Here is a 113,558-nt window from a genome sequence, read left to right as displayed (position 1 = left end):
AAGGTCCTGAAGCTAGTAGAACGCGGCGCAACGGAATATCACTTATTGACGAACATTTCAGGTACGTCGCACCTGGATTCCGGATCAATAGATAAGGTCAACGCTGAGCTTTCTACGTCGTTCGACATTCCTGCCTATTGCTGGTGGCGGGACGATCTTGAACGACGCATTGATTCAATGCCTTCAGTAAAGTGGAGCTACCCTGAGATATTAAAGGCCACAGACCTTATACACGCTCTCTTACTCAATGTTGGCGATCCAAATGAAAAACGTCGAGCCGATGCAGTCCGCTCATACATGGCATATCAAGCCAAATACGACGCGCAGCTGAAATTCAAACAAATTGATTTGCAAAAAAGTATTGTTGATCTATTTGTTGACGTGCCAGCACGCTTCGCAATTTCCAGCGAGCACCGCTTAATCCCTTCTCAGAAGCGCTGGATAGAACTTCAGAATAATCCCGAGAGCGACGAAGAAGAGCTTTACTTCCACGGAGGCACATCGGGAGAGGACTCCCTGAATCGAGCGCCGGGGGCACTTCAGGTATTAGCCCGCAAAGATATAGCCAGACGATTTGAGCGTATCGTTGTCGAGGGCGCTCCTGGGCAAGGAAAATCTACCGTCACGCAGTATTTGTGTTTGATCTATCGTTATATCCTTTTGGGACGCGAGGCAGATTTGCGGCGCATCAATCCCAATCACCGGCCACAAGAGGCACGCATACCTTTCCGAGTTGATTTGAGAGATTATGCTAGCTGGTTGGCTGGCAAAGACCCTTTCAGCGACGATCCCGCAGCTCGTATCCCGGCAGAGAGTAGCCCAGTCCTCGAAAGTTTTCTCGCCGCTCAGGTGCATCGGTACACCGGCGCAAACTTCAGCGTTGACGATCTGAATGCGGTCGCGCGCCAATCCCAACTTCTTGTCGTGCTCGATGGCTTCGACGAGGTAGCAGACATACACCTGAGGAATAGGATTGTCTCCGAGGTGTCGGACTCGGCGACGCGGTTCGCGACCAATGCTCTTTCATGCCAGTTCGTCGTCACTAGCAGGCCAGCAGCCTTCGCGAACTCTCCCGGATTCCCAAGAGACGAGTGGCAACATCTTCAGCTCTTGTCGCTGTCGAGAAAGGTCATACAACAGTATACGCAAAAGTGGCTAGACGGACGGGCCGCAGACGCAAGAGAACGGCGCGATATCCTGTCGGTGCTAGAAGAAAAACTCGGCCATGCGCATATTCGCGACTTAGCGCGAAACCCAATGCAGCTCACGATTTTGCTTGCACTAATTTCGGTTCAAGGCGCATCACTGCCCGACAAGCGTACAGCGCTTTACGATAAATATATAGACATCTTTCTCAACCGAGAATCCGAGAAGAGCCGCATCGTTAGAGACCATCGGGAACTGCTCGTCCATATTCACCGGCATCTAGCATGGACGCTTCAGGGCGAAGCCGAGACTTCCGGTGCGGGACACATCCAGGAGGCGCGGCTAAAGGACGAGATAAAGTCATTTTTGGATAAGACGGGCCACTCGCACCAAACGCTGAACCAGTTATTTTCGGGCATTGTTGAGCGCGTGGTAGCGTTGGTGTCCCGTGTACAGGGGACTTTCGAATTTGAGGTGCAGCCTCTCAGAGAATATTTCGCTGCAAGGTACCTTTACGATACAGCTCCCTACTCTCCCGTAGGGGCGCACCAGAAAGGTACGCTGGTGGACCGGTTTGATGCCGTGTCTCGCAACTTTTATTGGCTGAACGTCGCTCGATTCTACGCTGGTTGTTACAATTCGGGAGAACTGGCGTCGCTGATTCAAGCGCTTGACGAACTTGGCTCTAGCGAGCAATTTCGGAATATAAGTCATGTCCCACAGCTAGGCTTTACGCTGCTGGCAGACCATGTTTTCAGTCAGCAGCCAAAATTGGCAAGCAAACTCGCCAGCAATATTTTGGCGCTGCCATCCTTTGACACCCTTCTGGCCACTCATTTTACGCGGAGGGCAACTCATACTCTCGCGCTCCCCCCAGGGACCGCCAAGGAACTGTTGCTCGCGAAATGTAACGAGCTTGCCCATCAGCCGCATTACGATAGGCAGCAAGTGGCTGCGCAGATTATGGCGGCGAATCTTCCACCGGACAAACTACTGGAGCAATGGTGGGTAAGCCGCAGTAAGTATCATTCCGTTCAAAGTTGGCTTCGCTTTGGCGCGTACATTCGAGCTTTCGAACGTATGTCAGTGAGCCAATGCGAAGAAATTTTCAGCGTTTGCGGCCCAGCGGCTGCTATCAATCTGCTTTCAAATAGTAGGGCTGACGCGTTCGGCGCGCACCCTGAGATGTGGACAAAAGTCTTTGATTGGTTCCTTGACGGCGCTTCCCACTACTGGTTCATCCCTGCGACCGGCGCATTCAAATGCTCTAACGCGCACGTCCTAAATTGCATCTCTGCGCTTCTTTCTCAGTTCGGACCGTTCGAGATTTCTGAAAGAACCAAAGAGGTGCCAGTCCGGAAGCTTCTCGACCACCGCGGTCCGTATCCGATCTCAGAATTGGAGGACACTCTCACAAATTCGCCTGTCGATCAGCTCGCGGTTGAGCTAGACGCTCTGCTGGACATGCCGTTGAGTGCACTGACTTCGGACCGCGAAATTTGGTCGACACGTATCGAGTTTGCTCGGCAGATATGGGGCACACGATGGGTCATTTTGCGATTGGCCGTATTGGCCGCTGAGCTGGATGATGGGTCATGTGACAGCTCCGAGAGCCTGCACGATAATTGCCTGTCTGTGCTGGATCGGGCTCTAATTGCCAAGGCCCGTGCTAACGACGGGAAGTGGTGGGAAAACCAGCTTCGCACGTGTAAAAACAATGATGTACTGACGCAGTTTGTATGCCTGTGTGCTCAGCGTTGGGCGTCGCAAAGTGTGATCAGCGCTCACAGCAAGCTCCTCAGCGATTTGCTTGACGGCCTAGACGCTAACAAGTGGCACTCATTGATACATGCGCTTGAGTATCGCAACGTGTATCGGGGTGAAAAAGTGCCCGGCGAGAAATTCGCGCTCGGTAAGCAACTCATTGAAATGTCCCCAAGGGGAGTGTGTCTGTTTGTTTCCAAGCTCCGGCCAGGAGATCAGTACAAGACCTGGACGCGCCTCTTGCAGGATTATGACGGAGACGATGTAGAGATACATCGCATGGCTATGAGGATAGCGTTATCCAAAGCAGAGTCCGCAGCAAGCGCCTGGGAGGCAGCGCTTAATGTTGTGGCACGAGCACACGCCGTAGGAGCAATACCGCCCCCACTCCGCAGCGTCTACGCAAATTCAAAGTCCTTGATGCCTCTTGATATTGCGCGACGCGTTTGCTCAATCCCGGCCCATTATCCGCTTGTTCTCGTGGGAATCGCCGAGTCAATTTTGGCCGCTGCCGCAGGCTCGCAAGCTATTCCTGTTATAAAAGTGGCTGCTCGCGATGAATGGTTTGCTGAGACACACTAGTGAACGGCGAACAGCGAGCCAGGAAACCTGAGCAAGCATTCGGCGCGTTTCCTGGCAATACGAGATCTCGCACAGAGCTCGACAATACCGGCCTCATTTTTATCGAGCGTGCTATGGCCTGGGAAGGTGTGGCAGAGCTGCGCGCGCATGTCCCTTCCCTGCTATGCCGCCGGAATGTATAAGAGAATTCCGGAAGACCTCGTAGAGCTGCTGTGCGGCGCCGCCGCGCCTATCGGTGTCGTTGCGGCTCTCCAGCCTCCTCAACGGTCGTGTTTATCAAGAGCGAACGAGAAATTGCGCAAAAGCACCGTAAGCGCCTTGAGTCAGACGCTGCTGTTGGACGGCCCCGTCGAAGGCAGCTCACAGCCAGAATGCGGACGTCATACGCATGATCACCCAGCGTTCGGGCGATTATGGCCAGACTTCGGCTTGTGGGACGCTGCCGTCGCGATGCCGAGAAAGCAGAAGCGCTGACGGACGCCGTCGCTACTTGCAGGAATGTCCGCTCCCCACCAAAAGCCAACTCTCCCGCTTATGGGAGCGAACAAACTTGACGCTGTCAACTAGGGCTTAGGCGACCTGCTACGCGGAAAGCGAACGATTCGCTCCGTTTTCTTCGAAACCGCACCCTAAGTGGGAGACGAAGGCGGCTTGCGAACTAATGTGCTCGTCAGAGGGATGTCGCGGCTTTGCGAATTCTCTCTGTGACATCGAGCACGCCGGGATCGGCCCAGATCTCTTCCCGCAGCAAGAACCGCCAGCTGTTTGTGTGCTCGACGTGCTTCGCTCTTTCCTTGACCACTGCGAGCGGGATAATCGCCGCGCGACGAATGCCGAACGTCTCATCAAAGAGAACGCCCGCGAGAAAATCAAAGGGATCGTTGGGCAAGTTGCGGATCGCACTGAGCTGCCTTGAGCCGTTATTTCTGTGCAGCCGTCTTGCCTTGATCTGATACCGCAGTCCGGTGGGATCGACGGCGTCGTGCCCCGAGGCGGAATTGTTCTCGCGCATCCAGCTGGGATAGGCCGTGCAAAACAAGTGCTCCGCCAGATCGCTGACCGGGTTGTTTGTGCTGCGCACGATCTCCCGCCTGCGAAGTTCATCAAGAACCGCGCCGTAAGTCTTGAGGAGGTCGATAACCGTGAGAGATGAAACATCCATATTTGTGAACAGTAGCAGATTCGGAAAAAAGCCGTTTACACTGTCTCCTTCTGCCCCTTGCGCGCAAGGCGACAGGGAAGTGGATAACGGTTGCGTTTCACGGATTTGCGGGCCGGTTCGCGGTACGCCCTGAGGTAAGAAGTATCGTCATGCCTCAGGATTTCGACATCGCGCTTGGCCACACCGCTGCTGACTGGAAGCGTCTGAAGCTTGATCCGCACGCCCGCGACACCAGCGACTGGAAAACAGCCATCGCCATGCTTCGGGCTCGGATGGAAGATCGATTCTTCTCCCCCGTACAGCTCCTCATCGACACTCAAGTGCCCTGCAAGCAAGTTCACGGGTTCGTCGTGCTCGCGATCGACTGCCTGCGGATGGAAATGCTGCAGGGCTTCCGGAAGGGGCTCAAAGACCATAAGGGAAAAAGCGGCGAGCTTTTTGAGCGTTTCCTCGTCGCGTGGCCGGTGTTCCCGGAAAATCTTCCCGCAACCAAGGCTGCGTCAGCGTGGGCAAGGGAAGTCTATGTGAGCTGCCGGTGCGCTTTACTTCACAGCGGCTGCTCGAACGGCTTTACCGTCGGCATCTCCGGCGAAGCGTTCACGTTTGATGACGAGGCGCTTCGCGATATCAATCGCACAAAGCTTCACGCTGAGATCGAGCTCGTTTACAACGCTTACTTTGAGGACCTACTGAAGTCGGAGAAGTCCGACCTGCGCGCAAACTTCCTCAGAATGGATGTCATCTGCGCCGTTGCGACGCGCGAGGAATCGTGACCCGGCACAGACGGCAGATCGGCGCGGCCGTAACAACGAATTCTTCGACAAGATAGAAATGAAGACAATCATCGCATCCGCCGTCTCTCTTGCACTAGCGGGCGCGGTCCGTTCTCTACACCCTGTTCGCTATCGGCCAGCGCCATAGAGTCCTGGAGCGGGACGGCCGGCGGCTGCTGATACCTCGCCATGGCGCCCGCCGCAACTCTCGAAGGCCACCTCACCTTCGCCTTCAAGTATGAGGGCGTCGATAGGAGCTATTTTGCGGCAGAGACCTTATTTGACGAATTCCAGACTCTCGGACCTAAAAACTCCTGCAGTCGACTTACAAGCTGATCATGGCGCTTCGCCTCGCACTCCCAGACAATGCAAACGCGCCAGCCCATCTGCGCGAGTGCAGACTGAACCTCACGATCTCGTTGTACGTTGCGCGCCAGCTTGGCGCGCCAGTAGCTTGAGCTCGGGGTTTTGCGGTTCGCGTAAGGACAGGAGCTATCCTTGTGCTGATGCCAGAAGCAGCCGTGAACAAATAGGGCTTTACGGCGAGCAGCAAAAACGATGTCAGGGTTGCCAGGAACTCTGATCCCGTGGGTCCGAAAGCGATACCCCTTAGCAAACAACATCCTACGAACAATCAATTCCGGCTTGGTGTCGCGCTTCTTATTGCCGCGCATGACGGCGGCGATCCCTGGAGAACTCGCTGGGGGCGATTTCGGAACATAAACGCGCTTACTCATGGCTGAATCATTACCGGAAGCAGTGCATCGAGCGCCGCGCTTGCTTCCGCCAAAGCCGCCCGCGGTGTCGGTATGACATTGGTCAAGTCGCTGCAAAAGCGAATGCGCGTGACCTCGGACGGCACCGGACCACGAATGGCAGGAACAGCTCTCACGTCGTAGAGACGCAGAGAATCTACAGCTTGGTGCTCATCAAACGATGACTGAAAGGCGAGCGGTGCCGATTGCCCAAGCGTTTTCGCAAGGACTCGGCGGAGCTTCAGCGCCAAATCCGCGCGATCTTCGAGGCGTTGCTCAATGCGTTGAACCAAGTCACCGATCGTAGTCCCGGCAGGAGCTGGTCTTACTCTCAACGAGACGAGTGCGGCAGTCGTGCCCGTTGGCGGCTGGCATTGCTCAGCAGAAAAATAATGCAAGCGAGACGTCGTTCCGCTCGCCTTGACCTCCAAGCGAGCGTCCTCAATATTCAGGTCATAAGTGTCGTCGATGGCATTTCGCCAAGCTTGGATCGCCTTCGTCGCATCACGGCTCAATACAATCGTCAATAGCTCGGCAAAGCATCCAACTACTGCCTTTTGTGCAGGGTTAGCGAGTTGCTGCATGATCTCAACCAAGCTTTGCACAGAGGTAGCAATTTCCTCGATCGAAGGCCCGGGGCCGAGTGCGCGCAGCAGCGCTTCCATAAGATGCAAGAAATACTCCTGCACCGGCCCATTGGGATCAATGCAGGTCACCACACTTAGCAAGCGTTGTGACTCGTGCGTCCCCTCAAACTTGAGCTGGCAAGGGATGGCAAAGCTGACTTGCAAACCACTCAGTCGTATCGGGGCTCGCAGAGAAGCGTCGGATGACGCAATCAATACCGAGGGAAAGCTGCCTGCCGTTCGGCCGACAAGGTGTCCCGGATAGCCTGGGATTCGTCGCACCGCAAACTGGTCGTTCGCGAGCGATGCCGCCTCCTCGTGTGAGACTTCAGTCAGAATTGCGGCGAGCGATGATCTCATCGGTTCCCGCCTTGCGCGACCCAAGTAAGGTCGAGATCCGCAGGAACCCACACCGCAAGAATTGGTACGCGCTCTCGTACGCGCTGCCCCGCCACTCTCAGGTCAGTGAAATGAATCTGAGCAGTGACGCGCGCTCGATCGACAAAAGCCCGATCGCCGGGGTACGCATCTGCGGCATCGGTCCGGCCTTGCATCAAGCCGCCGATAGTGATGCGGCCTTGAGCGCTGATCGTGCGGTTCCCGGCAAATCGAGGCCGCATATTGTAGACCCGCGCCGTGTCGTCAGGATGGTCCTTTAGCCACTCGCCGAGCTGAAGCAACACGCCAAGAAGGTTGCTCGTATCATCCGCATCTTCCACGCGATACTTCAGCAGAAGGTCGTCTATCAGGCTCCGAAGCGGAACGTCACAGACATCGTGTCGTTGCGCAGTTTTGGTTGTCCTGAAGCTTGTGTCAGCCGCGAACGGCGCACCCTGAATGAAGGCATCAACATCAGCTTGGTTGAGCGCAATCGTTGTCTCATCCATCCGCACAAACGCCGGATGAAACCAACTGTCACTATAGCTGCTCTGCACGTAGTCGTGAGAGATGACATTGTTCCGGCAAGGCGTAAGGGCGGCGTCGAGAACGAAACGCCGCTTCCATCCGGCGAGCGATGCTCCAGTGTCATCGAGCGTCTGCAGCTCCTCGCGCATTTGCGTTTCGTGCGCGACATAGGCCTCGAACGCGTTGAGCACCGCCACCTCCAAATAGACGCGGCAGAAGCCAATGTAGTGACGCTTGTAGCCGAAAAACCGGGCTCGTTGCTGCAAAGTGTCGGCATTACCCACGCCAGTTCCCCTGGGCATGTAGGTGACTGTCAGCTCTTTGACGGTGAAGCCCCGATCCATTGATTGGCCGCCAACAAGAATCCACGCATAGGCTTGGTTCCACTCGATCTCCGGAGTGCGTCGCTGACCACGCGTGTTGACTTCGCGAATGAACGTACGCGCGAGTGCCCGCGGAAGGTTGGCGGCAATGGCGGCAAACTCGGGAAGATCAGGCTCGGTGGCGATGAGATCGCGGTATGCATCATGAAAATCCTCGAGCAGATCTTGCCGATCGCGATCAATCTCAGGCAGCGTGAACATGCGACGCCATTCACCAACGACTGCATTGATCGCTTGAAAATACTGGTAGTGGGGATCGGTGGTACGTGAAGGGTGGACGAGCATGGATCGGTTTGGATTTGCTGGCCCCCAGGTTGGCAGACCGGCAGCGACACCTACAAAGAAGATGCGCAACGCCTCCAGGAGAGAGCCCGGAGGGTCCCCAAGGGGATTGTTCGGCGCCGGGATATCCCCTGGTGGAATCACACGCGCGTAAGGCCGATTCTCGGCAAAGATCACATCGCCGCCAACATAGCCGTCTCCAGGCTGCAGTACCTTCACGAACTGCGGCGACAGCACGTCAATGATATTGATCAGCAGCGGAGCTTGCGGCGTTGCGGTATACTGCAAAAAGCTGTTGCACGGCAGATGCCGCCGCAAGGCAACGAGCCGCTGGTATGTTGTGCTTTCTGCATTTTGGTTGACCCGGTTGTTGAGGCTAGCTTGATCTGCCTCATCATCAATTATAAGCGACGGCACACCGGTGAGATCGAGGACCTGCAACAGACTGTTGAGGTTCTCAAGCCGTTGATGCTGCTTCATCACCGTTAGCAGAAGCGTGGCTTTTTCTGCGAGGGGCACAGTGGGATCGCGCCATTCCTCGATAGCGTGCTCGACCGTTTGTCGTGAGGTCAGATCAGGGTTTCTGATGTGTAGCCAGCGTGGCGGGCCCGGAATTCCATTCACGCGAAGATCTGAGAGAAGTCTATCGACAGTTTGCGCAAGAAGGGGATTTTTGGTGCCGGCAGCGACAATCACAAGAGGAATGCCATTGTCGCGCGCAAGCGCTATGACGGTTGTGAACGACAGTGTCTTGCCGCTTTGGACGTGCCCAACGACAAGACCCGTCCGTTGACCATTGTTGCTGTTCGGCGGCAAACACCTGCCCAGTATTAGCGCTGCCGACTCCTGGATTGCGGCTGCGCCATCGTCGGACAATCTCTTGTGACGAAGAAGCTCGATAGCCTCAGAGCCAATGACGGGCTGCCAAAGCGATCCCGGCGCTGCTTGTCGGGGAAGTGGCGCAGCAATACCTGCAGGTCGGCGTGCCATGAAATGATGTTCCGTCAGCTTGTTGTTGGTCGAGAAAGCGCCTCACGCAATATGTCATTCAAGTTTCGGCGAACGGTTCCGGCCATTCGCACGCCGCTTCGCCGTGCCAAGGTCTCACCCAATGCGATTGCTGCGGCGACCCTCAGGAGGGCTTCAACATCGTCGGCATCTGTCTGTGCAAAGCTGACCATAAAGGGATGAGCGAGCGACAATCTGATCTCCAAGATCCGACTGTTAGGAGCGTTCTCAGTGTCGCTCATGGCAAGCCATTGGCCTTCGGCTGGATCATCACCAATCTCAATCTTGATCAGCCACGTCTCCCCTCGAAATACTATTGAGAATTCGCGCCGTGCGAGTAGCGGCTGCGTCTCAAGAGGTTTGGCCTGCGTTTCTGTTGGCTGCTTTGCCGCTGCAGCTTCGACAGCAGGAGCCAAGCTCTCTTGCAAGGCAGTGGCGGCCCGTTCAACGGCCTTCTCGGCCACGGCTTTGCGCTCGGTGCGCGCAGCCAACGCGCGATATCCGTCAGCCTGGCGCAGCAAAGGCAGATCGGCGCTGTCCAAATGCTCCTTTAGCAAGGCCAGGAATGGTTGCTCATTCTCGTCCCACCTAAAACCATCCTTCGTGTGGGATACCTCGAATCCCTCTAAGTGAAGCTCGCCAAAGAGGCGCAGATAGCGATAGCTGCCCGGTTGAGCGAAAATTGTGGGTGGTCGATATCCTTCGTCACCGCTTCCTTGGATTAACCGCCCACGGCGGAAGAGAGCGAAGCCCGAGCGGGAGAAATTTCCTGGGTCACGCAAAGCTGCAAAGCCGTTCACCGACAAGCCATTGCCAAAGTCAAACGAAATATCCTTGCGCCAAAGTTGCGCTGGCCCTGACGGCTCTCGCACGTAGGGCGCTTTCAGAATGTTGGGCGGATCATAGACAAGTGGCTCGCCATTCAACCGCAGGATCAACGCTTCATCGCGCAAGAACGCGCGATAGATATCGGTCAAATGCTCCTTGATCTTGCTAACTGTCTTCTTCACGGGGACATGATGGAGATCGTCCAGAACGATCTCCGTATAGTGCTCCGCCAACGGTGCCTGCATCTCCACAATCTCCAGCTCTTCGAGCTGGTCATTCACGATCGCGTCGACATCAAACCGGACCGTCCGCTCGAATGCCTCGCCGAGCGCCTTCGTACGGACATGCCATTGGGGAGCGAACCAGCAGGCGGCACTCTTCATGCCCATGCCGAATTCTGAGAGCCCGGATCTGTCTGGTGGAATAGCCGCCGGACGGAAGGCACGAGGAAAATGTTGCCGTGCGATACCCGCAGCGTTGTCCCGAACCGAGATACGGCTCGGTGGTCCTGCTAGAATGTCGATGTCGACGATGAGCTTATACGCCGGGCCATCCGCTGTCCTGAGAGCATCTCCATGGCTGAGATGACTTTGGACGGCATTGTCCACGAACTCGGCCAGTGCGAACCAGGTCTTGTAGTTGAGATGCCTAAGGATTGATAGGACGCTCACGCCAGGGCGGATGCTGACGCGCTCGATTTTGCTGTAGGCTGGCTTGTCGTTCACGGGGCATGCTCCCCCTGCCCGTGCTGCAGAATTGTGATTCGAAAGGCATCCTGCCACAGATGAAGCGCACCATGAGCTCAACCTGAGCTATTTGTTGCCGCTAATCTTGGGAAGCGCCCTTAAGCAACTCGGCTTCCAGCTCGCGCGCCCGGCGCAGGGCGCCCGGCCCGCGCCCGTGGCCCGGATGGGCCAGATGCGATCCCTTCAGAGTAAGGTATTGACGGTGCACGGGTTGAACGCGTTCCGGCGGGGGCGGTGCGGTGCCAGCGCGCAACGACAGCTTGGGTCGGCGCATGCTCGGCTTTGCTCCGAGGAGCTGGTGAGAGATGGCCCGGCCGATGATCTCCGCGAGCAGCGGCGGGACCGCGTTGCCGATCTGGCGCACTTGGTGGACGCGCGTTCCCTCGAACCGCCACCAGTCGGGGAAGCTCTGCAATCGCGCCATCTCAGCAACAGATAAAAGACGGTTCCGCCAGTGGAATGGTCCCGAGTTTTGCGAGGGGTTCGCTGCCAACGTCCATGCCGGCCGCGCCTTGGCCAGCTTGAGTAGGAAGCTCCAGTATCGCGTTCGATAGCCGAAGAGAGGTACGCCACGGCCACGTTCCGTATGCCAGATGTAGTTCTCCCCCTCCGGTATTGACGGCAGAAGATCGGCCCACCGGCCCCTCACTCGGAGTTCCTGTGGCACCCGCGGCTTGTCGAGCTCACCGATGGCGTCCCATGCTGTGACATAGGGGGGCAAGCCGCTGCCGCTCCCGGCATGCGTAGGCGCTGGCATGTTAAACTCGCGTCCTTCGCGATCAAGGACCATGATCAGACGCCGCCGATGCTGAGGAACGCCGAAGTCGGCGGTGTCAAGGATGGCGCTTGAGACACGATAGGCGACCCCGCGCCTCTTGTTGATCTTGGCAACCCGCGTCGTGACAGACTTAAGGCCGGCTCGCGCACCCTCGCCGGCGAAGCCAGGCACGTTCTCAATCAGGACGACGCGCGGTAGCACACCCTCGATAAGGCGGAGCATATGGTCGATCGACCTTGAACGCGGGTCTTCGAGCCCAAGCGGCGTGCCGTATCGCCAGTTGGCGGACTTGGAGAACGGCTGACAGGGCGGGCCGGCGCTCAAGAGGTCAATCTCGCCCTCGCGCGCACCGGCAATCGACAGGAGCTCGCCCGCGGTGACCCCGGTAACGTCGGAAGAGATGACGTGGCCAACGCGATTGGCAACGAGGGAAGCGGCGCAGGTCGGGTCGATCTCAACGGAAACAGCAGTCTCGAAGCCTGCCGCGGCAAGGCCGCAGTCAATACCCCCGACACCAGTGAATAAGCTGATTGAGCTGCGCGCCACGTCCGAACTCCCTGTCGCGGCGACCATAGTGTGGTTCGCCGAGGCCGTCGAGCTCCGAGCGCCGGGGGGCGGGCAATGTTGTTGTGGGTGGTTGCGAGGAAATCACGGGGCTGATCTATTGGCGCCACGGATGTTGGTGGGCGAAACGGCGGATGGGTTCAGGACCAAAGAGGCAGGTGCCGGGCCGGCCGGGCCGTGCAAGCGCGGCGCTCGGACCATGAAGGGCGTTTTCGATACCAAGCCGGAGTCCGGCTATGACGACGACATCTCGCGGCGCTACCACTTTCCGCGGCAGTACCGGGCAGTGGCCGATACTCTGGTCGGATCATGGATCGTGTATCGGGAGCCGCAGCGCAATCACGGCAGGCGCGCGTATGTGGCCGTGGCGCGAGTTGTGTGGATCGAGGCCGATGCCGCCCGGCCAGGGCACGCCTACGCCCATGTGGCAGACTATCTTCCGTTTGATCGGCCGGTGCCATTTGTGGATGGAGGGCGGTATGCCGAGACGCCGCTTCGCGCCATTGCCGTTCCGTCGCGGATCGGAGCCTATCTGCAGGGCAAGTCAATTCGGACGCTTTCGGATGAGGATTTTGCAGCCATAGCCCGAAAAGGCTTTGGCGAAACCCTGGCACCTGAGAACGCTATGCGTCGTGAGCTGGACGTGGGACATGTCGATCGTGCAACTCAAGAGCTACTTGCGGCACCATTGGAAGAACAGGAGCGACGAATTGAGCAGATTCTGGTGAATAGGAAGATTCGCGACGCCAGCTTTCGAGGGCAGGTCTGCGAGGCATACGACAGCACCTGCGCGATCACGCGGCTCAAGATCATCAACGGCGGCGGAAGGTCGGAAGCTCAGGCAGCACACATCTGGCCCGTTGCAGAGGGTGGGCCGGATGTTGTCCAGAACGGCATTGCGCTATCGTCGACGGTGCACTGGCTGTTCGATCGCCACCTGATCTCGCTTGCTGACGACTACCGAATACTTGTGTCTCACAACAAGGTTCCAGCCGAGCTGCGATCGCTATTTGCACACCAAATGGATCGCGTTCACCTGCCGAAGGATGAAAGGCTGTGGCCGCATCCCGCGTACATCGCGCGGCATCGGGAGCGCTTCGCCTCCGCATAGGCCGATTTGGCTCAGCTTCCGCTTCGCGGCAGCCTGACGCGTTGGGTTGCGCCTCGATTTTCTGCAGCTCATCGAGAATCCAAGCGAACTCCGGCGCTTCGCCGAACATCATGCCGGCCATGGCCTCATAGTCGGCCTCCAGGTCCTTCTGGATCGCCTTCTGCGGACGAGGTGGATGCCGCCGGGCTTTGCCTCGTCGAGCTTCTCCCAGCCACCGCGGAACATGAGCTGCTAGTGCTCGCGGATGCCATCGAGATTGCTGAGAAGATCGACAGCTGATGGCTGCATTTCACCTATCAGCAGACCTGGTCGGCAAGCGCAACGGAAGCTTCGGCTGCAGATGCGGCATGACCGCTTCTGGGACGGACCGGTCGTCGATTAAGCAGGAAAACACATATTTCGCGGACTGCAGCGGACGTTCAGCGAACCTGCATATCCGCGGAAAACCAATTCATTTCAAAGTTGCAATGCGAGGACTGACCGTTGCCAACAGCGCCGATGCGCCGCCCGCTATCGCATAGACCATCGCGCCGCGCCCGTGCTCATCGGCAAGGCGCTGGGCAACCGCGCGCGCCTCGGCTTCTGTTTCGCATTCGATCTTGTGCTTGTTCACGCGTCCCACGAACAAGTAGGCAGCGTATCGCTCCGCCCGGGCGATGATCTCGAGCTCGTGCGGGGTGTGCTGGATGCCTTCGACTTTGCGTTTTGCCATCGTTGCGTCCTCCGTAGACGCTGGACGATGGCGGAGGTCAAGGAATGTGGGGAGCGGAAAGACCGGCGGCGGGAGCGGCGTGGAGCCGCTCCCGAGGGCTTAGGCCACTTCATCACACCGTCGGCGCAAATCTCTACAAAGGCTCATTTGAGCGAGTAGCCCTTGCGCAAAATCTGCCAGCGTAGTGGCGCGGCCGTATTTGTCATAGCTTCTGTAAACCGTCTTCGCTGCCGCAACCAATGGGTGCCCCCCATCTGCTGAATCCGCAGGAACCCCGAGCTGCGCCGCTGCATGTTCGTATGCTCTAGTGGGGTTGATGCCTGTTTCGCGAAGGTGAGCAGCGTAAATGCCGAGCAACGCATCCATGCCTATTTGCTTGTCGCTCTGGGCGCTGGGATCCTTGGCGCATTCGTCAGCCAAGCCGTCACGGTAGAGCTGAACGGCGGCTTCGATGTAGATTTCGTTGTTCGTGGCGATCCAACATTTCACGAGTTCGACAAAGGTTAGGTTGCGCTCGAGCATCCAACCCATGTCGTCCTTGAACTGCTGGATATCGGCCGAGATCTCATGCGCCTCACGCTCTGCAAGTTTTCTCTGACGCAGTTGCTCGAGTTCTTCCCGCTCTGCTGAACGTTTGCCCTTGCCGGCGCCGGGGAGGCGAGGAGTTCGGCGGACGCTAGGCATTAACGGCCCCCAATACGCACGACGTTGCTGGGCGCCATCTGGGCTGCGATGGCTTCCGTCACGGAATCCGCCGCCTGGGTCAGAGGCGTTTCGGCAAGCGTCATGTATCTGTCGGTAGTGCCTATCTGCGTATGGCCCAGCAAGCCTTTGACGTGAACCGCGGAACGGGTAGCGGCTGCGCCGAACCCACCAAAGTTGTGTCGCAGATCGTGCACCCGAAGGTTTGGAAGGCCGGCAGCGATACGGATGCGATGCCATATTTTCTGGAAGCCGATGATTGGCTTCCTTCGATCCCGAGGCGAGGGGAATACGTACTCGCTCGGGAACGCGGAGCGCTTTGCATGCAGGTCTTGGAGAATTCTGATCGCGCCGCTGCCAAGCGGCACATCGCGCTTACCCGTTTTCGACGTTTTCAGTCGTATCCGGCGGTTCTGCAGATCTACTTCGGCCCATGTTAGGCGTAACACCTCCTGTTTGCGCATGCCGGACATCAGGAGTAAACGGACCGCTGATATGGCGAACGGCCACTCCGTTTTCTCAGCTTCGTCCAGCGCTTGGGCGAAACGAAAGAGTTCTTCGCTTTCGAAGACAAAGCTCCGCTTTCTATCCGGGTAGCGCTTCACGCCTTTGGTCGGGTTTGCAGCCTTTTCGTAGAGAAGTCCGCCGTCACCGATGCACCAATTGAAGAATGTGCTGAGGAAGCGGAGGACATTGTTGGCTTGCATTGGGCGGCCCCGGAGGGAGCGCATCAGCTCAACAATATCTCGCCGTTCGACTTGGCAAAGCCGTTTGTCTTGCAAGCGCTTCGGAATGTACCGCCGGAACATCCGGCGATACTCGCTAGCCGTCGATGCCCTCAACTCGGTGGGAATGTATTCCCGGTCGAAGGTCTCAAATGCCTGGGCGAGCGTCGGCGTTTTCTCAAGCCGATCCTTATCCGCTTGGGGATCGATGCCCGCATCGCACTTGACGCCTGCGGCGTTCGCCAGTCGTCGGGCTTCGCGGACGCTAGTGGTCGGCGGAAAGGTTAGCTTCCGCTGACGCCCGTCAGCGTCTCGGTATTGGAAGAACAGGACCCTCTTGCCCTTGGGGGTAACTTTTAGCCGAAATCCGCTTATTGCATCGTCGCTCACATAGACGTCTGACGCTCCCGGATTGATCTCCTGCAACAGTTTCTCTGTGATGTGCTGCTTGCTTTCGAGTCGTCGCACCACCGCCGCCCCTTTGTTGCCTAGAGGCTTCCGATGCCCGGCTGCCGGTACGCCTAGGCAGCAAATAGGCAACAAAAGCTGTCAACTGACGTACAGCGACGCGCTGCCGAAGTCCACGGGCGACAAGGGTTATGCTTTGATCTTCAACATGAAATCGGTCCGGGCCAATTATGGCCAAATCAGATGGAGATGCCGATTTCAAATTCCTAATCTGAGGGTCACAGGTTCAAATCCTGTCGGGGTCGCCATTTCCTCGGCGCGAGCCGGCTGAGAATTAGGCGATCCGGCGCAGGCGCTCGCCAACCGTAGCGTCGTTCGATTTCCGATGTTGTTGTCCATTACGTCGATAAGATCAGCTTGCCTGATGTGTGGTGGGCCCGTTTCGAGCGCGCGTGGCGATCATTCGTGGGTTCGATGCTCAGAAAAAAGCTTTCAGGGCTCGTGTCGGATCAGGCCATTGTCGAGCGTCTTCTTGTCAGAGAGTGGCACTGCCGTGAAACGCCGCTCGTCAGTCGATAGGAAGAAGGAGCGCCTCATGTCCAAGAAGTCAGAAGTAGCCGCTGCCCCGCAGACGAACACGGTTCGACTGCACCGTGTGCTCGCGGCCAAGCCAGAAAAGGTCTACCGGGCCTTCCTTGACGCAGACGCGATGGCCAAGTGGCTGCCTCCCAACGGGTTCACATGCAAGGTCCACAGTTTCGAGCCGACGGTCGGCGGCAAATTCAGAATGTCTTTTACAAATTTCACGACGGGGAAAGGCCACTCTTTTGGCGGAGAGTACCTCGAGCTCGTCCCGCACAAGCTTATTCGCTACACCGACAGGTTCGACGATCCGAACCTGCCGGGTGTCATTCATGTGACCGTTGCACTCAAGCCGGTTTCAGTCGGCACGGAGATCAACATCGAGCAGACAGGCTTGCCAACCGTCATTCCGCTCGAGGCGTGCTATCTCGGTTGGCAGGAATCTCTCGTGCAACTCGCTAGGCTTGTCGAACCAGAAATTCCCGAGGGATGAGGTAAGCTACTGCTTCACGGAAGGGTAATTCCAAGCGCCAGGCGTTGAGTCGAGCTATCGCGTTTGGCCCTCCGCCTAGCGGCGGCCGTTCGCTGTAGTCTTGGCGGGACGTCCGTTTGTGCGCGAAGCCTTGGTCTTGGGCGGCTCGGAAGAATTGCCGAGCGCGGGAGGCCAGGCGCTCAACGCCATCTCGGCAACCGCGAGCAGGTCCTCGCGCGTTGCGCCGCTTGCGGCCTGAACCGCCATGCCCTGCTCGACGGTTGCGATATAGCGCGCGAGCGCGGCGGGGTCGCTGGTCGGCGGCAGATCGCCTTCAGCCTTCGCGCGCTCGAGCCGCTCGCGCACGGCGGCCTCGCCCGCGGCGCGCCGCGCGATCAATTCCTTCTTGATGGATTCGGCTGCGTCCCCGCAGATCAGCGCGCCTTGGACGACGAGGCATCCCGGCGGGTGTTTCGGATCCGTCAGGCTTTCGGCGTGACACTTGAGGAGCAGGGTCACGGCGGCGAGCGCGGTCGGCTCCGACAGGGCTTCTCGTTGCATGAAGCCGGGACCGGTCTCCGCGTAGCGGTCGAGCGCGATCCGGAACAGCTCTTCCTTGCTACCGAATGCCGCATAAAGGCTCGGGCGGTTGATGCCCATGGCGTCGGTGAGATCCGAAAGCGAGGTGCCCTCGTATCCGCTTTTCCAGAACGCGTGCAGGGCCTTATCGAGAGCCTCGTCGCGGTCGAACTCCCTCGGGCGTCCTTTCTGTGCCGGCTTGTTCACGGTCGCTCCTTTCCGAAGCTGTTGCTATACATTTTCATACCGCTCGATACAAATAGAAGTTGACAGCGGTCGGGCCTGACCTATATCGGTACCAATCGGTACATATGTAGGAGCTCAGACGGGCCATGTCATCCATCCGCACTTTGGAGAGCTGCTCCGACCTCGTGCCGCCGACGACGGCATCGTGTTGGGCTCCGGAAACGGAGAGGATTAGGCAATAATCCTCCAGTCCTGATCTACCGCCTCAAGCGCCTCACTCTTCAAATTCAGCCGACGTCGCCGAGCCGAGATCCCTGGGCCGGCTCCGATGTCGTGCACCCAGTTTCGGAGCATTCCAAATGTCGACACGTTCCAAGCTTCCGGCTTTCGCTGTTTCTCTTGTCGTCCTGGCGGCGTTGGGTCTCGGTGGCTGCAACTTCGGAGATGCCAAGAGCCAAGCGGCTGCGCCGCCTCCGCCTACAGTGATCGCCTCGCAGCCCATCGTGAAGACCATCACGGAATGGGACGCCTATACGGGCCGGTTTGCCGCTGTCGAAAGCGTGGAAGTGCGCGCGCGCGTGAGTGGCTATCTGACCGACATCCATTTCAAGGATGGGCAGCTCGTGAAGAAGGGCGACCTTCTGTTCACGATCGACCGGCGCCCGTTCGCCTTGGCGGTCTCATCGGCAGAGGCTGACCTCAAGGTGGCCGAGGCGGCGCTCAACTTCGCGCGGCAAGAGCTCAAGCGTGCGGCGGCTCTCGTGACGTCGCAGAATGTACCCGAACGCATCTACGAGGAGCGCGAGTCCGGGGTGCGTCAGGCGGAGGCGCGCGTTCTCGCGTCCCGGGCGGCGCTGGACCGCGCCAAGCTCGACCTCGAGTTCACTGAGGTGCGGGCGCCTGTTTCGGGCCGTATCGATCGTCACACGGTCAGCGTCGGCAACCTGATTGCGGGCGGAGAGACGGATGCGACGCTGCTCACCAGCATCGTCTCGCTGGATCCGATCCACGTTGTCTTCGATGTCGATCAGAACGCGTACCTCCGCTATGTGCGCGCGGCGCAGGCCGGCACCAGGCCAAGTTCGCGCGACAACGCAAGCCCGGTGCGCATCGGCTTGCCGGATGACAGTGGCTTTCCGCATGCCGGCGCGCTCGACTTCCTTTCGAACCAGATCGATCGCGCCAGCGCCACGATCCGCGCACGCGCCGTCGTCGACAACAAGGACCTTTTGTTCACACCCGGCCTCTTCGCGCGCGTGCAGCTTCTCGGGCGCGGCTCCTATGACGCTGTGATGATCCCCGACGAAGCCGTCACCGTCGATCAGGCGTCGCGGGTCGTTTTCGTGGTCAAGGACGGCAAGGCGGAGCTGCGCAACGTGAAGCTCGGGCCGATGGTCGATGGCTTGCGCGTGGTTCGCGAGGGGCTCTCGGCGGAGGATGTCGTGGTCACCTCCGGCTTGCAGCGGATTCGCGGCGGTCAGCAGGTCGTCGTCGACGCACGAGACACGAACGGTGTCGTCAAGACGGCGCGCGTCTCTCCGGAGGAGAATACACGATGAACATCGGCCGCTATTTCATCGATCGTCCGGTGTTCGCGATCGCGCTGTCGATCGCGACTCTCATCATCGGCGCCGTGGCTGCGAGCCGGCTTCCCGTTTCGCAATACCCGGAGGTCATTCCGCCGACCGTCACTGTTACGGCGCAGTATCCCGGCGCGAATGCCAAGACGATTGCCGACACGGTGGCGACACCGATCGAGCAGGAGGTCAACGGCGTCGACGACATGCTCTACATGCAGTCGCAGTCGACCCAGGATGGCCGGCTGAGCCTCACGGTGACCTTCCGCATCGGCACGGACCTCGATAAGGCTCAGGTGCTGGTGCAGAACCGGGTCTCGCTTGCAGAGCCGCGGTTGCCGGAGGTGGTGCGCCGCATCGGTGTAAACGTGCAGAAGAACTCGCCTGACTTCCTTTTGGTCGCGCAGCTCGTCTCGCCGGACAACAGCCGCGACCAGCTCTACCTCTCGAACTACGCAACGCAACGCATCGTGCCCGTGCTGAACCGGCTCCCAGGCATCGGCAGCATCGAGATCTTTGGCGCGCGTGATTACGCCATGCGTCTCTGGCTCGATCCCGACAAGATTGCGGAGCTCGGCCTTTCGGCGAGCGAGGTTGTGGCGGCGCTGCGCGCGCAGAACGTCCAAGTTGCGGGCGGTGTGCTGGCGCAGCCGCCCGTTCCGACGGATCGTGCGTTCCAGTCGTCCGTTACGGTGCAAGGCCGGTTCATCGAGCCGCAGGAGTTTGACGAAATCATCATCAAACGCGGCACGGACGGACGCATCGTGCGCGTGAAGGATGTGGGCCGCGCTGAGCTCGGTGCGCGTGACTACGGCACCAACGCCTACATCAACGACATCCCGGTCGTGGCTTTGCTGGCGTTTCAGCGTCCCGGCACGAATGCGCTCGATGCGTCGGTCGCCGTGCAGGACAAGATGAAGGAGCTGTCGAAGGATTTCCCGTCGGGCGTCGAATATCGCATGACCTACAACCCGACGGAGTTCTTTGTCCGCACGTCGATCGAGGCGCTCGAGCACACGATCTATGAAGCCATTGCGCTGGTCGTTCTGGTCGTGATCGTGTTCCTGCAGAACGGGCGTGCGACGATCATCCCGCTGCTGGCTATCCCGGTTTCGCTGGTCGGTACGTTCGCAGCCATGGCTGCCTTCGGCTATACGATCAACACGCTGACGCTGTTTGCGCTCGTGCTCGCGGTGGGCATCGTGGTCGACGACGCGATCGTCGTGGTCGAGAACGTCGAGCGGTATTTGCGAGAGGGGCTTTCGCCGAAGGAGGCGGCTCGCAAGACCATGGACGAGGTGGGGGGCGCGCTGGTCTCGATCGCGCTGGTGCTGACGAGTGTGTTCGTGCCGACCATGTTTCTCGACGGCATCTCGGGCGAGTTCTTCCGACAGTTCGCGGTTGTGATCTCTGTTGCGACGCTGATCTCGGCGTTCAACTCGCTCACGCTCAGTCCTGCGCTCTCCGGGTTGCTTCTCAAGGGGCACGACGGGCATTCACATCGGCGGCCGAGCCTGATCGCGCGCGCGCTGCAGCCGTTGGTCAATGGTTTCAACGCGTTCTTCGATGCGCTGGCGTCGGGTTACGCCAGGGTGACGCGGCTTGCCATACGCGGTGCGCCCGTCATGCTGATCATCTATGCGGGGCTCGTCGTGGCCGCCGTTTATGCCTTCATCATCGTGCCGCGCGGATTCGTGCCTGTCGCTGATCAGGGCTATGTCATCGCCATGGCGCAGCTCCCGGCGGGTGCGTCGCTGCAACGGACGGACGAGATCTCGCGCGAGATGGGTGCACGTGCCCGGAAGATTCCGGGTGTCAACTATGTGCATATTTTTCCAGGTCGCTCCATCGCAACCGGTACCGGGTCGAGCAGCGCGGGTGTAGTGTTCGTACAGTTCGAGGAGTTCGAGAAGCGGGTCGGCGATCCGGGAAAGTCGGTCAACGCCATTCAGGCGAAGCTCAACGCGGCTTATGTCGATATCACGGGCGCGCAGATTACCGTCATTGCGCCGCCGACCGTGCGTGGCATCGGTGCGTCGGGCGGCTTCTCGTTGCGCGTCCAGGACCTCACGAACCGTGGGCCGGCGGAGCTGGAAAAGGCAACGGGTGAGCTGCTTGCGGCATTGCGGGCTGATCCCAGGATCCAATACGCGTTCACCCCGTTCAACGCCAGCTCGCCCGAATATTACCTCGACATCGACCGCACCAAAGCCGAGATGCTCGGCGTGCCCGTGGAGCGTGTGCACGAGACGCTCGAGGCCTATCTCGGCAGCGCCTACGTCAACGACTTCAACCTCTCGGGCCGCACCTATCAGGTGATTGCGCAGGCCGAGGGGCTCAACCGTCTCGATGTGGAGCAGATTGGGCGTCTCAAGGCCAAGAGCGAAACGGGTACCATGGTGCCGCTCGGTGCGATCGCGACCTTCCGGCCGGATAGCGCGCCGGACCGCGTTCCGCGCTACAACCTGTTCCCGACTGCGGAGGTGATCGGCGAGGCTGTTCCAGCGGTCAGTTCGGGCGCAGCTCTCGAGCTGGTCGAGGAGATCGCAGAGAAGGTACTGCCCGCGGATTTCGTCATCGAGTGGACGGAGCTTTCGTATCAGCAGCGACTCGCGGGCGGCGGTATCGTGATCTTTCTGCTCAGCGTCGTGTTCGTCTATCTGGTGCTCGCGTCGCAGTATGAGAGCTGGGCCCTGCCGGTGGCGGTTATTCTGATTGTGCCGATGGTTCTGCTCTCGGCGATCGGCGGCGTACTCTGGATGGGGCAGGACAACAACATCCTGACCCAGGTCGGCCTCATCGTGCTGGTGGGTCTCGCGGCCAAGAACGCGATCCTGATCGTGGAGTTTGCGCGGGATCTCGAGGCGTCGGGATGGTCGACGGTCGATGCCGTGGTCGAAGCGGGGCGTCTACGCCTCAGGCCAATTCTCATGACCTCGTTCGCGTTCATCCTCGGTGTCGTGCCGCTGATGATTGCGGAAGGCGCTGGCGCCGAGTTGCGTCAGGCCATTGGCACGGCCGTGTTCTTCGGCATGCTTGGTGTCACGATCTTCGGCCTGCTATTCACGCCGGTCTTTTATGTGGCCGTAAAGTGGGTTGCGAGATCCGGTGTCCCGGGCCGCCCCGCCGCAGATCCGGCCATGAGCACCCCCTGACGCGAGCTTAGGCGGACGGATGATGATGCATCTCGATGGGCGCCATGACTGCTCGGTCGAGCGCGTCGCGGGGCGAGTCTGCGGCGCCTACCAAGTGTTCTTATGGGATCATGGATTGAACGTTGCCGAGCGCTGGTCGGGAAGCACGCGTGAGAGGCAGTGGTGGGGGTACGAGAACACACAGAGGTCTGTCCCGTTCGCATCTCGTCTCCCCCCGTGGCCTTGCAGTCGTAATAGTGTCAGACGGCGGCGAGAATGGGTTGCGCGACCGCGCGGCCATTCTTGTGCTCTACGCCTGCGAGTCTTTCGTAGGCTGCAACGTAGCGATCCGTCATTTTCTCTACGGTGAAGCGGCGTTCGAAGGTATTGCGCACGCGCGCACGGTCCAGCGCGCCGACCCTGGATGCTACCTCGACCGCCTCGTCGATCGAACCTATGACGAAGCCGGTCACGCCGTCCTCAAGTACCTCGGGAACAGAGCCGTTGCGCCACCCGATCACGGGCGTGCCGCATGCCATCGCCTCGATCATGACCAGCCCGAACGGCTCGATCCAATCGATCGGGAAAAGGAGCGCGAGGGCGTTGCCGAGGAATTCGCCCTTCTTCCGATCGTTGATCTCGCCGATGTATTCGACGAGTGGATGATCGAGCATCGGTTCGATTACATTCTCAAAGTAGGCTGTGTCGACCGGATCGACCTTGGCTGCGATCTTAAGCGGGATGCCGGCCTTGACCGCGATCTCGATGGCACGATCAGGACGCTTCTCGGGAGAGATGCGGCCCAGGAACGCGAGGTAGGGTCCCCCTTTCGGGCTGAAGGGGAAAAGGTCGGCAGGGAACCCGTGGTAGATCGTATCCAACCAATTCGTATTTTCCGGCGCGGGGGTGCGCTGGGCGTTCGAGATCGACACGCGCGGCATGTCGGAAAACCTCTTGTACACGGGCATGAAGTCCGGGAGATCGAGTCGACCGTGCATGGTCGTGATCGTGCGATCGCCGATAGGCTCGAATATCGGATACTGCAGCAGATCGGTATGAAAGTGTATCACGTCGAATTCCGAGGCGCGGCTGCGAACCTCGCTCAGCATCACGAGATTACTTGCGAGGTGATCCTTGATTCCCGAAAGCCGAAGACCAGCCGGCGCGCCCGGTACGAGTGTCGCGTCAGTGAGCGAGTCGCCGCTCGCAAAAAGCGTTACGTCATGACCACGCCGCACGAGCTCTTCCGTGAGCCACGAGACGACGCGTTCTGATCCGCCATAGAATTTCGGTGGTATGGCCTCCGCCAGAGGGGCAATCTGTGCGATGCGCATTCTGCGTTTTCTCCTGCAATTGGTCCCAACACCTGAACAACGAACCTGAAAATGTGCCGCCTCCTCATGCTGCGCGCAGGCCGCTGAGGCGACTGAGCTCCAAATCGACCATGGCTTTGTAGGCGCCGCCGCTACGCAGAAGCGCTTCCGGGGGACCGTCCTCGATCACGGATCCCTGATCGACCACGATCACGCGCCGGAATGATCTCAGCGTCGAAAGCCTGTGTGCGATGGCGAGAACGGTGCGTCCGGCCATCAAGTTCTCGAGCGCCTCACGCACTTTCTCCTCTGAATCGGCGTCGAGGGCGCTTGTTGCCTCGTCGAGCAGCAAGATCGGTGCGTTCTTCAGGAAGGCGCGCGCGATGGCGATGCGTTGGCGTTGTCCGCCCGACAGCTTGGCGCCACGGTCTCCAACCACCGTGTCGAGACCGTGGGGCATCGCTGAGATGAAGCCGTCGCAGCGCGCGGCCTCGACCGCGTGCCAGATCTCGGCGTCGCTCGCACCGGGCCGGCCATAGCGAATGTTCTCGCGCAGGGAGCGGTGAAACAGCGTGACGTCCTGCGAGACGACACCGATTGCCCGGCGCAACGCTTCGTCGGGAATGATGCTGACATCCTGTCCGTCGAGCAGGACCGTGCCGCTATCGGCCTCATAAAACCGCTGGATGAGCGAGAAGATCGTCGACTTGCCGCCGCCGGACGGCCCGACGATGCCAATCTGCTCGCCCTTGTCGATGGCGAAGCTGACGCTGCTCAGCGCATTCCTTCCGTCCGGGTAGGAGAAACTGACCTCCTCGAATGCGATCCGCCCGGGAGACTGCGGCATCTCTTCGACGTTTCCGTGCGGGATTGCGAGGGTATGCGGCGTGAGCAGCCGCTCAAGTGCTTCCGAAAGGCGCGCCAAATGCTGTGTGACGTCCACCAGGGCGACAGCCAGATCGCGGGTCGCGGAAAGCACTGAGATACCGAGCGTGCAGACAAGGATCACGTCGCCCGCGGTGGCATGGCCGTTGCTCCAGAGCGTGATGACCCAGGCCAGAAGCGCGAATGTAAAGAGAGATGTCGCCAAAGCATGGAAGATGCGCAGCCTCTCAAGAGCGTAGAGGCTGCGCTTTCGTGCAATCATCTCCTTTGAGACGACGCCGCTCAGACGCCGATGTTCGAATGGCAGCCGCCCGAATGCCTTCACCAGCGACATGTTCGAGACGACGTCCACCATCTGGCCATCAACGGCAGCTGCTTCGTTGGCGTAGGCCCGATGCAGCGGTCGTGCGCGCGCGGCGTAATGAAAGATGAAAGCGCCGATTGCTATGCCGGCAAGCGCCAGCACCGCTGCCATGGTGAGGCTGACGGTTGCCATGTAGGCCACCGAGACGACTGTGGCGATCAGCGGCGGCAGCACGTTGAACGTCACCATGGTCTCGCCGGTGTAGAGGGCGTTCGAGGTGGCGGTGATGCGACTGGTGAGGGCTCCGGGCGGCTGGCTCTGGAAATAGCTCGGCGCGTGCCCCGTCAGATATTTGAACAGCGTACGGCGAACGTTGCCCGAGACGTCGACAAATGCCGAATTGGCGATCCAGCTCGCAACGCGCCACAGCAAATTGTCGGCTGCGATCAATCCCGCGAGCAGCGCAAAGCCGATCCAGACTTTCTCTTGGGAGCCTGCGCCGGAGAGGGCGTCGACGAGATATTTCACTCCGTATTGTGTTGAGACCGAGCAGAAGACAGCAGCGACGACGGCTAGGCCGATGGCTGCGTGCGCGTAAGGATAGGCGGCGATGAAGCGTCCGATAAATTGGTACGGACGGCCGCGATAGCTCGACAGATCTTTCATGTGTCCCCTTTTGGAAGGGTCTTTAAGCAGCTCCTGAGCCGACAAGTGACGAGCTAACGCTCGCCACGCGGCGCGGTTCGGACAGACGGTGCAACCGAATGTCGCGGCTCATCCCGTTAATAGCGAGATGTGTGCTCAATGACACATGCAGGAATGAGGAGAGGCGGCAGATGTGAGTGTCGGCGAGCCTTGCTCATTTCGTAAGCAGCAGCACATATTCGCTGCTCGCATACGCGCTTCGCGAAGCGGCGTGCGCGCCAGCTCTTTATGACAGATGCCGGACGGCGACCGCAGCGGCTGCGGCTCTGTTCTCGACGCCGAGCTTTACGTAAATCTGCTCGAGGTGCTTGTTCACGGTGCGAGGGCTCATGCCGAGAATTTGCCCGATATCGCGATTTGATTTTCCGTGCGCGATCCAAAGTAGCACCTCGGCTTCGCGTGCCGTCAGGTTCAGTCGTTCCTTAAGCAGGCCGGTGTCGCCGACGGAACTTTCCTCGAAAACCCGTAGCAGGATCTCGTCGCCGCTCATGCGGCCTACGAACGATACGTTGAGAATGCGATCGTCCAGCAACGTGCGCAGCGTGGCCATGGGCTGATCGGAAGCGGCCTCGGTTCGATCCATCAGCCTTTTGATGACGGGTGCCGGGAAAGCGAAATCTGGCTCATCGAAATCGCCGAAGGCAGCGGTCAGCAAGCGGCTTGCTTGAGGCGTCGACCACAAAAGACGGCCGCTTGCATCGGTGGCAAATAGGAAGCGCCCGGTCGTGTCGAGCGCCGCGCGCGCACTTCGCGACAGGCGCGCGTTGGCGAGGTGCACCCGGATTCGCGCTAGAAGCTCGTCGATCGCGATCGGTTTTGTCACATAGTCCACGCCCCCCGCTTCGAGGCCTTCGACAATCCGATCGGTCTCCCGGAGGCCGGTCATGAAAATGATCGGTACGTGCGCAAGCTCGGGAAGCCGTTTCAGCCGGCGACAGGTTTCGAAGCCATCCATTTGCGGCATCACGGCATCGAGCAGGATAATGTCTGGGACAATGCGCGCGACGGTGGTCAGCGTGCGCTCGCCATCCGTTGCGACCAGAACCTGCGCGCCGATTTGTTCGAGAGCGTCGGTGAGCATATCGAGCGTCTCCGGGTTGTCGTCGACGACAAGCACCACGGCTTTCGGGTCTGACTCAGTCATCGGCGCGTCCGCGATCGCCCTGCCGTTCGAGGAGCGCCATATAACCCCGGAGGTCGAAGGCGCGGATCCGCTCACGGGCGGCGGTAACGAACGAGATTGTCCCCACGTCGGCCGCTTCGAGCTCGGAGAGCTTGGCCTCGATGCCTGTGACGTAGCCGATTTCTCCAAGGCGCGTTAGCTCCTCAATGTGTTGCGGACCTGGCTTGCTGACAGGATGGATGGCGGGCATGGACGGCGGCTGATCGGCGGCGTCGGTTGTCGTCATCAGCTGAAGCTTCAACATGACCTGAATGCGTGCTAGCAGGGTCTGGATATCGAACGGCTTCGACAGCATGCTGTCGTGGTCCGGCTCACCGGCCGCTTTGCCGGTACTGTCGCCGATGTTGGCGGACATCATCAGGATCGGCGCGGAGTGGCCGCTCTCGCGGAGGCGCCGGGCGACATCCCAGCCGGACATCTCCGGCATCGAGATGTCGAGGATGAAGAGGTCGGGGACGCATTCCTCGGCGATGGTCAGGGCGGAAGCGCCATCCGGTGCGGCGATGAAGGAAAAGCCGATCGGCTCGAGGGCTTCGCGCATCAGCTCGCGATGATCTCCGTCGTCGTCCACGACCAGAATGAGCTTGCGCTCCCCGACGTATCCTGTGATGCGCGCCTGTGGCGCCGCAGGGGGGCGGGCGTCCGCTATGTGTGCGAGCATCAGCTTGACCCGGAACAGGCTACCGCGGCCCGGCGTGCTTTTGACCGAAATCTCGCCGCCCATGATCTCGACGAGCAACTTCGTGATGGTGAGGCCGAGCCCCATGCCGGGGCGTAGCTTCGCGCGCGTTATCTCGCCGCGCTCGAATGGCTGGAAGACGCGCTCGACGTCTCCTGGCATGATGCCGATGCCGGTATCCTCGATCTCAAACTCTGCGATCTGGCTACGGTAGGAGACGCGCATTGCCACGTGACCCGAGTCCGTAAACTTTACCGCATTGGACAGCAGGTTGATCAGGACTTGGCGCAGGCGCTTTTCGTCCGCCCGGACCACGGGGGGCAAGCCCGAGCCGCCCGTGAAGATAAACTCGATGCCTTTTGAATTGGCCTGCAAGCGGAACATATCGGCCAACTGTTCGAGGAACTCACGGATGCGAACTTCGTTCGACGACAGTTCAAGGCGTCCTGCTTCCACTTTCGAGATGTCGAGCAGGCCGTCGATCAGTCCGGAAAGATGCTCGGCACTACGCCGGATGACCCGGATGCCCTTCTGGGCCTTGGGGGGCAGCAGACCGTCTACGTCAAGCAGTTGGGCATATCCGAGCACGGCGTTGAGCGGCGTGCGCAGCTCATGGTTGATGGCAACGACATAGCGGCTTTTTGCCAGGTTCGCGGCCTCGGCAATTTCCTTGGCTTTGTGAAGCTCTTTGTCGGTGCGTTTGTGGGCTTCGATCTCGACCGTCAACAGCGCCGTTTGGCGCGCTGATTCATCCTGGGCAATTTTCCGGCTTTCCTGCGCCAGGACGAACAGCCAGCCAGCGATGCCGGCAATGATCGAGAGGATCAAGAAGGCAGCCCAGAGCGTGCCGGCGATGGCGGTGGCTTCCTGGGGGACGGCGGTGATCGCGAGGTAGTGCACGAGCGTCAAGACGAGCCCGAGAATGCCGCATAGCAAGGTGAAGACGCCGAAGAAGTGGCCCGTGCGCGTGTTAAGGCCGGCGACCATATGTTTGGGCAGGACGGCGCGAAGCAGGCTCAGTAGCTGCGTCTGGTAACGTGCATGTGGCTTGCATCCGTCACGGCAACGCGCGTCGACGGAACAGCATAGTGAGCAGATGGGGCCGGAGTAGACAGGACAGTGCGCCATGTCCTCGGGCTCGAATTCGTGCTCGCACACGGCGCAGCGAACGGCGGGCTTCTGATTCCAGCCCGCCCGCGGTTTGCGGGCCAGATAGTACTTTCCTGATGTTGCGTAGGCGATGGCGGGAGCAACGAGGACGGCCACAACGAGGGCGACAAGGGGAGCCAGCGCTTGAGCGTAAACTCCGAAGGTGCCGCTATAGGATAGCGCTGCCGCTGCGGTCGCTACGATCATCGCGCCGACGCCGACCGGGTTGATGTCGTAAAGATGCGCGCGCTTGAACTCGATCCGCTTCGGGCTGAGACCAAGCGGTTTGTTGATGCACAGGTCAGCCACGATGGCACCGAGCCAGGCGACGGCGACGACCGAGTAAAGTCCCAACGTGTGCTCAAGAGTTTTGTAAATGCCGGCCTTCATCAGCAGGAAGGCGATGGCGACGTTGAAAAACAACCAGACGATCCGGCCAGGGTGGGCGTGGGTCAGGCGCGAGAAGAAGTTCGACCAGGCGATCGATCCTGCGTATGCGTTCGTGATGTTGATCTTGAGCTGACATAGCACGACGAATATGCCCGTCAGCACGAGCGCGGCTTGCGGAGATGACGTGAGGTAGCCGAACGCCACGAGATACATCTGGGTCGGCTCGCCCGCCTGGGAGACGGGTACGCCGTGGCTCAACGCGAGAACGGCCAGAAACGAGCCGATCAAGATTTTGACTGCACCAGGAATTATCCACCCCGGTCCTGACGCGATGACGCCGGTCCACCATGATATGCGATTGGCTTTGGTGCGCTCCGGCATGAAGCGCAGGATATCGACCTGCTCGCCGATCTGCGCAATGAGCGCGAACACGACGCATCCGGCGGCGCCTACGCCAAGGAGGTTGAGGGTCGCGCTGTGATGGTTCGTTCCCGTATAGCCAACCCAGGTCGCGAAGCTTTGCGGGTCCTGCTGCGCGATGACGATCAGCGGGGCGATCTGGAGCAATACCCAGAAGGGTTGGGTCCAGAGGTGGAACCGACTGATCCATTTGATGCCGTGAGTCACGATCGGGATGACGACGACGGAGCTCAGGATGTAGCCGAGAGCAAGCGGAACGCCGAAGCACAGCTGCAACGCCAGCGCCATGATTGCTGCTTCGATCGCGAAAAAGATGAAGGTGAACGAGGCATAGATCAGCGAAGTAATCGTCGATCCGATATAGCCGAAGCCGGCCCCTCGCGTGAGCAGATCGATATCGACTCCGTCGCGCGCCGCATAGTAGGCGATCGGCAACCCGGTCATAAAAATCAGTATTGAGACGCTCAGAATGGCGACGAGTGCATTCTCGAAGCCATAGCTAATCGTGATCGCGCCACCGATGGCCTCAAGAGCCAGGAACGACACCGTGCCGAGCGCCGTGTTGCTCACGCGTGCAGCCGACCAGCGGCGCGCTCGCTTCGCCGTGAAGCGCAGCGCATAATCCTCGAGTGTCTCGTCGGCGACCCACTGATTGTAGCGCCGACGGTCGGGGACGATACGGAGCCGATCAGTCATTCAAGAGGCTGCCTCTTACGCTTGGTCGGCAAATTTTGATGCGGTGCAATACCCCACTTGCGCCCAACGTACCGGTTCCCGAGCGAGAGGCAAAACTCTTTTCGTCCATGAGGTTGGGTATGCCGGGTACTCAAGTCATCACGCGCAGCCGGGTGCGCGCGCGAGGAGCACCATAGGGCCGCGATTGCGCTGCAGCATATACGTCAAGTGACTTATATGCTGTTGCGCGAAGGTCCCCTCCAATACCTCCCACGATGCCCGCGTTGGCAGCTCTGAGGGAGGATTCCATGGCGACCGATCACGACGAACTCCAATCGCAGCTTCGCCGCCGATTGCTTCTCGGCATGGCGGCGGCGCCGTTCGCGGGGCTCCTCGCCGGCCCGGCGCTTGCGGAGGCCCCGGCGACCGCGGCGGTGAACACCACGGGTCTCGCGGTGACCGACAGCGAGGTGACAGTCGGTATTCTGCATTCCATCACCGGCACGATGGCCATCTCGGAGACCGGTTCGGTGCAGGCCGAGAAACTCGCCATCGAGCAGATCAACGCTGCCGGCGGTGTGCTTGGCCGCAAAATCAAGTTCATTCAGGAGGACGGCGCCTCCGATTGGCCGACGTTCGCGGAGAAGGCAAGGAAGCTGCTCGTCAACGACAAGTGCGCGGCGATCATGGGCTGCTGGACGTCGGCGTCGCGTAAGGCCGTGCTGCCGGTCTTCGAGCAGTACAACGGCATGCTGTACTACCCGACCTTCTACGAGGGTCTCGAGCAGTCCAAGAACGTGATCTATACGGGCCAGGAGGCGACGCAGCAGATCATCGCCGGCCTCGACTGGGTCGTGAAGGAGAAGGGCGCCAAGACCTTCTATCTGCTCGGGTCGGATTACATCTGGCCACGCACGTCGAACAAGATCGCGCGCAAGCACATCGAGAATCACATGACCGGAACGAAGGTCGTCGGCGAGGAGTACTTCCCGCTTGGCCACACCCAGTTCAACTCGGTCATCAACAAGATCAAGCTCCGGAAGCCCGACGTGATCTACGCCATCATCGTCGGTGGCTCGAACGTGGCTTTCTATAAGCAACTCAAGGCGGCCGGTATCGATCTCTCGAAGCAGACGCTGGTTACGATCTCGGTCACGGAGGACGAGATCGATGGTATCGGCGGTGAGAACATCGAGGGCGCCTACGCGTGCATGAAGTACTTCCAGTCGCTCGATAATCCGAACAACAAGGAGTTCGTCGAAGCGTTCAAGAAGATGTGGGGCGAGAAGACGGTTATCGGAGATGTGACGCAGGCTGCCTACCTTGGCCCTTGGCTGTGGAAGCTGACGGTCGAGAAGGCCGGCTCCTTCGACGTGGACAAGGTCGCGGCGGCCTCTCCCGGCATCGAGTTTATGAAGGCACCGGAAGGCTACGTGAAGATTCACGAGAACCATCACCTCTGGTCGAAGACGCGCGTCGGTCTCGCGCAACGGGATGGCCAGTTCAAGGTGGTTTACGAGAGCCCCGAGCTCATCGAGCCCGATCCTTTCCCAAAAGGCTATCAGTGATCGCCGGGCTCGGGCGGACGACGTGCTCCGCCCGAGCCTCTGCGTTTCGATCTGGTGCTGAAGGAGAGGGGAATGTTCGGCGACTACTCACTGGGGGATCTCGCCTCAATCTTTGCGATGCAAGGCTTCGCGGGGTTGATCCTGTTCTCGGTCTACGTGCTGATGGCGCTGGGGCTGGCCATCATCTTTGGCCAGATGGGCGTGATCAACATGGCCCACGGCGAGTTCATGATCCTCGGCGCGTACGTGACGTGGCTCTGCTCCGAATTCTTCTCGACATACCTGCCGGCGCTCTTCCCGATCTACTTCTTTATAGCGATCGCTTTAGCGTTCTGCGCGGCGGGAGCGCTCGGAATGCTGATGGAATGGTCGTTGATTCGAAGGCTTTACAAGCGACCTCTCGATACGCTGCTCGCCACATGGGGCCTGAGCCTCATCTTGCAGCAGGTCTATCGCTCGGTATTCGGCCCACGTGAGGTGGGTGTCGTCCTTCCCGATTGGTTGATGGGTTCAATCAGCCTGACTGACATGATCGACGTGCAGATCAACGGTCTGTTTGTCATGGGCCTCACTATCCTCATCACGATCGCCGTGTTTCTCATCATCTTCCGTTCGCGCTTCGGAAAGCAGATTCGCGCGGTGGTGCAGAATCGCGTGATGGCGGGTGCCGTCGGCATCAATACGGAAAAAGTCGACAGGCTGACGTTTGGCCTCGGATGCGGCATTGCCGGTATCGCGGGCTCGGCGTTCACCATGATCGGATCGACAGGTCCGACGTCCGGTCAGCTCTACATCGTCGACACGTTCCTGATCGTCGTCTTCGGTGGGGCGGCCAGCCTGTTCGGCACCATCGCCTCCGCCTTCTCGATCTCGCAGACGCAGTCGACGCTTGAGTTCTTCCTGTCCGGCTCCATGGCGAAGGTCATTACGCTCCTCACGGTCCTCGGCATTCTGATGCTGCGGCCGCAGGGTCTCTTCACGCTCAAAGTCCGGCGCTGAGGGAGGAGGCACATGACTCAAGCGTCTTTTCTCGATCGCAAAGATATTCTGGCGCTGGCGGTGCTCGCCATCCTGATCATGGTCGTCTTTCCGGTTGCACTCGACGCGTTTCGCCTCAACCTTGTCGGCAAGTATCTGACCTATGCGTTCGTTGCGGTCGGGCTGGTGCTGTGCTGGGGGTACGGCGGAATTCTGTCGCTCGGCCAGGGTGTGTTCTTCGCGCTCGGTGGCTACGGCATGGCGATGTACCTCAAGCTCGAGGCGTCGTCGGTCGAGAACACGAAAATCCAGTCCACGCCCGGCATTCCGGACTTCATGGACTGGAACCAACTCACCGAACTGCCGTGGTTCTGGCAGCCGTTTCATTCCTTTCCTCTGACTCTGATCCTGATCGTGCTGGTGCCGGCGGCCTTCGCCTTCCTGCTTGGGCTTGCGATGTTCAAGCGGCGCGTATCGGGCGTCTACTTCGCGATCATCACGCAGGCTCTGGCGGCCATCGCAACCATCCTCATCATCGGGCAGCAGGGCTACACGGGCGGCGTGAACGGGATTACGGATCTGCGTACACTTCACGGCTGGGACATCCGCACCGATAGCGCAAAGCAGGTTCTCTACTTCGTCAATGCGGCGTTGCTGATCGCGGTCGTCGTGGCGGCGATGTACGTGCGGCATTCCAAGCTCGGGCGCATCCTCGTGGCCATGCGTGAGCGCGAGGATCGCGTTCGATTCTCCGGCTACTCGGTCGCCAATTTCCAGATCTTCGTGTTCTGCCTCGCCGGTGTCTTCGCTGCAATGGGCGGGGCGATGTTCACGCTTCAGGTCGGCTTCATGTCTCCGTCTCTGGTCGGCATCGTGCCGTCCATCGAGATGGTCATCTTCACCGCCGTTGGCGGGCGGCTGTCCATCCTCGGCGCGATCTACGGGACGCTCGTCGTCAACTTCGCAAAGACAGGTCTCTCGGAGAGCTTCCCTGAGCTCTGGCTGCTCGGCCTTGGCGGCCTTTTCATCGCTGTCGTCGTGTTCTTCCCGAACGGCCTTGCTGGGCTCTGGAAGGATTATGTGCAGCCGTCGATCGACAAAATTCTCTATCGCGGCCGCGCCGTGACCAGCACTGCCAACCCGTCAGGGATCGCGGCGTCGCCTGCCGAGTGAGGAGGGAAGCGAATGTCACCTGTTATCGGCGTGCAGCCGAAGGACTTCCTGCTCTCCGTCGAGGGGTTGACCGTGTCATTCGACGGCTTCAAGGCGGTGAACGATCTCTCGTTCTACGTCGATGAAAACGAGATCCGGGTAATCATTGGCCCTAACGGCGCGGGCAAGACGACCGTGCTCGATCTCATTTGCGGAAAAACGAAGGCCACCGAGGGCTCGATTCGGTTTCGCTCCAATGAGCTGACGAAGATGAGCGAAAGCCAGATCGTGCTTGCCGGCGTGGGGCGCAAGTTTCAGACGCCATCCATCTATGACGATCTCTCGGTCTTCGAGAACCTCGAGATTTCCTATCCGAGAGGGCGCTCCGTGTGGGGCGCGTTGACCTTCAAGCGCGATCAGTCGGTGAAGGATCGCGTGAGTGAGATCGCGGAGATCATCTTCCTCAAGGACAAGCTCAACGAGCAGGCGGCTTTCCTCAGCCACGGGCAGAAGCAGTGGCTCGAGATCGGCATGCTGCTGATCCAGGACCCTGATCTGCTCATGCTCGATGAGCCGGTTGCCGGCATGAGCGTCAGTGAACGCGTCAAGACCGCGGAGCTTCTGCGCACGATCATCAAGGATCGGTCTGTGCTCGTCATCGAGCACGACATGAAGTTCGTCGAGGACATCGCGCACAAGGTCACCGTGCTGCACCAGGGCAAGATCCTCGCGGAAGGCTCGATGGAGCAGGTCAAGAACGATCCCAAGGTTATCGAAGTCTACCTCGGCCATTGAGGAGCACGGATCCATGCTTGATGTCGAAAGCCTGCATGCCGCCTACGGGCAAAGCGAGGTGCTGCATGGCGCGAGCTTCAAGGTCTCGCCGGGCGAGATCATCGCCATCATGGGGCGCAACGGCATGGGCAAGACCACGCTCATGAAGGCCATGATGGGAATCATGCCGCAGACGGCGGGCGATATCCTGCTTGGTGGGGAGAGTGTGGCTGGGCTCAAGAGCTATCAGCGCGTCAAGAAGGGAATGGCCTACGTACCGCAGGGACGCATGATCTTCTCCACCATGACCGTGCAGGAGAACATCGAGACAGGTCTCATCGCAGGCGGAGATCGCGAGGTTTCGGGCGATATCTACGAGCTCTTTCCGGTGTTGCTGGAAATGAAGGGGAGGCGCGGCGGCAATCTCTCTGGCGGTCAGCAGCAGCAGCTCGCGATTGCGCGGGCGCTGGCGACAAGGCCCAAAGTGCTGCTGCTCGACGAGCCGACGGAGGGCATCCAACCGTCGATCATCCGGGAGATGGCGCGCACGCTGCGACGCATCCGCGATGAGCGCGGCCTGTCGATCGTGGTGTCAGAGCAGGTTCTGAGCTTCGCGCTCGATGTCGCTGACCGCGTTCTTGTCGTCGAGAACGGAGAGATCGTGCACGACGAGCCGCGCGCCTCGGTCGATGAGGTCAAGGTGGCCAAGTATCTCTCCGTTTGAATTTCGTTCCGTAACCGTCAGAACCGAAGGGGAGTTGGAATGACCGAAACGCTCATCAAGGTCGACCTATCGCAGTCGCCCTACGAAAACGAATTAGTGCACAACCGGTGGCACCCGGACATTCCTATCGTCGCGTGGACCGAACCAGGCTCCGACTTTATCATCGAGACGTATGATTGGACGGGCGGCTTCATCAAGAACAACGACGATGCCTCGGACGTCCGCGACATCGATCTCACGATCGTGCACTTCCTGTCCGGCCCTGTCGGCGTGAAGGGAGCCGAGCCGGGCGATCTCCTTGTCGTCGAGATTCTCGATATCGGTGCGATGCCCGACAACCACTGGGGCTTCAACGGCTTCTTCTCGAAGAAGAACGGCGGCGGCTTTCTGACTGAGCACTTTCCCATGGCCCAGAAATCGATCTGGGATTTCGAGGGCATGTTCACGAAATCGCGTCACGTGCCGGGCGTGCGGTTTCCGGGTCTCATCCACCCCGGTCTGATCGGGTGTTTGCCGGACCCGAAGCTGCTCAAGACCTGGAATGACCGCGAGATCGCGTTCGTTGACGCGAACGCGGACCGCGTGCCGCCCGTCGGCACCAAGCCGTTCGCGCCGACGGCGCACATGGGCAAGCTCAAGGGCGAGGCGAAGGAGAAGGCTGCCGCGGAGGCTGCGCGTACGGTGCCACCGCGCGAGCACGGCGGCAACTGCGATATCAAGGATCTCTCGCGCGGCTCGAAGATCTTCTTCCCGGTGTACGTGCCGGGTGGTGGGCTTTCGATGGGCGACCTCCACTTCAGCCAAGGCGATGGCGAGATCACGTTCTGCGGCGCCATCGAGATGGCCGGTTGGCTGCACCTCAAGGTCGACGTGATCAAGGACGGCATGTCGAAGTACGGGATCAAGAACCCAATCTTCAAGCCGTCGGTGATCACGCCGAAATACGATGACTATCTGATCTTCGAGGGCATCTCCGTCGATGAGGCTGGCAAGCAGTATTATCTCGATGTGCACGTGGCCTATCGCCAGGCCTGCTTGAACGCGATCGAGTATCTGAAGAAGTTCGGCTACTCGGGTGCCCAGGCCTACTCGATCCTCGGCACGGCGCCGGTGCAGGGGCACATCTCGGGCGTGGTCGATATCCCCAATGCGTGTGCAACGCTGTGGGTTCCGACGAAGATCTTCGACTTCGACATCAACCCGTCTGCTGCTGGGCCGAGTAAGTTTCTTGACGGTTCGATTCAGATGCCGTTGGCGCCGGATCTCTAGCGCGGCGCAGGACTTCTGCGGGCTGGTTGTTTCAGGCCAGCCCTAACCCATTTGAGGAAACCGTCCCATGCCGATGTACGATTACGATTGTCCCGCGTGCGGACCCTTCACGGCCATGCGCGTGATGGCAGAATTCGAGCTGCCGCAAGATTGTCCGACATGCGGCGGCGAGGCGCCGCGTGTGCTTCTCACGGCGCCGGCGTTCGCTGGTATGGATCGCGGGCGGCGGATGGCGGCCGAGACGAACGAGAGATCGTCGCACGAGCCGAAGCGGTCGTCGGGACATGGCGCTGGCTGTGGATGCTGTTCTGGCAAGGCGGCGAAGAAGAACGCGCAGGAGCCCGCAGCGGCCAAGAGCTTTCCTGCCGCTCGGCCCTGGATGATCAGCCACTGAGGCGCAAGCACCTGCAGGCGGGAAATGCCTCGCGTCGTACGTAAGCGCCTCTGATCCGTTTTTCGACTGCGAGGGGCGGCCGGTGCGTGGGCCACATTGCGTCCTTCGACAGGTGTGGCAACGGCGCTGATGATTTGGCGCGAGTCGTGCAGCGCAGGTCGAGGCGTTGGCGCAGACCAAGCGAAATCGCGATGTCGTCCAGAGTCACGGAATTTCTTATAGATTGGTTGCGCTGGCACGTCGTTGGCCGGGTTGGTAGTGCCGAGGACGTTCCGATGCTGACGGCGAAGTGCCTCGATGACGCACTGCTCGCAGGACTGACGCGACGCGAGATCGAAGCGGTCGTTGGATCGATCGAGGATTGCATCCGCGTCTCGCTCTCCGAAGCGCGGCAGAAGGCAAGCGGTGTCTCCAGAAGCAAGCTGCGGTGGCGTCCTCGAACCCGACCGCGGCGCGATCGCTGACCATCCTCCTCCATGCGCCGATCCATTTATTGCACTTTCGTGATTTCTGCGTTCGCGCAGCCATGAATGCAGGCGCCGTTTCCCCGAAAATCCGGGTGTGACGAATTTGAAACATTTTGCCGCAAACAGACCATAAGCGATGTTTCGTGTCAGTGTAATTTCTTGCCCCGGAATGGGGCTAGAAAGACGTGAAACGCATGGTTTTTTCGAGCTGCCAGTCAGCGCGCGCCGTTCGTTCTCGAAAATCCCTCCTAATGTCCTGTAATTGCGTGGATAATTTCACTCATTCAGCGCTGCGCTCATTGCATAAAATCTGGCCACGCGTTGCTAATTCATTGTGCGCTCAATTTCGACAATAAGTTTTTTGTGGCACGCTGAAAGTTCTATGATTTCAGTAGTTTGAATCGGCCGATCTATTTTTGTGTGTCTCGGCCTCTGTTGCTGAAATCCAGGGGGATTGGATGGCTTATCGTGACTTTCGCCGCAGCAAGTTGGCCTTGCTGGCTGGAGCGGCGGTGCTAACCGGGGTCGGAACGGCGTCAGGCGGAGAAAAGTGGACCTTCGGGCCGGATTCGTGGCTCAGCGTCGGCGCCGGCCTGCGCGCGTCCTACACTTACAATGAGGATGCTCTCGACGAGCACGACGCGCGGCTCGAAAGCGCGCGAATCTACACGAACGGCCAGTTCAGTAAGGTCATTGGCTTCACATTCAACACTGAGATTGAGGTGGATGGACGCGGGGACATCAATGACCTGCGCATGATGGATGCCATCCTGCGGCTGGAGTTCAACGATTACTTCAACATCTGGGGCGGCCGCATGCTCGCGCCCAGCGATCGCTCGAACCTCAACGGGCCTTACTACATCGGCACATGGGAGTATCCGCTCATCGCGAGTCGCTATCCGCAGATTTTCCAGGGTCGCGACAACGGCGCGGCGATCTGGGGCGAGACCGGAAAGGGCGTCTTCAAGTACGCCGTCGGTGCTTTCGCAGGTTGCACCGAGGAAGACAACGCTTGCGATAACCCCGATACGGACAGTCCCCTCATCGCCGGCCGCCTTACCTACAACTTCTGGGATCCGGAGTCGGGCTACTATACGTCGAGCGACTATTACGGCGAGAAGGAGCTACTTTCCGTTGCTCTGGTCGGCCAATTTCAGGCGGATGCGGCGACCGACGGCATCACATCGGGTGATTTCTCCGGCTTCAACATCGACGTGCTGATGCAGAAGAAGGTGTTCGGCGGACACGTTCTGACGCTCGAAGGCGCCTACTATGTCTTTGACACCGACGGCATCGATGCGATCAACGGTCTCTCCGATGGCAGGAGCCTGATGTTCCTGACCAGCTTCCTGATCGACCACAAGGTCGGCATCGGCAAGTTCCAGCCGGTCTTCCGTTATCAGGACTTCGAGAACGATTTCGGACCCGACGTCAGCGAGTGGTCGATCGGCACCAATTACATAATCAAGGGACACGATCTTCGTCTGTCAGCAATTTACTCTGAGACCGACATTGATGACAGCTCCGACAATATCGAGCGCTTCATCGCCGGTGTTCAGCTTCAGTGGTAATCGTTGCCGAGCGATGATGCGATTACGGGCGCAGCGGACCACCCGTTGCGCCCATTCGACTTCATTTCGATGCAGATCGAAGATGCTAGACGCTCGGCATTAGCGAGACGCAGCTGGCCGCTGTGATGGCACCGCAAACCAGCTGCTCACGCGGAGAGGCCGCCTGCGCGCGTGATGAATGCGGCGACCTCGGCCACACCCTCGCCCGCGCGAATATTCGTGAAGACGAACGGGCGCTCTCCGCGCTGCTTCTTCGCGTCCCGATCCATGACCTCGAGATTGGCGCCGACGTGGGGCGCGAGGTCGATCTTGTTGATGACGAGAAGGTCGGAGCGCGTCACGCCTGGCCCGCCCTTGCGCGGGATCTTTTCGCCCTGTGCGACGTCGATGACGTAGATCGTGATGTCGGCGAGCTCCGGCGAGAACGTCGCCGCTAAGTTGTCGCCGCCGGATTCGATCAGCACGAGATCCGCATCCGGAAACCTGGTGCGCATCTCGGCGATGGCCGAGAGGTTGAGCGAGCAGTCCTCGCGGATGGCGGTGTGGGGGCAGCCACCGGTTTCCACGCCCATGATCCGTTCGGGCGGCAGCGCAGCGGCGCGCGTCAGGATCAGCGCGTCCTCTTTGGTGTAGATGTCGTTGGTGATGGCGATGATGTCGAGGCGGTCGCGGAACGTCTTGCACAGCGCTTCCATCAGCGCCGTTTTGCCCGATCCTACGGGACCGCCGATGCCCACGCGCAGGGGGCCATTCGCGCGCGTTGTCATGACCGGAACAACCTCGTCGTTTGCGTTTCGTGTTTGATGGCGGCGATGTCCGAGTGGAAGGCGGCGGCGCCGAGGTCATCGAGTGTGAACGTGTCGGCCGCAGCCGCCATATCCCTGACTTTCGGCATCAGGCGGGCGATGATGCGCTGTCCGTCCGTCTGGCCGATGACGCTCAGGCGGATGGTTGCCGAGACTAGGTTCTGGACGAGCGCCAGCGCGAACGCCTCGAGCATCAGGTGGCGTGGGATGCCATGTGCAGCGGCGCCGATCGCGAGTGCTACGGGATAGGACGTTTCCTCGCCCGCCAGAACATCGCAGGCCCAGGTGATGCGTGGGGCCGACCACGCCGACTGCAGGGCGGTGAGGAAGGCCCCGGCCTGAACCGAGGTTTCGAGATGGCGTTCGCGGCAGCCCACCAATGCCAAGCTGAGCTCGGAGAGATCGCGCAGCGTGGTCGCGTCCTCGGCGTCGACAGCGCGCCAGGCGCAGCTTGCGATGATGACGTCGCTGCGCAGCGAGCCGCGGTCGAGAAGCGTTGCGATCCAGTCGCCCGTCGTTGCGGCGTCGCGGATCTGGCCTTCGTGCACGGCCCACTCCATGCCGTGGCTGAAGGCGAAGCTTCCGACGGGGAAGGAGGGTGACAGCCAGACATACAACAGTGAGGCGTTGTCCGGGGATGGCGATTTTCCAGCGGCTTGGTGTTGCTCGACCGTGCCGGCCGACGGACCATCGGCCAGCGCCAGGTTGGTGCCGTAAGCGCCGATCTCTGGCCTAGGCGCGCTGATGGTCGTGATCCTCGTGATGATGATGGTGATGATGGCCGTGGGCGCCGTCGGCATAGGCGCCGCTTTCCGGGTCAAACGGGGCGTCCACATGCGCGACGGTCGCGCCGAGGCCGCGCACCATGTCCTCGATCACGTGATCCCGGCGAATGAGAATGCGCTCTTCTGCGAGCATGACCGGCAGATGGCGGTTGCCGAGATGCCAGGCGATGCGGACCAACGCGTCGGCGGACGGGGCCGTGATCTCCGCAAGCGGCTCCGGTGCGGCGATCACGCGGACACGGCGGCCATCCTCCAGAACAAGCGCATCGCCGTTCCGCAGGCGCTCGACTTGCGGCAGGTCGAGGAGGAACTGCAACCCTTTGGCGCCCGTGAGCGCGATGCGGCGGCGGAAGCGACCGTCGAAACCAAGGGTCACCTCGTCCTCGATCAGGCCGTGCCTTGCGCCCTGCGGCTCGCGTCTGACAGCGCGGATCATCCTTGCCTCTCAGAAAAGGAAGTAGCGTTGTGCCATCGGCAGCTCGGTCGCGGGCTCGCAAACCAGAAGCTCGCCATCGGCCGTCACGCGGTAGGTTTCGGCGTCGATCTCGATGTGCGGCGTGGCGCCGTTGTGGATCATGCTTTCCTTAGAGATGCCGCCGCGTACGTTCTCCACGGCGACGAGTTGCTTCTCGACGCGCAGCGTGTCGGCGATGCCGCGATCGATGGCCGCCTTGGAGACGAATGTCAACGCGCTCGCGGTCAGGGATTTGCCATAGGCTGCGAACATTGGGCGATAGTGGACCGGCTGCGGTGTCGGGATTGAGGCATTGGGATCGCCCATCGCCGCCGCGGCGATCGATCCGCCTTTGAGTACGAGATCGGGCTTCACGCCGAAGAACGCCGGCGACCAGAGCACGAGATCGGCAAGCTTTCCCGCCTCGATCGACCCGATATGGCGCGAGACACCGTGGGCAATGGCCGGATTGATCGTGTACTTGGCGATGTAGCGCTTGGCGCGCACGTTGTCGTTGCCCGTTTCGCCGGGTAGCGAACCACGCTGCTTTTTCATCTTGTCGGCCGTTTGCCATGTGCGCAGGATCACCTCGCCGATACGGCCCATGGCCTGGCTGTCGGATGACATCATCGAGAGCGCGCCGAGATCGTGCAGGATGTCCTCTGCGGCGATGGTCTCCTTGCGGATGCGGCTTTCGGCGAAGGCCAGATCCTCGGGGATGGAGCTGTCGAGGTGGTGACAGACCATCAGCATGTCGAGATGCTCGTCGAGCGTGTTGCTCGTGAACGGGCGCGTGGGGTTGGTCGATGACGGCAGCACGTTCTTGAGGCCCGCCACCTTCATGATGTCCGGCGCGTGGCCGCCGCCGGCGCCTTCGGTGTGGAAGGCGTGGATGGTCCGGCCCTTGAATGCGGCGATGGTGTCCTCGACGAAGCCGCTTTCGTTCAGGGTATCCGAATGGATCATGACCTGGATGTCGTGCGCGTCAGCGACGCCGAGGCAGCAATCGATGGCGGCGGGCGTCGTGCCCCAGTCCTCGTGCAGTTTCAGGGCGCAGGCGCCGGCTTCGATCTGCTCGACGAGGCCTGTGGGTTGTGAGGCATTCCCCTTGCCGGCAAATCCGAGGTTCATCGGGAAAGCGTCAGCCGCCTGGATCATGCGCCCGATGTGCCAAGGGCCGGGCGTACACGTTGTGGCGTTGGTGCCCGTCGCCGGGCCGGTGCCACCGCCCAGCATCGAGGTGATCCCGGACATCAATGCCTCCTCGATCTGCTGCGGGCAGATGAAGTGGATGTGGGTGTCGAAGCCGCCGGCTGTCAGGATCTTGCCTTCGCCGGCGATGACCTCGGTTCCGGGACCGATGACGATGGTGACGCCGGGCTGCACGTCGGGGTTGCCGGCCTTGCCGATGCCAGAGATCAGGCTGCCCGTGATGCCGACATCGGCTTTGACGATGCCCCAGTGGTCGATGATCAGCGCGTTCGTGATGACGGTGTCGGCTGCGCCTTCGGAGCGCGCGACCTGGGACTGGCCCATGCCGTCGCGGATCACCTTGCCGCCGCCGAACTTCACCTCGTCACCGTAGATGGTGAAATCCTTCTCGACCTCGACGAAGAGGCCGGTATCGGCAAGGCGGACCTTGTCGCCGGTCGTCGGGCCGAACATGTCGGCGTAAGCGCTGCGAGAGAGGCTGACCATCAGAGCTTACCCATCACTTCCTGGCGGAACCCGTACACCTCACGCTTGCCGCCGAACGGCACAAGCGAAACCTCACGCGTCTGTCCCGGCTCGAAGCGGACTGCCGTGCCGGCCGCGATGTTGAGCCGCGTGCCGCGGGCCTTCTCGCGATCGAACACAAGGGCCGGGTTGGTTTCGAAAAAGTGGTAATGGCTGCCGACCTGGATCGGCCGGTCGCCGGTGTTGGCGACACTCAGGGTGATCGGCTCGCTGCCCTCGTTGAGGGTGATCTCGCCGTCGGCCGTCACGTACTCTCCGGGCACGACGCCCGGCGTCTTCTTCCTGCCACGGATCGGATCGTGGACCGTGACCAGCTTCGTTCCGTCCGGGAAGGTCGCCTCGACCTGCACGTCGTGAATCATTTCCGCGATGCCATCCATCACTTGGTCGGCGGATACGACATGGGCGCCGAGCTGCATCAGCTCGGCGACGCTTTTTCCGTCGCGCGCGCCTTCAACGACCGCATCCGTGATCAGGGCGATCGATTCCGGATAGTTGAGCTTCACCCCGCGCTCGAGGCGGCGTCGTGCGACGACCGCCGCCATTGCGATGAGGAGCTTATCTTTCTCTCGTGGTGTCAGATTCATCGCGTCTCCCCGTTTTCGCTAGCACGCCCAAACCCGCGGCAGCTTTGTACGCATCAGACGCGGTATGAGCGTTGATGCGTCGAGCCGAATGTGTTGCGGATCCGAAGCTGTGAAGCGGATGATCAGCATGTCATTCCACGCGCTGGCGCCACAATGGGCGCGCGCTCTGGCGCAAAGCTCACGCGCAAAGGCCAATTGTTTCTCCGCATCCGGCGCAACGAGCAACAGCGTCGCGATGGCGCGGGCGCCGGCTCCTGTCGCTGCTTCGTCCAATGTGGAGGCGATCTCGTCGTCGAGGCGCACGTCGTCGGCAAAGATCAGCCGGCCGGCGCGCCGCACGCGCCATCTGTCTCGAAACGCGCCGCTTGCCATGCGCTCGGCACGCGCTACGCGCCCAAAGACCGTCATTTCGAACAGGAGAAGGCTCGCGCACTCGGTCGTCTCGACCTCGAGCGTGCGCCTGAGGCGCGATCCATCGAACAGGATCGTTTCCTGGGGCATCCAGGCGAGCCTGGACCGCTCGCCGACGCGAAGGGAGACCTGGACCTCGGCGGGCGCCCTTTCCGCCCGGTAGACCTTCTCGGCGGATTGGGTTGTCAGTCTCAGGCGCGTGTGCGGGGCGGCTGTGGCTTCGATCCGCGCGCTGTCGCCGCCGGTCATGCCGCCCGCCGTGTTGATCAGAACACCATCACAGACGCCATCCGACTGGGGCAACTTCAGGCGCAGGCCGCCGGTCTCGTAGCAATCGGCGATACGCGTTGCGGCGCCGATGCGCGCAAAGTGCGCCCGAACTTCGCTGCGGGCGCGCACGTACGAGGGGATATGTCCGGGGATCGTCATCTCAGACCGAAACGCGCTGGCGCACCTCTGGTGACATGATCTCTGCCTTGCCGCCGGACATCACAATCGCGCCCCGCTCCATCACCGCAAAGCGATCGGCCAACTCGCAGGCAAAGTCGAAATACTGCTCGACCAGCACGATGGCCATCTCGCCCTTGTTGCGAAGATACGCGATGGCGCGGCCAATATCTTTGATGACCGAGGGTTGGATACCTTCGGTCGGCTCGTCGAGAACGAGAAGTCGCGGCCTCGTCACCAGTGCGCGGCCGATGGCGAGCTGCTGCTGCTGGCCTCCGGAAAGATCGCCACCGCGCCTGTGAAGCATGGATTTCAGAACGGGAAACAGCTCGAAGATTTCATCCGAGATCCTGCGATCCTTGCTGGCCAGCGGGGCGAAGCCCGTCTCCAGGTTCTCGCGCACGGTCAGGAGCGGGAAAATCTCGCGTCCCTGCGGTACGATGGCGATGCCGCGCCGGCAGCGCTCGTAGGTGGGCAGGCTCGAGATGTTCTGTCCTTCCCACATGATCTTGCCGGATTGGATCGGATGCTGGCCGACGATGGCGCGCAGGAGGGACGTCTTGCCGACGCCGTTGCGTCCGAGGACACACGTCACCTCGCCCGGCTTGGCGGTAAGGCTGACCTTGCGGAGCGCCTTCGCGGCTCCGTAGGAGAGTTCGATGTCCTCGACGTTCAGCATGGTTCGGCTCCGTCGCTCAACGCCCGAGATAGACTTCGATGACGCGCTCGTTCGAGGTGACCTGGTCGAGCGGGCCTTCGGCCAGCACCGATCCCTCGTGAAGAACCGTCACTTTGACATTCAGCGCGCGTACGAAGTCCATGTCGTGCTCGACCACGACGACCGAATGATCCTTGGCGATGTCGCGCAGCAGATCGGCCGTCTGTTCGGTTTCGGCGTCGGTCATGCCGGCGACGGGCTCGTCGACGAGCAGGAGCTTCGGGTCCTGTCCGAGAAGCATGCCGATCTCGAGCCATTGCTTCTGTCCGTGTGAGAGGGCTCCGGCAATGCGCGCGCGGTGCGGCTCCAGCTTGGTGATGCCCAGGATCTCGTCGATGCGCCGGCGGTGCTCCGGCATCGTGTGCCAGAACAGATTCGGCAGGACGCTGCGGTCACTTTTCAGCGACAGCAGAAGATTGTCCTCGACGGTGTGCTGCTCGAACACGGTCGGCTTCTGGAATTTGCGTCCGATGCCGAGGTTGGCGATCGCCGTCTCGTCGAGCTGCGTGAGGTCGACTTTGCCCTTGTCATAAAGGACGTCCCCGACATTTGGCTTGGTCTTGCCGGTGATGATGTCCATCATCGTCGTTTTGCCGGCGCCGTTGGGGCCGATGATGGCGCGCATCTCGCCGGGCTCGATGGTGAGCGACAGATTGTTGATGGCGCGGAAGCCATCGAAGCTGACGCTGACGCCGCTCAGATAAAGCAGCGATTGGGTGATCTCGTCGCTCGCCGGTTCCACAGTCGCCTCCTCTACTCAGCAGGCTTTGCGCTGGGATCGGACGGCACCGGCTCCGGTGCGTTCCGCTTGCCAAGCAGCCCGCGCCAATCGAAGGACGCCAGCGTTCCGACGATGCCTTTCGGCATGAAGACGGTGACGAGGATGAACAGTCCGCCCAGCATGAACAGCCAGTAGGGTGCCAGGAAGCCCGTGGTGAAGATCGTCTTCAGGTAGTTGATGATCACGGCGCCGAGCGCGGCGCCGGTTAGCGTCCCGCGTCCACCGGCGGCGACCCAGATCACCATCTCGATCGAGTTGGCGGGATGGAACTCGCCGGGGTTGATGATGCCGACCTGCGGCACGTAGAGGGCTCCTGCGATGCCGGCCATCACGGCTGCGAGCGTGAAGACGAACGTCTTATAGGCTTCGACGCGGTAGCCGATGAAGCGCGTGCGGCTCTCGGCGTCGCGAATGGCGACCAGGACCTTACCGAGCTTGGATTCGACGACGGCCTTGGCGACGAGATAGCCGACCATCAGCGCGATGGCCGATATCGAGAACAGCGCGGCGCGTGTTCCCGGCGCCTGCACAGAGAGGCCGGCAATGGTGCTGAAGTCGGTCAGGCCGTTGTTGCCGCCGAAGCCCATGTCGTTGCGGAAGAACGAGAGCCAGAGCGCGTACGTCAGCAGTTGGGTGATGATCGACAGGTAGACGCCCGTGACGCGGGAGCGGAAGGCGAAGTAGCCGAAAATAGATGCCAGGACGCCCGGCACGACCATCACCATCAGCAGGGCGAACGGAAAATGCTCGAAGCCCCACCAGTACCAGGGCAGCTCCTTCCAGTTCAGGAAGACCATGAAGTCCGGAGGCGCGCCACCGCTCGTCTGCAGCTTCAGATACATGCCCATGGCATAGCCGCCGAGTGCGAAGAAGGCGCCGTGACCGAGCGAAAGGATGCCGCAATAGCCCCAGATCAGATCCAACGAGAGGGCGAGGAGGGCGAAACAGAGGTATTTGCCGAAAACGACGACGGTCGACGTGGAGACGTGGAAAGGAGAGTCCGGTGGCACGGCGAGATGCAGCACGGGCACGATGATTGCCAGGGCCGCCAGCACAGCCAGGAAGATCACGCCGCCGATATCGCTCTGGAATATTGCTCGGGAGATCATTGCTCGACTGCTCTCCCCTTGAGCGCGAAGAGACCGCGCGGCCGCTTCTGAATGAAGAGGATGATGAGGACGAGCAGCAGGATCTTGCCGAGCACGGCACCGGCGTACGGCTCGAGGAACTTGTTGGCGATGCCGAGCGACATGGCGCCGATCAGCGTTCCCCATAGATTGCCAACGCCGCCGAAGATCACTACGATGAAGCTATCGATGATGTAGCTCTGGCCGAGGTTCGGCGAGACGTTGTCGATCTGCGACAGCGCGACACCGGCGAGGCCGGCGATGCCGGAGCCGAGACCGAAGGTCAGTGCGTCGACGCGGCCTGTTCGAATGCCCATCGACCCTGCCATACGCCGGTTTTGCGTCACGGCCCGCATCTGCAGGCCCATGCTGGTGTAGCGCAGTGCCAAAAGCAGGCCAACGAAGATTACTCCGGCGAAGACGATGATCCAGAGGCGGTTCCATGTGATCGAGAGCTGGCCGATCTCGAAGGCGCCTGACATGAAGGCCGGGGCGCCGACCTCGCGGTTGGTTGGGCCGAAGATGGTGCGCACCGTCTGCTGGAGAATGAGGCTGATGCCCCAGGTCGCGAGCAGTGTGTCTAGCGGACGTCCGTAAAGGAAGCGGATGACGCCGCGCTCGATGGCGACGCCAATGGCGCCTGCAACAAGAAAGGCCAGCGGGACGGCAAAGACGAGCGAGTAGTCGAACAGACCTGGTGCGGACGAGCGGATGATCTCCTGCACGACGAACGTCGTGTAGGCGCCGATCATCACCATCTCGCCATGCGCCATGTTGATCACGCCCATGACGCCGAACGTGATTGCGAGGCCGATGGCGGCCAGCAGAAGCACGGAGCCCAGGGAAAGCCCGTACCAGAGATTTTGGGCCGTGCCCCACATCGCCAGCCGCGTGCTGGTCGATGCGGTCGCGGTGTCAGCGGCGGCGCGAACCGGCTCCGATGCGGTTGCCGGCACGGATTGGATCAATGCCAGCGACTCCTGGTCGCCGCGTGCCGCGAGAACGTCGATGGCATCGATGACCTCGGCATCCGCCCGGCCGGCGGCGGATTTGACGATGATCGCGGCTCTTGCCTCAGCCAAGGCCGCCTTGATTTCGGGAACCTGCTCCTTCGCCAAAGCGGCTTCGACGGTCGGCAGGTTCTTTATGTCGCTCGTTTTGAAGACGCTGGCGGCTGCTTCGCGGCGTTTTCTCGGGTCGTCGGATAACAGCGAGAGGGCGCCCATCGCGGCGTCAACCAATCCGCGGAGCTTGTTGTTCAGCCGGACAGTCTTGAGATCGGCAGGGGGCGTTGGTGCGGTCGTTCCGGTCGCGGCCTCGAAGCTCGCGCCCTTTGCGTCCTTGAAGAAGACTTTCTGCTCGGCCGGGCTGAGAAAGAGACGGCGTTGGGATGCGGCTTCCAGGATTTTGAAGGCGATCGGCTCGCCGGACGCCGCGATCTCGGCGATTGCCTTCTCGGTCTCGGGAAACTTATCCGCCATCAGCCGCTGCAGGGCGGCATCCAGAGGCGAGGGCGCTTGAGCACGCGCCGGTAGAGCGAGTCCGGACGAAACGAGACAAAGACAAATCAGCGAAAGGCAGAGATCCCGCATCCGCGCCGCCTTCTTTGGGCGATCTCCGCCAGGCGCGCCAATCAGCGCGCCTGGCGGAGCGTTGTTCAGTTACTGCGTCACGCAAGCTTTTTTCGACTTGTCGTATTGGCCACACTTCAGCTCGACCCAGTCGGACTCGAGATCCTTCGAGCCATCGAGGAAGTCCGACCAAGCGTCACCAGGGACGAGCCCTTCTGTCTGCCAGACGACGTCGAACTGGCCGTCGGCACGGATCTCGCCGATCATGACGGGCTTGGTGATGTGATGGTTGGCGAGCATCTTCGAGGTGCCGCCGGTGAGGTTCGGTGTCTCGACGCCGACGATCGCGTCGATCACCTTATCCGGCTCTGTGGTGCCGGCCTTCTCGACAGCCTTGACCCACATGTTGAAGCCGATGACGTGCGCTTCCATAGGATCGTTGGTCACGCGCTTCGGGTTCTTGGTGAACTCCTGCCACTTGGTGATGAACTCCTTGTTCTCCGTCGTGTCGACCGACATGAAATAGTTCCATGCCGCGAGATGGCCGACGAGGTTCGCCGTGTCGACGCCCGCGAGTTCTTCCTCGCCGACGGAGAAGGCGACGACGGGGATGTCGGTCGCAGAGACGCCCTGGTTCGCGAGCTCCTTGTAGAAAGGCACGTTGGCGTCGCCGTTGATGGTCGAGACGACGGCCGTCTTCTTGCCGGCGGACCCGAACTTCTTGATGTCGGATACGATCGTCTGCCAATCGGAGTGACCGAACGGCGTGTAGTTGATCATGATATCCTCTTTCGCCACGCCCTTTGCGATCAGGTAGGCCTCGAGGATCTTGTTGGTGGTGCGCGGATAGACGTAGTCGGTGCCGGCCAGCACCCAGCGTTTGACGGAGCCGCCGTCCTCGCTCATCAGATAGTCGACGGCCGGGATTGCCTGCTGGTTCGGGGCGGCGCCGGTGTAGAAGACGTTGCGCTCGCTCTCCTCACCCTCGTACTGCACGGGATAAAACAGGATCGAGTTGAGCTCCTTGAAGACCGGCAGCACGGATTTGCGGGACACCGATGTCCAGCATCCGAATACGGCGGCCACTTTATTCTGTGCGATGAGCTCGCGCGCCTTCTCGGCAAACAGCGGCCAATTCGACGCCGGGTCGACAACGACGGCCTCGAGCTTCTTGCCCAGGAGGCCGCCCTTCTTGTTCTGCTCCTCAACGAGCATCAGCATGACGTCTTTCAGCGTCGTCTCGCTGATGGCCATGGTGCCCGAGAGAGAGTGCAGCACGCCGACCTTGATCGTCTCGTCGGCGTTCGACGCCGTTGCCGCGCCTGACATGAAAGCCAGGGATGCCAAAGCATACTTTGCGAATCTCGCCGCAGACTGTGGAACCATTAACAACCCTCCAAGGAAAGAGCACAGTTCGAAGTTTCAGATGCAGGCAGGGGCGGACGCCGGCTCCCGGGCCGCATGGCCGAGCGACACAGGGCAGTCAGCCGACTGGCGTGTATGGAGGCCCGGCTATTCATGCGCTCTCCGAAGCCGCGCGCGCCCGATCCGGTCGCGCAGGGCTCCGAAACGGCGCCTGCATTTTCCGGTTGGCGAACTCGGCGAAAACGATTTCCAAATGGCCTGTAATCGTAGGGATTTGCGACGATCCAACACAAGGATTTCTCAGGCGTTTTGGGCCGCGGGAACCTCAAATGTCAGAATGACGCAGCAATATGCGTGCCGGTTTCGGCGCTCGATATATTGCTGTTTTAAATCAGTGACTTGTGTGTGAGCTGCGGCGTGCGTCGCGAATGTCAGTTGAGCTGGGCCGTGCCTGTCGAAGGCGCATCATGCCAATCGTTTGCACTCTCGAAGGCGAGGTGTGATCAGAGGGCCACTGGACGAAATTTCGCCGCCTGTTACGAAGCTGCACTATAGCAGTTTAACGATCGGTCAGCCGCTGCGTTTGGCGGTGGGAATTGCACGCGCCAGATGGAGGCACCTATGGAGCACGAGCACTCGGTGCGGGACTGCGGGCCTGTTCGGGAGATCCTCGGCAGAGTTGGCGACAAGTGGACCGGGCTGCTGCTCGGGGCGTTGGGCGACAGCCGCATGCGTTTCAAGGAGCTGCACCGCGCCGTGCCCGGCATCTCGCAGCGCATGCCGACGGTGACGCTTCGCCATCTCGAGCGCGACGGGCTCATCGTCCGCACGGTCTTTCCTGCGGTGCCGCCGCACGTCGAGTACGAGCTGTCGGACCGGGGTCGCTCCCTTATGCAAATTCTTCAGCCGATCGCAGCCTGGGTTCTCGATAACGAAAAGGGAATTGTGCAGTCCCGTCGGCGCTTCGACGCCGCGATGCCGGCTGAAGCGGAGCCCATGGTTATCGAAAGGTAAGTTAGGACGCAAAAGGTGCCGTCTTGCGGCCTTGAGACAGCACCCCCTATCTGCCCGCGAGCGAAACAGCCAGCGGAGCATCCATGTCTTTCAAGCCCAGAATTGGCATCATCATGAGCACCACGCGGCCGGGCCGCTTTGGTGATACGCCGACGCAGTGGATCCACGATATCGCGCGCCAGCGAACGGACTCCGAATTCGAAGTCGTTGACCTGCGCGACTATCCCCTGCCTCTGTTCGAGGAGAAGCTGCCGCTCGTCTACGCGCCGGTGGAGAATCCCGTCGCGAAGCGGTGGGCAGCCACAATCGCGAGCTTCGATGGCTACATCTTCGTGACTGCCGAGTACAATCACAGCGTGACCGGCGCACTCAAGAACGCCCTCGATCACCTTTACGCAGAGACGCACAGGAAGCCCGCGACCTTCGTCGGCTACGGAGGTGTTGGCGGCTCGCGTGCAGTCGAGCACCTACGGCACATCCTGGCCGAGCTGCATGTTGCGACGCTGAAGCACGCCGTCCATATCGGGATGGTTGAGATGATCGGCATGCTGCGTGAGGGCAGGACGATGGCCGATTATCCGCATCTGGCCGAGGCCGCGAAGCCGATGCTCGACGATCTCGTCTGGTGGTCGATCACGCTCAAGGCCGGACGCGCGGCTACGGCCTGACGGCCGCTTCCGTTCCTGTGTGAAAATTCAGTGTCAGGCCGGGGTGAGTTCATGCCCGGCCCGACCCATTTTTCATAGCGCCCTTTCGGAAACGGATCTTGCCTCGCTCCCGAGCAAGACCTGACACTGCGGTCCGCCACCGACTGAGCCGTCAGAGAAGTCTCGGCATCTTGCCTCACGCGGTTGGATGAACCGAGCTAACACTTGATTCGCCATGAGCCCGGACGAATTTTTTCCAATCCGGCGGCGGGTGTAAAAAAGGCCGGGCGGCTACCGCTTGAAAATCGTCTGCAATCTGAATAGGTGCGCTTCATGTCCTTGTGCGGCAGTCATGCATAGGATGCCATCTACGCGTTTTTTCTGAAATTCTGACCGATCGAGGGTCGCTATGATTAGTTTTTCCTTGAATGGTGCAAAGATCTCGGTGGATGCGCCGGAGGATACGCCTTTGCTTTGGGTGCTCCGCGATTTCCTCGGCATGACCGGTACGAAATTCGGGTGCGGCATCGCTCAATGCGGTGCGTGCACGGTGCACGTCGATGGCAATGCGCAGCGCTCGTGCGTGACGCCCGTCGGGGCGATCGCCGAGTCGGACGTCATGACGATCGAGCAGGTGGGGAAGAGCGCCGAGGGCAAGGCGATCCAGACGGCGTGGTTGAAGCTCGACGTACCCCAGTGCGGCTATTGCCAGTCGGGTCAGATCATGTCGGCGACGGCGCTGTTGATGGGGAACCCGGCGCCTAGCGATAGCGATATCGACCAAGCCATGTCGGGCAACATCTGTCGGTGTGGCACCTATGTGCGCATTCGTGAGGCCATCAAAGACGCTGCCAAGTCCGTCGGCGCTTCGGGAGAGTGATATGACTGCGCTTCGTAATTATGTGTCTAGCCTCTCGCGTCGCAGCTTTCTTCAGGTCAGCGCGGCCGTTGGCGGCGGATTGATCATCGGTTGGGTGCCGGAAAGCCATGCGGCGGACACGGATGACGCGTCCGGCCCCTTCGCGCCCAACGCCTTCATCCGCATCGACAGGTCCGGCGTAGTGACGGTCGTCTCGCCGTCGATCGAGATGGGGCAAGGAACCTATACGGCGCTGCCGATGCTGGTTGCGGAAGAGCTGGACGTCGCCATGAGCCAGATCCGCGTCGATCATGCGCCGGCAAGCGACAAGCTCTACGGCAACCCGAGCAACTTCAATGCGCAGATCACCGGCGGGTCGACCGCGGTGCGCGGCTTTTACAAGCCTATGCGCGAAGCGGGGGCTGCCGCACGGCAGATGCTGGTTGCGGCTGCCGCTGCGCAGCTTGGCGTCGAAGCGCAGGCGCTCACAACAGAAGCCGGCGAGGTGGTGCACGCGGCCAGCGGTCGGCGCGTCGGCTACGGGACGCTGGTCGACGATGCGGCCAAGCTGCCTGTGCCGACCAACGTCGCGCTCAAGGACCCGAGCAAGTTCCGCGTCATCGGCACCTCTGCCCGGCGCACGGATTCGCCCGGGAAGGTCGACGGCACCGCGATGTTCGGGATCGACGCCAAGGTCCCCGGCATGAAGGTTGCTGCGGTGGCGGCCTCGCCGGTGTTTGGCGGCAAGCTCGCCTCGGTGGATGAGGCGGCGGCGCTAGCCGTGCCCGGCGTACGTCAGGTGGCCAAGCTGGACGATGCCGTAGCGGTCATCGCTGATCACTACTGGGCCGCGCGGATGGGCCTCGAGGCGGCTGCGCCGCAATTCGACGACGGCGCGCTGGCCACGATGTCGACCGAGGACATCGTCGCCGCATTGGCCAAAGCGGCGGAGCGCGACGGCGTCGTGGCGCAATCGGTCGGCGATGCGGTGGGCGCTCTGGGTGGCGCCGTAACGAAGGTCGACAGCACGTACGAGAACCCGTTTCTCGCGCACGCCACGATGGAGCCCATGAACTGCACCGTTCATGTGACACCCGGCGGATGCGACATCTGGGTGGGCACGCAAATTCCCACCATTGCGCAGACCGTTGTCGCCAAGGCGCTCGGTCTCGACGCGGAGAAGGTGCGTATTCACAATCACCTGCTCGGCGGCGGGTTCGGGCGGCGGCTCGAGTTCGATTTCATCCTGCAGGCGGCTTTGATCGCCAAGCAGTCTAAGGATCCGGTCAAGGTCATCTGGAGCCGCGAGGAGGATATCCAGCACGACATGTACCGGCCCTATTATTACGACCGGATCAGCGCTGGCCTCGACGCGAATGGCAAGATCGCCGCCTGGAACCATCGCATCGTGGGGCCGTCGATCGTGGCGCGGTTTGCTCCGCCGGCGTTCAAGGACGGCATCGACTTCGATATCGTCGATGGTGCGATCGACCTCGAATACGATATCCCGAACTTCAAAGTTGACTACGTGCGGGAAGAGCCGCCAGGCATTCCGACGGCGTTCTGGCGTGGCGTCGGGCCGACGCGCAACGGCTACGTCGTCGAGTGCTTTGTCGACGAGCTGGCGGCGGCGGCCAAGCAGGATCCGGTGGCGTTCCGCCGGGCGCATCTCGGAAAATCTCCCCGCGCGCTCCATGTGCTGGAGCGTGCCGCAGAGATCTCGGGCTGGGATAAGCCGCTTCCGGCTCGCAAGGGGCGCGGCGTATCGGTCATGAAAGCGATGGCGAGCTATATCGCGCAGGTGGCCGAGGTGACCGTGGCCGAAGACGGGGAGGTGCACGTCGATCGCGTCGTGTGCGTCGTGGACACGGGGATCGCGGTCAACCCGGACATCATCGTGGCGCAGATGCAAAGCGGCATCATCTTCGGGGTGACGGCCGTTCTGTGGGGCGAGATCACGCTCAAGAACGGGCGCGTCGAGCAGTCGAATTTCGATACCTATCGCGTCATGCGTCTCGACGAGATTCCCAAGATCGAGGTGGAGGTCGTGAAGAGCAGCGCCGATCCCGGCGGCATCGGCGAGCCCGGCACGTGCGCGCTGGCGCCTGCGGTGCTCAACGCCGTTTATGCCGCGACGGGCGTTCGCCTTTACAAGCAGCCGATCAAGCCCGAGCTGCTGAAGGCCTGAGGTTGTTCCGCCGCGATCGGTCGCGGGCCTGACGAGGCCTCCGGCCGGTGCGGCGGGTTGCAGTTCGCATTGTGGCCCGAAGGCACTTGCGGCGACTCACCTGAAGCGTTGTGATCGATGGGCAAGCTGCACGGAGTTCAGCCATGTCCAAGGACGGCGACGGCTTCCTCGTGTATGGGGCGCCTGTCTGGTACCTGGTGGAGAGCTATCGGGAAAGGATGCGCCGCAAGGTGCTGATGCTTTCCCTTCCGAGTCATCACAGCGCACAGGTCATAGACCTGGCCGCCTGGAAGGCCTCGCGGCAGATGGCAAACTAGGCGCCCTAGTTCGCCTGAGGGCGGCTCGGTCGCTTGCGTCTCGCGCAGGCAGGCTCCGAGGGTGCTTTGGTTCAGGGGTAGAGCCCGCGCTCCTGCCGGGCCATCAGGATTCGTTCGCAGGCCTGCAGGAAAGTTGCCGTGCGCAGCGAAATGCGCTTGCTCTCGGCAAGGTCCCATATTCTGCGCAAGGCCTCGACGAGGATCCGGTCGAGGCGGGCATTTATTTCGTCCTCGGTCCAGAAGAAGCTCGAGAAATCCTGCACCCACTCGAAGTAGCTGACGGTGACGCCGCCGGCGTTGCAGATCACGTCGGGCACGACCAGGATGCCGCGTTCGGCAAGCACGTCATCGGCCTCGGGAAGTGTCGGGCCGTTTGCGCCCTCGAGAACCAGCTTCGCCGTAACCCGGCGCGCGCGCTCCGCCGTGAGCTGCCCTTCGAGCGCGGCCGGCACGAGGATGTCGCACGCGACGTCCCAGAAGGCTTCGCGCGATATCGCTTCGCCTCGCAAATGATCAACGCGACGCGCTTTGAGATCAGGTTCTCGTCCGGCGGGCGTGACGTTGATGCCGTTATCGTCGAACAGCGTCGTTCTCTCGTCCTGGACGGCGACGATCTTTGCCCCCACGCTTGCAAACAACTCCGCCGCCGTCGCGCCGACGTTGCCGAAGCCCTGCACTGCGACACGCGCGCCCGCCAGATCCAGGCCGAGGCGCCCGGCCGCCTCCCGCCCGGTCACGAACACGCCGCGGCCCGTTGCGGTGACGCGTCCGAGCGAGCCGCCGAGGTGGATGGGTTTTCCCGTCACGACGCCGGTGGCGGTGAAGCCAAGGTTCTGGGAGTACGTGTCCATCATCCAGGCCATGATCTGGGCGTTGGTATTGACGTCGGGCGCCGGGATGTCGTTCTGCGGTCCGATGACGACCCCGATCTCGCTTGTGTAGCGCCGGGTCAGCTTCTCAAGCTCGTTCGGGGACAATGTTGCGGGATCGACGCGAATGCCCCCCTTGGCGCCGCCGAAGGGCAGGTTGACCGCCGCGGTCTTGACCGTCATCCAGGCGGCAAGTGCCATCACCTCCTCCAGCGAAACGGCGGGATGGTAGCGGACGCCGCCCTTACCGGGGCCGCGCGAGAGATTGTGCTGAACCCGGAAGCCTTCGAAGTGTCTCACCGTACCGTCGTCCATCTCGATCGGGATGTCGACGATCAGTGTTCGCTTAGGGTGCTTCAGGGTATCAGCCCATCTGGCGAGACCGCCGAGGTGCGGAATGACGCGATCGACCTGGGAGAGATAGGTGCTCCATGGCCCGCTCGTCGAGCCTGTGACATAGGAAAGCGACGTCCCAAGGGTGGTCATGGCGAGCTCTCGAGCAGGGAGATGATTGTCGGCTAACCCGGTTGCGTGAGCCGGGCTCGGAAGGTGCGCAAGAGCCTACCGCGTGCGTCTCGTGCTCGGCAATTCTCCGGGTGGACTAGGCCGTCGTCTCGGTAAACGCTCGGCGAACTATTGCGCCGTGGAGATGCCGTGGACGCGCCGGAATGCTTCCGAGGGCAGCTCCCCGAACATCGCCTTGTAATCCCGCGCGAAGCGGCCGAAGTGCCAGAAGCCCCACAGCGTTGCCGCCTCGGCGACCGAGCTCGCCTCCTTCATGGCGCGACGGGCGCCGTTCATGCGCACGGCCCGCAAGTAGGTCGACGGCTTGAGGCCTAGCGTTTCCTGAAACGAATATTGAAGCGCGCGACGGCTGACGCCGAGCGTCCGACATAATTCTTCGACGCGCGTATAGGCATCCGGGGACTGGGTTACGAGATCGCGTGCCTGGCGCACGATGGAGGCCCGTCTGGCAGGAGACATCCCATCGGAGCCGGGATCCTGAGCATGGTCCAAGGCTGTCGCGAGGGCAGCGATTACGTCGCGCGACATAGATGAAAAGCGGGCGGGATCGTGCATGACATCCGGAGATTGCATCAGGACCTCGCAAACGTCGGTAAATATGCGGCGTAAGCGAAACGCTGCGCCGTGATCCGCTGCCCTGAGGTGAGGGGACGCAAGCGTTGGAATGAGTGTTTCCACCTCATCCGCAGTCAGCGCAGAGCACAGGTCGCTCTCGGCCAGAACGAAGCCCGCGATATCGAGGCCGCACGGCGAGAGAAATTCGAAGGCGTCGTTGCCGGAGAAAACGTGCAATTGCGCGCCGTTGCAGGCGCGGCCGCAGAAGGTCGCGTTGCCGCGCAATGCGAGCGGTACGCCGACGGCAATAGTTCCCGTGGGCAGCGCGCCGGTCTGATGCAAGGCGTTGCTGGTGACCTCGCGAAAGAGGTGCACGCTGGCGAGCTGCGTTTCGAGCAGCGCGCCTTCGAAGGGGCCGGCCGAGATCTGATCGTACGTCTGGTTCCAGCCGCGCAGCAGCGCGGCCTGCTCGTCGATGTCGTGCGTGCTGGCGGCGCAAATGGGCCTCGCCTCGCCGCACGGCGGGCCTGCGTGCAAGCCGTTGTGATCGGTCAGCATCCCCATCCGACGTTCGCCTCAGCTGCCGCAATCCCCCGTGCTGTCTCCGTTTCTTGTTCTAAAGTCGGACAGCCGGTGCGCGTGCCGAAATTGGATAGACGACATAATAGCGCAGGATTAGCGTTCTTAGGTACTGGAACTGTAGCTCCTGCCCGGCAGGGACCGGCGAACAGCGAAAAATAGCCAATTGCTTCCGTGCTGGCGTGTTTGAAACCGCCTGGACCGGACGATGGATGCTGCCCTCCAGAAAAAAATAAAACGACAATTATTTCAAGGGGATCGCCATGGAATCCGCAGGACAGCCCGGAGTTGAAGCAGGACATGCCGGTGTCGAATACGAAAAGGTCGGACGAGAGTATTTCGAGAACAGGCAGCTCAAGCGCGGGGCGGCGGGCTGGCTCCTGCTCGTGGGCCTCGGCGTGGCGTACGTTATCTCAGGTGACTTCGCTGGCTGGAACTTCGGCCTCGCTCAGGGCGGATGGGGCGGACTGTTCGTCGCCTCGCTACTCATGGCGACCATGTACACCTGCATGTGCTTCGCGCTTGCAGAGCTGGCGACGATCGCCCCGACGGCCGGTGGCGGCTCTGGCTTCGCGCGGCGCGCCTTCGGTCCGTGGGGCGGCTTTCTCTGCGGTGTTGCCATCCTGATGGAATATGCCATTGCGCCTGCGGCGATCGCGGTCTTCATCGGAGCCTACTGCAACTCGCTGTTCGGCATCGATGGGTGGACCGTCTATCTGGGATTCTACGCGGTGTTTCTCGGTATACACCTTTACGGCGCCGGCGAAGCGTTACGGCTCATCTTCGCCATCACTGCGCTAGCCGTCGTCGCACTGATCGTGTTCGTGCTAGCGATGATCCCCCATTTTGATGTGAACAACCTGTTCGACATTCCGGCAACGGATGCAGCCGGCGCCAGTCCGTTCCTGCCGTTCGGGTATATCGGCATCTGGGCGGCCATTCCCTATGCAATCTGGTTCTTCCTCGCCATCGAGGGTGTGCCGCTTGCGGCCGAGGAAACGTCCGATCCCAAGCGGGATCTGCCACGCGGGCTGATTGGCGGCATGTTCGTGCTGCTGGCTTTCTGCGCGCTGATTCTGACGTTCGGTCCGGGCGGGGCGGGAGCCGACGCGCTCAAGGATTCGGGAAATCCGCTGGTCGCCGCGCTCGAATCTTCGAAGGTCTACGGCGGGCCGACGTGGATCAGCCGGTTCGTGAACTTCGTCGGTCTCGCGGGCCTGATCGCGAGCTTCTTCTCGATCATCTACGGGTATTCGAGGCTGATCTTCTCGATGTCGCGGGCCGGCTATCTGCCACGCGCGCTGTCGCTTACCGGCAGCCGTAAGACGCCTTACGTGGCGCTGATCGTGCCCGGAATCATCGGCTTCCTACTTTCACTTTCCGGTCAGGGCGATCTGCTGATCCTCATTGCTGTATTCGGAGCTACGATATCCTATGTCATGATGATGGCGTCGCACATCGCGTTGCGCATTCGTGAGCCGGATCTCGCGCGTCCCTACAGGACGCCGGGGGGTATCCTCACGTCGGGGGTTGCGCTCGTGCTCGCCTGCGCGGCCGTTGTGGCGGGCTTCCTCGTGGATCCGCGGGTCGTGATCGGTGCGGCGGTCGTCTACGCGATCTTCGTCGGCTATTTCGCCATCTACAGCCGGCACCATCTGGTGGCGGCGGCACCGGGCGAAGAGGCGCCGTATTGAAGGCAAGAGTAACAACCATCGGCGAGTGAACATCATGAGCTATACGCAAGTTGTCGGCGGCCACCGCTTCGTCTTCGAGAGCCTCAAGGTGCTGATGGCGAAAGCCACTCCGGCGCGCTCTGGCGATTATCTCGCAGGAATTGCGGCGCAGGACGACGAGGAGCGGGCGGCGGCTCAGATGGCGCTCGCCGATGTGCCACTTAAGGTGTTCCTCGCCGAGCACGTCGTTCCCTACGAGACCGATGAGGTGACGCGCCTCATCATCGACGATCACGATGCCAAGGCGTTTGCGCCGATTTCGCATCTGACGGTTGGCGCGTTCCGCGACTGGCTGCTGTCGGATGCGGCGACCGAGCGTTCGCTGGCGGCGCTGGCGCCGGGTCTCACGCCTGAGATAGTGGCGGCCGTCTCGAAGATCTGCCGCGTACAAGATCTGGTTTTGGTCGCCCAGAAATGCCGGGTTGTGACCAAATTCCGCAACACGATCGGGCTGAAGGGGCGTCTCTCGACGCGCCTTCAGCCCAACCATCCGACAGACGACCCGACCGGCATCGCGGCCAGCATCGTCGACGGGTTGATGTACGGCAACGGCGACGCGGTGATCGGCATCAACCCGGCGACCGACAGCATCGCCGCCGTGACGACGCTGATTGAAATGCTGCACGAGATCATCCAGCGCTACAACATTCCAACGCAGTCGTGCGTGTTGACGCATGTGACGACCAGCATCGAAGCGGTCAACCGCGGCGCGCCGCTCGATCTCGTGTTCCAGTCCATCGCAGGCACCGAAGCCGCCAACAGCAGTTTCGGCATCAATCTTGCTACGCTGAAGGAAGGCTATGACGCCGCGCAAAGTCTTGGGCGCGGCACGGTGGGCAATAACGCGATGTATTTTGAGACGGGGCAGGGGAGTGCGTTGTCGGCGAACGCGCATCATGGTGTGGACCAGCAGACGCTGGAAGCGCGGGCCTACGCCGTCGCGCGGAAGTTCAGGCCGCTGTTGGTCAACACGGTCGTGGGCTTCATCGGGCCGGAGTATCTCTATGATGGCCGGCAGATCATTCGGGCCGGGCTTGAAGATCATTTTTGCGGCAAGCTGCTCGGCGTGCCGATGGGTTGCGATATCTGCTATACCAACCACGCCGAAGCCGATCAGAACGACATGGACACGCTGCTTACGCTGCTCGGTGTCGCGGGGATTACGTTCATCATGGGCATTCCGGGATCGGATGACATCATGCTGAACTACCAGACAACCTCGTTCCATGACGCGCTCTATGCACGCAAGGTGCTCGGCCTCAAGCCGTCGCCCGAGTTCGAGGAGTGGTTGCTCAATGTCGGCATCTTCGAAAAGAGCGAGGCGCTGAAGCTCGCCGATACGTTGCCGAAACCTTTCCAGCGCGCGCTGTCACATTTGCACTGAGGTGATCGCCGTCATGTCGGACGACAGCAAGCCCATCGTCGTAAACAACCCTTGGGACAAGCTTCGCCAATACACGCCTGCCCGGATCGCGCTCGGTCGAGCCGGCACCAGCCTGCCCACCAAGCCGCATCTCGAGTTTCAGCTTGCCCATGCGCGGGCGCGCAACGCCGTCCATCACGAGCTCGATGTCGCGCGGCTCGAGGGAACGCTTGTTGCGCGAGGGCACGACTTGCGCGTTCTGCACAGCGCGGCCGGCAACCGACCTACGTATTTGCAGCGCCCCGACAAGGGGCGGCGGCTGGATGACGCTTCGCGCGATGCGCTCATCGCCATGGAGCGGCCGGCCGAGGGATACGACGTCGTGTTCGTGATCGGCGACGGGCTTTCCTCTTTCGCCATAGAGGAGAACGCGGCGGCATTCCTCGACGTCATGCTGCCTCCGCTCGTGGAGCAGAAATGGCGGGTTGCGCCACTCATCATAGTGCGCGAGGCGCGCGTTGCAGTTGGCGACGAGGTGGGCGAGCTCTTGGGCGCGGGCATGGTCGTGGTGCTGATCGGTGAGCGTCCCGGCCTCAGTTCCCCGGACAGCATGGGCATCTATATGACGCTGAAACCGCGCGTGGGCCTTACCGATGAAGCACGCAACTGCATCTCGAACGTGCGCCGCGAGGGCATGAGCTACGAGGTCGCGGCGCACAAGCTTCTCTACCTCATGAACGAAGCGCGCAGGCGCGGTCATTCCGGCGTGCAGCTCAAGGACGAGGCGGAGACGCTGTCGAGCGCTGTCACGGGATCGGCTGAGAACTTCCTGATCGAGCACAGCTAGGGCTGAGCGTTCGAACAGTCATGGGGTCGAAGTCGCATTTCCTCGTTGCTCATGGCCTCCCGACATCGGTTTGCCGTTCGTGCGCCCGGCCGCTGACCCCATTGTGGCGCCGGGTTGGGCTGCGACTTTCGGGACGTTTCCCACTAAGTCGTTACGATTCGTCACATATTGTTTTCGGCGATGCCGCAAATGTGCCCAGGTCTGGGGGGTAATTGAGGCAACTCCGCAGCTTGGGATGATTTGCTTATGCTCGCGTTTAAATATTGCGGCAAAGCCTCGTTTCTATCGATCCTCGTGGCCGCGCTCCTCGTTTCCTTCGGAGCGCGCGCCGACGAGCTGCTCGTCATGCCGTATTCCTGCAAGGTGATCCGTGGCCAGCCCACGCTGATGCGTTCGGACGATCAAGGACATCCCGTAATCGGCCGACGCGAACAGCGCGAGTTTCGTGCCTGCTCGCCCGAGAACCCGGACCTGTGCCGCCGCTGGACAGTGCATCGGTTCGATATGGATTGCGGCGGCGTGCGCGTTCCCTGGGTCGAGGTTGCCGCTGCGGCCGTCCGTGACGGGCGTGCCTATGTCCAGGGTGGCCGCTTCGAACTCGAGATGCCAGCGCGCTGGAGCTTGCCACCGGATGCGCCGTGCTCGCGTCGCGGAGATTACGACGGTTGGGAGTTCGGCAGGCTCGGCCGCTTCTGCGAGGAGCGCCTGGCGCGCACCCCGCGCGTGACGGTTGCGATGCCGACGGGCTTCGCGCCGATGCTCGGCATCGACGGCATTTTCGTCAAAGACCGGGCACCGCCGCCGGGCGCCATGGCGGATGCGGAGCCTGCTCCATCGCGCCGAGATTTTGAGCCCGAGCCCGTCGAAGAGGCGCCGCGCAGTGCGCAAGCCGCGGAGCCGATTCCCGAGCCGGTGAAGAAGAAGGTTGCGCCGAAGGAGCCGCCAAGCTCGAAGGCTCCGCCCGCTCCGGCGAACATCGCACCGCCCAAAGAGCCCGTTCCGTCGAAGGCGCCGGAACCTCCTCCGCCAGAGCCTGCGAGGAAGGAGATCGCCGCCGCCGAAAAACCGGAAGCGAGCGGTGGTCCGATCATTCCGACGATCATCAACGGTGCCAATGCGCCGGAGGCGCCGCCTCAGCAAAAGCCGCCGGTGAGTGAGACCGGCGCGCTGCCCGATCGGCCAGAGACGCAGGCCGAGCCTTCGACGATCACAGAGCAAAGCCAAGTGGCCGGTAGCGGTGCGAGCGACCCGAACCGCGTTGCGATGGCGGAGCACGGTAACACCGATCCGCTTTTGCCTGTCGCTGTGGTCGGCGGTGTTCCGCTCAAGATTAATGCCACCGCCATTATGGTGGGCTGTCTCGCGCTGCTGACGCTGCTGACGCTCGTGATCGTCCTGCGTCGCGGGCGTGCGACGCCTGTGCCTGCACTTGCGCGCGATCTTTCGTCGGTCACGCTCGGCAAGGCTGCGACGCCAAGTGCCGACAGCAAGGGTGCCTTAACGCTGGTGGCCGATCCGCGTGGCCGCGACCTCGCGACGCCGCCGACGTTGTCATCCGGTCCGCCGGCGCTGCTCGGAGACGGGATGCCCCGCACGCGCGAGGAAGCGCTCAGCGTGCTCGGCATGGGCATCGCGCCGGATGTGAACGAGACCGCGATCAAGAAGATCATCGATGGCCTGCGGCTGAGCTGGCATCCGGATCATGCGACCGATCCCGAGGATCGGGCGATGCGCGAACTGAGGCTCAAGCAGATCAACGCGGCCTGGGACATCATCGCGGGCGAACGCAAGAGCTAGCGTCGCCCGATCCATCCCGCCGCGGCAGATCACCCGCGTTGCGCGCGGTGGCGCAGCAGGTGGTCAGCTAGCACCAGCGCCATCATGGCTTCGCCCACCGGCACGGCGCGGATGCCGACGCACGGGTCGTGGCGGCCCTTGGTCACGATCTCCGTCTCGTTGCCCGCGGCGTCAATGGTCTGGCGCGGCGTCAGGATCGAGGAGGTCGGCTTCACGGCGAAGCGGCAGACGATCGGCTGGCCCGTCGAGATGCCGCCCAGGATGCCGCCGGCGTTGTTCGAGAGGAAGCGCGGCTTGCCGTCCGGGCCGATGCGCATCTCGTCGGCGTTGGCTTCACCCGTCAGCTCCGCTGCGGCCATGCCGGCGCCGATCTCGACGCCTTTGACGGCGTTGATGCTCATCATCGCCGAGGCGAGATCCTGATCGAGCTTGGCGTAGAGCGGCGCACCGAAACCCGGGGGTACGCCTTCGGCCACGACCTCGACGATGGCGCCGACGGACGAGCCGCTCTTGCGGATGTTGTCGAGATAGGACGTCCACTCCGGCACGATGCCGGCATCCGGTGCGAAGAACGGGTTGGAGGAGACCGTCTCCCAATCCCAGCGGGAGCGGTCGATTTTGATCTCGCCGATCTGCACCAGCGCGCCTCGGATCGTGACGCCGGAGCCCAGCACCTTGCGCGCGATGGCGCCAGCTGCGACGCGCATTGCCGTCTCGCGCGCCGAGGAGCGTCCGCCGCCGCGATAATCGCGGATGCCGTACTTGGCCCAATAGGTGTAGTCGGCATGGCCCGGGCGGAACGCATCCTTGATCTCGCCGTAGTCCTTGCTGCGCTGATCGGTGTTGCGGATCAGGAGCGAGATCGGCGTGCCGGTGGTCACCTGATGGCCTTCGGCGTCGGGAAAGACCCCTGACAGGATCTCCACCGCATCGGCTTCGCGGCGCTGGGTCGTGAACCGCGACTGGCCCGGCTTGCGGCGGTCCAGATGCACCTGGATCTCTTCGGCGGTCAGCGGAATGCCTGGCGGGCAGCCGTCGACGACGCAGCCGATGGCAGGCCCGTGGCTCTCGCCCCAGGTCGTCATACGGAACAGGTGGCCGAAGGTGTTGTGTGACATGGACGCCGCTGTTCGGAGGTGCTGGCCGATGGCATCGGCAACTCATGCCGGTGCGTTCGTGTGTGTGTGCTGCCTCTCTTAAGTGGCGCCGGGCTCCTCAGCAAGGGCGGCGGGACGGACTTGGGCCATTGCTCAGGGGAGAGGCCTTCGTTCCGGGCCCTCGAGATCAGTCTTCAATCGATCGAGCAGCGCCACCGCGTTCGCCGCATAGGGGCCGATCCAGCGGTCGTGGATGTGCTTGATCGGCAGCGGGTTGAGGTGGTTCCAGCGCTCTCGGCCTTTGCGCTGCACGATGACCAGCTCTGCCTCCTCGAGCACCTTGAGATGCTGCATCACCGTGCAGCGGTCGAGGGCTGGAAAGTGCGCGCACAACGCTCCCGTGGTCTGCGGCCGATCCTTCAAGGCATCGAGCATGGTGCGGCGAATCTCCGCCGCTAGGGCTTTGAAAACCCGTTCTATTTTGTCGCCTGTTGACATGTTATATTTTTATAACATTATGAGGTTGCCAGCAAGGGAGTAATGCTCATGGATCTCAAGTTCAAAGTCAGCGGGCGCATCGCAAAGCCGGTCTCGGAGGTGTTTGAGGCAATCGTGAATCCGACCCAGCTGTCGCGCTACTTCACGACGGGCGGCGCCAAGGGGCGGCTCGAGCCGGGCGCCACGGTGTGGTGGAGTTTTCATGACTTCGCGGGCGAGTTCCCCGTTGAGGTCGCGGAGGTCGAGCCGAACCGGCGCATCGTGCTCACATGGGCCGCGCACGAGGGCGATCCGTCCGACGGCGATACCGGAGCCCAATCCGCGGGCTACAGCACGATCGTGACCATGGAATTCGACGCGCTCGACGACGGGCGGACGCTGGTCACTATTGCCGAGGAGGGCTGGCGGGAGACGCAGAAGGCGCTGCGGGCCTCCTACGGCAACTGCCATGGATGGACGCAGATGCTGTGCTCACTCAAGGGCTATCTCGAGCACGGGATCAATCTGCGCGAGGGCATGTACAAGTAGTGCCCAGGCGGTCGGATTCATTTTGCAACCGGCGGCGACGCAGGTAATCAGGCTATCGGCCTGCGTTTGGGCGTCCCCGAAAGTCGGCTGCATACGGCAGTCGGGATTTGTCTCCGGGAGTATCCCAGAGGCGGCGCGCAACGGTCGATAAGTACCGTGTTTTTTGTTTTCGCGGACATCTCCTCGCGGTCTGAGCAACCGTCGTCGAGACGCTCGCACCTTTGTCGTTTGCATTGGGAGAGTCGGAGCAGCCGCTGCTCCGACTCTCTTTTTGTTTTCCGGCGCGCTCAAAGCCAGCGCATGGCGCCGTCGCCGAGGATCAGGACGCGGTCCTGGGGACTTTCCAGCTCGGGGATCACCGCGGGATCGAGGCCGAGCACGTAGGCGCGCAAGCAGCGCGAGACGCCGCCGTGTGAGACGATAACGCTGTCGCGCTGGCGCGTTCCAGCCCAGGCGGACACCCGCACGAAGAGGTCGGCGTAGCTCTCGCCTTTATCCGGGCGCCAGCGGAACGGATCGCGGCTGCGCGCCGCAAAGGCTTCCGGGGTGTCGCGCTTGATGTCGGCCTGGAGTGTTCCTTCCCAGGCGCCATAACACAGCTCAACGAGCCGTGGCTCGATCGCATAGTCCGAAGGTGGCAGCCCCAGCTCGGCGCGGATGATCTCCATGGTCTCGCGCGCGCGGCCGAGTGGACTCGCGATGAACTCAGTCTCGGCGATCACGGGCAGAAACTGGCGCAGGGTCTCGCCATTGCGGCGGGCTTGGGCGCGGCCGGTGTCGTTCAGCGGAATATCGCGCTGGCCCTGGTAGCGGAGCTCGCGGTTCCAGTCGGTCTCGCCGTGGCGGATGAAGTAGATCGTTGGGCGGTCCGGCATCGCTCATTCTGTTGCGACGGCTGCCCGACGTGCGCCGGGGCGGAGGTCAGTCGGACTTGACGACCGAGATGTCGGGGGCGTCCTCGTTCTTCATGCCCTGCACGTGGTAGCCGGCATCGACATGGTGGACTTCGCCCGTCACGCCTTTCGACAGGTCCGACAGGAGGTAGACGCCCGCTCCACCGACGTCCTCGATGGTTACGGTGCGCCGCAGCGGCGAATTATACTCGTTCCAGCGTAAAATGTAGCGGAAGTCAGCGATGCCCGCGGCGGCAAGCGTCTTGATGGGGCCGGCGGAAATGGCGTTAACGCGGATGTTGTTCTTGCCGAGGTCGGCCGCCAGGTAGCGGACAGAGGCCTCGAGCGCGGCCTTGGCGACGCCCATGACATTGTAATGGGGCATCACCTTCTCGGCGCCGTAGTAGGTCAGCGTGATAATGGAGCCGCCGTCGGTCATCAGCTTCTCGGCGCGCTGGGCGAGCGCGGTCAGCGAGAAGCAGGAGATCAGCATGGTCTGGGTGAAGTTCGCCTCGCTGGTATCGACGTAGCGGCCATCGAGCTCGTTCTTGTCCGAGAAGGCGATGGCGTGGACGAGGAAGTCCAGGCGCCCCCAGGTCTTGCTCAGCTCCGCAAACAGCGCGTCCATCGAGGCAGCGTCGGCGACGTCGCACGGCAGCACCAGCTTCGAGCCGAGCTCGGTTGCGAGCGGTTCCACCCGCTTCTTGAGAGCGTCGCCCTGGTAGGTCAGCGCCACCTCGGCACCCTGCGCCACGACGGCTTTGGCGATGCCCCAGGCGATGGAGCGGTTGTTCGCGACCCCCATGATGAGACCGCGCTTGCCAGCCATAAATGTGCCGGCAAGTTGTCCTGCTCCCGACGCCGTCTCGGTCATGTGCTCGCTATCCCTTGTGCGGAAATTTGCGCGCATCCTACACAAAAGGGAATGCGGGTCCAGATGGCCTCTGAGCTGCATCCCGCAATGATTTTGACGCGGCCGGGCGGGTGTGGCCCAGCAGGCGTGCGCAGCGGCCTGAAGATGCGATAAATACGATATTTTTCAATGTACTATTGGGTGTGGCGCGGTTGCGGCACAGTGGCTCAACCTTCGAGTACCCAACGGCGGTCAGCCGTGCGGCAGGCCACTCCCTCCGCAGTTCTGGTCTTGTATCCGGTGGTCAGGAGCACCACGACGTGGCGGCAGAGGGCGCCCTCGGCGTTGCGGAACGAACTCGTTGGGCGCACGATGCCGGACAGGCGGCCGTTCGACCGCTTCCAGACGAAGGGAGCCCCATCGTCCATGCGGGTGAGCCCAACCTGGATGCTTTCGAGGGCGGCGATCTCGTCGCTTTCGTCGAGCTGAGGGTTCGTGAAGTCGGCAAACTTGGGACGGGTGGATTTGCGTCGCTCGGTGTCGGGACAGGTGCAGCGCGCGGACTCGGACGAACGCTCTCCGGCAAAGACCGGATTGCCTGCCAGGAACACATAGGCCACCAGCATCGCAGCGGTTGCAGTGGCAAGAACGACGGTCTCCAAACCGGAAATGTGACGCATGACCGGGCAACTCCAAAACACGACAAACGCGCAGCCCGGCCGAGACGCGGCGGGGGGCTTGCCGGATCATTGTGGCCCGTCGTGGTTAAAAGGTGCTAAAGCGGCGTGCCGGATTATGCGGCGCAGCAGGCGGGTGGCGTGAGCGAGCAAGAGACTGATACGGAACAGGGCTTCGCCGAGGCGGAAGATCCGTTCGCAGTGTTCGAGGCGTGGCTTCTCGAAGCCACGACAACCGAGAACAACGATCCGACGGCGATGGCGGTTGCCACTGTCGATCCCGACGGCTTGCCGAACGTGCGCATGGTGCTGCTCAAGGGCGTCGATGGTCCTCAGCACCCGGGGCGCGGGTTCGTGTTCTACACGAACCTCGAGAGCGCCAAGGGGCAGGAGCTCGCAGTTTCGGGAAAGGCCGCGCTGTTATTCCATTGGAAGTCGCTGAGGCGACAGGTGCGTGTGCGCGGGCTGGTGACACGCGTCGGCGCCGAGGAAGCCGATCACTACTTCGCGACGCGCCCGCGGCTATCGCGGATCGGCGCCTGGGCGTCGGATCAATCGCGGCCGCTCGAAAGCCGGCTCGCGTTCGAAAAGAAGATCGCGCAGTACACCGCCAAGTTCGGCATTGGGGAAATTCCTCGCCCGCCGCACTGGTCTGGGTTTCGTGTCACGCCGCTCGAGATCGAGCTTTGGCACGACCGGCCGTTCCGCCTGCATGACCGCGTGGTGTTCCGGCGCGCAGATGTTTCGCTGCCGTGGTCGAAGGCGCGCCTCTATCCTTGAGGAGGCCTTCGTAAGAAGGCGCGGGCCGATTAGGCCCGAGCGGCGTTCGTTCTAGGCGCGGGCGATCGACTTGATCGCGCCGCGCGTGCGGCCCGAGCGCTCTTCGATATCACGGTCCTGGGCTTCGATCGCAGCCCGCGCGGGCTCGTCGCCTTCGAGGCCACCCAGGATGTCACCGGGGACGCGACGGTTGGAGGTTTGAGAGCCGTCTTCGTAGGTCACATTGAAGAGCACGAACTCAGCTTTCGGGTTGGGTTTCTTGCGTGCCATCGGTCGTCCTTTCCGAAAGAAGCGGCGCGACGTCGGACCGTCGGGTCCGACGTGCGCTCAGATTGAATGGTCGAGCGAGCGCGGATCGCGCCTTTAACTCAGCCTGCGTCGCGGCGGCCGAAGCCGGGTCGCATCGGGCGTCCATTGCCGCCACCATCGCGCGGCCGGCGCGCGGCTCCCTGGCGGGTCAGGAAGCCAACGCCCTCCAGCGAGGCGCCGCTGTTGCGATCCGCGCCGCGCTCCGCGTGTCGACGTGGCTGATCCGGGCTGTGTCCGTTACCGTTGCCGTTCGCCCGGTGGCGATTGTCTGCGCGATGATCACGCTCACCGTGTCCGTTGCGGTTCTCGTGGCCGTTGCCCGCAGCATGGGTCCGGTTCTCCGGACGGCGGTCGCGTGCGCCGTGTCCGTTGTGGCTTCCATTCGCCGTGCCATTGCCGTCGGCGCGTTGCCTGCGCTCTCCATGGCCGTTCCGACCCTCTGGATGGCGCTCGCCGTGTGCATTACGGCGCGGCTCGCCGCGGTGCGCACGGTTCTGCTCGCTGCCACGCCCGCCGCCGCGGCGAGGGACGCTTGCCCGCTGGCCGTCCTCGCGGTGGGGAGGCGTACGCTCGGCGACGATCGTTGGATCGTTGCGGCGATCCTCGTGCGGGATCTGCTGGCGCGTCAGGCGCTCGATGGCGCGCAGTTGGTCGCGCTCCTCGGCGTCGCAGAGCGAGATCGCGATGCCCGATGCGCCGGCGCGCGCCGTGCGGCCGATGCGATGCACGTAGGCTTCCGGGACCTCAGGCAGCTCGTAGTTCACGACGTGCGTCACGAGATCGATGTCGATGCCGCGGGCGGCAATGTCGGTTGCAACAAGCACGTTGATGCGCGAGTGCTTGAAATCGTCGAGCGCGATTTCGCGCTGGCGCTGGCTCTTGTTGCCGTGAATAGCCGCAACCTTGGTGCCGCCGGTCTCGAGGTGGCGGGCAACGCGATCGGCGCCACGTTTCGTGCGCGTGAATACGAGCGTGCGCGTCATCTCGGGGTCTGCGAGCAACTCCGTCAGCAGCGCGCGCTTTTTGCCGGCTTCGATATGGATCACGCGCTGGCGTACGCGCTCAGCCGTGGTTGCGACGGGCGTTACGGACACCTTGATGGGATTGCTCAGGAGCTCACCCGCAAGGCCCGAGATCTCGGTTGGCATGGTTGCCGAGAAGAACAGGTTCTGGCGGCGATGCGACATCTGGGAAACGATGCGCCGTATGGGTTTCACGAAGCCGAGGTCGAGCATCTGGTCGGCTTCGTCGAGAACGAAGATCTCGGTGCCGGAGATGTCGGCAGCGCGCTGATCCATGAGGTCAAGCAGACGCCCCGGGGTTGCGACCAGCACGTCGACACCGCGTGCCAGCGTCTGGATCTGCGGCCGATGGCCGACGCCGCCAAAGATGACGGTGACGCTGATGCCGAGATGGCGGCCGTAGGCGCGGAAGCTTTCGCCGATCTGCGACGCGAGCTCGCGTGTCGGCGAGAGGACGAGTGCGCGGCAGCCCTTGCGCGGGGCCGGGCGGCGGTTCTCCGCCAGCCGGTGCAGGATCGGCAGTGCGAAGGCTGCCGTCTTGCCGGTGCCGGTTTGGGCGATGCCGAGCAGGTCGCGTCCTTCGAGGACGGGCTGAATGGCTTTCGCCTGAATGGGTGTGGGGGCCTTATAGCCTTCGCCGTCGAGGGCCTTCAGGATTGGCGCGGCGAGGCCAAGGTCGGAAAACGATGTCAAAGGGTGATCTTTCTCTAAATTGCCGCGCGTAGCGGCAAGCGGCCCGCGCATATGTGCCGGGCAACGCTACGCTTCTATGACGCCCCGCGTGGCCTGGGCTGTCGGATGGGGGAAATCTCGCGGCGCTCAACAGGGGGACGAAACTGGGTCGAATGCGACCCGATACAAGTCCCTTCACGCGGCTGGAGCGCCTGATACGCCCGATGATTACGAGCGTTGTGGGGCTTCTCTCATGCTGCGGGTGCGAAGTCAAGGACGCGGTGTCGGGACGGTGTCGCAGGGCGTGCGGCCCGCGCGGAGGCTTCTGCAACCCTTGGCTCGGAGCTGGTTTCTCGCCGACAGTGCTCCGATGCATCCGTCTTCGAGAACCATTATCGATCTCTACGAACGCCATGCCGAGGCGTTCGATGCCGACCGGGGAAGATCACTCTTCGAGCAGAGCTGGCTGGACCAGTTCCGTGGCGTCGCTGGCCTTGGCGCGTCGGTGCTCGACCTCGGGTGCGGATCGGGCGACCCCATTGCTCGCTATTTCATCGCCAAGGGACACCGGGTCACGGGCGTGGATTCGGCGCCCTCCCTGATCGGGCTCTGTGCCGAGCGCTTTCCAGGTCATGACTGGATCGTATCGGACATGCGGCGGCTGGATCTCGGTGTCCGCTTCGGCGGGATCCTTGCCTGGAATAGCTTCTTCCACCTCAGCCCCAACGATCAGCGTGCCATGTTCGCGGTCTTTCGGCAGCACGCCAAGGCCGGTACGGCACTGATGTTCACGAGCGGTCCTTCGGCTGGCGAAGCCATAGGCTCGTATCGAGGCGAAGACCTCTATCACGCGAGCCTCGATCCGGCGGTGTACGAGGCCCTGCTCGATGCGAACGGCTTCAAGGTGCTGAGCTACGTCGCCGAGGATGCGACGTGTGGCGGCCATACAGTCTGGCTGGCGCGATTCCAGGAGGCTTGAGCCCTTCCTGAGAAAGCCGAAAGCCGCCGGCAGGGACCGGCGGCTTTCTGATCCAATCGGATCTTGATCGCGTGTCGCTTACGCGAGCTGGACCTGGCCGGCCTGCTTGCCGCGGCCCTTGCGGTCGTCCTCGAGGACGAACGAGAGCTTGTCGCCCTCGTAGACGCTGCTGATGCCGGCACGCTCAAGCGCCGAGATGTGAATGAAGACGTCCTTCGAACCGTCCTCGGGCTGGATGAAGCCAAAGCCCTTAGAGGTGTTGAAGAACTTCACGGTGCCCGTGATGCGATCCATAGTGGTATTCCTTCTCGCGTGCGCAAATCTCAGCCAGTCCCGGACGGCACGCCGTCGTCCAGGATCTCAGTCAATCGGGAATGGGGCAAACGGCCGGTGGCACGCTCTCTCATTCAATCTTCGTGAGGGTACGATCCACCTCGGAGCGCACCGGCCTGCGGTATATGCGGGTTGTCTGTGGCGAAAGCAAGGAGCTTCTGGCGAGGCTCATGCACCTCTAGCCCGCTCTGAACCCCGCGTTTGGTTCAAGCCTCGGCGATTGGTCTAGTGCCCAGAAACCCCTGTTTGCGCTGCGTTGCACCGCGTTCCGATCCTTGCCGGTGGGGCGGCGACGGACTATTCTTAGGTAAACAAAAAAACAACGTTCGAGGAAACGCCGAGATCCGAGGGTGGGTGTGATGACCGACACGCAGACCCGTGCCATTACCAAAGCTGACGTCGACAAGTTCCTGTACGGCAAACATCTGACGAGCTGTGCCGTTTGCGGGCGCTTTCGCTCGAAATGCGATCTCGACGTCCACACGCTGAGTTGTCAGCGCGGTGCCACTGCCGATTGCTCCTCCAGCTCGACACTCGATGTGCTCATGATCGTTTGCCAGAATTGCGGAGCCATCGAGTTCCACGACCGAGGCGTCGTTGCCAAGTGGCTGGCGGCTCAGCAGCCGACGCCGGTGCTGTAGATCCAGTTCGCGAATCCCGATGTTCGATGATTACCTCACGCTGTGGGGCCTTGTCCCCGATGGCGTGGCCTTCTTCACGCCGCGTGCGGGGCTGCTTCCGGTGCGCCGGGGCGGTGCGCCCGCCATGCTCAAGGTTGCGACCGAGCCCGAGGAAATGCACGGCGGTCTCCTGATGGATTGGTGGGACGGCTCGGGAGCTGCACGCGTGCTCGCCATGAGCGGCCCGGCGCTGCTTCTCGAGCGCGCGTTGGGGGAGCGGTCGCTCACACATTATGCGCGGAACGGTCGAGATGACGAGGCGACGCGCATTATCTGCGAGGTCGTCGGCAAGCTTCATGCGCCGCGCGCAAAACCGTTGCCCGAGGGGCTGGTGCCGCTCGATATCTGGTTTGAAGCCCTGGCGCCCATGGCGGCGTCTGTCGGCGGCGTGCTCGTGCGGTGCGCAAAAATTGCGCAGACGTTGTTGCCAAATCAGCGGGAGATCTGGCCTCTGCACGGCGATGTGCACCACGACAATGTTCTCGATTTCGGCTCGCGTGGGTGGCTGGTGATAGACCCTAAGCGCCTTATCGGCGATCGCGGGTTCGATTACGCCAACCTGTTCTGCAACCCGGACATGGAGGAGCCTTGGCATCGCGTTGCCGTGTTGCCGGAGCGGTTTCGCAGCCGCCTCGCGATCGTGGCTGAGAACGCGCGGCTCGAGCGCGCGCGTCTGCTAGAGTGGATCATCGCCTATACGGGGCTTTCTGCGGCGTGGTGCATCGGGGATGGGCTCAGCGCCGAGGTCGATCTTCGCGTCGCCGAGTTGGCTCTGGCCGAGCTTGATCGCTGAGCACATTGCCTGCATGTTGATCGCGAGCCTGACACGTCACGTTTTTGCTTGGCTGCGGCCTCAAGAATGCCATGGGGCTAGCCAAGTTTGGCCCCATCGCAATTCCAAGTGCGAGGCCAATGCCTATCCCGTTTCCAACGTTGCCATGGGCCAAGGCCAAGCCGTTTGCGAGTCCCGCCGTTCTGCTGCCGTTCATCTTACCTGGCGTAAGCCTTCCCACATAAGGACAACTACTGGACCGTTTTGGTTTAGTAAAATTTGAAACCAAGGACGTGTCCTTGCGTTTATCGTCACGGGGATCTTGTGTCTGCATCGCACTAACCAGGGGACCTTCGCACCGCATGAGCACGAGCCGGCACAAAGAGCGGGATCTGCGGATTGATTTCTTCCGCGGCTTGGCGCTCATCTTCATCTTCGTGGACCACATTCCCGACAACAGCTGGGCCAAGGCGACGCTTCATAACTTCGGGTTTGCGGACGCGAGCGAGGTGTTCGTGTTGCTCGCGGGCTATTCCGCTGGCCTCGCCTACTGGTCGATGACCGAACGAGGTGATTTTAGCGGGGCCTTCGCACGCGCCAGTCGTCGAGCGAGCGAGATCTACGTCTGGCACATCATCGTGTTCATCGCCTCGGCCATTCTGCTTTATGGGGCCGCGCGCGTTTTTCAGAACCCGGCCTATGTGCACAACATCGACATCGGCGCGCTTGCCACGGATCCGTTGCGCACGCTCGGCTCGGCGATGGTGCTGTTCTACCAACCCAACCAGATGAACATCCTGCCGATGTACGTCGTGCTGATGTTCTGGCTGCCGGTGGTCCTGATGCTGTTGCGCAAGAGCGTGATGCTCGCGCTCGGGATCTCGGTTGCAATCTGGCTGATCGCTAATCTTGCAAGCATTAACCTGCCGGCTCATCACCGCGAAGGGGGTTGGTTCTTCAATCCTTTCGCTTGGCAGCTCCTCTTTACGACAGGTGCGGCGGCGTCCGTGCTCGTGCGCCGTATGGAGGTGATGCCGCCGCGCGCACTCGTGCTTTCCGTGGGCGGCGCTTATTTGCTGTTCGCGTTCATGGCAGTGGCTCCGTGGGTGTCATACTCCTGGCTGCCGGATGGTCGTCTGCTGTCGCGCGAGTTCGCGGAGTCGATGAGCAAGCATGATCTCTCGGTATGGCGCCTGCTGCATGCTGTCGCGCTGGCCTGCGTGGTGGCCGCGCTGGTGCCCGCAAATGCAGCGTGGTTGAAGCAACGTTGGGCCCAGGTCGTGCAAACCTGCGGCAAACACTCGCTTGAAATCTTTTCGTTAGGCACACTTCTGTCATTTTTAGGTTGGATAGCGCTGACCGAGCTAGGATCCAACCAAGTGGCGATGTTTGCGGTCAATTCTCTCGGCATCGCGATCATGAGTGTGACAGCATGGCAGATGTCGCGTCGAAAAGAGCTCCGCGGGATATCGCGGTCCGCCCGATCCACTCCCGCGCTCGCCTCCTAGGTGGCGCGCTCGCACTAACGTTGTTCAATCTATTGCAACCCCAGTCGGCCCTGGCCGACGGCTGCACAGCGCCGTCTGACCTCGTCAAGCTCGAGGCGCCGCTCCCGAAACTGGTGGCCGCGGCTCAATCACAGGCACCGATCCGTATCGTTGCGCTCGGCTCCTCCAGCACGTCCGGTACTGGCGCGACGAGCCGCGAGCACACCTATCCGGCGCGGCTCGAACGGGAGCTACGCGCTGTTTGGCCGGATAGCGATGTTCGCGTTTTCAATGCGGGTGTTCCCGGGCAGCTTGCACGTCAGATGCTGTCTCGCATCGACAAGGATGTGGCCCCGCACACACCGGAACTCGTGATCTGGCAGACGGGTGTCAATGACGCCATCCGTGGCGTTCCGATCGATACCTACAAGCAGCAGCTTCGCACCGGAATTGAACGCTTCCGCAAGCTCGGCGCCGACGTCCTGCTGATCGATCACCAGTTCTATCCTCGCTTTGCCAAGCTCAAGAACGGCCCACTCTACGTCGCCAGCATGCGCGATGTGGCTGCCGAGTTCAGCGTGCCCGTGGTCAAGCGTTTCGCCATCATGAAGCATCTGATCGAGAGCGCTCAGTTCACGACGGCGACGCTGCTGTCGCCGGATCAGTTCCATCTCAACGACAAGTCCTATGATTGCCTCGGTCGACTACTCGCGCAGTCGATCCGCGCGGCGGTCGCCGGCCTGCCTGCTAGAAAACCTGCGCCCGCGGTGCCGGTAGTTGGCCCAAAGCCGGCTGCGGCGGCGGTCAAGCCGTCTCCTGAATCCGTGAAAGCCGTCGTCGGCGACGACCAAGTTCGCATGTAATTGAGCTCCGGGCGGGCAGTCCCCCTTGGCTCCCCTGCGGCGTGCTGCCTCGCACCTTCACCCTTTTCGACAGTTTGTCGACGGACTATCGTTCTTGGGATGTGGCTGCGTCCCGAGGGGTGGATGGACAGCGCGGGAGCCGAGAACACCGTAAAGCGCTTTTTCGAAGCGTGGATAAAGAACGACGTCGACGCGGCCATGCGCTTCGTCGCCGACGACTGCGTTTATGCGCTCTACATCTCGCAGGAGGCGCTGCCGTTCGCGGGCGAGTCGGTCGGGCGCGATAGTGTCGAAGCGGCGCTGCGCGAGGCCCGGCGACAGTTCCGGTATCTCGTTTTCCGCCCCTACAACTATAACGTCCGCGGCGACACTGTGCGGTTCCGTGTCGAGTTCATGTACCGCCACAATGCGAGCGGCGAGATCCTGAGTGGGCGGTTCCGCATGGTGATGCAGTTGCGCGACGGGCGCATCGTGCGCGCGGACGAATATCATGACCGCGCCATGGTGGAGGCATTCATGCGCCTGTTCGGCGGCTCTTGAGCTTCGGCTCTCAGCGGTGCGGGCTGATCTCCTGCAATAGCTGGTTGGCGATGTCGTCGGGCGTCGACTCGGTGAACTGGGGTGCGAGCAGGATCAGGAGCAGGCAAAGGGCGCCGAAGGCGAGGCTCGCGATGTCGCCCGCGCCGATCGAGTCATCTGTATCGTCCTGTGGCGCTGCGATCGGTGCGCTGGTGGGGGTAGCCTGTTCGGCGGATCGGTTGCGGAACTTCATGGCGGCCTGTACGAGGCGCAACGCGTCGTCGGCGGTGAGAACCACGATGCGCAGGGCGCGCTCGATGACGCCGAAGCGTGTTGCTGCTTGCAAGCCGCGCACCGCCTGCCCCGCGCGCGCGGCCTGTCCGAGGCCGAGCAGCCCAAGGACCAACTCCGAATAGAGCGCCACGACGAGGGCGAACAGCACCAGCGCGATATCGAGCTTGACCTCCCACAGGGCGCGGGTGAGGGGTCGTTTGGCGTCCAACAGATAGCCGCGGGCAATCTCGAGCGCGAAGTGCCCGAGCATCAGCATGATGACCCAGAACAGGTTGAGCCAGACGCTGAGCGCGATGGCGCCCCCAATATAGAGCACGACGAAGGACAGTCGGTCGTCGTGATCACGGATCCATTGCAGTGCTTGCGCCATTCTTCGTCCCCCCTCATTCGTCGCGCCGGGCGCTGCTCCCTCCGCCTTCCAGGCAATGCGATGCCGCGCGATTCATCCCCTTATACTTGCTCGCAAATGTATCGATGCGATGGCCACTGCGCGTGTCGGGCTGCGCCTGGCGCGGCGCCATCGTGTCCGATTTGACTTCGGCGAGAAGCTGCGCGGCAAGTTTCACGCAAGCTTTCAGCTCCCTGAAAGTGCACGAAAACCTTCGTCAGCGCCGCGAGAATCTGTTGAAATACTTTGGCGCTACGGAGGACATCCCATGAAGGCCACAATACTCGCTATCGTCGCGCTCGCGTTCTCAACAAGCCACGCTCTTGCCGTCAGCCTCTCGGTCAAGCTCGCCTGCAAGGACGACTACTTTGCCCACTGCAGCCATCATGCGGTGGGGACGCCCGGCGTGCGCAAGTGCATGCGGGACGTCGGTCCTCGGCTTTCCTCCCGCTGCCTCGGTGCGCTCGCCGATGCCGGGATGATCAAGTCGAAGTCCGTCGCTAAGAAGTACCAGAGTAAAACGCGGATCGCAGATAAACCTGCCGTCCGGAAGAAATACGCCAAAAGGCCGTCGGCCAAGTCTCATGTCGCCAGCAAGCGCAGCGTGAAGCAGCGCTATGCCAGCAAGCCGTCGAAGAAGCGAATGGCGAAGAAGGAGGAGCCGTCGCGGTCGCACAGCTCCCGGAAACACGTCGCCTACATCGACGATTGAGGTTTCCGTTGCTGTTGTTTGATCCAGCCGTCCGCGTGGATCCCCGCGCTGGCGGCTGTCTTTTTTGTGAGGCTCGGATTGCGCGGCCGCTAGGCCTTTTGGTTTTCTCGCGCATGAGCAGCGAGGGACCTGGGGCTGTAAACCCACAAGAATAAAAATACGGATGTCGCAAGAAGTCGCCGCATGAAGGTACCAAATAGATATCAATTAAAAAACATAAGTATTTGGATAACTTATAAAGGATTGGATCGCCGAAAGCAATCTGTAACTCTGTTTCATCGGGGCGGCTCGGCCGATGCGTTGCCCACCCGTCACAGCGCGCGCGAAGCGCTAATGGAGATCCGAGGGAGACATGAAGCTGCGAGTTTGCTTGATCGTTGCCGGCCAGATGCTTGCCGATGCGGCGGCCGCCGACCCTTATCCCTTCTCGGGGTTCTACGCCCTGGAGAGGCCGGGGTTCGGTTCCGCAGCCTGCGCCTTTGACATACTGCACCAGTCGGAGAGCGGTGAATTTTCCGGTTACCTGCTCGATAAGCGTCACTGGAATACGCAAAAGCGGGCGCGGTTTCTGCGCTACAAGCACGGCGCGTGCACATTCGATGCCTCAACGGCGATCGACAACTGTGTGACGCACGTCAATCACGTCACGGACGTGAGGGAGGCGAAGCTGGACCGCGCGAAGGTGACGGTGCTCAGCGCCCATCGGGTGGCGATGCTGACGCTCGGCGACGGCGACAGCGCGGAGCGATTGCCGGACCTGCCGCCGTTCGTGTTCAAGAGGTGCCCGTTCGACGCGGATCAGATCGCGCCGCTGCTGTCGGACGATGTCGGCGGCTATTCAAGAGCCGAGCTGCGCGAGATGGCGAGTGTGCGCGATGCGGATCTCCTGAAGCAGGTGCTCGGTTCGATCACCCAGGTCGAGCCGGCGGTGGATTAGGGGGAAAGCGCGTCGGGATCCCCGGGTGTGTGGTCAGCTTGTGGGGACGAGTTCCGCGAATCTCGCCAGGGGCTGATCGAAACAGGTAGCGAATGCTCCTATCACCTTGGTTCCATCGACCTGACCGTTATCGAAAAAGAAAACGTAAAAAGTTCTACCAAGCACTCCGATCGGATTGGGCATCCCGAGCTCTACGCATACGGTCGGTCTCGTGCCGCCGTTCTGCAGCCCAACGAACCTCTGGTGCGGCGCAGTAATTCGAGCCGAGTGAATAGTCGAAACGTCCTCCCACTGCCGGAGCTTGGCCGCGATGAGCTGGCGGTGGTTCGGCGGGGCCGCCACGGAGGCGGATCCTCCCAAAGGCGAACCCGTGGACGCGCATCCGCTTTGCATCGCAGCGATCACGGCGACCGTGACTATCGGGTTGCTGCCTCTCATGTCGAAATCCAATGTCGCGCAGGTCGCTGCGCATGACGGCCAATGCGCGGATTTGTTCGTAAACCGAGGACTGCGCGCCGCGAAGCGCTCATTCTTTCTTTGTCGCTTCGTTCTACCGAGTGTGGCTGGAATGCACGACGATGAAGGAACGAGCAGCGCAAGCCGTTCAATCCATTCGGATGCGCCGCCGCCGCACGCGTGTCATACGCTGGTCGAGGCGAAGGACTCCGTGTTCACGGCGTATCCCAAGCGATAAGCGAATGAGGCATGATCCGTCGGATCTCGACTTCCATCAAAGGCTATTGTGTTGGGAGTTTCGTTTTCATGATCGGCGTGACCACGCCGTCCACATGGTAGTTGTGGCATAGGAGACAGTCCTGACGCGCCTTGTTGACGCTGTGGCAGGTCTGGCAGAGATCCTTTCCCACTGCGCCGAAATTCGACGCAGAACGCTGCGGGTCGCCCTGCTCATAACACTTCAGATAGGGCCGGCCCTTTTCGAGCTTATGGCAGGTCAGACATCCGCGATCATCCATGATGCCGAAATGCGGCTCATGAATGAAACGCGTGAAGCGTCCTTTCTTGCTCTCGATCGAGAGCGGGGAAAAATTGACGACGCGGCCCTTGCCTTGGATGTCATCAACGCTGTGGCATTTGGTGCATGAGCCCTGGGCGTCCTTGCTCGTGAGATAGTCAAAGACCGCTGCTACCGGACTGGTGGCGCCTTTTGGTGCCTGGGGACCAGTCAGAAAGAGCCAGCTGTAGATGAATTTGTCCTTATGTCCCGTCGGACGGTAGTAGATCGCATAATCTTGCCGGTACCAGCCGCCGTACTCGGCCCAGCTTTCAGGGTCCACGTCGCTGCCGATAGTGATCACGGGCGCGGCCGCCGGTTGAACCTTTTCGGCTGGAGCGCTCGACGCCGCCGGAGCGTCGGCCGGTGTCGAGGCGGCGCCAGAAGATGGATCGGCTGTTTTGGGGCCGCCCTGGTTGCGATCTTTCATCGCGCGAAGCTCTTCCTGCGTGGGAAAGAGCAGATCGTCGGACTGTTCTCCTGCCTTGGCCGGTGGCTTTTCAGACGATGCTTCTGCCACTTCCAGCGCCTCGGTGCCCTTGAGGCCTGCTCTCATCGGTTCGGGCAGCGCGCTGGCGGACGGCGCGGCTGCGGGCGGGGCTGGTTGCGCCGCTTCCTTATACATCAGACACTGGCCGAACAGGTGCACGAGGCAAGGGAGCGGATCGCGTTTGACAACGCTTGTTGCGTCGTCGCTCGCTGAAGCTTGCTGGTCCTGCGTCTGGGATTCCTCGGGCGCATCCGCATCGGGCGGCTCCTCGGCCGAGTCCGGTCCGGCCACGGTCGCCTCCACGCGTGCAGGGGGCGAACCGCCTTGGTCCTGTTCATCGGCGACGGGCTTCTTGTCCGTTGTGATCGGGCCATTGGTGATTTCCTTTGCGAGATTGGGTAGCCACTGTTGATGCGCGCTGATGATCACGTCGCGCGGAATGTTGGCCGTGAGGTCGGCAACGAGGCTCGTGCTCAGCTTCGCGCCGCTGACAATATTGAGGTCGCCCAGAACGTCCGATGCTTTCCCGGAGATCAGTGCATGAAAGAGCCGCTTGATCTCCCATGCTAGATTTGTCACCGCGGTGATCTGATCGTCGCTTGCTTTGGCCAGATCCTGCAGGTTCAGCTTGTCGACGGCCTTGATCAGAGCGCGCCCTTGAGTGTTGCGGCCGATCATCACCTTCATGAAGGGCGTAAGCTCGGCCTCGGACTCCTCTGGCCATTCGCCGATCGCGGCATTCTTCTTCTTCAGCGTTTCGAGGTCGAGCCCGGGCAGGGACAGGAACGCAATTCCTTTCGGGCCGGTGGCCCGCTCCTTGCCCACGATCTGGCCGAGGTGGCAGGTGGCGCACGTCTTGTCGAACGAGGTGACAGCCATGATCCGTTTGTCGAGGCTGCTGGTGTGGCATGTCGAGCAGGTTTCTGGGATGCGCTTCGCCGGATCCTTCTTCGCCACCTCCGGGTAGTGCTTGCCGAAGTGACCGGCGTGGTCATAGACGATCCGCGTGCGCTGCTTGAACGGGTAATTATCGAACTTTGGGTGGTTGCCGTCGAAGCTGTCGAACTTCATGACGTGGCAAGAGCGGCATTGCTCGTTGGTGATCTCGTTGAGTTTGAAATTTGCGCCCTGATGCTCCTGATGGCAGGTCGCACACGCGAGCCCGCCTGAGACCATGTCGTGCGTCGGAAAGGCCACGCTCTGCGCACGGGCCGATTGCGGCTGGGGTATCTCCCGGGAAATCTTTGTTAGCCGGTTCGTGCTCTGGGTCAGAGCCGCTGCCGACGTGCCGTGCGCATTAAAGGCCGTGTCTGGCATTTTGTGGCACGTGAGACAGGCTTTGCTGTCGGCGAGCGGATCGCCGGGGGCGAGACCGTGAATCCAGCTCAATTTGCCGCTGCCGCTCTTAGTGTGGCAGGCACTACAATTCTCGATCGCTCCGTGCGCGCTCGCGAGCGGCCCGGGCATCAGAAACTCCGTGCCTTTAGAGAGAAACAAAGCCGCGCCCAGGCAGACAACGGTGCTAAACGCTAGCATCGCTGCGATACGGTCGCGCCGTAATCCTAGCGGTCTCATCACCAGGCCCCCGATGAAAAGGCATAGACGACGAGGACGTGCAGAACCGTCATCGCGACCAGCGCGTAGGTGACAGGCACGTGCACGAACAGCCAGGCCTTGTTGAGCCCTAGATAGACGTGCGCGAAATCGAGCCGGTCTTTCTCGATCACCAGGTTCCTGATGGTGATTAGCTTCTCCTGGCCCTGCTGGTCGACATAGCGTGACAGATGATCGATCTCGTCTGTCAGCCGCTTGAGGGGGCGTTGCGATCCGATGAGATGGGCGGCGAAATTGCGGGGCCTCTGAAAATAATCGCGCAGGTCAGCGATATAGAGGTCCATGATCCAGGCGTCATGGGGCAGCGCCGGCAGTCCCGGTAAAGCGATCTGATCGACGGCTGGATCGATCTCGACGACTGCGGCGTGGATATCCCGTGCCAGCTCGGCGCGAAGGGCGGGGATGCGATCGTGGTTGAGGCCTTCGTCGATCCGCCGCTTGGCCTTCAGCGACCAGGAGAGATAGGCGCCGAAGATGCCGCTCAGCGTCACCAGGACAAAGCTCGCCCACAACGCCCACTCGAAGCCGGTATCGGGGAGCGAGAAATCCGAATGGGAGACGAAGGCGGCGATCAGCACATATCCGAGAAAAATATGTGTTTTCCGCCAGCGCGTGGCTGATTTCGGCGACATCCTGGCTGACTTGATGGCGATGTGGAAGTAGAGCTGCAAGCCCATGCCGCCCGCGAGGATCCAGCCATCGAGATAGCGTGCATCGCGCAGCCCGTTACCGTAGATCCAGACGAGCCAGAACAGACCGCCGGACATGATTGCGATCGACAGGGCGTGAACCGTGTGGCGGATGAGATATCCTGCAGAGGACGGATCGCGTCCACTGATCAAACCGTTCGAAGCGCGCTGCCCGACCGACTTCACGGAAATCTCCCGAAATACCCATCGCGATGGCTTCCCCGATAGCCGATTTAGACTGTCGTCGTCGCTTGCCCGCTCAGTTGTCCGGTTTCCTCGCCACGCCCTTGTATTTTTCCGGTCCCGGAATTAGCGGGTCGAGCCTCGCCAAGGTGCTGCCGTCATACTTCTCGGTGATGGCAATGAGCTGTTTGGAGATGCCGTCGGCCGCGGCTGTAAGCGCGCGCTCATTGTTCAGCTTCAGCCCGGCCGCGTGGGCGTATTTGACTATCTCTGCGATCTCCGGCACGTCCGGCGCCGCTTTCGCCACGGCGGCAAGTTGCTTGCGTGCACGGTCGGCGCGTTTGGCCATCTCAAAGGCATAAAGCCATCTGGTCTTCGCACGGCCGATGCCGCGTATGGCGGTCTCGAGGTCGACGCCCAGACCGACGAGATAGAGCATCCGCCTGCGTGCCGCGCTGGCGGGCACATTGGCTCTGCCCTTGGAGTGCCAAGTGTTATGCAGCACCTCACCCTGCGACCACGAGACGAGCTCGAAATCGCTGCCCGCGCGATGGCCGCCTTTGTTCACGAGATCCTCTTGCGGTACGACGTGGCAGCCGTAGCAGTTCTTCGCCAGCTGGTAGAAGGCGCGCGGCCTGATCATCCCCTTGGCGTCGGCAAGCTTCCAACGCGCCTGCGCCTCGGCCTTGGTCTCGAAGAGTATGGTCTTGCCGCTGAACTCGCTGTGAACCTTGATCCAATCCTGTCCGGCGCCGTGGCAGGATTCGCAGGAGACGCCGGCGACGAACTGCTCCTTGTTGTTCTTGTTCTGCAGCGTGAAATGGCAATTCACGCATAAACTTTCCGACTTGATGCGCCGCACGCCCATCTTTTTGGCGATTTCGTTCGCTTTGGCGTCGCGCGGCATCGCACGGTACGTCTTGAAATGATGGGTGCTCTTCCAGGCCTCGGTCTCCTGCTTGTGGCATTCGGCGCAGGCATTCGGCCCCATGATCTTGGCGGTATCCGACGCGGTGGCGTTGTCCGCGCCGCCGCCGAGGATAAGCAGCAAGCCGAACACGCAGAGGGACTGCTGCCGCCCGAACCCGATAAGCCGAGAACGCTGCACTCTAACGACGGGAATGGTTACTCACCCTTGCTTCAGCCAACCCTTGCGTTTCCAACGACGGCTCCTGCCGCCCGCGACGGGGATCGGGCGCGAGCCACTGCATCGCCCGGTTCAGGACGCTTCGCTTTCCCTTGTCGCTGATGGTCGCAATGAATGGATCCGCGTAGCAGACTACGCCGTTGCGTGCCGCGATCGATTTGACGGACTCGACCATTCCCGGCGCGCCACAGGCGTAGAGCACATCGGTTTCATGTAAACGAGGCAGATAGTCGGTCGGCCGGCCCGGGTGCACGGCTGTGAACCTGGTCTGCGGTGTGCTGCAGACAGGCACGACGAGAACATTGGGAAAGCTCGCGAGCCGCACGAGAGCTGGTCCCATGTAGAGCGACTCGAGGGTGCGGCCGCCGGCTATGATCATGATGTTGCGGTCTGGATTCTCGCGCAGCGCAGCTACGGCTATCGACCATATCGGCGCAAAGCCCGTGTTGGTTGCCACGAGAACGAGCCGGCCGTCCACGTTGGGACGGAAGTGGGCTGCGCCATAAGGTCCCGTCAGCTGCACGTGATGGCCCAGCCTGATCCGCTTGCCGAGCGATGAGGTTACTCGCCCGCCTTTCGTGCGTCGCATATGGAACCAGACCGAGCTTCTGTTCGGCTCGTCGTACAACGGATGGGTGATGCTGAAAGGGCGGCTCGGATAGCCGTTGAAGCGAAGCTGGACATATTGCCCCGCATGGTAGGGCAGGGCGCGGTCCGTTCTGATGCCGACTTCCATCACCTCGTTTGACAGCGAGCGCAATGAATCGAGGACGCCATCAATGGAGCGAATGTGCGCCGCCCGACGCGGCTCGATCGCGGCGTCTGCGACGATCCGGCACTGACACGCATGCACGACGCCTGGCTCGGATCCTTCACCACCCTGAACTTCACCGGATATCAAACGCACGCAGCACGCGCCACAGTGCCCGGCGCGGCAATCGTGCGGGAAGTCGATGCCGTTGTTCAGAGCGGCGTCCAGAAGCAACTCGCCGCGCCGTGCCAGGAAGACTTGGCCATTGAATGTTATTCGGTGACGTTTCGCCATTGACCTGTCGCAGTGGACTACAAATGCCTATCCACGGATTTCAATACACGCCTGAATTATCCAAAAACGATTTAACTCACTATCGTGCTCTGACAATGGCCGTTTGATGGCCGTAAACCGCGAGTGTCGCTAAGTGCGTTATCCGGTGCGACTTTTCAAGAAATGCGAGGCGAAAAATTCGGGAGGGAAATGCGGGCTCAACCTAGCGTGCGCCCTCGGTCAAAACCTATGACAACGGAACGAGCCTGCGAATTATTCCGCTCAGTCTGCGGAGGGCAGGTATGCGGGATCGAAACGTGTGCTGATGCTCCCCCGATGGCGCGGTGTAACGAGCCGTTTTGATCCCCAGGTGAAGGGCGGATCGGAAGATAGATAGCTTATATTTTTCAGCGTGTAGGTAGAATATCCTCATTTTCAAAATTTCCGCCCGGGGCTCACGGGGAGTTGGCAATGGCGAGCTCTCTAAAATTTGTCACCTGGAGCTGAAAAAACATCTCATTCCTCTTTTTCGTGTTTCCGCCTTATCGCGGCCAATTTTTTGTTAATTAATTATCCCATCAGAATTCCCGAGCGGCGGTCGGGCGCCGTTCTCGCGTTAGCGAAGTGAATCGGGACGTCATCTTTAAATTTCGTGTGAGCGTGGGGCGATGAAACCATTGTCCGGTATTTTGTTGCGTTCGTGTGTTTTCGTGAGTTCGATTCTGATCAACGCAGCCTTCCTCAGTCAGAATGCGATCTCAGGCTCCAGCGGAGGTGCCTGGAGCACGACGGTGCAACCCTCAAAAGTAGGAGTGTATGATCAAAAGGATAAGCGAGCGGGCGATAAAGCCGACGGCGTGGACGCCAAGCCGAACGTTCAAGGCGGCGAGGGCGCAAACAGCAGCAATGCGCCGGTTCACGCGGTCGACGATGAGACGCTCTCCCTCTATCCCACTGCTGCGCAATGCGGTGAGTGCCATAAGCAGATCTACGAGGAGTGGTCGTCGTCGCAGCATGCCTATGCGTCGATCTCGCCGATGTTCCACAAGTTCGAGCAGAAGTTTCAGGAGCTGACGCAAGGCACAGTCGGCACTTTCTGTGTGCGATGCCATCAGCAGGTCGGGACGCAACTCGGCGAGTCGCGCGAAACTCCACTCTGGGCGCGCAGTCAGATCTCACGCGAGGGCGTGAGCTGCATCACCTGCCATCGTGTCAAAGAGCAGTATGGCAAGGTCAATGGTGAACGCAGGGTCGAGCCGGGGAAGATCCACGAGCCGGTCTACGGCAGCGGCGAAAAGAGCGTCATCAAAGACGTTCTCGCCAACAAAGAGACCTACTCCGTCAAAACCAGTACCGATGGGCGCGGCAACGACATCCACGAGGGTATGGTCACCAACGACCAGATCACCAAGTCGGAGTTCTGCGTCAGCTGCCATCAGGTAGCGGTCAATCTTGGTATCAAGCTCGAGATCGTCTGGGATCAGTATCGCGACAGTCCGGCGCGCAAGGCTGGCGTCTCGTGCCAGGATTGCCATATGGGCAAGGTCCCCGGGAAGCCATCCGGCTATGCGACGGCGCCCTCCGCCATTGTCGGCGGTAAGGAGGTCAACCCGGGGCGCAAGCACGCCAATCACCGTTTCGTCGGCCCGGGCTACTCGATCGCTCACCCAGGCGTATTCCCGCACAACACGAAGGCGCAGGCCTTTAGCGTCAAGGATTGGCTGGAGTTCGATTGGCGCGCGGGCTGGGGCACGACCAAGTTCGAGGACAAGGTCGCAGACGGCAAGGTCAAGGTCGCCTTTCCCAAGCGTTGGGCCGACGCGCTCGACCGTGAAGAGGCTAGGCAGATCATAGACGAGAATATCAAGAAGCTCGACGAGCGGGACGAGTTGCGAAAGCAGGTCATGGAGAACAGCAGCCACATCGACGGTCCCCACATCGTGGGCACGCCGAAGGTCGGCGCGGATCTGGCATTCTCCTACACGATCAAGAACGCCAACACGGGACACAACCTTCCGTCTGGATCGCTCGGAGCGCAGCCTCAGCTCTGGGTGAACGTCGCCCTGGTCGATCCGGATGGCAAGAATGTCTGGGAGTCGGGTTACGTCGACAGCAACGGCGACATCGCCGATCTGCACAGCCTGGACGTCGCTGCCGGGCGCATCAAGACAGACCAGCAGTTGGTGCACTTCCAGACCAAGTTCCTGACGACCAACGTCAAGGGAACCGAGCGCGAGATGTACCTGCCGGTGAACTTCGACGTCGATCCGCTGCCGCATCTGCGTCCGCCGGGCGTTCCGACGACTGTTCTCAACCACCCACCGCTTGTGCGGATGGAGAACCGGTCGTTGGCGCCGCTCGGCAAGAAGCAAGCTGAATACAAGGTGCCGGGCAACCTGATCACGAAGTCAGGGAAATACCGCCTAGCGTTCCGTATGCGGAGCCGAGCCGAGCCCATCTACTTCATGCGCTTTGTCGGTTCCACCAAGGCAATGGAGCAGAGCATGAACGAGCGGATCGTGAACTTCCACTCCTTCGCGGTGGATGTCGACGTGAAGGGCTAGCACGGAAATCTGACCAACCCTTTCCGTTTCCGGTCAGAGCCACGACGTGGAGTCCCTATGGTTTGTAATGCGTACCGTGCCAAAACAACGACCGCTATTCTCGCGCTGTTTTCCGGCGGTGGCCTCGTGATGTCCGGAGTGACTGCAGGGCCAGCTGCAGGCGAAAATAGCGAAGAGACCTATGCGGGAAGCTGGGTGACGGAAGTGTCGCGCGAAGCGTCTCCGCCCGATCCTGGCGCGCCCAATACCGGTCCTCGGTACGCCGTTCCACAGTATGTGGGTGCGCCCTCCAAAAACGATGCTGCGGACGCCAAGGCAGACAAGCGCAGTACCGCCAAGGACGACCTTTTCCTGCCGGATCCACAGTACGAAAAAGATTACGATGCGCAGGAGCAGGTCGATATCTACGGCTCGAAGGCCGCGGTCGAGCCGCCGCGCCCGCTGTTGGAGATCGGCCGCCAGCAATACACCTCGGGCATATACGACGAGAGCAGCACCTTCCTGGGTGAAAAGAACCCACTGCTTCCGGGCCTCTCCATCTACGGCGATTGGCGGACGGCGGTCGCCTACAACAATAACAACGGCAAGGACATTGCCCAGATCGCGACCCGGTTGAATCTCGATGTCGATTTCAAGATCACGGGAACCGAACGGCTTCACGCCTTCTTCACGCCGCTTCAGGACGGCGCCGTAAAATTCACGCGCTACGAGTTTGGTGGCGGCGGTGCCAACGACAAGTTCAACGGCGAGTTCGATCTTGACCCGCAAACGCTGTTCTTCGAGGGCGATTTCGGCTCCATCTATTCGGGTTTCTCCGGTCAGGAAGCCAGTTTTGATCTGCCCTTTACCGTCGGTCTCTTCCCCCTGTTTCTGCAGAACGGCATCTGGGCGAACGATGCGATCCTGGGTGGCGCGGTGAGCCTGCCGGCGAAGAACTCTGCGGCGCTTGGCCTGGCCAACTTCGACATCACCTTCTTCGCCGCGTTCGACGATGTCGACAATGCGGGCCTCATCGGGGCGGGCCAGGATGACAATGCCAACCTCTATGGTGTCACTGCCTTCGTCGACGCCTTCGACGGCTATATCGAAGCAGGCTACGGCATGATTGAGGGGCGCGACGAGCAGGATGGCCTTCTCACGCACTTCCTGACCGGCGCTTACACGCGCCGCTATTACAACACCGTGTCGAACTCTACCCGCGTGTTCGCGAACTTTGGAGAAGCTCCCAACGGTGAGAGCGATGGCGTTGCCGTCATTTCGGAGAATAGCCTGATCACGGGCCTACCGAGCACGCTGCTCCCCTACGCCAACTTTTTTATCGGCGCCGGTAACCCTCAGCCCCTGGTGGATGGCAACGGCGCGGGCATTCTGAAGAACGTCGGCATCAACTTCGAGACAGATGCCCTGACCGGCTACCCGAAGCTCGACGACACCGGCTCCGACGCCTTCGGCGGCGCGATCGGCTTGCAGTATCTCTTCGATCTCGATCAGCAACTCGTCTTCGAGGTTGCCACCGTGCAGCCCTTCGAGAAGGACGGCATAGGTGCGCAGGAGGCGCAGTATGCCTTCGGTATTCGCTATCAGGTCCCGATCGATCGGGCCTGGCTGTTCCGCGCCGATGCCACCTACCAGATCCTCGAGGATGGTGACGAAGACAACTTCGGCATTCGCACCGAGCTCCGCAGGAAATTCTGATGATCGGCTATGTGAGGTCTCTCATGAGTAGTCGGAATTGGTTCGCTTCTAGCCTGATGAGAGGCTTGCTGGTGTTCGGCATTTTTTGCGTTGCGCCGGTGGCCGAGGCCAAGTCGTCCAAGCAGGCTGCGCAGAAGTCGCGCGAAAGCGCCAGAACCTACGTGCTGGAAAGCAAACGCCGCGTTCAACGGCGCGCTCGAAAAACACGGATCTACCTTCCCGTAGGTCCGAGCTACATCTACTACGACTATCCCTATTACTACAGCCGCGGCCACTACCCCACGCATATAGGCGGCTACGTCTATTACTATCCGAAATCCCGCAACCGATGCTCAGGTAGCAACCGGAGATGCGTCGTCAAATCTGGCAATAGCCCTGTAGCATCCCGCCGTCAGAAGGGAGCTTGCAGATGTCGCTGACGCTTCTTGGCTTGCTTCTCATTGCCGCGTCAATCGTCATAGCCGCGATGCACAGTTTTCAGGTGCTCTCAAGGAGCCCTGTCGGCTCTCACCTTATTTTCTCTCGGCTGCGGTCACAGCGTTCGGGGGGCGGCCGGGATCTTCGAGGCAGTGCGGGATTGATGATCGCTGCCGCCGCTCTCTTTCTTCTCTTTGCAGGCGTTGGCGCGGCCATGTCCTATCTGCGTAATGCTCAGCAGACGACAGACATGGAGGATACCGACAGCGCGTTGCTGGCAAACCTCGAAAACTACGCGCGTTCCATCGAGACAGAGAAACCAGCCGTTGTGGCTGCGGCGGACGAGAACCTGCTGCCGGATGTGAATACGATGATCGGGCGGCTGGCAGCGCGTCTTGAAGACGCGCCGCAGGACGTCCAGGGCTGGCGCATGCTCGGCTGGTCCTATTTCAATATGGAGCGCTATCAAGAGGCAGCCGTTGCCTACGCGAGGGCAGTGGAGCTTGATCCGAGTTCCGCCGAGCTCAAGCTCGCATACGAGGAAGCGAAGGCGAGGGTCTCCGAAGCCGCCAGATCGGGAATAGCCGCGCCTTTGCAGACCGGTGCGGTTGCGAAGAAAGCCATCAGCTCCGAGGAGGGACCTGCGCACGAGCGTGACGCCGCAATCCGGTCGATGGTCGATGGCCTGGCGTATCGCCTCGAGAGCTCTCCGCGAGACGTGGCGGGGTGGACTCGCCTTATGCGATCCCGTGTCGTGCTCGGCGAGATGGACGTCGCGGCGACCGCCTTACGCAAGGCGCTTGAAGTCTTCAAGGACGATTCCGCCTCATCTGGCCGGATCATGGCTGCGGCTCTTGAGCTAGGTCTGAAGGCCGAATGATTGTTCGCATTTGTATTGGAATGATGTGCAGGAGGCCGGCATGAATTTTGAGCGCTTGCTTCAGCAGCGGCTCGAGGCTCTTCGTCGCGAAGGTCGATACCGCACTTTTGCGGATCTCAAACGCCGCCGCGGGTTTTTTCCGGTGGCGGATCATTTCACCGCCATGGGTTCGCGCGAAGTCACCGTGTGGTGCTCCAACGACTACCTCGGCATGGGACAGCATCCCAAGGTTATCGCCGCCATGCACGAGGCCATCGACTTGGTGGGTGCGGGCTCGGGTGGCACGCGCAATATTTCCGGCACGACGCATCATCACGTGGAGCTCGAGCATGAGCTCGCGGATCTGCACGGCAAGGAGCAGGCGCTGCTCTTCACCTCGGCCTACGTCGCCAACGATGCGACGCTCTCTACGCTTGCGAAGCTGCTGCCCGGCTGCGTGATCTTCTCCGACGAGAAGAATCACGCTTCGATGATCCAGGGCATCCGTCACGGCGGCTCCGAGAAGCGCATCTTCCGCCACAACGATGTTGCCGACCTCGAAGCGAAGCTGAAGCAGGTGCCGCGCGACGCGCCGAAGATCATCGCGTTCGAGAGCGTGTACTCGATGGACGGGCACATCGCGCCCATCTCGGCGATCTGCGATCTTGCCGAGAAGTACGGGGCGCTGACCTATCTCGATGAGGTGCATGCGGTCGGCATGTACGGCCCGCGCGGGGGCGGCATCGCCGAGCGCGACGGTGTCATGGGTCGCGTCGACATCATCAACGGCACGCTGGCGAAGGGCTTCGGCGTCATGGGCGGCTACATCGCCGGCACGCGCGACCTTTGCGACGCGATCCGCTCCTACGCGTCGGGCTTCATCTTCACCACGTCCCTTGCGCCTGCGATTGCGGCAGGTGCGCTTGCGAGCATCCGACATCTCAAAGTCAGCTCGCTCGAGCGCGCCCGCCATCAGGAGCGGGCTCGCGCACTCAAGAAGTCCCTCAAGGAGAGGCGTTTGCCCATTATGGATAACCAAAGCCATATCGTTCCCGTGATGGTCGGTTGTCCCATTCACTGCAAGGCGGTGACGGACACGCTGCTCAGCCGATACGGGATCTATGTGCAGCCCATCAATTATCCGACCGTGCCGAAGGGAACCGAGCGCATGCGCCTGACGCCATCTCCGGTGCATTCGGACGAGCAGATGGCGACCCTGATCGATGCGCTCGGCGAGCTTTGGGCGGCCTGCCCGGTCCCGAATGGCGCCTACGTCAAGCTGGCGGCAGAGTAGCGCTATGGTTTTCGAAGGCCTGTCTCCTGTTTGGATTTGGCTCACGGCGTGCGCTTCAGGAGAGCGCGGCTGATCTTCAGCACATCATAAGCCCGGCCTGTCCAAGGCGGCCACCGCATGTAAGCGTTGATCGAAAAGTGGGCGCTGGCTTAGTCTGACGTCTCAACGTGCCGCGATCCCGCCGCGCGCCCGAACAGACGTGAGACGCATGGCCGATCCCTACAAGGTATTGGGCGTGGCACGCGACGCCAGCCAGGACGACATACGCAAGGCGTATCGCATGGCCGCGAAGGAGACGCATCCCGATCTCAATCCCGGCAAGCCCGAGGCCGAAGAGCGCTTCAAAGCAATCAACGCCGCCTACGACATCATCGGCGACGCCGACAAGCGCAAGCGCTACGATGCCGGCGAGATCGACGAGACGGGGGCCGAGCGCCAGCCGGAGCGGCACTTCTACCGCGAGTACGCCGAAGCAGACCCGAACATACGCTATAGCCAGCGTGGCCCGGGCCGCGGCGATGGCCAGGCAGACTTCGACTACGATATCTTCGCCGATCTCTTTCGAGGGCGCGGCGAACGCGGCGGGTTTCGCATGCCGCCTCACGACGTGCGTTACGCGCTGGAGGTCGACTTTCTCGACGCGGTCAACGGTGCGCGCAAAACGGTGTCGATGCCCGACGGCAAAACGCTCGACATCGCGATCCCGGCGGGGATCAGCGACGGCCAGGTGCTGCGTCTCAAGGGGCAGGGCTTGCCGGGCTCCGAGGGCAAAACCGGGGACGCATACGTCGAGATCTCGGTCAGGCCGCATCCGACTTTCACACGGGACGGCCACGACATCCTGACCATGCTGCCGGTCTCGCTCGGCGAGGCGCTGAACGGAGCGCGCGTGCGCGTCGAGACTGTGGACGGGCCGGTCGATCTGACGGTGCCGAAGGGCGTCAAGGACGGCGCGCACCTGAGGCTGCGCAGCAAAGGTGTTTCGCGCGGCAAGGACGACGGCCGCGGCGACCAGCTGGTCAAGATCCACATCGTGCCGCCCGAGGGAGCCGACGACGCGCTCGCCCAGTTCATGGCCGAGTGGGAAAAGGCGCACCCGCAAAACCCGCGTGGAAGGGAGGCAGCGTGACATGATCCGGGAAGGCGAGCTCATCGCGCAGTTCACATGCCTCGAGCAGCATGTGCTGCTGGCGTGGATCGACGAGGGCGTAATCGCGCCGCACCGCGACGAGAGCGGATATCTGTTCGATCGCATCGATCAGGCGCGTGTGGCGCTGGCGTGCGACCTGCATTATCGCATGGGCCTCGAGCACGCGAGCCTGCCGGTCATCCTGTCGCTGATCGATCAACTGCACGACGCCCGCAACTATCTCAAGGCTCTGACGCGTGCCGTGTCGGAGCAGCCGGACGCGGTGCAGCACGAAATCACTCTCCGCATCTCGGGTCTCCATCGGGGCGAGACCAAATAGAAGCGGGAGCCCGAAGTGGGTTGTCGGCCGCGGGACGTCTTGCGGATAAAAAGCTGATTGCTTCCAAGACCGCGTCCCGGCTCGGGGTGATGCCGGAGGCCTGCTTCCGGCACGACCAGCTCATGTCCGCTCGCGACTGAGCGGGCTGCGAACACCGTAAACGGAGGAACGCGGAGCGGGGATAGGCATTTTAGGGAGCGGCGTTGGGTGCGCGCGCCTTGCTTCGTGCCGCATCGCTGGATGAGGCTGGTCGTCGTTGTGAGGTGTGTCATGACCGGAAATCGTGTGTGCGCTTTCGCTCTGGCGACTGCGGGGGCGCTCATGTGCGCCGCGTCGCCGGCGCTTGCGGCCAAGTACGACGGGCAGTGGAGCATGGTCGCCCGGACAACCCGCGGGCATTGCGGCGTGATCGACATCGGCATGGGCGTGAAGGGCGGCCGCATCTATTCGACCGGGGGTTCCTTTGCCTTCTATGCGATCCGGCTGGGTGGCCGCGTTTCGCCTTCCGGGCGCGTGAACCTCAAGGCCGTGGCTGGCCCGCGCACGGCCAGTGGGACAGGACGGTTCCGGCATTTCGCCGCGAGCGGAACGTGGCACGGCCGCGGGCCGTCGGGGTTGTGCTCCGGCACCTGGAGCGCGACGCGGACTTAAGGGTGCCTCGCGTTGGGTGCGCCGTGGGTGGTGCGCAAGGAGGGCGCATGCACCGAGAGCCGCGCAGACGCGGACGTCTCGCGATTAGCGATCGTTTGCTTCAAAGAGCGTGCCGTGATGTGGGCCCTTTGTTTGCCCGCCTTCGGCAGGACTCCGGGGAGCGGAGCGGCGAAGCCGTATATTTTGAGGGATGCGGCTGGTCTTTGTGCACGCCTTCGGCATGACCGCTCCACCACTGCTATGCGCCACGGCAAAGTGATGCCGGCTTGGCTTCGGCGCGAACGCCTTGGATTGTTATGGGCACGCCTCCGGCGTGACCTCAGCCCGCGGTGACGCCCTCCATCGGTGCGGAACGTCATGCTGAAAGCATGCCTGGGCAAATGGCCGACCATCCCAGCCCGCTCACGTTGGACGCCGAGGCCCATCACGACCTCTGTCCATCCCGCGCGCTTCCAGTCTTTGTTGATGTCGCATTTTTGGGGGACGAACCGGTTTCCACTTCGTCCGGAAAATGCTCCGGCTTGTTGGGTACCAGTCTTGAGGGGAGGCGCAGCTCCCGCTCGCGGGTTCAGGCCGTGCTCGGCAGCGTATCGCGTGGGCTGCTTTCAATGCCACCTTGCGATCTCCTGGTCGTGGTCGTACCCCCGTCGCCGACATGAAAAGCGCTCCTGAACAGCGCTTGACGCCGAGAAGGTTTACGTCCCAATTGATCACCATCGCCTTACATCAGACAGCAGGAGCAATGTATTGATGCTGTACGTAGATATCCCGACACTTCCGGAACTCAAGGCGCTGATTTCAACGCGCGCAGATGCCTGCGTGTCGATCTACGTATCTACGACGCCCCAGACCCAGCACGTCTCCGCCAGCCGCATTGCGTTCGGCAACATGGTCAAGTCGGCTTCAGAGCAGCTTGTGACGGCCGGGTTCGACAAGCGTCGCCGCGCTCTGCTTGAAGCGGAGCTCACCGCTTTGGCCGAAGATGAAGATTTCTGGAGGCTACAGGCCCACAGCCTGGCCGTTCTTGCGACCCCGGATAGCGTGCGTACATTCAGGCTGGCGACCGCGATGACGGACACGGTCCAGGTATCCGACCGCTTCCATTTGAAGCCACTGCTGCGGGCCATCGCGTTCCCACAAACGGCCTTTGTCCTTGCGTTATCTGAAAACGCGGTGCGCCTGATTGAGATCTTTCCGGATTTTCCGCCATCGAATGTGCGTGTGCAGGACCTGCCCAAAAGTGCTTCCGATGCCGTGCGCCGCGCGTCGGTAAACAACCTTACGCAGAACACGCGAATAGCCAACGCCGAAGGGCAAACGGTCCTTCTCCGCCAGTATGCCCGTAAGGTGGACGCGGCCCTACGCGGCGTCCTGTCAGGCCGCGATACACCGCTGATACTTGCTGCGACAGAACCCCTGGGACCGATCTTCCGCAACCTGAACAGCTATCCTGGGATTTTGCGTGAGGCCATCTCAGACAGCCCCGACCGCCTCACCGATGCGGAACTTGCGAGCGCGGCGCGCCCGATCCTTGATGCCCACTACAAAGCGCAGATCGATGGCGCCAAGGCGCTGTATGGAGCCCGTTCGGGCGACCGCCGCGCGACGACCGATATTGGCGAGGCCGCACGGGCGGCCACGAACGGGGCGATCGAGCTCTTGATGGTCGACATCGATCAGATCACACCCGGAACGGTAGGCGACACCAACGGTGCCGTAACCTTCGCGGCCGATGCGGACGCCAGCACCTACGATGTCGTCGACGAGATCGCCGGGAGAGCCATTCTGGCAGGCGCGCGCTTTTTGGGAGTCCGCCGGGCGGACATTCCCGACAACGCGGCGCTGGCCGCAACGCTGCGCTATCCGATCTGATCCCACCTCCGGCTTGGGGTGGGTGGTATATCTATCATGTCGGTCGCCAGGTTCGCGTACTCTACTAGCGTACCACTCACCGGATCACGCTCAGCTACGCTTTCCTACCGCTCTGGGCTGAAAGCCGGCATTCGGCTATCGTGGCTTCGGGCCAGCAGCTGCCGAGATGGCTTTAGAGGCTAGTGCGCCGCAAAAAGGCGCATCGTTTCACTTGCGGACATCGGCGATGACGTGGTGGCCTCAATCCGGCGCGCTAGGCATTCCGCCGCACGCGTCCGGCCGAGAAGCCGCATGCGCATGCGAAATACTAGCAGGATCTGCTCGGCTAGGCTGGCGGTCCGGTGCGGCGGCCGTTGCTGCAATTGACGGACACCGAAAAGCTCGCGGTGCACAGCGCGTTCGAAGGTTGCGATTGAAATTGCCTGATCGGGCGTCGGCGCCTAGGCGGCGCGGCCCGGCCGCTTGGGCTGATCGCGGTAAAGCGCGAGCGCCTCGCGCAGCTTGCCGCCGCAGCGATCGAGGAAATTGCGCGCGTCCTGCAACTCGCAGCCTTCCAGCAGCAGCACGGCGAGCTTCACGCTGCCCTGCGCGCGGATGAGCGCGTTGCGCACCTCGTCGCGGCTGCGGCTCGTGAGACGCAGCAACATCTCTTCCGCGCGCTGCACAAGCTTGGCGTTGGTCGCCTGCACGTCCACCATCAGGCCCTGATAGACGTGGCCGAGCCGGATCATCACCAACGAGGACAGCAGATTGAGCGCGATGCGCTGCGCGGTGCCGGCATTCATCCGGGTCGAGCCGGCGATCGGCTCAGGTCCGGTGTCGAGCAAAACCGGCGCGTCGCTGTCTTCGAGGATCGGCGTCCCGCGATTGTTGGCGATTCCGATGGTGAGCGCGCCCGCGCGTTTCGCCTCACGCAGGCAGGCGAGCGTGAACGGGGTGGTGCCGCTGGCCGCTACCGCGATCAGCACGTCGTCGGGCCCGATATTGTGGCGCGTGGCAAGCTCGCGCGCGTGTTCGATTTCGTCCTCGGCGCCTTCCACCGCCTGCATCATGGCTTCATGGCCGCCCGCGATCAGCAGCAACAGGCGTTCGCGCGGCCAGGAAAAGGTCGGCATCAGTTCGGCGCCGTCCTGCACGGCAAGACGCCCCGACGTGCCGGCGCCGGCATAGATCAGCCGGCCGCGTTCGTGCAGCCGGCCTTCCATGGCGAGCGCGGCTTTCCCAAGTTGCGGGCGCGCGGCGCGCACGGCGGCGACGGCTGCGAACTGCCCCTCGATCATGGCGTCGAGCACGTCGGCCGGCTCCCAGAGGTCGATGCCGGCGTAGCGGGGGCTGGGACGTTCAGTATCCATGCGTTTGCTCTATATAGAGCAAACTATATAGAGCAAACGCCTTGCCGCGTTAATCCTGTTGCCGCGTTAATCCTGTTGTGCGACCGGAGGCTCGATTGTCGGAAAATGCATTGCTTCTGGGGGTAGATGGTGGCGGTACCCGCTGCCGTGCAAGGCTGTGCGACCTTCCTGGCCGTGTGCTGGGCGAGGGGATCGCGGGCCCTGCAAATATCCGATTTGGCCTTGAGGAAAGCTTTGCCGCTGTGCTTGATGCCACCCAGCAATGCTTTGCCGGTGCGGGCCTTTCGCCCGACGCGCTCAAGCGCACTACGGCTTGTCTTGCCGTTGCGGGCGCAAGCGAGCCGGTCGATCTCGCCGCCGCCCGCCAATACCGGCACCCCTTCCACCGAGCGGTGCTGACCACCGACGCGCATGCGGCTTGCGTCGGAGCGCATCAGGGCGGTGACGGCGGCGTGATCATTGTCGGTACCGGCAGCGTCGGCTGGGGCGTGATGGGCGAACGGCAGGTCCGTGTCGGCGGCTGGGGCTTTCCGGTCTCCGACGAAGGCAGCGGCGCGTGGCTCGGCTGTGAGATTCTGCGCCGCACATTATGGGCGTATGACGGGCGCATCGACATGAGAGGCCTGCTGGTCCGGGTGATGCACGAGTTCAACGGCAATCCGCACGCGATCGTGCGTTTTATGGGTCATGCGCGACCGCGCGATTTTGGGCGTTTCGCGCCGTTCGTGGTCGAATTTGCGTCAGAGGACGATGCTATAGCGGTCGAATTGATGCAGCTTGCCGCCGGCCATATCGATGTCATGGCGGCGCGGCTGGAAGAATTGGGCGTCACGCCCATTGCGTTGTCGGGCGGGCTTGCCGCCAGCATGGAAGGCTGGCTCGCGCCCGCGACCCGCGACCGCCTTGTGCCGGCGGCGGGTGACGCCCTGAGCGGGGCTTTGCTGCTGGCGCGCGCCGAGGCGCATTCACCGGCGCCGATTACCTGACGTGCATTGTTTATTGGGTTGATTGATGGGCAGACGCGAAAGCGGAATGGCGAATGAGCTGCGCGAAGCGCCGCAGGCGGTCGCGGGCCAGGAGCGCGTACTGGCGCAGCCGGTGGCGGAGCTTGTGGCGCGGCTGAAAGCGCGGCCGCCGCGCGTGGTGGTCACCTGTGCCCGCGGCTCGTCGGCACATGCCGCGACCTTCGGCAAGCACCTGATCGAACTTGCGCTCGGGATACCAGTGGCGGCCGCGGCCCCGAATATCGCGAGCGTCTATGGGCGTGCGCTCGGGCTTGACGGGCAATTCTTTCTGGCCATCTCGCAATCGGGCCGCAGCGACGATCTGATCGCGCAGGCCAAAAGCGCACGCGGCGCAGGCGCGATCACGGCATGCATCGTGAACGCGCCGGATTCACCGCTCGCCACGCAATGCGAGTTCGTTTTGCCCATGGGTGCCGGCCTGGAAGAAAGCGTCGCGGCCACCAAGAGTTTTGTCGCAACGCTTGCGGCGCTGTCGCGGCTGGTCGGGGTGTGGTCGGACGATAGGGCGCTCGCAAGCGCGGTGAACCGATTGCCCGAACGGTTGGCAAAAGCCACGGCGCTCGACTGGGCCGAGGCGGTCGAGGCTTTGGCCGGCGCGCGCAGCCTTGTCACCATCGGCCGCGGGCCGACGCTTGCGATCGCGCGCGAGGCTGCGCTCAAGCTGAAGGAGATCGGCAATCTGCATGCCGAGCCGTTCAGCGGCGCGGAATTCCTGCATGGGCCGGTCGCGCTCGTGTCGGAGCGTTATCCGATCCTTGTCTTCTTGCCGGCCGATGAAGCCGCCGCCGGCATGGCGGGGCTGGTCTCCGACCTGCGCGGCAAGGGCGCGCGTGTGCTGGTGGCCGGGCCGGGAGATCCGGCTCCGGGAAAACTCGCGGCGTTGAGCCCGGATCATCCGGCGACCGACGCGATCTGCCTGATCCAGAGTTTTTATGCGATGGTCGTGCGCTTGGCCGACCGGCTCGGCACCGATGCCGACCGGCCGCGGCATCTGCGGAAAGTGACGCGCACGCAATGACATCATCGAAACGGCACGCCATCGCCGCCGACTTTGTGTTCGACGGCGCAAATCTGCATCGCGACCAAGCGGTGCTGGTGGGCGGCGCGCGCGTTTCCGGGATCGTGCCGCGCGACCGCGTGCCCGCCGGCACGGACGTGCATACGCTTCCCGGCGGCGCCTGGCTCGCGCCCGGCTTCATCGACGTGCAGGTCAATGGCGGCGGCGATGTGCTGTTCAACAACCAGCCCGACGCCGCCGCGATTGCCACCATCGTTGCCGCGCATCGTAAATCCGGCACGACCTCGCTGCTGCCGACTTTCATCACCGATACGCGCGACAAGATGAAGACCGCCATCGACGCCGTGCGCAAGGCCTCCGATCACCCGGGCGTGCTTGGCATCCATCTGGAAGGGCCGTTCCTGTCGCCGGAGAAGCCGGGCGTGCATCGGCGCGATTTTATCCGCCAGCCCGACGCCGAAGACTTCAAGCTGCTGACGTCGCTGGGCCGCGGCGTCATGCTGGTGACGCTTGCGCCGGAGGTGCAGCCCAAGGGCTTTATCGCGCAACTCGCCAGATCCGGCATCCGGGTCTCGCTCGGTCATTCGGCCGCGACCTATGAACAGACGAAAGACGCGATCGCGCAAGGGCTGACCGGCTTCACGCATCTGTTCAACGCCATGCCGCCCTTGTCCGCCCGCGCGCCGGGACCGGTGGGTGCCGCACTGGAAAGTCCCGACGTGTTTTTCGGCGTCATCGTGGACGGCCTGCATGTCGACCCGGCCATGCTGCGCATCGCTTTGTCCGGGCGCGCGCATCCGATGCTGGTGACCGACGCCATGGCGTCGGTCGGCGGGACGCGGTCGAGCTTTGAGCTTTACGGCGAGACCATCGAAGTGGTGAACGGCCGCTGCACGCGCAAGGACGGGGCGCTTGCCGGCTCGGCCATCGACATGGCGACTGCGATCCGCAATTGTGTCGATCTCCTGCAAATCCCGCTGGAACGGGCGCTCTCGCTGGCATCCGCGAATCCCGCCGCCTTTCTCGGGCGTTCGGACCTTGGCCATATCACGCCCGGCCGCCGCGCCGATCTTGTGGCGCTGGAGCCTCGCAAGGTGCAGGTGCTTGAAACCTGGGTCGCGGGCATGCGAAGTGACGCCCACGCCGGGATTCTGCGTTGAGCGAAAAACGGCCCCTGATCGCGCTGACCGGTGCGACCGGCTTTACCGGCCGGCGCCTCCTGGAGGAATTGCCGAAACAGGGCTTCCGGGTGCGCGTCCTGCTGCGCCGTCCGACCGAGTTGCCATCCGGCTCGGCGAGTGGCGTGAGCGCTGGCGGGGTGAGCACCTCTTCGCAATGATTCCCGCCGCGTCAGAAGCCCGGCAGCTTCTGGATTGACTAGGTGATGCACTCGATGCAGGCCGGCGCCAATTGATCACCTGCATTCCTCGGCCGGACATTGCAGCATCGGCGTCAGTTTGCCGGGCCGTCGCCGAGCCGCGTGGGTTCGGTGACATCGAAGAAATCGTAGATACTGGAATAGTCAGGAAAGGCGAATGTCCGGTCTGGCAGGCGGCCATAGCCCGTGCCGAAATACTTGTCGAACAGGAGCCGGAACGTGTTCACCGGCGTTATATCCTGATAGAGCGTCGAGTAGTCGCCGTCGGGAAAATAATAGGCATTGAGGATGCCCGTTTTAACGGCGAGTTGTTCGGGCGTGGCCTTCCTCCACGACCGGTTGCCTGTTCGGTATGCCTCGGGGTAGGGGCCTTCATCCGCTTGCAGAATGATGATGGGCTTTATCGGCAGCGCCAACAGGTGGTCGACGATGTCGCCAATCAAGCTGTTGGCGTAGAGCAACTGCCCGACGTAACCCCCTATCTTGCCGCGCGACCGCACCTCCTCGGGAGGCATGCAGCGGCCGTCGGCGGCGAAGACATAGGGTTCGTGCGGAAGGAGGACATGCACGAAGGTGAAGGTTGGCTCGGGGCGCTCGCTGATGGCTTTCACCTCCGCGAACTGCAACGGTACGCGCCGGCATTGGCCGTTGTCCCAGTCTGTCATACCAGCGATACCGATACCGGGTGCGACGGCGTCGAGCATTTTCGGCACGATCGTCCGCCGTAGGTAGAGCCAGGCAAACTCGCTGAAGCCGAAGCTGTAGCTCTCATCGGCAGCAGTGTTGTGCTGTGTCGGCGCCCACCAGCTCCCGATCTGGACGAAGCGATAGCCTCTTGATTTGAGGAAGTTCCCGACGCGGTGGTTTTTCAGCATGTCGTATATGGGATGCCATTCGTTCCGTTGGGCGAGTGGATCCGCGGCGAGGAAATCCACATAGTCCATATGAAAGGTGGAGGCGAGGGAGGGGGCGGTTTTCGGGTAGTTCGCGTGGCTCCCCAACGCGACGTAGAAGCCCTTTGCACGCAATGACTCCAGGAAGGGACGGTTGTCGACGTCATAGACCCGCGCCAGCGTCTGTTGCGAGCCATACCGATCGAAGATGAAATAGTAGATGTCGGGCGTCGAGGCGGACGCCGGTGCGGCAACGGCTCCTTGAGGCACGGAGATCGACGAGGCCGGCGTCGACGCTGCGGCAACCGTGGATCTTTGCAGCCCCATTGTCGCGAGGGTGTAGGACGCGGCACTCCACGCGGGCGTCATGAGGAGAACGAGAGCAATCCCGTTGAGAAGCGCGTTCGGCAGGGTCAAGTCGAAGCGGACGCGCATGACCAGGATGGCGAGCAGGCCGACCACGATCAGCATCAGAGGCACCGCTGCCGTCGTTGGTACGATACCGCCGAGCAGCGCGTTTAAGCGAGCGAACAGGTCGGTATGATAGAGCACACCGACAAGGACAATGCTGGCGAGAACGGCAGCACGCTGCCCGAAGTCGCGCAGCAAAAGCCCGATCGTCACGAAAAGTAATGCCGCCGAACCGACGACGGTGATCAGCGTCGGTGCAACGTCGCGGAATGATGTTTCCCTCAGGTTCGACGTGTAGAGGGCGAGAACCGAGGCGGCGGAGAAGAGAAATGGATGGAGCGGCCACACCGCTGGGCCCCAATGTGAGGTCGTCGGTGTTGCGGCTTCGGACTTGACCTTACCGGACCCGGCCGTGCCGGTGTCCTCATGCTCTTGTCTCATACTCGTCCTCGCAGCCGCAATCGCTGCGTCGCAGCGGTGTTCGTCCAGGATACGCGCAGGACAAAATTAAACCATTTGTGACGGTTATATGAACCCTTCGTGTCTCTCAGACGTTTGTCTCCCAGACGTTCCATTCTCGGCTCGAGAGGGATGCCCGACCGTGTTGGTGCATGAGGATATTGATTATGGGTGTGCAGGTGTTTCGGACGGCCATGGCCGTAGTCTTCCTTGGCATTTTTGCGGGTTCTGCGTATGCCTACCTCGATCCGGGCACCGGAAGCATGATCCTGCAGGTGCTGTTGGGTGGAATTGCCGGACTTTTGCTGGCGGGTAAGCTTTACTGGCACAAGTTCCTTTCGCGTTTTGGGTTCGAGAAGGACCCAGATTGTGCACTTGCAGCAAATCAACAGTCGGAGACGCGCCCTGATGCGCCAAGCCGACCCTGACCGCATGCCCCCAGTTTCCTCCCATCGGCTGCCTCGGACGATACTTCGTCGCGGCGCGAGCAGGGTTCCTCCCGAGATCGAAACTGTGCCGTCTTCTATCGTGACGGACGCGTTTTTTGCGCCATCGGCGCTCAGACACTCCGCAACTGGGAGCAGCTGAGCGCAACAACCTTCCTTCCGCTCGACGCCAAAGCTCCGGTCGCCGCGGACTAGGTGGACGTGCCGGCGGCCCCTGCCGCCGTCGTCATTATTGACGCGGACGAACCAGTGTCATCCGAGCCCGCCTTGGCGGCGGGCTTAACGCTGTAGGTCGGGGGCCCATTTTTTGACCGCGCCGCGCATGCCCGTCTTGGGTCAAAAGCTGACTCTCGGCGAGCGTGATAACTAAACCAACCTTGACTGCTCCACGGCCGCGGCAATGAAGCTCTTGAAGAGCGGGTGCGGCTCGAAGGGGCGGCTCTTTAATTCCGGGTGGAACTGGACGCCGATGAACCACGGGTGATCCGGATACTCGACCGTCTCCGGCAGCAGCCCGTCGGGTGAGAGGCCGGCGAAGCGCAGGCCGGCGGCTTCGAGCCGTTCGCGATAGTCCGTATTCACCTCGTAGCGGTGGCGGTGGCGCTCGGAGATCTCCGTCGATCCGTAGATCTCTGCGATGCGCGTGTCGCGGCCGAGTGCAGCCTGGTAGGCGCCGAGGCGCATGGTGCCGCCCAGGTCGCCGTCCTGCCTGCGGCTCTCGAGCTCGTTGCCCTTCATCCATTCGGTCATCAGGCCGACGACCGGCTCGTCGGTTGAGCCGAACTCCGTTGAGCCCGCGCCCGCGATGCCGCACAGGTTTCTCGCTGCTTCGAGCGTCGCCATCTGCATGCCGAAACAGATGCCGAAGTAGGGCACGTTACGCTCGCGCGCGAACTTGGCGGCGAGGATCTTGCCTTCCGAGCCGCGCTCGCCGAAGCCGCCCGGCACGAGGATGCCGTTGACGCCTTCGAGATAGGGGGCCGGATCCTCGCGCTCGAAGATCTCGCTCTCGATCCATTCGAGGTTGACCTTGACGCGATTGGCGATGCCGCCGTGCACAAGCGCCTCGATCAGCGATTTGTAGGCGTCCTTGAGGCCGGTGTACTTGCCGACGACGGCGATCGTCACCTCGCCTTCGGGGGAGGAGACGTTGCGCGAGATGGTCTCCCAGCGGGAGAGATCCGGGCGCGGGGCCCCTGTGATGCCGAAGGCGGCGAGCACCTCGTCGTCGAGGCCCTCGCGGTGATAGGCGAGCGGCACGTCGTAGATGGAGGCCACGTCGAGCGCCTGGATGACGGCTTCCTCGCGCACGTTGCAGAAGAGCGCGATCTTCTTGCGCTCGCCCTTCGGGATGTCGCGGTCGGAGCGGCAGAGCAGGATGTCGGGCTGGATGCCGATCGAGCGCAGCTCCTTCACCGAGTGCTGCGTGGGCTTGGTCTTGAGCTCGCCCGCGGACGGGATGTAGGGCAGCAGCGTCAGGTGGATGAAGATCGACGAATGCCTCGGCAACTCGTTGCCGAGCTGGCGGATGGCCTCGAAGAACGGCAGGCCCTCGATGTCGCCCACGGTGCCGCCGATCTCGACGAGCACGAAGTCGACGTCTTCGTTGCCGGAAGTGACGAACTGCTTGATGGCGTCTGTGACGTGCGGAATCACCTGCACGGTGCCGCCCAGGTAGTCGCCACGGCGCTCGCGCGCCAGGATGTCCTGGTAGAGGCGGCCGGTGGTGATGTTGTCGGACTTCTTCGCCGGCACGCCGGTGAAGCGCTCGTAGTGGCCGAGGTCCAGGTCCGTCTCGGCGCCGTCGTCCGTCACGAACACCTCACCGTGCTGGTAAGGGCTCATCGTGCCGGGGTCGACGTTCAGGTAAGGATCCAGCTTGCGCAGGCGGACGGAGTAGCCGCGTGCCTGCAGAAGCGCGCCAAGGGCGGCGGAAGCGAGACCTTTTCCGAGGGAGGAGACCACGCCACCGGTAATGAAGATGTACCGTTGCATGGGCTTTAACATTACAGCCGTAGGGGCGTGATTCGAAGTGGTTTTCTTGTCTCATCCACGGCGGCCTTGAAGTGGGCCGGATTGGATGCGTGACGTGACGGTCCGTTAACTGCAAAGCCTCAGCTGCACTGGGGCGGTGCGGCGGGGTCGGACGGCGGGGGCGCGGACTGGTCCTGGTCGAGTTCGGCACGCAGCTGATCGAAGCTCTGGCGGGCGTTCTGATAGCTCGGGTCGGGCGGGCTCTTGGTATAGGAGACGTCGGCGGTCATCACCGCGTAGGCCAGCGTCTTGGAGCCGGAGGCGCCACCCGGCGTTCTCGGGCCGGGCTTGAAATCCTCGCAGTGGGTCGCGTGGTTGACGCTGTCGATCTTGAAATAGCCGAGGTGGTTTTCCTTGCCGATCTCGGCGGCGCGGGTGGCGGCGATCTTCTCCATGCGCTCGTGCGGCGTGTTCGGCGGGCCCTTGACCTCGATGCGGTAGCGGTCGGGGCCGATCTGGCTTTCGGTGTAGCCGGAGGGGGCGATGGCGTTGCCGCGCTGATAGGGCAGCGGGCCGGACGACAAGGCTCCGATGCCTCCGCCTGCCGAGCAGCCGGCCAGAAGAAGCACGGCCGCTGTCATGGCGGCGGGGCCGAATGGGCGCACGCTAAGGCGAGGCATGTCTCGGCAAGGGCCGTTTCTGTGAGGCATGTTTCGGAAATGCATGGGCGCGCTTCTCCGCTCCTGGACGCGGCCACGATAGCAAAGCGTGAGCCTGCGGACAGTTGCGCGCGCGCCACATCCTCAGGTGAGAGGCCGAGTGTCCCGTTATCGGAGCTTGTCGAGGATGCCGCCGCGGGGTGCGCCGTCACTCGGTGCGGCCGGGGCCGCGGGCTGGCCTTCCTGCGCGGGTGCTGCGGGGGCCGTAGTCGACGAGGCCGGCGCGTCGAAGTGCGAGCCGACGGGCGAGGTGCGCTTCGACACCAGCGTCAGCGCGATGCTGGTCAGGAAGAAGCAGGCGGCCAGAATCGCCGTGGTGCGGGTCAAGAGGTTCGCCGTGCCGCGGCCGGTCAGGAAGCCGCCGGCACCGCCGCCGCCGCCGATGCCGAGCGCGCCGCCTTCGGAGCGCTGCCAGAGCACGACCGCCACCAGTGCGGCCGCAACCATGATGTGAAGGACGAGAAGAACCGTCGTCATAGAAGCGAAAACTCCATGCTCTCCGGAAGCCGGTGCCGGGAGCGTGTTAAGGGGATTACCGGGGCTTCTACACCAGCCGCGGCGCGAGGGCTAGGGGCTCCGGGGTATCTTTGAATTCCTGACGCTTTTGTTGCCAAGAGCGGCTAGCGCTGCCCGGCCTGCCGGTTTTTGGCGGCGAGGGCAGCCTTCACGTCCTTGCGGATCGGCGGCGGGATCGAGCTCGCGACGCCGGCGGGCTTCGGCAGCTCTTTGATCTGCGGGCGCGCGGTAAGCTGCTCGCCGCAGCGGAAGCTCAGCTGCTCCTCGACCGCGATCAGCCGCTTGATCTTGTCCAGGCGGTCGGGCGCCAGGTTGGTCTTGGCCCACTCGGGGCCGCGGCTCATGTCGGATTTGGCGCCGGCGGCGACGAGGCTCGTATGCTCCGTCTTGAGCGCGGTGCAGGCTTCCGGATCGAGCGGGGCGGCAAGGGCGGTCGGGGTGGCGAGGCTCAGCATCGCCGCGGGCAGGAGTGCAGCCGCCGGGACGCGCCGTGCCAGGCTCCGTTCCGTGTCCCGCTTCTGCCTCATCGTCATGGCTGCTCCGGTGCCGCCCACGCCCGTGCTCCTTGTTTTGTGGACAGCTTCTACAGCGCGGCGCGCACGATGGCCAGAAAGTCCTCGGCCCTGAGGCTGCCGCCGCCAACGAGTGCACCGTTGACGTCCGTCAGCGCGAGAAGCTCGCGGGCGTTGGCCGGTTTGACCGAGCCGCCGTAGAGGATGCGCACGCCTTGGCCTGCTGCGCCGAAGCGCTCGACGAGATAGGCGCGGATCGCGGCGTGGACCTCGACGACGTCGTCGGTGCTCGGCGTCAGCCCGGTGCCGATGGCCCAGACAGGTTCATAGGCGATCACGGAGTTGGTGGGGTCCACCGCGTCGGGGAGCGAGCCTGCAAGCTGGCGGCGCACGACGGTGAGGGTCAGGCCGGCCTCGCGCTCGCCGCGGGTCTCGCCGATGCAGACAATGGCGGTGAGACCGGCGCGGTGGGCAGCGGAGGCTTTGCTGCGCACGATGCGGTCCAGCTCGCCGTGGTCGGCGCGGCGCTCGGAATGGCCGACGATGACGGCGGAGGCGCCAGCGTCCTTCACCATCTCGGCGGCGATATCGCCGGTGTGAGCCCCCGCGGCGGCCCAGTGGCAGTCCTGGGCGCCGACGGCGAGCGGCGAGCCTTTCGCAAGGCCCGCAAGCTGCGCCAGGAGGGTGGCGGGCGGGCAGATCATGACCTCAGCCGCATTTCCCCCTAGGGACGGGAGCGTATCGCGTACGGCCGTGGCCTCAGCCAGCGCGGCGGCCAGCCCGTTCATTTTCCAGTTGCCGGCGATCAGGGGGCGAATGGGAGCATTGGTCATGCGCGCGGCTCTTGCCTCATCCGGTTTTGTGTTTCCTCATAAATCCAGCGTCCGGGGCCACCCTAAGCGGCCCCGATGGTCCGAGGAGCGGCCTGGATTAACTAATTTTCAGCTCCGCAGCACCGGTCTTGCATTCACGGGCGTGCTGGGCTTCATATCACTCCGACACCTCCCGTCATGGACGGGTTCATCCTTTTCTACAAGCGGTGGCGGCGCAAACGTCTCAGGCGCCAGCCGACCCGCGCTTAACAGGAAGATGCTTCTCGATGCTCGACGCCATGCGACGCGGCGCCCAAGGGTGGGTGGCCAAGTTTCTGTTCGCCATTCTGATCGTCAGCTTCGGCGTTTTCTGGAACGTTTCTGATGTGTTCCGTGGTGCTGGGCGCGGTTCGGTAGCAACAGTCGGCGACACCGATATCACGGTCACGGAATTCCAGCGCGCGTTCCAGAACACGATCCGCGGCATCAGTCTGCAGGACGGCGGCCGGCTCACCACCGAGCAGGCGCTCATGTTGCGTCTCGATCGCCAGGCGCTCGACCAGCTCATCGCGCAGGCGGCGGTCAAGACGCACGCGGAGCGGCTCGGGCTTGCTCTTTCTGACGAGGCGCTCGCGGAGGGTGTGCGCAACGACCCGAACTTCCACGGACCGGACGGCAAGTTCTCGCGCCTCGGGTTCGACGGGCTGCTGCGCCAGCTCAATCTCACCGAGCAGGACTTCCTCGTCATCCGCCGCGATGACGAGTTGCGCGGGCAGATCTCGGATGCGCTGACCTCTTCCGTCGTGGTGCCGCAGCCGATGGTTGAGGACCTGCATGCCTGGCGCGACGAGACGCGCACCATCGAGCTGGTGCAGATCGATCCCAAGAAGGTGTCCGTCGCCGAGCCCGACGAAGCAAAGCTCAAGGAAACGTACGAGGCGCAGAAAGACACCTTGATGACGCCGGAGTACCGCAAGGTGGCGCTGCTCATTCTCTCGGCGGATGCGCTGAAGTCCGAGGTACAGCTCACCGACGACGAGCTCAAGACGTACTACACCGATCACAAGGCGACCTACGACAAGCCTGAGCGTCGGCGTCTGCAGCAGATCGCGTTCAAGGACAAGGCGACCGCGGAAGCCGCGCGCCGCGAAATCGTCGAGGGCAAGAAGAACTTTCTCGACGTCGCCAAGGCGCAGGGCGCGACAGAGAACGACGTCAACCTCGGCTTGGTGACGAAGGCGCAGCTTATCGATCCCGCGATCGCGGACGCGGCCTTCAGCCTCGAACGCGACGCACTTTCGGAGCCCATCGAGGGGCGTTTCGCGACGGTGCTCGTGCGCGCGGTGGAGATCGACGCCGGCAAGGAGAGCACGTTCGAGGAGGTCAAGGATCAGGTGCGTGATGCGCTGGGTCGGCAGCGAGCCGAAAGCCTGATCCAGGAGCGCTACGATCTGATCGAGGAAGGGCGCAACGCCGGCAAGACGCTCAAGGAGATCGCCGAGGAGCAGAAGCTCAAGTTCTACGACGTGGAAGCGGTCGACAAGGACAACAAGACCCCCGACGACAAGACGGCGCTCGACGTTCCGGATGCGGCCGTCGTGCTGAAGGAGGTTTTTGCGACCGGCGTCGGCCTGCAGCCCGATGCGGTCGAGCTGCCGGGATCGGCCTATGCGTGGTTCGACGTGCTCTCGGTGATCGAGCGCAAGCAGAAGCCGTTCGAAGAGGTCAAGGACCAGGTCAAGGCGCTCTATACCGAGAAAGAAACGGCGCGGTTGCTCAACGAGCTGGCGCAGAAGCTTGTCGATCGTCTCAAGGCCGGCGAGGCTTTCGCCAAGATCGCCGAGGAAGCCGGCGGCACGCCCGACGTCGTGGAGCAGATCAAGCGCAACACCTCGCCGCCCGGCCTCACGACAGAGGGTGTGAAGCAGGCGTTCGCGCTTGCCAAGGGCGGGGCCGGCTATGCCGATACCCCTGATCAAGCCAGCCGCGTCGTGTTCCAGGTGAAGGAGATCTTCGCGGCGCCAGCGGCCAGCAAGGAGCAGATCGACAAGCTCAGGGAAGAGCTCTCGTCGCAGATCGCCAACGACGATCTCATCGCCTACGTCGAGGCGCTCAAGCAGGGCCTCAAGGTGCGCGTCAACGAGGCGGAGCTCGCCCGCGCGACGGGTGCCTCCGAGAGCGCCGACCAGTAAGGAGCCGCATTCCTTTGAGCACGCTCTCTCAGAAGGCTCCCCAGCAGGGTCTCGGCTTCGAGGCGTTTCCGTCTCGCGATGCCTTCGCCAAGCGCTATCGCGCCGGGGAGCCGCAGGTGGTGTGGACGCGGCTTGTCGCCGATCTCGAGACGCCGGTGTCAGTCTATCTCAAGCTGGCGATGGGCAAGCCGTATTCGTTCCTGCTCGAATCCGTTGAGGGCGGCGCCTCGCGCGGGCGCTACTCGGTGATCGGCTTCGCGCCGGACCTCGTGTGGCGTGCGAGCGGAGACAAAGCCGAGATCAACCGCGATCCGGCGAAGAAGCCGAAGGCGTTCAAGGCGGATTCGCAGCCGACGCTGGCTTCGCTCAGAGAGCTGCTCGCGCAATCGCGGCTCAGGCTGCCGGACGAGCTGCCGCCAATGGCCGCGGGCGTGTTCGGCTATATGGGCTACGACACGGTGCGGCTCATCGAGACGTTGCCGAATGTGAAGCCGGACGATCTCGGCGTGCCGGACTCGGTGCTCGTGCGCCCGACGGTGATCGTGATCTTCGACTCTGTGAAGGACGAGATCAGTCTCGTGACGCCGGTGCGGCCCGAGAAGAAGGTCGACGCCGAAAAGGCCCACAAGGCGGCGCTGAAGCGGCTCAAGGATGCGGTCCGAGCGCTCGACAAGCCGGTTCCGCATACGTCGACTGCGCACGCGTCGAAGGCGCTGGCGCTACCCGAGCCGCGCTCCAACACGACGCCGCGCGAGTACATGAAGATGGTAGAGCGCGCGAAGGAGTACATCCGCGCTGGCGATATCTTCCAGGTGGTGCTGTCGCAGCGCTTCTCGGCGCCGTTCGCGTTGCCGCCGTTCGCGCTCTATCGGGCGCTGCGTCGCACGAACCCGTCGCCATTCCTGTTCCACCTCGATCTCGGCGGCTTCGCGCTCGTCGGCTCGTCGCCCGAGATCCTGGTGCGCGTACGCGACGGCGAGGTGACGATCCGGCCGATCGCCGGGACCGCGCCGCGCGGTGCGACAGAGACGGAAGACAAGGCGCTGGCGGATGCGCTGATCCGCGATCCCAAGGAGCGCAGCGAGCATCTGATGCTGCTCGATCTCGGGCGCAATGACGTGGGGCGCGTGGCGGAGGTCGGCTCGGTCGAGGTGACGCAGCGCTTCGTCATCGAGCGCTACAGCCACGTGATGCACATCGTCTCGAATGTCGTCGGGCGGCTCTCTGAGAAGCGCGATACGATCGATGCGCTGATGGCGGGTTTCCCGGCCGGCACCGTGTCGGGCGCGCCCAAGGTGCGCTCGATGGAGATCATCGACGAGCTCGAGAAATCCAAGCGCGGGCCCTATGCCGGCTGCGTCGGCTATTTCACGGCCGACGGCGAGATGGACACCTGCATCGTCTTACGTACGGCGCTGGTCAAGGACGGGCAGCTCACCGTGCAGGCGGGGGCCGGCATCGTCTACGACAGCGTGCCGGAAAAAGAGCAGCAGGAGTGCATCAACAAAGCCAAGGCCGTCGTGCGCGCGGCCGAGGAAGCGGTGCGGTTCGCGGCGCGTGGGGGAAAGAAGGGGCGTTGAGGCGTGCCGGGTTGAGGTTGTGCACACCGGCCGCGTCTGCTTACGATTGTTCGCAGGCGGCGCGCGTGGTCAACGCGTGACTCACTGCCCGATGGAACGCGTGGGCTTCAGCCTCAACCTTTAGCCCATCGCAACGCGGGGAGCGCCCGGCGCTCGCTTGGTCCGATCGAGGTAGAGCGTGGCGAGCGCGAATAGAATCCAACCACCGTTGAAAACCACGCCGGCCGCGAGCATCCACTCGCCCGGGATGGGGCCCACGGCAGCACGCCCGAACAACTCGTCGAAGCTTGCAATCGGCACCGGGTGAATTGCAATTTTTCCTAGATAGGTCAGCCCCTGGATCCCTAAAATCCAAATGTAATTGCGGCGCAATCTGCGCCCAATGGCGCGCAAAATGGAGATGTGGTAGCGCGGATCGCAATAGTCGTTCGCCAGGACCAAGTGCCAGTCATTACGGGCTTTCACATCCTCTCCGCGCAGCATGGGGGCGTAGAAATATGTCTCCATCCACCGTGCCCGTGCGCGCCAAACATTGAAGTAGCGATAGCGACGCGCCTCGAACACCAAAAACACGACGATCAGGATGCCGACCAGAAGCAGCGGCAACGGCGAGGCTTCGGGGCTCGAGAACGTGACTGAGATGGCAATGCCCAACGCGACGACAGCCCAGTTCGTCGTATTGTCGAGGCGCGTCCGCCAGATCGTGCTGCGGTACACCTCGCCGCGATAAAGATGAGCCAAGGCGCCCAGTTCCGCGGAGTTAAACTCGTGCGGAAGGGAAATTGATCCGGTGGCGGTCATGGCTGGCTCCTGTCGCTGCGCAGTCGCGGCGCGAGGGGTGGCCTAGCGGGCGCAATCTACTTTCGGCCCCCGAAAGCTTAGATCCCAAACCGCGACCAGCCAAGTGTCGTCGCCTGCTTTTGGCCCTCGGGTGGGCTCGGTCGACGGCCGGCGATGAGCGCCTTTGCGCACGGCGCAGAGTTCGCCCTCGCAGGTACACCCCCTAGTGGGCTAGCAGCGGCTGCAGGGCTTTGGTGATATAATTGTTGCCTGCGAGAACGTTGCCGCTCTCGAGCGCCTTGTCGCTGCCGTCGGGGTCGGTGACGAGGCCGCCAGCTTCGCGCACGAGCACGATGCCGGCCGCGAGATCCCAAGGCTTCAAGCCGCGCTCCCAGTATCCGTCGTAGCGGCCGGCGGCGATGTAGGCGAGATCGAGCGCGGCAGAGCCCGAGCGGCGCAGGCCCGCGACCTCCATCATCACGGTTTTCATTTCGTCCAGGAAGCGCGGATGGCCAGGGCGGCCACGATGCGGGATGCCGGTCACGACCACGGCGTCGGCGAGCGTGCGGCGCGCGGCGACGCGCAGGCGGCGCTTGTCATTGAGATACGCGCCCTTGCCCTTCTCGGCGGTGAACAGCTCGTCGGTGGCGGGATTGTAGATCACGCCGGCAACCAGCACGCCGTCGCGCTCGAGCCCGATGGAGATCGCGAAATGCGGGATGCCGTGCAGGAAGTTCGTCGTGCCGTCGAGCGGATCGACGATCCAGCGGTGGGTTTTGTCCACGCCCTCGATCTCGCCGCGCTCCTCCATCAGGAAGCCATAGCCGGGACGCGCTTTCGACAGCTCTTTGAAGATGACCTCCTCGGCGCGCAAGTCGGCGGCCGAGACGAAGTTCGCCGGGCCTTTGACTGAGACCTGCAGCTGCTCGACCTCGCCGAAGTCACGCGCGAGCGAGCGGCCCGCCTTGCGCGCGGCGGCGATCATGACGTTCATCAGGGCGGAAGCGGGCATGGAGGGTGTGACTTTTAAGACGGGGCGCACGAGCGCGGGACTGGCTCGGCGAGGCTCTGAAGGTTTCCTGCCGTAACGTCAACCCCTTTCGGGGCAACGCGGTTAGGGCATTGCCATAACCTGCCGCTTCTCGCGCCATTCGGTCGCGGCAGCCTCAGCCTTGGTGCGGTCGGCGTCGGGCAGGGCGGCCACGTAGAGGTCGAGCTTGTCGTCGGTGACGCCGGCGGCCTTGGCGATCATGCGCCATTTGGCAGCCTCGACGGCATTGGCTTCGACGCCGACGCCTTGGGCATAGAGGTGGCCGAGGCGGTTCTGCGCGCCGGCGACGCCCTGGTTGGCGGCAGACTGCAGGTAGCTGACGGCCTTGCCCTCATCCGCCTTGAGGCCGCGGCCCTGCAGCAGCAACACGGCGTAATCATACTGGGCGGCGGGCAGGCCGGCTTCCGCGGCTTTGGCGCTCCAGCGGGCTGCTTCGAGGGCGTCGTTGGGGACGCCGTTGCCTTCGAGATAGAGCGCTGCGAGGTCGTACTGGGCCGACGCGACGCCCTTCTCGGCCGCGTAGCGGATGTGCTGGGCGGCACGGTAGGGGTTCTCGGGTTTGCCGGTGCCGCGCAGGAACATGAGGCCCAGATTGTAATTGGCCAGGGGATCGCCGGTGGCGGCGGCCTTCTCGAACATCTCGGCGGCGAGGTTTATGTCCTTCGTGACGCCTCGGCCCTCGGCCAGCATGGTGCCGAGTGCGAGCGTTCCGGGAACGTCGCCCAGCTCGGCGGCGCGTGCGTACCACCGGGCGGCGGTGCCTTCGTCCTTCGGCACGCCGAGGCCGTCGGCGTAGATGCGGCCGATCAGGGTGTGGGCCTGCGGGTCGTCGCGACGGGCGGCCTTCTCGGCCAGCTCGAGCGCGGTCAGATATTTGCCCTGGTCGAACGCGGCGTAGGCGGGATCGTCTGTAGGGAGGCTCGCGGCCTTGGCGGGTATCTCCGCCGGCTGCTCGGATTGCGTAGGCTCCGAGCTTCCGAACTGCGGCAGGTAG

101 protein-coding genes, 1 tRNA gene and 1 pseudogene (2 of these 103 cut by a window edge) are annotated in these 113,558 nt (G+C 62.1%); 52 read left to right on the top strand and 51 right to left on the bottom strand.

Annotated features, from left to right (window positions below; all coding sequences use genetic code 11):
- On the top strand, positions 1–3,492 hold the 3' portion of the coding sequence (locus CS1GBM3_RS19500; RefSeq protein ID WP_139247846.1) for an NACHT domain-containing protein. It extends 237 nt beyond the left edge of the window; the window shows 3,492 of its 3,729 coding nt (coding positions 238–3,729); its start codon lies off the left edge, out of view; its stop codon occupies positions 3,490–3,492.
- Positions 3,493–4,162: 670 nt separating this feature from the next.
- Here the strand turns inward: CS1GBM3_RS19500 and CS1GBM3_RS08080 are convergent.
- Entirely contained in the window at positions 4,163–4,654 is a 492-nt protein-coding gene (locus CS1GBM3_RS08080) for a hypothetical protein (RefSeq protein ID WP_072394243.1), read from the bottom strand.
- A 149-nt stretch (positions 4,655–4,803) separates the two neighbouring features.
- Here CS1GBM3_RS08080 and CS1GBM3_RS08075 point away from each other — a divergent pair, with 149 nt between their 5' ends.
- Positions 4,804–5,427 carry a hypothetical protein gene (locus tag CS1GBM3_RS08075; RefSeq protein WP_072394240.1) on the top strand — a complete coding sequence of 208 codons (624 nt, stop codon included), beginning with the start codon at positions 4,804–4,806 and terminating at the stop codon, positions 5,425–5,427.
- A 257-nt stretch (positions 5,428–5,684) separates the two neighbouring features.
- Here CS1GBM3_RS08075 and CS1GBM3_RS08070 read toward each other — a convergent pair whose 3' ends face one another.
- From CS1GBM3_RS08070 to CS1GBM3_RS08050, 5 genes are all read right to left on the bottom strand, one after another.
- A complete protein-coding gene (locus CS1GBM3_RS08070) occupies positions 5,685–6,164 on the bottom strand; it encodes a very short patch repair endonuclease (protein ID WP_083567339.1) in 480 nt (159 codons plus the stop codon).
- Positions 6,161–7,168, bottom strand: a complete 1,008-nt coding sequence (locus CS1GBM3_RS08065) for a PD-(D/E)XK motif protein (protein ID WP_083567337.1) — start codon at positions 7,166–7,168, stop codon at positions 6,161–6,163. Before CS1GBM3_RS08065 ends, CS1GBM3_RS08070 begins: the two co-directional genes overlap by 4 nt.
- Positions 7,165–9,255: a Z1 domain-containing protein gene (locus CS1GBM3_RS08060; RefSeq protein WP_171946464.1), complete on the bottom strand. Its 2,091-nt coding sequence runs from the start codon at positions 9,253–9,255 to the stop codon at positions 7,165–7,167. Before CS1GBM3_RS08060 ends, CS1GBM3_RS08065 begins: the two co-directional genes overlap by 4 nt.
- Before the next feature lie 128 nt (positions 9,256–9,383).
- Complete coding sequence (locus tag CS1GBM3_RS08055) at positions 9,384–10,940, bottom strand: ATP-binding protein (protein WP_072394229.1); 1,557 nt, start codon at positions 10,938–10,940, stop codon at positions 9,384–9,386.
- A gap of 100 nt (positions 10,941–11,040) precedes the next feature.
- On the bottom strand, positions 11,041–12,285 hold the full coding sequence (locus CS1GBM3_RS08050) for a DNA cytosine methyltransferase (RefSeq protein ID WP_210186206.1): 1,245 nt from the start codon (positions 12,283–12,285) through the stop codon (positions 11,041–11,043).
- 217 nt (positions 12,286–12,502) lie between these two features.
- Between CS1GBM3_RS08050 and CS1GBM3_RS08045 the strand changes: the two genes are divergently transcribed.
- Positions 12,503–13,414 carry an HNH endonuclease gene (locus CS1GBM3_RS08045; protein WP_072397324.1) on the top strand — a complete coding sequence of 304 codons (912 nt, stop codon included), beginning with the start codon at positions 12,503–12,505 and terminating at the stop codon, positions 13,412–13,414.
- A 451-nt stretch (positions 13,415–13,865) separates the two neighbouring features.
- On the opposite strand, the gene CS1GBM3_RS08040 is transcribed toward CS1GBM3_RS08045, so the two are convergent.
- From CS1GBM3_RS08040 to CS1GBM3_RS08030, 3 genes are all read right to left on the bottom strand, one after another.
- Positions 13,866–14,126, bottom strand: coding sequence for a hypothetical protein (locus CS1GBM3_RS08040; RefSeq protein ID WP_072394226.1), 261 nt, complete (start codon positions 14,124–14,126; stop codon positions 13,866–13,868).
- 99 nt (positions 14,127–14,225) lie between these two features.
- Positions 14,226–14,810 (bottom strand): hypothetical protein, encoded by a 585-nt coding sequence (locus CS1GBM3_RS08035; RefSeq protein WP_072394224.1) that lies wholly within the window; start codon positions 14,808–14,810, stop codon positions 14,226–14,228.
- Positions 14,810–15,979: a site-specific integrase gene (locus CS1GBM3_RS08030; RefSeq protein WP_171946463.1), complete on the bottom strand. Its 1,170-nt coding sequence runs from the start codon at positions 15,977–15,979 to the stop codon at positions 14,810–14,812. The genes CS1GBM3_RS08035 and CS1GBM3_RS08030 overlap by 1 nt, the downstream gene beginning before the upstream one ends.
- Before the next feature lie 214 nt (positions 15,980–16,193).
- Here CS1GBM3_RS08030 and CS1GBM3_RS08025 point away from each other — a divergent pair.
- Positions 16,194–16,269, top strand: a tRNA-Arg gene (locus CS1GBM3_RS08025).
- 287 nt (positions 16,270–16,556) lie between these two features.
- The gene (locus CS1GBM3_RS08020) at positions 16,557–17,036 is read left to right on the top strand and encodes an SRPBCC family protein (RefSeq protein WP_072394218.1); all 480 of its coding nucleotides are present in this window, start codon (positions 16,557–16,559) and stop codon (positions 17,034–17,036) included.
- Between the two features lie 75 nt (positions 17,037–17,111).
- Here the strand turns inward: CS1GBM3_RS08020 and CS1GBM3_RS08015 are convergent, their stop codons facing one another.
- Positions 17,112–17,801: a TetR/AcrR family transcriptional regulator gene (locus CS1GBM3_RS08015; RefSeq protein ID WP_072394215.1), complete on the bottom strand. Its 690-nt coding sequence runs from the start codon at positions 17,799–17,801 to the stop codon at positions 17,112–17,114.
- Positions 17,802–18,139: 338 nt separating this feature from the next.
- Between CS1GBM3_RS08015 and CS1GBM3_RS08010 the strand changes: the two genes are divergently transcribed.
- Both CS1GBM3_RS08010 and CS1GBM3_RS08005 read left to right on the top strand, forming a co-directional pair.
- Positions 18,140–19,339: an efflux RND transporter periplasmic adaptor subunit gene (locus CS1GBM3_RS08010; protein ID WP_072394212.1), complete on the top strand. Its 1,200-nt coding sequence runs from the start codon at positions 18,140–18,142 to the stop codon at positions 19,337–19,339.
- On the top strand, positions 19,336–22,512 hold the full coding sequence (locus tag CS1GBM3_RS08005) for an efflux RND transporter permease subunit (RefSeq protein WP_072394209.1): 3,177 nt from the start codon (positions 19,336–19,338) through the stop codon (positions 22,510–22,512). The genes CS1GBM3_RS08010 and CS1GBM3_RS08005 overlap by 4 nt, the downstream gene beginning before the upstream one ends.
- Positions 22,513–22,751: 239 nt before the next feature.
- Here the strand turns inward: CS1GBM3_RS08005 and CS1GBM3_RS08000 are convergent, their stop codons facing one another.
- The 4 genes from CS1GBM3_RS08000 to CS1GBM3_RS07985 all read right to left on the bottom strand — a co-directional run bounded on the left by CS1GBM3_RS08000 (position 22,752) and on the right by CS1GBM3_RS07985 (position 30,215).
- Positions 22,752–23,825, bottom strand: a complete 1,074-nt coding sequence (locus tag CS1GBM3_RS08000) for a glycosyltransferase family 4 protein (protein WP_072394206.1) — start codon at positions 23,823–23,825, stop codon at positions 22,752–22,754.
- A gap of 64 nt (positions 23,826–23,889) precedes the next feature.
- Positions 23,890–25,659, bottom strand: coding sequence for an ABC transporter ATP-binding protein (locus tag CS1GBM3_RS07995; RefSeq protein WP_072394204.1), 1,770 nt, complete (start codon positions 25,657–25,659; stop codon positions 23,890–23,892).
- A gap of 265 nt (positions 25,660–25,924) precedes the next feature.
- Positions 25,925–26,842, bottom strand: coding sequence for a response regulator (locus tag CS1GBM3_RS07990; protein ID WP_072394202.1), 918 nt, complete (start codon positions 26,840–26,842; stop codon positions 25,925–25,927).
- Entirely contained in the window at positions 26,835–30,215 is a 3,381-nt protein-coding gene (locus CS1GBM3_RS07985; RefSeq protein WP_072394199.1) for a hybrid sensor histidine kinase/response regulator, read from the bottom strand. Before CS1GBM3_RS07985 ends, CS1GBM3_RS07990 begins: the two co-directional genes overlap by 8 nt.
- A gap of 287 nt (positions 30,216–30,502) precedes the next feature.
- On the opposite strand from CS1GBM3_RS07985, the gene urtA (CS1GBM3_RS07980) reads away from it, so the two are divergent.
- The 9 genes from urtA (CS1GBM3_RS07980) (at position 30,503) to CS1GBM3_RS07940 (ending at position 39,091) form a co-directional block, all read left to right on the top strand.
- Positions 30,503–31,762 carry an urea ABC transporter substrate-binding protein gene (gene urtA, locus CS1GBM3_RS07980; protein ID WP_072394196.1) on the top strand — a complete coding sequence of 420 codons (1,260 nt, stop codon included), beginning with the start codon at positions 30,503–30,505 and terminating at the stop codon, positions 31,760–31,762.
- 72 nt (positions 31,763–31,834) lie between these two features.
- Complete coding sequence (urtB, locus tag CS1GBM3_RS07975) at positions 31,835–32,761, top strand: urea ABC transporter permease subunit UrtB (protein ID WP_072394193.1); 927 nt, start codon at positions 31,835–31,837, stop codon at positions 32,759–32,761.
- 12 nt (positions 32,762–32,773) lie between these two features.
- Positions 32,774–33,913 (top strand): urea ABC transporter permease subunit UrtC, encoded by a 1,140-nt coding sequence (gene urtC / locus CS1GBM3_RS07970; protein ID WP_072394191.1) that lies wholly within the window; start codon positions 32,774–32,776, stop codon positions 33,911–33,913.
- 12 nt (positions 33,914–33,925) lie between these two features.
- On the top strand, positions 33,926–34,687 hold the full coding sequence (urtD, locus tag CS1GBM3_RS07965; RefSeq protein ID WP_072394188.1) for an urea ABC transporter ATP-binding protein UrtD: 762 nt from the start codon (positions 33,926–33,928) through the stop codon (positions 34,685–34,687).
- 13 nt (positions 34,688–34,700) lie between these two features.
- Positions 34,701–35,390, top strand: coding sequence for an urea ABC transporter ATP-binding subunit UrtE (gene urtE / locus CS1GBM3_RS07960; RefSeq protein WP_072394185.1), 690 nt, complete (start codon positions 34,701–34,703; stop codon positions 35,388–35,390).
- Between the two features lie 39 nt (positions 35,391–35,429).
- Positions 35,430–36,659, top strand: coding sequence for a formamidase (gene fmdA / locus CS1GBM3_RS07955; protein ID WP_072394181.1), 1,230 nt, complete (start codon positions 35,430–35,432; stop codon positions 36,657–36,659).
- 67 nt (positions 36,660–36,726) lie between these two features.
- Positions 36,727–37,053 (top strand): FmdB family zinc ribbon protein, encoded by a 327-nt coding sequence (locus CS1GBM3_RS07950; RefSeq protein ID WP_072394179.1) that lies wholly within the window; start codon positions 36,727–36,729, stop codon positions 37,051–37,053.
- Positions 37,054–37,244: 191 nt separating this feature from the next.
- Positions 37,245–37,517, top strand: coding sequence for a DUF768 domain-containing protein (locus tag CS1GBM3_RS07945; RefSeq protein ID WP_139247845.1), 273 nt, complete (start codon positions 37,245–37,247; stop codon positions 37,515–37,517).
- A 461-nt stretch (positions 37,518–37,978) separates the two neighbouring features.
- Positions 37,979–39,091, top strand: a complete 1,113-nt coding sequence (locus CS1GBM3_RS07940; RefSeq protein ID WP_072394175.1) for a porin — start codon at positions 37,979–37,981, stop codon at positions 39,089–39,091.
- Between the two features lie 146 nt (positions 39,092–39,237).
- On the opposite strand, the gene ureG is transcribed toward CS1GBM3_RS07940, so the two are convergent.
- The 11 genes from ureG to urtA (CS1GBM3_RS07885) all read right to left on the bottom strand — a co-directional run bounded on the left by ureG (position 39,238) and on the right by urtA (CS1GBM3_RS07885) (position 49,844).
- The gene (gene ureG, locus CS1GBM3_RS07935; protein WP_072394173.1) at positions 39,238–39,858 is read right to left on the bottom strand and encodes an urease accessory protein UreG; all 621 of its coding nucleotides are present in this window, start codon (positions 39,856–39,858) and stop codon (positions 39,238–39,240) included.
- Positions 39,855–40,697, bottom strand: coding sequence for an urease accessory protein UreF (locus CS1GBM3_RS07930; protein ID WP_171946462.1), 843 nt, complete (start codon positions 40,695–40,697; stop codon positions 39,855–39,857). The genes ureG and CS1GBM3_RS07930 overlap by 4 nt, the downstream gene beginning before the upstream one ends.
- Entirely contained in the window at positions 40,630–41,118 is a 489-nt protein-coding gene (gene ureE / locus CS1GBM3_RS07925) for an urease accessory protein UreE (protein WP_072394171.1), read from the bottom strand. The genes CS1GBM3_RS07930 and ureE overlap by 68 nt, the downstream gene beginning before the upstream one ends.
- Before the next feature lie 9 nt (positions 41,119–41,127).
- Positions 41,128–42,834 carry an urease subunit alpha gene (gene ureC, locus CS1GBM3_RS07920; protein WP_072394167.1) on the bottom strand — a complete coding sequence of 569 codons (1,707 nt, stop codon included), beginning with the start codon at positions 42,832–42,834 and terminating at the stop codon, positions 41,128–41,130.
- Entirely contained in the window at positions 42,834–43,460 is a 627-nt protein-coding gene (locus CS1GBM3_RS07915; protein ID WP_072394164.1) for an urease subunit gamma, read from the bottom strand. Before CS1GBM3_RS07915 ends, ureC begins: the two co-directional genes overlap by 1 nt.
- A gap of 18 nt (positions 43,461–43,478) precedes the next feature.
- Complete coding sequence (locus CS1GBM3_RS07910) at positions 43,479–44,300, bottom strand: urease accessory protein UreD (protein WP_072394161.1); 822 nt, start codon at positions 44,298–44,300, stop codon at positions 43,479–43,481.
- 1 nt (position 44,301) lies between these two features.
- Entirely contained in the window at positions 44,302–44,997 is a 696-nt protein-coding gene (gene urtE, locus CS1GBM3_RS07905) for an urea ABC transporter ATP-binding subunit UrtE (protein ID WP_072394158.1), read from the bottom strand.
- Positions 44,998–45,013: 16 nt separating this feature from the next.
- The gene (gene urtD / locus CS1GBM3_RS07900) at positions 45,014–45,778 is read right to left on the bottom strand and encodes an urea ABC transporter ATP-binding protein UrtD (protein ID WP_072394156.1); all 765 of its coding nucleotides are present in this window, start codon (positions 45,776–45,778) and stop codon (positions 45,014–45,016) included.
- Positions 45,779–45,789: 11 nt separating this feature from the next.
- Entirely contained in the window at positions 45,790–46,926 is a 1,137-nt protein-coding gene (gene urtC / locus CS1GBM3_RS07895; RefSeq protein WP_072394154.1) for an urea ABC transporter permease subunit UrtC, read from the bottom strand.
- Positions 46,923–48,425, bottom strand: coding sequence for an urea ABC transporter permease subunit UrtB (gene urtB, locus CS1GBM3_RS19935; protein WP_244534592.1), 1,503 nt, complete (start codon positions 48,423–48,425; stop codon positions 46,923–46,925). Before urtB (CS1GBM3_RS19935) ends, urtC (CS1GBM3_RS07895) begins: the two co-directional genes overlap by 4 nt.
- A gap of 180 nt (positions 48,426–48,605) precedes the next feature.
- Positions 48,606–49,844 (bottom strand): urea ABC transporter substrate-binding protein, encoded by a 1,239-nt coding sequence (gene urtA / locus CS1GBM3_RS07885; protein WP_244534591.1) that lies wholly within the window; start codon positions 49,842–49,844, stop codon positions 48,606–48,608.
- A 657-nt stretch (positions 49,845–50,501) separates the two neighbouring features.
- On the opposite strand from urtA (CS1GBM3_RS07885), the gene CS1GBM3_RS07880 reads away from it, so the two are divergent.
- The 5 genes from CS1GBM3_RS07880 (at position 50,502) to CS1GBM3_RS19770 (ending at position 54,905) form a co-directional block, all read left to right on the top strand.
- Positions 50,502–50,894 (top strand): winged helix-turn-helix transcriptional regulator, encoded by a 393-nt coding sequence (locus tag CS1GBM3_RS07880; RefSeq protein ID WP_083567329.1) that lies wholly within the window; start codon positions 50,502–50,504, stop codon positions 50,892–50,894.
- 83 nt (positions 50,895–50,977) lie between these two features.
- Positions 50,978–51,562, top strand: coding sequence for an NADPH-dependent FMN reductase (locus CS1GBM3_RS07875; RefSeq protein WP_072394141.1), 585 nt, complete (start codon positions 50,978–50,980; stop codon positions 51,560–51,562).
- Between the two features lie 388 nt (positions 51,563–51,950).
- Positions 51,951–52,421 (top strand): (2Fe-2S)-binding protein, encoded by a 471-nt coding sequence (locus CS1GBM3_RS07870; RefSeq protein WP_072394138.1) that lies wholly within the window; start codon positions 51,951–51,953, stop codon positions 52,419–52,421.
- A gap of 1 nt (position 52,422) precedes the next feature.
- A complete protein-coding gene (locus CS1GBM3_RS07865) occupies positions 52,423–54,588 on the top strand; it encodes a xanthine dehydrogenase family protein molybdopterin-binding subunit (protein ID WP_072394135.1) in 2,166 nt (721 codons plus the stop codon).
- A 143-nt stretch (positions 54,589–54,731) separates the two neighbouring features.
- Positions 54,732–54,905 (top strand): hypothetical protein, encoded by a 174-nt coding sequence (locus tag CS1GBM3_RS19770; RefSeq protein ID WP_171946460.1) that lies wholly within the window; start codon positions 54,732–54,734, stop codon positions 54,903–54,905.
- Between the two features lie 71 nt (positions 54,906–54,976).
- Here CS1GBM3_RS19770 and CS1GBM3_RS07860 read toward each other — a convergent pair whose 3' ends face one another.
- Both CS1GBM3_RS07860 and CS1GBM3_RS07855 read right to left on the bottom strand, forming a co-directional pair.
- A complete protein-coding gene (locus tag CS1GBM3_RS07860) occupies positions 54,977–56,260 on the bottom strand; it encodes a Glu/Leu/Phe/Val family dehydrogenase (protein ID WP_072394132.1) in 1,284 nt (427 codons plus the stop codon).
- Between the two features lie 147 nt (positions 56,261–56,407).
- Positions 56,408–57,418, bottom strand: coding sequence for a helix-turn-helix domain-containing protein (locus tag CS1GBM3_RS07855; RefSeq protein ID WP_072394129.1), 1,011 nt, complete (start codon positions 57,416–57,418; stop codon positions 56,408–56,410).
- A gap of 278 nt (positions 57,419–57,696) precedes the next feature.
- On the opposite strand from CS1GBM3_RS07855, the gene eat reads away from it, so the two are divergent.
- The 4 genes from eat (at position 57,697) to CS1GBM3_RS07835 (ending at position 63,173) form a co-directional block, all read left to right on the top strand.
- Positions 57,697–59,127 (top strand): ethanolamine permease, encoded by a 1,431-nt coding sequence (gene eat, locus CS1GBM3_RS07850; protein WP_072394126.1) that lies wholly within the window; start codon positions 57,697–57,699, stop codon positions 59,125–59,127.
- A 34-nt stretch (positions 59,128–59,161) separates the two neighbouring features.
- Positions 59,162–60,550 carry an ethanolamine ammonia-lyase subunit EutB gene (locus tag CS1GBM3_RS07845; RefSeq protein WP_072397320.1) on the top strand — a complete coding sequence of 463 codons (1,389 nt, stop codon included), beginning with the start codon at positions 59,162–59,164 and terminating at the stop codon, positions 60,548–60,550.
- A 13-nt stretch (positions 60,551–60,563) separates the two neighbouring features.
- Positions 60,564–61,376 carry an ethanolamine ammonia-lyase subunit EutC gene (gene eutC, locus CS1GBM3_RS07840; protein WP_072397319.1) on the top strand — a complete coding sequence of 271 codons (813 nt, stop codon included), beginning with the start codon at positions 60,564–60,566 and terminating at the stop codon, positions 61,374–61,376.
- 246 nt (positions 61,377–61,622) lie between these two features.
- Entirely contained in the window at positions 61,623–63,173 is a 1,551-nt protein-coding gene (locus CS1GBM3_RS07835; RefSeq protein WP_072394124.1) for a J domain-containing protein, read from the top strand.
- Between the two features lie 29 nt (positions 63,174–63,202).
- Here the strand turns inward: CS1GBM3_RS07835 and aroC are convergent, their stop codons facing one another.
- Positions 63,203–64,291, bottom strand: coding sequence for a chorismate synthase (gene aroC, locus CS1GBM3_RS07830; RefSeq protein ID WP_072394121.1), 1,089 nt, complete (start codon positions 64,289–64,291; stop codon positions 63,203–63,205).
- Positions 64,292–64,423: 132 nt separating this feature from the next.
- Positions 64,424–64,768 (bottom strand): ArsR/SmtB family transcription factor, encoded by a 345-nt coding sequence (locus tag CS1GBM3_RS07825; RefSeq protein ID WP_072394118.1) that lies wholly within the window; start codon positions 64,766–64,768, stop codon positions 64,424–64,426.
- A 48-nt stretch (positions 64,769–64,816) separates the two neighbouring features.
- Here CS1GBM3_RS07825 and CS1GBM3_RS07820 point away from each other — a divergent pair, with 48 nt between their 5' ends.
- Positions 64,817–65,296 carry an SRPBCC family protein gene (locus CS1GBM3_RS07820; protein WP_072397318.1) on the top strand — a complete coding sequence of 160 codons (480 nt, stop codon included), beginning with the start codon at positions 64,817–64,819 and terminating at the stop codon, positions 65,294–65,296.
- Between the two features lie 287 nt (positions 65,297–65,583).
- Here CS1GBM3_RS07820 and CS1GBM3_RS07815 read toward each other — a convergent pair whose 3' ends face one another.
- From CS1GBM3_RS07815 to CS1GBM3_RS07805, 3 genes are all read right to left on the bottom strand, one after another.
- Complete coding sequence (locus CS1GBM3_RS07815; protein WP_072394115.1) at positions 65,584–66,171, bottom strand: histidine phosphatase family protein; 588 nt, start codon at positions 66,169–66,171, stop codon at positions 65,584–65,586.
- A gap of 46 nt (positions 66,172–66,217) precedes the next feature.
- Positions 66,218–67,063 (bottom strand): enoyl-ACP reductase FabI, encoded by an 846-nt coding sequence (gene fabI, locus CS1GBM3_RS07810; protein ID WP_072394112.1) that lies wholly within the window; start codon positions 67,061–67,063, stop codon positions 66,218–66,220.
- Positions 67,064–67,269: 206 nt separating this feature from the next.
- On the bottom strand, positions 67,270–67,722 hold the full coding sequence (locus CS1GBM3_RS07805; RefSeq protein ID WP_072394109.1) for a hypothetical protein: 453 nt from the start codon (positions 67,720–67,722) through the stop codon (positions 67,270–67,272).
- 138 nt (positions 67,723–67,860) lie between these two features.
- Between CS1GBM3_RS07805 and pdxH the strand changes: the two genes are divergently transcribed.
- On the top strand, positions 67,861–68,499 hold the full coding sequence (pdxH, locus tag CS1GBM3_RS07800; protein WP_072397317.1) for a pyridoxamine 5'-phosphate oxidase: 639 nt from the start codon (positions 67,861–67,863) through the stop codon (positions 68,497–68,499).
- Positions 68,500–68,550: 51 nt separating this feature from the next.
- Here the strand turns inward: pdxH and CS1GBM3_RS07795 are convergent, their stop codons facing one another.
- Positions 68,551–68,769 carry a hypothetical protein gene (locus CS1GBM3_RS07795; protein WP_072394106.1) on the bottom strand — a complete coding sequence of 73 codons (219 nt, stop codon included), beginning with the start codon at positions 68,767–68,769 and terminating at the stop codon, positions 68,551–68,553.
- 98 nt (positions 68,770–68,867) lie between these two features.
- A complete protein-coding gene (locus CS1GBM3_RS07790) occupies positions 68,868–70,523 on the bottom strand; it encodes a DEAD/DEAH box helicase (protein WP_072397316.1) in 1,656 nt (551 codons plus the stop codon).
- A gap of 349 nt (positions 70,524–70,872) precedes the next feature.
- Here CS1GBM3_RS07790 and CS1GBM3_RS07785 point away from each other — a divergent pair, with 349 nt between their 5' ends.
- On the top strand, positions 70,873–71,481 hold the full coding sequence (locus CS1GBM3_RS07785) for a class I SAM-dependent methyltransferase (RefSeq protein WP_072394103.1): 609 nt from the start codon (positions 70,873–70,875) through the stop codon (positions 71,479–71,481).
- 78 nt (positions 71,482–71,559) lie between these two features.
- On the opposite strand, the gene CS1GBM3_RS07780 is transcribed toward CS1GBM3_RS07785, so the two are convergent.
- A complete protein-coding gene (locus tag CS1GBM3_RS07780; RefSeq protein WP_072394100.1) occupies positions 71,560–71,775 on the bottom strand; it encodes a cold-shock protein in 216 nt (71 codons plus the stop codon).
- A gap of 398 nt (positions 71,776–72,173) precedes the next feature.
- On the opposite strand from CS1GBM3_RS07780, the gene CS1GBM3_RS07775 reads away from it, so the two are divergent.
- From CS1GBM3_RS07775 to CS1GBM3_RS07755, 5 genes are all read left to right on the top strand, one after another.
- Positions 72,174–72,455, top strand: coding sequence for a hypothetical protein (locus tag CS1GBM3_RS07775; protein WP_072394097.1), 282 nt, complete (start codon positions 72,174–72,176; stop codon positions 72,453–72,455).
- Positions 72,456–72,474: 19 nt separating this feature from the next.
- The gene (locus tag CS1GBM3_RS07770) at positions 72,475–73,287 is read left to right on the top strand and encodes an aminoglycoside phosphotransferase family protein (protein ID WP_072394094.1); all 813 of its coding nucleotides are present in this window, start codon (positions 72,475–72,477) and stop codon (positions 73,285–73,287) included.
- Positions 73,288–73,628: 341 nt separating this feature from the next.
- Entirely contained in the window at positions 73,629–74,774 is a 1,146-nt protein-coding gene (locus CS1GBM3_RS07765; RefSeq protein ID WP_072394091.1) for an OpgC family protein, read from the top strand.
- Positions 74,775–74,794: 20 nt separating this feature from the next.
- Positions 74,795–75,616 (top strand): SGNH/GDSL hydrolase family protein, encoded by an 822-nt coding sequence (locus tag CS1GBM3_RS07760; protein ID WP_072394086.1) that lies wholly within the window; start codon positions 74,795–74,797, stop codon positions 75,614–75,616.
- 123 nt (positions 75,617–75,739) lie between these two features.
- Entirely contained in the window at positions 75,740–76,156 is a 417-nt protein-coding gene (locus CS1GBM3_RS07755; protein WP_072394083.1) for a nuclear transport factor 2 family protein, read from the top strand.
- A 10-nt stretch (positions 76,157–76,166) separates the two neighbouring features.
- On the opposite strand, the gene CS1GBM3_RS07750 is transcribed toward CS1GBM3_RS07755, so the two are convergent.
- Complete coding sequence (locus tag CS1GBM3_RS07750; RefSeq protein WP_072394081.1) at positions 76,167–76,799, bottom strand: hypothetical protein; 633 nt, start codon at positions 76,797–76,799, stop codon at positions 76,167–76,169.
- A 13-nt stretch (positions 76,800–76,812) separates the two neighbouring features.
- Positions 76,813–76,995, bottom strand: coding sequence for a hypothetical protein (locus tag CS1GBM3_RS07745; RefSeq protein WP_072394078.1), 183 nt, complete (start codon positions 76,993–76,995; stop codon positions 76,813–76,815).
- Between the two features lie 90 nt (positions 76,996–77,085).
- Here CS1GBM3_RS07745 and CS1GBM3_RS19930 point away from each other — a divergent pair, with 90 nt between their 5' ends.
- Positions 77,086–77,529: a hypothetical protein gene (locus tag CS1GBM3_RS19930; RefSeq protein WP_072394075.1), complete on the top strand. Its 444-nt coding sequence runs from the start codon at positions 77,086–77,088 to the stop codon at positions 77,527–77,529.
- Between the two features lie 352 nt (positions 77,530–77,881).
- Positions 77,882–78,466 carry a hypothetical protein gene (locus tag CS1GBM3_RS07735; RefSeq protein ID WP_072394072.1) on the top strand — a complete coding sequence of 195 codons (585 nt, stop codon included), beginning with the start codon at positions 77,882–77,884 and terminating at the stop codon, positions 78,464–78,466.
- 737 nt (positions 78,467–79,203) lie between these two features.
- Here CS1GBM3_RS07735 and CS1GBM3_RS19495 read toward each other — a convergent pair.
- Positions 79,204–80,655: a hypothetical protein gene (locus CS1GBM3_RS19495; protein WP_139247844.1), complete on the bottom strand. Its 1,452-nt coding sequence runs from the start codon at positions 80,653–80,655 to the stop codon at positions 79,204–79,206.
- Here CS1GBM3_RS19495 and CS1GBM3_RS19490 point away from each other — a divergent pair.
- Positions 80,626–81,138: a hypothetical protein gene (locus CS1GBM3_RS19490; protein ID WP_139247843.1), complete on the top strand. Its 513-nt coding sequence runs from the start codon at positions 80,626–80,628 to the stop codon at positions 81,136–81,138. The genes CS1GBM3_RS19495 and CS1GBM3_RS19490 overlap by 30 nt on opposite strands.
- 404 nt (positions 81,139–81,542) lie before the next feature.
- On the opposite strand, the gene CS1GBM3_RS07720 is transcribed toward CS1GBM3_RS19490, so the two are convergent.
- The 3 genes from CS1GBM3_RS07720 to CS1GBM3_RS07710 form a co-directional block, all read right to left on the bottom strand.
- Entirely contained in the window at positions 81,543–82,457 is a 915-nt protein-coding gene (locus CS1GBM3_RS07720; RefSeq protein WP_072394064.1) for a hypothetical protein, read from the bottom strand.
- A gap of 73 nt (positions 82,458–82,530) precedes the next feature.
- Positions 82,531–83,514: a cytochrome c family protein gene (locus CS1GBM3_RS07715; RefSeq protein WP_244534590.1), complete on the bottom strand. Its 984-nt coding sequence runs from the start codon at positions 83,512–83,514 to the stop codon at positions 82,531–82,533.
- A 49-nt stretch (positions 83,515–83,563) separates the two neighbouring features.
- On the bottom strand, positions 83,564–84,646 hold the full coding sequence (locus tag CS1GBM3_RS07710) for a 2Fe-2S iron-sulfur cluster-binding protein (RefSeq protein WP_072394058.1): 1,083 nt from the start codon (positions 84,644–84,646) through the stop codon (positions 83,564–83,566).
- A 791-nt stretch (positions 84,647–85,437) separates the two neighbouring features.
- Here CS1GBM3_RS07710 and CS1GBM3_RS07705 point away from each other — a divergent pair.
- From CS1GBM3_RS07705 to CS1GBM3_RS07670, 9 genes are all read left to right on the top strand, one after another.
- The gene (locus CS1GBM3_RS07705) at positions 85,438–87,189 is read left to right on the top strand and encodes a cytochrome c family protein (RefSeq protein ID WP_244534588.1); all 1,752 of its coding nucleotides are present in this window, start codon (positions 85,438–85,440) and stop codon (positions 87,187–87,189) included.
- Positions 87,190–87,246: 57 nt separating this feature from the next.
- A complete protein-coding gene (locus CS1GBM3_RS07700) occupies positions 87,247–88,884 on the top strand; it encodes a hypothetical protein (RefSeq protein ID WP_072394052.1) in 1,638 nt (545 codons plus the stop codon).
- 23 nt (positions 88,885–88,907) lie between these two features.
- The gene (locus CS1GBM3_RS19485; RefSeq protein WP_139247842.1) at positions 88,908–89,303 is read left to right on the top strand and encodes a hypothetical protein; all 396 of its coding nucleotides are present in this window, start codon (positions 88,908–88,910) and stop codon (positions 89,301–89,303) included.
- Positions 89,304–89,464: 161 nt separating this feature from the next.
- Positions 89,465–90,181 carry a tetratricopeptide repeat protein gene (locus CS1GBM3_RS07695; RefSeq protein ID WP_072394049.1) on the top strand — a complete coding sequence of 239 codons (717 nt, stop codon included), beginning with the start codon at positions 89,465–89,467 and terminating at the stop codon, positions 90,179–90,181.
- A 40-nt stretch (positions 90,182–90,221) separates the two neighbouring features.
- On the top strand, positions 90,222–91,454 hold the full coding sequence (gene hemA / locus CS1GBM3_RS07690) for a 5-aminolevulinate synthase (RefSeq protein WP_072394046.1): 1,233 nt from the start codon (positions 90,222–90,224) through the stop codon (positions 91,452–91,454).
- Positions 91,455–91,662: 208 nt separating this feature from the next.
- The gene (locus CS1GBM3_RS07685) at positions 91,663–92,583 is read left to right on the top strand and encodes a DnaJ C-terminal domain-containing protein (protein WP_072394043.1); all 921 of its coding nucleotides are present in this window, start codon (positions 91,663–91,665) and stop codon (positions 92,581–92,583) included.
- Between the two features lies 1 nt (position 92,584).
- Entirely contained in the window at positions 92,585–92,923 is a 339-nt protein-coding gene (locus CS1GBM3_RS07680; RefSeq protein WP_072394040.1) for a hypothetical protein, read from the top strand.
- A gap of 270 nt (positions 92,924–93,193) precedes the next feature.
- Positions 93,194–93,574 (top strand): hypothetical protein, encoded by a 381-nt coding sequence (locus tag CS1GBM3_RS07675; RefSeq protein ID WP_083567323.1) that lies wholly within the window; start codon positions 93,194–93,196, stop codon positions 93,572–93,574.
- Between the two features lie 750 nt (positions 93,575–94,324).
- On the top strand, positions 94,325–95,446 hold the full coding sequence (locus CS1GBM3_RS07670) for a baeRF11 domain-containing protein (RefSeq protein WP_072394037.1): 1,122 nt from the start codon (positions 94,325–94,327) through the stop codon (positions 95,444–95,446).
- Positions 95,447–95,886: 440 nt separating this feature from the next.
- Here CS1GBM3_RS07670 and CS1GBM3_RS07665 read toward each other — a convergent pair whose 3' ends face one another.
- On the bottom strand, positions 95,887–96,798 hold the full coding sequence (locus tag CS1GBM3_RS07665) for an N-acetylmuramic acid 6-phosphate etherase (protein ID WP_072394034.1): 912 nt from the start codon (positions 96,796–96,798) through the stop codon (positions 95,887–95,889).
- 95 nt (positions 96,799–96,893) lie between these two features.
- On the opposite strand from CS1GBM3_RS07665, the gene CS1GBM3_RS07660 reads away from it, so the two are divergent.
- From CS1GBM3_RS07660 to CS1GBM3_RS07645, 4 genes and pseudogenes are all read left to right on the top strand, one after another.
- Positions 96,894–97,784 (top strand): glucosamine kinase nucleotide-binding domain-containing protein, encoded by an 891-nt coding sequence (locus tag CS1GBM3_RS07660; protein ID WP_072394031.1) that lies wholly within the window; start codon positions 96,894–96,896, stop codon positions 97,782–97,784.
- Between the two features lie 46 nt (positions 97,785–97,830).
- Positions 97,831–98,841 carry an SIS domain-containing protein gene (locus CS1GBM3_RS07655; RefSeq protein ID WP_244534587.1) on the top strand — a complete coding sequence of 337 codons (1,011 nt, stop codon included), beginning with the start codon at positions 97,831–97,833 and terminating at the stop codon, positions 98,839–98,841.
- Entirely contained in the window at positions 98,838–100,001 is a 1,164-nt protein-coding gene (nagA, locus tag CS1GBM3_RS07650; protein WP_072394025.1) for an N-acetylglucosamine-6-phosphate deacetylase, read from the top strand. Before CS1GBM3_RS07655 ends, nagA begins: the two co-directional genes overlap by 4 nt.
- Positions 99,998–100,144: pseudogene (locus CS1GBM3_RS07645) on the top strand (NAD-dependent epimerase/dehydratase family protein); the annotation flags it as partial. The gene nagA and the pseudogene CS1GBM3_RS07645, both read left to right, overlap by 4 nt.
- Positions 100,145–100,293: 149 nt before the next feature.
- Here CS1GBM3_RS07645 and CS1GBM3_RS07640 read toward each other — a convergent pair.
- The gene (locus CS1GBM3_RS07640; RefSeq protein WP_072394019.1) at positions 100,294–101,964 is read right to left on the bottom strand and encodes a sulfatase-like hydrolase/transferase; all 1,671 of its coding nucleotides are present in this window, start codon (positions 101,962–101,964) and stop codon (positions 100,294–100,296) included.
- Positions 101,965–102,149: 185 nt separating this feature from the next.
- Between CS1GBM3_RS07640 and CS1GBM3_RS07635 the strand changes: the two genes are divergently transcribed.
- Entirely contained in the window at positions 102,150–102,410 is a 261-nt protein-coding gene (locus tag CS1GBM3_RS07635; RefSeq protein ID WP_139247841.1) for a hypothetical protein, read from the top strand.
- Between the two features lie 384 nt (positions 102,411–102,794).
- Here CS1GBM3_RS07635 and CS1GBM3_RS07630 read toward each other — a convergent pair whose 3' ends face one another.
- The 5 genes from CS1GBM3_RS07630 to tpiA form a co-directional block, all read right to left on the bottom strand.
- The gene (locus CS1GBM3_RS07630; RefSeq protein WP_072397313.1) at positions 102,795–104,423 is read right to left on the bottom strand and encodes a CTP synthase; all 1,629 of its coding nucleotides are present in this window, start codon (positions 104,421–104,423) and stop codon (positions 102,795–102,797) included.
- 119 nt (positions 104,424–104,542) lie between these two features.
- On the bottom strand, positions 104,543–105,082 hold the full coding sequence (locus CS1GBM3_RS07625) for a CC0125/CC1285 family lipoprotein (RefSeq protein WP_072394013.1): 540 nt from the start codon (positions 105,080–105,082) through the stop codon (positions 104,543–104,545).
- 147 nt (positions 105,083–105,229) lie between these two features.
- Entirely contained in the window at positions 105,230–105,598 is a 369-nt protein-coding gene (gene secG / locus CS1GBM3_RS07620) for a preprotein translocase subunit SecG (protein ID WP_072394010.1), read from the bottom strand.
- Between the two features lie 143 nt (positions 105,599–105,741).
- Positions 105,742–106,164 (bottom strand): hypothetical protein, encoded by a 423-nt coding sequence (locus CS1GBM3_RS07615; RefSeq protein WP_171946458.1) that lies wholly within the window; start codon positions 106,162–106,164, stop codon positions 105,742–105,744.
- 56 nt (positions 106,165–106,220) lie between these two features.
- Positions 106,221–106,982 carry a triose-phosphate isomerase gene (gene tpiA / locus CS1GBM3_RS07610; RefSeq protein WP_072394004.1) on the bottom strand — a complete coding sequence of 254 codons (762 nt, stop codon included), beginning with the start codon at positions 106,980–106,982 and terminating at the stop codon, positions 106,221–106,223.
- 266 nt (positions 106,983–107,248) lie between these two features.
- On the opposite strand from tpiA, the gene CS1GBM3_RS07605 reads away from it, so the two are divergent.
- Both CS1GBM3_RS07605 and trpE read left to right on the top strand, forming a co-directional pair.
- A complete protein-coding gene (locus CS1GBM3_RS07605) occupies positions 107,249–109,153 on the top strand; it encodes a peptidylprolyl isomerase (protein WP_072394001.1) in 1,905 nt (634 codons plus the stop codon).
- A 14-nt stretch (positions 109,154–109,167) separates the two neighbouring features.
- Positions 109,168–110,733: an anthranilate synthase component I gene (gene trpE, locus CS1GBM3_RS07600; protein ID WP_083567319.1), complete on the top strand. Its 1,566-nt coding sequence runs from the start codon at positions 109,168–109,170 to the stop codon at positions 110,731–110,733.
- A gap of 120 nt (positions 110,734–110,853) precedes the next feature.
- Here the strand turns inward: trpE and CS1GBM3_RS07595 are convergent, their stop codons facing one another.
- From CS1GBM3_RS07595 to CS1GBM3_RS07585, 3 genes are all read right to left on the bottom strand, one after another.
- Positions 110,854–111,534, bottom strand: a complete 681-nt coding sequence (locus CS1GBM3_RS07595) for a DUF2270 domain-containing protein (RefSeq protein ID WP_072393998.1) — start codon at positions 111,532–111,534, stop codon at positions 110,854–110,856.
- Between the two features lie 202 nt (positions 111,535–111,736).
- Positions 111,737–112,525: an inositol monophosphatase family protein gene (locus tag CS1GBM3_RS07590; RefSeq protein WP_072393995.1), complete on the bottom strand. Its 789-nt coding sequence runs from the start codon at positions 112,523–112,525 to the stop codon at positions 111,737–111,739.
- A gap of 102 nt (positions 112,526–112,627) precedes the next feature.
- Positions 112,628–113,558 carry the 3' portion of a tetratricopeptide repeat protein gene (locus CS1GBM3_RS07585; protein WP_072393993.1) on the bottom strand. It continues 89 nt past the right edge of the window, so the window shows 931 of its 1,020 coding nt (coding positions 90–1,020); its start codon lies off the right edge, out of view — the gene reads right to left on this strand; the stop codon is at positions 112,628–112,630.

This window comes from Hyphomicrobium sp. CS1GBMeth3 (assembly GCF_900117455.1).
Taxonomy (GTDB): domain Bacteria; phylum Pseudomonadota; class Alphaproteobacteria; order Rhizobiales; family Hyphomicrobiaceae; genus Hyphomicrobium_C.
The sequence above is the reverse complement of the archived record's forward strand: the minus strand, read 5'-3'. Positions and strand labels throughout refer to the sequence as shown.

Excerpts from the sequence above, each read along its gene's own strand:
- CS1GBM3_RS08080 (WP_072394243.1), bottom strand. The coding sequence starts at position 4,654 with ATGGATGTTTCATCTCTCACGGTTATCGACCTCCTCAAGACTTACGGC.
- CS1GBM3_RS08075 (WP_072394240.1), top strand. The coding sequence starts at position 4,804 with ATGCCTCAGGATTTCGACATCGCGCTTGGCCACACCGCTGCTGACTGG.
- CS1GBM3_RS08070 (WP_083567339.1), bottom strand. The coding sequence starts at position 6,164 with ATGAGTAAGCGCGTTTATGTTCCGAAATCGCCCCCAGCGAGTTCTCCA.
- CS1GBM3_RS08065 (WP_083567337.1), bottom strand. The coding sequence starts at position 7,168 with ATGAGATCATCGCTCGCCGCAATTCTGACTGAAGTCTCACACGAGGAG.
- CS1GBM3_RS08045 (WP_072397324.1), top strand. The coding sequence starts at position 12,503 with ATGAAGGGCGTTTTCGATACCAAGCCGGAGTCCGGCTATGACGACGAC.
- CS1GBM3_RS08040 (WP_072394226.1), bottom strand. The coding sequence starts at position 14,126 with ATGGCAAAACGCAAAGTCGAAGGCATCCAGCACACCCCGCACGAGCTC.
- CS1GBM3_RS08035 (WP_072394224.1), bottom strand. The coding sequence starts at position 14,810 with ATGCCTAGCGTCCGCCGAACTCCTCGCCTCCCCGGCGCCGGCAAGGGC.
- CS1GBM3_RS08020 (WP_072394218.1), top strand. The coding sequence starts at position 16,557 with ATGTCCAAGAAGTCAGAAGTAGCCGCTGCCCCGCAGACGAACACGGTT.
- CS1GBM3_RS08010 (WP_072394212.1), top strand. The coding sequence starts at position 18,140 with ATGTCGACACGTTCCAAGCTTCCGGCTTTCGCTGTTTCTCTTGTCGTC.
- CS1GBM3_RS08005 (WP_072394209.1), top strand. The coding sequence starts at position 19,336 with ATGAACATCGGCCGCTATTTCATCGATCGTCCGGTGTTCGCGATCGCG.
- CS1GBM3_RS08000 (WP_072394206.1), bottom strand. The coding sequence starts at position 23,825 with ATGCGCATCGCACAGATTGCCCCTCTGGCGGAGGCCATACCACCGAAA.
- CS1GBM3_RS07995 (WP_072394204.1), bottom strand. The coding sequence starts at position 25,659 with ATGAAAGATCTGTCGAGCTATCGCGGCCGTCCGTACCAATTTATCGGA.
- CS1GBM3_RS07990 (WP_072394202.1), bottom strand. The coding sequence starts at position 26,842 with ATGACTGAGTCAGACCCGAAAGCCGTGGTGCTTGTCGTCGACGACAAC.
- CS1GBM3_RS07985 (WP_072394199.1), bottom strand. The coding sequence starts at position 30,215 with ATGACTGATCGGCTCCGTATCGTCCCCGACCGTCGGCGCTACAATCAG.
- urtA (WP_072394196.1), top strand. The coding sequence starts at position 30,503 with ATGGCGACCGATCACGACGAACTCCAATCGCAGCTTCGCCGCCGATTG.
- urtB (WP_072394193.1), top strand. The coding sequence starts at position 31,835 with ATGTTCGGCGACTACTCACTGGGGGATCTCGCCTCAATCTTTGCGATG.
- urtC (WP_072394191.1), top strand. The coding sequence starts at position 32,774 with ATGACTCAAGCGTCTTTTCTCGATCGCAAAGATATTCTGGCGCTGGCG.
- urtD (WP_072394188.1), top strand. The coding sequence starts at position 33,926 with ATGTCACCTGTTATCGGCGTGCAGCCGAAGGACTTCCTGCTCTCCGTC.
- urtE (WP_072394185.1), top strand. The coding sequence starts at position 34,701 with ATGCTTGATGTCGAAAGCCTGCATGCCGCCTACGGGCAAAGCGAGGTG.
- fmdA (WP_072394181.1), top strand. The coding sequence starts at position 35,430 with ATGACCGAAACGCTCATCAAGGTCGACCTATCGCAGTCGCCCTACGAA.
- CS1GBM3_RS07950 (WP_072394179.1), top strand. The coding sequence starts at position 36,727 with ATGCCGATGTACGATTACGATTGTCCCGCGTGCGGACCCTTCACGGCC.
- CS1GBM3_RS07945 (WP_139247845.1), top strand. The coding sequence starts at position 37,245 with ATGTCGTCCAGAGTCACGGAATTTCTTATAGATTGGTTGCGCTGGCAC.
- CS1GBM3_RS07940 (WP_072394175.1), top strand. The coding sequence starts at position 37,979 with ATGGCTTATCGTGACTTTCGCCGCAGCAAGTTGGCCTTGCTGGCTGGA.
- ureG (WP_072394173.1), bottom strand. The coding sequence starts at position 39,858 with ATGACAACGCGCGCGAATGGCCCCCTGCGCGTGGGCATCGGCGGTCCC.
- CS1GBM3_RS07930 (WP_171946462.1), bottom strand. The coding sequence starts at position 40,697 with ATGCCGACGGCGCCCACGGCCATCATCACCATCATCATCACGAGGATC.
- ureE (WP_072394171.1), bottom strand. The coding sequence starts at position 41,118 with ATGATCCGCGCTGTCAGACGCGAGCCGCAGGGCGCAAGGCACGGCCTG.
- ureC (WP_072394167.1), bottom strand. The coding sequence starts at position 42,834 with ATGGTCAGCCTCTCTCGCAGCGCTTACGCCGACATGTTCGGCCCGACG.
- CS1GBM3_RS07915 (WP_072394164.1), bottom strand. The coding sequence starts at position 43,460 with ATGAATCTGACACCACGAGAGAAAGATAAGCTCCTCATCGCAATGGCG.
- CS1GBM3_RS07910 (WP_072394161.1), bottom strand. The coding sequence starts at position 44,300 with ATGACGATCCCCGGACATATCCCCTCGTACGTGCGCGCCCGCAGCGAA.
- urtE (WP_072394158.1), bottom strand. The coding sequence starts at position 44,997 with ATGCTGAACGTCGAGGACATCGAACTCTCCTACGGAGCCGCGAAGGCG.
- urtC (WP_072394154.1), bottom strand. The coding sequence starts at position 46,926 with ATGATCTCCCGAGCAATATTCCAGAGCGATATCGGCGGCGTGATCTTC.
- urtB (WP_244534592.1), bottom strand. The coding sequence starts at position 48,425 with ATGGCGGATAAGTTTCCCGAGACCGAGAAGGCAATCGCCGAGATCGCG.
- urtA (WP_244534591.1), bottom strand. The coding sequence starts at position 49,844 with ATGTCAGGCGCGGCAACGGCGTCGAACGCCGACGAGACGATCAAGGTC.
- CS1GBM3_RS07880 (WP_083567329.1), top strand. The coding sequence starts at position 50,502 with ATGGAGCACGAGCACTCGGTGCGGGACTGCGGGCCTGTTCGGGAGATC.
- CS1GBM3_RS07875 (WP_072394141.1), top strand. The coding sequence starts at position 50,978 with ATGTCTTTCAAGCCCAGAATTGGCATCATCATGAGCACCACGCGGCCG.
- CS1GBM3_RS07870 (WP_072394138.1), top strand. The coding sequence starts at position 51,951 with ATGATTAGTTTTTCCTTGAATGGTGCAAAGATCTCGGTGGATGCGCCG.
- CS1GBM3_RS07865 (WP_072394135.1), top strand. The coding sequence starts at position 52,423 with ATGACTGCGCTTCGTAATTATGTGTCTAGCCTCTCGCGTCGCAGCTTT.
- CS1GBM3_RS19770 (WP_171946460.1), top strand. The coding sequence starts at position 54,732 with ATGTCCAAGGACGGCGACGGCTTCCTCGTGTATGGGGCGCCTGTCTGG.
- CS1GBM3_RS07860 (WP_072394132.1), bottom strand. The coding sequence starts at position 56,260 with ATGACCACCCTTGGGACGTCGCTTTCCTATGTCACAGGCTCGACGAGC.
- CS1GBM3_RS07855 (WP_072394129.1), bottom strand. The coding sequence starts at position 57,418 with ATGGGGATGCTGACCGATCACAACGGCTTGCACGCAGGCCCGCCGTGC.
- eat (WP_072394126.1), top strand. The coding sequence starts at position 57,697 with ATGGAATCCGCAGGACAGCCCGGAGTTGAAGCAGGACATGCCGGTGTC.
- CS1GBM3_RS07845 (WP_072397320.1), top strand. The coding sequence starts at position 59,162 with ATGAGCTATACGCAAGTTGTCGGCGGCCACCGCTTCGTCTTCGAGAGC.
- eutC (WP_072397319.1), top strand. The coding sequence starts at position 60,564 with ATGTCGGACGACAGCAAGCCCATCGTCGTAAACAACCCTTGGGACAAG.
- CS1GBM3_RS07835 (WP_072394124.1), top strand. The coding sequence starts at position 61,623 with ATGCTCGCGTTTAAATATTGCGGCAAAGCCTCGTTTCTATCGATCCTC.
- aroC (WP_072394121.1), bottom strand. The coding sequence starts at position 64,291 with ATGTCACACAACACCTTCGGCCACCTGTTCCGTATGACGACCTGGGGC.
- CS1GBM3_RS07825 (WP_072394118.1), bottom strand. The coding sequence starts at position 64,768 with ATGTCAACAGGCGACAAAATAGAACGGGTTTTCAAAGCCCTAGCGGCG.
- CS1GBM3_RS07820 (WP_072397318.1), top strand. The coding sequence starts at position 64,817 with ATGGATCTCAAGTTCAAAGTCAGCGGGCGCATCGCAAAGCCGGTCTCG.
- CS1GBM3_RS07815 (WP_072394115.1), bottom strand. The coding sequence starts at position 66,171 with ATGCCGGACCGCCCAACGATCTACTTCATCCGCCACGGCGAGACCGAC.
- fabI (WP_072394112.1), bottom strand. The coding sequence starts at position 67,063 with ATGACCGAGACGGCGTCGGGAGCAGGACAACTTGCCGGCACATTTATG.
- CS1GBM3_RS07805 (WP_072394109.1), bottom strand. The coding sequence starts at position 67,722 with ATGCGTCACATTTCCGGTTTGGAGACCGTCGTTCTTGCCACTGCAACC.
- CS1GBM3_RS07795 (WP_072394106.1), bottom strand. The coding sequence starts at position 68,769 with ATGGCACGCAAGAAACCCAACCCGAAAGCTGAGTTCGTGCTCTTCAAT.
- CS1GBM3_RS07785 (WP_072394103.1), top strand. The coding sequence starts at position 70,873 with ATGCATCCGTCTTCGAGAACCATTATCGATCTCTACGAACGCCATGCC.
- CS1GBM3_RS07780 (WP_072394100.1), bottom strand. The coding sequence starts at position 71,775 with ATGGATCGCATCACGGGCACCGTGAAGTTCTTCAACACCTCTAAGGGC.
- CS1GBM3_RS07775 (WP_072394097.1), top strand. The coding sequence starts at position 72,174 with ATGACCGACACGCAGACCCGTGCCATTACCAAAGCTGACGTCGACAAG.
- CS1GBM3_RS07770 (WP_072394094.1), top strand. The coding sequence starts at position 72,475 with ATGTTCGATGATTACCTCACGCTGTGGGGCCTTGTCCCCGATGGCGTG.
- CS1GBM3_RS07765 (WP_072394091.1), top strand. The coding sequence starts at position 73,629 with ATGAGCACGAGCCGGCACAAAGAGCGGGATCTGCGGATTGATTTCTTC.
- CS1GBM3_RS07755 (WP_072394083.1), top strand. The coding sequence starts at position 75,740 with ATGGACAGCGCGGGAGCCGAGAACACCGTAAAGCGCTTTTTCGAAGCG.
- CS1GBM3_RS07750 (WP_072394081.1), bottom strand. The coding sequence starts at position 76,799 with ATGGCGCAAGCACTGCAATGGATCCGTGATCACGACGACCGACTGTCC.
- CS1GBM3_RS19930 (WP_072394075.1), top strand. The coding sequence starts at position 77,086 with ATGAAGGCCACAATACTCGCTATCGTCGCGCTCGCGTTCTCAACAAGC.
- CS1GBM3_RS07735 (WP_072394072.1), top strand. The coding sequence starts at position 77,882 with ATGAAGCTGCGAGTTTGCTTGATCGTTGCCGGCCAGATGCTTGCCGAT.
- CS1GBM3_RS19495 (WP_139247844.1), bottom strand. The coding sequence starts at position 80,655 with ATGAAGGTGATGATCGGCCGCAACACTCAAGGGCGCGCTCTGATCAAG.
- CS1GBM3_RS07710 (WP_072394058.1), bottom strand. The coding sequence starts at position 84,646 with ATGGCGAAACGTCACCGAATAACATTCAATGGCCAAGTCTTCCTGGCA.
- CS1GBM3_RS07700 (WP_072394052.1), top strand. The coding sequence starts at position 87,247 with ATGGTTTGTAATGCGTACCGTGCCAAAACAACGACCGCTATTCTCGCG.
- CS1GBM3_RS19485 (WP_139247842.1), top strand. The coding sequence starts at position 88,908 with ATGAGTAGTCGGAATTGGTTCGCTTCTAGCCTGATGAGAGGCTTGCTG.
- CS1GBM3_RS07695 (WP_072394049.1), top strand. The coding sequence starts at position 89,465 with ATGATCGCTGCCGCCGCTCTCTTTCTTCTCTTTGCAGGCGTTGGCGCG.
- hemA (WP_072394046.1), top strand. The coding sequence starts at position 90,222 with ATGAATTTTGAGCGCTTGCTTCAGCAGCGGCTCGAGGCTCTTCGTCGC.
- CS1GBM3_RS07685 (WP_072394043.1), top strand. The coding sequence starts at position 91,663 with ATGGCCGATCCCTACAAGGTATTGGGCGTGGCACGCGACGCCAGCCAG.
- CS1GBM3_RS07680 (WP_072394040.1), top strand. The coding sequence starts at position 92,585 with ATGATCCGGGAAGGCGAGCTCATCGCGCAGTTCACATGCCTCGAGCAG.
- CS1GBM3_RS07675 (WP_083567323.1), top strand. The coding sequence starts at position 93,194 with ATGACCGGAAATCGTGTGTGCGCTTTCGCTCTGGCGACTGCGGGGGCG.
- CS1GBM3_RS07670 (WP_072394037.1), top strand. The coding sequence starts at position 94,325 with ATGCTGTACGTAGATATCCCGACACTTCCGGAACTCAAGGCGCTGATT.
- CS1GBM3_RS07665 (WP_072394034.1), bottom strand. The coding sequence starts at position 96,798 with ATGGATACTGAACGTCCCAGCCCCCGCTACGCCGGCATCGACCTCTGG.
- CS1GBM3_RS07655 (WP_244534587.1), top strand. The coding sequence starts at position 97,831 with ATGGCGAATGAGCTGCGCGAAGCGCCGCAGGCGGTCGCGGGCCAGGAG.
- nagA (WP_072394025.1), top strand. The coding sequence starts at position 98,838 with ATGACATCATCGAAACGGCACGCCATCGCCGCCGACTTTGTGTTCGAC.
- CS1GBM3_RS07640 (WP_072394019.1), bottom strand. The coding sequence starts at position 101,964 with ATGAGACAAGAGCATGAGGACACCGGCACGGCCGGGTCCGGTAAGGTC.
- CS1GBM3_RS07635 (WP_139247841.1), top strand. The coding sequence starts at position 102,150 with ATGGGTGTGCAGGTGTTTCGGACGGCCATGGCCGTAGTCTTCCTTGGC.
- CS1GBM3_RS07630 (WP_072397313.1), bottom strand. The coding sequence starts at position 104,423 with ATGCAACGGTACATCTTCATTACCGGTGGCGTGGTCTCCTCCCTCGGA.
- CS1GBM3_RS07625 (WP_072394013.1), bottom strand. The coding sequence starts at position 105,082 with ATGCCTCGCCTTAGCGTGCGCCCATTCGGCCCCGCCGCCATGACAGCG.
- secG (WP_072394010.1), bottom strand. The coding sequence starts at position 105,598 with ATGACGACGGTTCTTCTCGTCCTTCACATCATGGTTGCGGCCGCACTG.
- CS1GBM3_RS07615 (WP_171946458.1), bottom strand. The coding sequence starts at position 106,164 with ATGAGGCAGAAGCGGGACACGGAACGGAGCCTGGCACGGCGCGTCCCG.
- tpiA (WP_072394004.1), bottom strand. The coding sequence starts at position 106,982 with ATGACCAATGCTCCCATTCGCCCCCTGATCGCCGGCAACTGGAAAATG.
- CS1GBM3_RS07605 (WP_072394001.1), top strand. The coding sequence starts at position 107,249 with ATGCTCGACGCCATGCGACGCGGCGCCCAAGGGTGGGTGGCCAAGTTT.
- CS1GBM3_RS07595 (WP_072393998.1), bottom strand. The coding sequence starts at position 111,534 with ATGACCGCCACCGGATCAATTTCCCTTCCGCACGAGTTTAACTCCGCG.
- CS1GBM3_RS07590 (WP_072393995.1), bottom strand. The coding sequence starts at position 112,525 with ATGCCCGCTTCCGCCCTGATGAACGTCATGATCGCCGCCGCGCGCAAG.